Annotated in this window: 102 protein-coding genes and 2 pseudogenes (2 of these 104 running past the window's edge); 39 read left to right on the top strand and 65 right to left on the bottom strand. The window is 74.1% G+C overall.

The window, feature by feature from the left end; all coding sequences use genetic code 11:
- The 5 genes from BLU95_RS33880 to BLU95_RS33860 form a co-directional block, all read left to right on the top strand.
- Window positions 1–4895, top strand: partial view of a type I polyketide synthase gene (locus BLU95_RS33880; RefSeq protein WP_093863342.1) — the 3' portion only. 1285 nt of this gene lie to the left of the window's left edge; only the last 4895 of its 6180 coding nucleotides appear in the window; its start codon lies off the left edge, out of view; the stop codon is at window positions 4893–4895.
- Window positions 4892–6736 carry a non-ribosomal peptide synthetase gene (locus tag BLU95_RS33875; protein WP_093863341.1) on the top strand — a complete coding sequence of 615 codons (1845 nt, stop codon included), beginning with the start codon at window positions 4892–4894 and terminating at the stop codon, window positions 6734–6736. Before BLU95_RS33880 ends, BLU95_RS33875 begins: the two co-directional genes overlap by 4 nt.
- Before the next feature lie 98 nt (window positions 6737–6834).
- Window positions 6835–8619, top strand: coding sequence for a beta-ketoacyl synthase N-terminal-like domain-containing protein (locus tag BLU95_RS33870; protein ID WP_093863340.1), 1785 nt, complete (start codon window positions 6835–6837; stop codon window positions 8617–8619).
- 2 nt (window positions 8620–8621) lie between these two features.
- Window positions 8622–9884: a cytochrome P450 gene (locus BLU95_RS33865; RefSeq protein WP_093863339.1), complete on the top strand. Its 1263-nt coding sequence runs from the start codon at window positions 8622–8624 to the stop codon at window positions 9882–9884.
- Window positions 9885–9904: 20 nt separating this feature from the next.
- Window positions 9905–10624 carry a formyltransferase family protein gene (locus tag BLU95_RS33860; RefSeq protein WP_231978017.1) on the top strand — a complete coding sequence of 240 codons (720 nt, stop codon included), beginning with the start codon at window positions 9905–9907 and terminating at the stop codon, window positions 10622–10624.
- 132 nt (window positions 10625–10756) lie between these two features.
- Here BLU95_RS33860 and BLU95_RS33855 read toward each other — a convergent pair whose 3' ends face one another.
- From BLU95_RS33855 to BLU95_RS33815, 9 genes are all read right to left on the bottom strand, one after another.
- Window positions 10757–12658 carry a condensation domain-containing protein gene (locus BLU95_RS33855; protein ID WP_159425100.1) on the bottom strand — a complete coding sequence of 634 codons (1902 nt, stop codon included), beginning with the start codon at window positions 12656–12658 and terminating at the stop codon, window positions 10757–10759.
- A 55-nt stretch (window positions 12659–12713) separates the two neighbouring features.
- Window positions 12714–13739 carry an LLM class flavin-dependent oxidoreductase gene (locus BLU95_RS33850; RefSeq protein WP_093863336.1) on the bottom strand — a complete coding sequence of 342 codons (1026 nt, stop codon included), beginning with the start codon at window positions 13737–13739 and terminating at the stop codon, window positions 12714–12716.
- 12 nt (window positions 13740–13751) lie between these two features.
- Complete coding sequence (locus BLU95_RS33845) at window positions 13752–14498, bottom strand: O-methyltransferase (protein ID WP_093863335.1); 747 nt, start codon at window positions 14496–14498, stop codon at window positions 13752–13754.
- Between the two features lie 82 nt (window positions 14499–14580).
- The gene (locus BLU95_RS33840; RefSeq protein ID WP_093863334.1) at window positions 14581–15498 is read right to left on the bottom strand and encodes a 3-oxoacyl-[acyl-carrier-protein] synthase III C-terminal domain-containing protein; all 918 of its coding nucleotides are present in this window, start codon (window positions 15496–15498) and stop codon (window positions 14581–14583) included.
- Window positions 15499–15624: 126 nt separating this feature from the next.
- Window positions 15625–16878 (bottom strand): cytochrome P450, encoded by a 1254-nt coding sequence (locus tag BLU95_RS33835; RefSeq protein WP_093863333.1) that lies wholly within the window; start codon window positions 16876–16878, stop codon window positions 15625–15627.
- Window positions 16875–18179 (bottom strand): aminotransferase-like domain-containing protein, encoded by a 1305-nt coding sequence (locus BLU95_RS33830; protein WP_231978016.1) that lies wholly within the window; start codon window positions 18177–18179, stop codon window positions 16875–16877. The genes BLU95_RS33835 and BLU95_RS33830 overlap by 4 nt, the downstream gene beginning before the upstream one ends.
- Before the next feature lie 100 nt (window positions 18180–18279).
- The gene (gene dpgB, locus BLU95_RS33825; RefSeq protein WP_093865318.1) at window positions 18280–18996 is read right to left on the bottom strand and encodes an enoyl-CoA-hydratase DpgB; all 717 of its coding nucleotides are present in this window, start codon (window positions 18994–18996) and stop codon (window positions 18280–18282) included.
- Window positions 18997–19016: 20 nt separating this feature from the next.
- Window positions 19017–20156: a 3,5-dihydroxyphenylacetyl-CoA synthase DpgA gene (gene dpgA, locus BLU95_RS33820; RefSeq protein WP_093863332.1), complete on the bottom strand. Its 1140-nt coding sequence runs from the start codon at window positions 20154–20156 to the stop codon at window positions 19017–19019.
- A gap of 223 nt (window positions 20157–20379) precedes the next feature.
- Window positions 20380–21540 carry a glycine amidinotransferase gene (locus tag BLU95_RS33815; protein WP_093863331.1) on the bottom strand — a complete coding sequence of 387 codons (1161 nt, stop codon included), beginning with the start codon at window positions 21538–21540 and terminating at the stop codon, window positions 20380–20382.
- Window positions 21541–22085: 545 nt separating this feature from the next.
- Here BLU95_RS33815 and BLU95_RS33810 point away from each other — a divergent pair.
- The 6 genes from BLU95_RS33810 to BLU95_RS33785 all read left to right on the top strand — a co-directional run bounded on the left by BLU95_RS33810 (window position 22086) and on the right by BLU95_RS33785 (window position 31243).
- Complete coding sequence (locus tag BLU95_RS33810; protein WP_093865317.1) at window positions 22086–23129, top strand: methyltransferase; 1044 nt, start codon at window positions 22086–22088, stop codon at window positions 23127–23129.
- Window positions 23130–23137: 8 nt separating this feature from the next.
- A complete protein-coding gene (locus BLU95_RS33805; protein WP_093863330.1) occupies window positions 23138–24919 on the top strand; it encodes an ABC transporter ATP-binding protein in 1782 nt (593 codons plus the stop codon).
- The gene (locus BLU95_RS33800) at window positions 24916–26778 is read left to right on the top strand and encodes an ABC transporter ATP-binding protein (RefSeq protein WP_093863329.1); all 1863 of its coding nucleotides are present in this window, start codon (window positions 24916–24918) and stop codon (window positions 26776–26778) included. Before BLU95_RS33805 ends, BLU95_RS33800 begins: the two co-directional genes overlap by 4 nt.
- Before the next feature lie 191 nt (window positions 26779–26969).
- Complete coding sequence (locus BLU95_RS33795; RefSeq protein ID WP_093863328.1) at window positions 26970–29483, top strand: amino acid adenylation domain-containing protein; 2514 nt, start codon at window positions 26970–26972, stop codon at window positions 29481–29483.
- Entirely contained in the window at window positions 29477–30859 is a 1383-nt protein-coding gene (locus BLU95_RS33790; RefSeq protein ID WP_093863327.1) for a preATP grasp domain-containing protein, read from the top strand. The genes BLU95_RS33795 and BLU95_RS33790 overlap by 7 nt, the downstream gene beginning before the upstream one ends.
- Before the next feature lie 144 nt (window positions 30860–31003).
- A complete protein-coding gene (locus tag BLU95_RS33785) occupies window positions 31004–31243 on the top strand; it encodes an acyl carrier protein (RefSeq protein WP_159425099.1) in 240 nt (79 codons plus the stop codon).
- A 67-nt stretch (window positions 31244–31310) separates the two neighbouring features.
- Here BLU95_RS33785 and BLU95_RS33780 read toward each other — a convergent pair whose 3' ends face one another.
- Window positions 31311–32111 carry a class I SAM-dependent methyltransferase gene (locus BLU95_RS33780; RefSeq protein WP_093863325.1) on the bottom strand — a complete coding sequence of 267 codons (801 nt, stop codon included), beginning with the start codon at window positions 32109–32111 and terminating at the stop codon, window positions 31311–31313.
- A 348-nt stretch (window positions 32112–32459) separates the two neighbouring features.
- On the opposite strand from BLU95_RS33780, the gene BLU95_RS33775 reads away from it, so the two are divergent.
- Complete coding sequence (locus BLU95_RS33775; RefSeq protein ID WP_093863324.1) at window positions 32460–33266, top strand: glycerophosphodiester phosphodiesterase family protein; 807 nt, start codon at window positions 32460–32462, stop codon at window positions 33264–33266.
- Entirely contained in the window at window positions 33263–34666 is a 1404-nt protein-coding gene (locus BLU95_RS33770) for an MFS transporter (RefSeq protein ID WP_093863323.1), read from the top strand. The genes BLU95_RS33775 and BLU95_RS33770 overlap by 4 nt, the downstream gene beginning before the upstream one ends.
- Before the next feature lie 105 nt (window positions 34667–34771).
- On the opposite strand, the gene BLU95_RS33765 is transcribed toward BLU95_RS33770, so the two are convergent.
- The 5 genes from BLU95_RS33765 to BLU95_RS33745 all read right to left on the bottom strand — a co-directional run bounded on the left by BLU95_RS33765 (window position 34772) and on the right by BLU95_RS33745 (window position 40588).
- A complete protein-coding gene (locus BLU95_RS33765) occupies window positions 34772–35791 on the bottom strand; it encodes an LLM class flavin-dependent oxidoreductase (protein WP_093863322.1) in 1020 nt (339 codons plus the stop codon).
- Window positions 35792–35992: 201 nt separating this feature from the next.
- Window positions 35993–36991, bottom strand: coding sequence for a type I glyceraldehyde-3-phosphate dehydrogenase (gap, locus tag BLU95_RS33760; RefSeq protein WP_093863321.1), 999 nt, complete (start codon window positions 36989–36991; stop codon window positions 35993–35995).
- Window positions 36992–37220: 229 nt separating this feature from the next.
- A complete protein-coding gene (locus BLU95_RS33755; protein WP_093863320.1) occupies window positions 37221–38180 on the bottom strand; it encodes a GlxA family transcriptional regulator in 960 nt (319 codons plus the stop codon).
- A 228-nt stretch (window positions 38181–38408) separates the two neighbouring features.
- Window positions 38409–39119, bottom strand: a complete 711-nt coding sequence (locus BLU95_RS33750) for a hypothetical protein (protein ID WP_093863319.1) — start codon at window positions 39117–39119, stop codon at window positions 38409–38411.
- Window positions 39120–39268: 149 nt separating this feature from the next.
- Window positions 39269–40588 (bottom strand): type III PLP-dependent enzyme domain-containing protein, encoded by a 1320-nt coding sequence (locus tag BLU95_RS33745; RefSeq protein WP_093863318.1) that lies wholly within the window; start codon window positions 40586–40588, stop codon window positions 39269–39271.
- A 164-nt stretch (window positions 40589–40752) separates the two neighbouring features.
- Between BLU95_RS33745 and BLU95_RS33740 the strand changes: the two genes are divergently transcribed.
- Both BLU95_RS33740 and BLU95_RS33735 read left to right on the top strand, forming a co-directional pair.
- Window positions 40753–41484 (top strand): hypothetical protein, encoded by a 732-nt coding sequence (locus BLU95_RS33740; RefSeq protein WP_093863317.1) that lies wholly within the window; start codon window positions 40753–40755, stop codon window positions 41482–41484.
- Window positions 41485–41545: 61 nt separating this feature from the next.
- Entirely contained in the window at window positions 41546–42430 is an 885-nt protein-coding gene (locus BLU95_RS33735) for a DUF3592 domain-containing protein (protein WP_093863316.1), read from the top strand.
- 44 nt (window positions 42431–42474) lie between these two features.
- On the opposite strand, the gene BLU95_RS33730 is transcribed toward BLU95_RS33735, so the two are convergent.
- The 9 genes from BLU95_RS33730 to BLU95_RS33690 form a co-directional block, all read right to left on the bottom strand.
- Entirely contained in the window at window positions 42475–44067 is a 1593-nt protein-coding gene (locus BLU95_RS33730; protein ID WP_093863315.1) for an amylo-alpha-1,6-glucosidase, read from the bottom strand.
- Complete coding sequence (locus BLU95_RS33725) at window positions 44067–44909, bottom strand: carbohydrate ABC transporter permease (protein WP_093863314.1); 843 nt, start codon at window positions 44907–44909, stop codon at window positions 44067–44069. The genes BLU95_RS33730 and BLU95_RS33725 overlap by 1 nt, the downstream gene beginning before the upstream one ends.
- Before the next feature lie 9 nt (window positions 44910–44918).
- Entirely contained in the window at window positions 44919–45893 is a 975-nt protein-coding gene (locus tag BLU95_RS33720) for a carbohydrate ABC transporter permease (RefSeq protein WP_093863313.1), read from the bottom strand.
- Window positions 45890–47233, bottom strand: a complete 1344-nt coding sequence (locus tag BLU95_RS33715; RefSeq protein WP_093863312.1) for an ABC transporter substrate-binding protein — start codon at window positions 47231–47233, stop codon at window positions 45890–45892. Before BLU95_RS33715 ends, BLU95_RS33720 begins: the two co-directional genes overlap by 4 nt.
- 108 nt (window positions 47234–47341) lie before the next feature.
- A complete protein-coding gene (locus tag BLU95_RS33710; RefSeq protein WP_045940822.1) occupies window positions 47342–48091 on the bottom strand; it encodes an SDR family NAD(P)-dependent oxidoreductase in 750 nt (249 codons plus the stop codon).
- Window positions 48088–49191, bottom strand: a complete 1104-nt coding sequence (locus BLU95_RS33705) for an ATP-NAD kinase family protein (protein WP_093865316.1) — start codon at window positions 49189–49191, stop codon at window positions 48088–48090. The genes BLU95_RS33710 and BLU95_RS33705 overlap by 4 nt, the downstream gene beginning before the upstream one ends.
- Window positions 49188–50768, bottom strand: a complete 1581-nt coding sequence (gene gcvPB, locus BLU95_RS33700; protein ID WP_093863311.1) for an aminomethyl-transferring glycine dehydrogenase subunit GcvPB — start codon at window positions 50766–50768, stop codon at window positions 49188–49190. The genes BLU95_RS33705 and gcvPB overlap by 4 nt, the downstream gene beginning before the upstream one ends.
- Window positions 50765–52114, bottom strand: coding sequence for an aminomethyl-transferring glycine dehydrogenase subunit GcvPA (gene gcvPA / locus BLU95_RS33695; RefSeq protein ID WP_093863310.1), 1350 nt, complete (start codon window positions 52112–52114; stop codon window positions 50765–50767). The genes gcvPB and gcvPA overlap by 4 nt, the downstream gene beginning before the upstream one ends.
- Before the next feature lie 43 nt (window positions 52115–52157).
- The gene (locus tag BLU95_RS33690) at window positions 52158–54149 is read right to left on the bottom strand and encodes a beta-galactosidase (protein WP_093863309.1); all 1992 of its coding nucleotides are present in this window, start codon (window positions 54147–54149) and stop codon (window positions 52158–52160) included.
- Window positions 54150–54267: 118 nt separating this feature from the next.
- Between BLU95_RS33690 and BLU95_RS33685 the strand changes: the two genes are divergently transcribed.
- On the top strand, window positions 54268–54912 hold the full coding sequence (locus BLU95_RS33685; protein ID WP_093863308.1) for a GntR family transcriptional regulator: 645 nt from the start codon (window positions 54268–54270) through the stop codon (window positions 54910–54912).
- A gap of 506 nt (window positions 54913–55418) precedes the next feature.
- Complete coding sequence (locus tag BLU95_RS33680; RefSeq protein ID WP_093863307.1) at window positions 55419–56954, top strand: TolB family protein; 1536 nt, start codon at window positions 55419–55421, stop codon at window positions 56952–56954.
- Window positions 56955–57035: 81 nt separating this feature from the next.
- Here BLU95_RS33680 and BLU95_RS33675 read toward each other — a convergent pair whose 3' ends face one another.
- The 3 genes from BLU95_RS33675 to BLU95_RS33665 form a co-directional block, all read right to left on the bottom strand.
- A complete protein-coding gene (locus BLU95_RS33675; protein ID WP_093863306.1) occupies window positions 57036–57440 on the bottom strand; it encodes a hypothetical protein in 405 nt (134 codons plus the stop codon).
- 47 nt (window positions 57441–57487) lie between these two features.
- Window positions 57488–57766: a hypothetical protein gene (locus BLU95_RS33670; RefSeq protein ID WP_093863305.1), complete on the bottom strand. Its 279-nt coding sequence runs from the start codon at window positions 57764–57766 to the stop codon at window positions 57488–57490.
- 62 nt (window positions 57767–57828) lie between these two features.
- The gene (locus tag BLU95_RS33665; RefSeq protein WP_159425098.1) at window positions 57829–62058 is read right to left on the bottom strand and encodes a CHAT domain-containing protein; all 4230 of its coding nucleotides are present in this window, start codon (window positions 62056–62058) and stop codon (window positions 57829–57831) included.
- Window positions 62059–62146: 88 nt separating this feature from the next.
- Between BLU95_RS33665 and BLU95_RS33660 the strand changes: the two genes are divergently transcribed.
- The gene (locus tag BLU95_RS33660) at window positions 62147–62692 is read left to right on the top strand and encodes a hypothetical protein (protein ID WP_093865315.1); all 546 of its coding nucleotides are present in this window, start codon (window positions 62147–62149) and stop codon (window positions 62690–62692) included.
- Here the strand turns inward: BLU95_RS33660 and BLU95_RS42610 are convergent.
- From BLU95_RS42610 to BLU95_RS33625, 8 genes are all read right to left on the bottom strand, one after another.
- Window positions 62649–63113: a GNAT family N-acetyltransferase gene (locus BLU95_RS42610; protein ID WP_159425097.1), complete on the bottom strand. Its 465-nt coding sequence runs from the start codon at window positions 63111–63113 to the stop codon at window positions 62649–62651. The two genes, BLU95_RS33660 and BLU95_RS42610, sit on opposite strands and share 44 nt — an antisense overlap.
- Entirely contained in the window at window positions 63110–63952 is an 843-nt protein-coding gene (locus BLU95_RS42605; RefSeq protein WP_093863303.1) for a protein kinase domain-containing protein, read from the bottom strand. Before BLU95_RS42605 ends, BLU95_RS42610 begins: the two co-directional genes overlap by 4 nt.
- A 32-nt stretch (window positions 63953–63984) precedes the next feature.
- Window positions 63985–64635: a tetratricopeptide repeat protein gene (locus BLU95_RS42600; RefSeq protein ID WP_093863302.1), complete on the bottom strand. Its 651-nt coding sequence runs from the start codon at window positions 64633–64635 to the stop codon at window positions 63985–63987.
- An 89-nt stretch (window positions 64636–64724) separates the two neighbouring features.
- The gene (locus tag BLU95_RS33640; protein WP_173862185.1) at window positions 64725–65903 is read right to left on the bottom strand and encodes a methyltransferase domain-containing protein; all 1179 of its coding nucleotides are present in this window, start codon (window positions 65901–65903) and stop codon (window positions 64725–64727) included.
- Complete coding sequence (locus tag BLU95_RS42595; RefSeq protein ID WP_159425096.1) at window positions 65900–66088, bottom strand: hypothetical protein; 189 nt, start codon at window positions 66086–66088, stop codon at window positions 65900–65902. Before BLU95_RS42595 ends, BLU95_RS33640 begins: the two co-directional genes overlap by 4 nt.
- Before the next feature lie 99 nt (window positions 66089–66187).
- Entirely contained in the window at window positions 66188–67036 is an 849-nt protein-coding gene (locus BLU95_RS33635) for a helix-turn-helix domain-containing protein (protein WP_093863301.1), read from the bottom strand.
- Between the two features lie 20 nt (window positions 67037–67056).
- Window positions 67057–67587: a DUF6879 family protein gene (locus tag BLU95_RS33630; RefSeq protein ID WP_093863300.1), complete on the bottom strand. Its 531-nt coding sequence runs from the start codon at window positions 67585–67587 to the stop codon at window positions 67057–67059.
- Window positions 67559–67801 carry a hypothetical protein gene (locus tag BLU95_RS33625; protein WP_093863299.1) on the bottom strand — a complete coding sequence of 81 codons (243 nt, stop codon included), beginning with the start codon at window positions 67799–67801 and terminating at the stop codon, window positions 67559–67561. Before BLU95_RS33625 ends, BLU95_RS33630 begins: the two co-directional genes overlap by 29 nt.
- Before the next feature lie 267 nt (window positions 67802–68068).
- On the opposite strand from BLU95_RS33625, the gene BLU95_RS33620 reads away from it, so the two are divergent.
- The gene (locus tag BLU95_RS33620) at window positions 68069–69271 is read left to right on the top strand and encodes a serine hydrolase domain-containing protein (RefSeq protein ID WP_093863298.1); all 1203 of its coding nucleotides are present in this window, start codon (window positions 68069–68071) and stop codon (window positions 69269–69271) included.
- A 128-nt stretch (window positions 69272–69399) separates the two neighbouring features.
- On the top strand, window positions 69400–70344 hold the full coding sequence (locus BLU95_RS33615; protein ID WP_502689874.1) for an alpha/beta hydrolase fold domain-containing protein: 945 nt from the start codon (window positions 69400–69402) through the stop codon (window positions 70342–70344).
- Between the two features lie 12 nt (window positions 70345–70356).
- Here the strand turns inward: BLU95_RS33615 and BLU95_RS33610 are convergent, their stop codons facing one another.
- Window positions 70357–70797 carry a nuclear transport factor 2 family protein gene (locus BLU95_RS33610; protein WP_093863297.1) on the bottom strand — a complete coding sequence of 147 codons (441 nt, stop codon included), beginning with the start codon at window positions 70795–70797 and terminating at the stop codon, window positions 70357–70359.
- Window positions 70798–70942: 145 nt separating this feature from the next.
- Here BLU95_RS33610 and BLU95_RS33605 point away from each other — a divergent pair, with 145 nt between their 5' ends.
- Together BLU95_RS33605 and BLU95_RS33600 are read left to right on the top strand one after the other, a co-directional pair.
- Window positions 70943–71515, top strand: a complete 573-nt coding sequence (locus BLU95_RS33605; RefSeq protein WP_159425095.1) for a TetR/AcrR family transcriptional regulator — start codon at window positions 70943–70945, stop codon at window positions 71513–71515.
- Window positions 71516–71648: 133 nt separating this feature from the next.
- Window positions 71649–72188: a hypothetical protein gene (locus tag BLU95_RS33600; protein ID WP_159425094.1), complete on the top strand. Its 540-nt coding sequence runs from the start codon at window positions 71649–71651 to the stop codon at window positions 72186–72188.
- A gap of 96 nt (window positions 72189–72284) precedes the next feature.
- On the opposite strand, the gene BLU95_RS33595 is transcribed toward BLU95_RS33600, so the two are convergent.
- From BLU95_RS33595 to BLU95_RS33575, 5 genes are read right to left on the bottom strand one after another with little or no spacing between them, the layout of a single operon-like run.
- Entirely contained in the window at window positions 72285–75653 is a 3369-nt protein-coding gene (locus BLU95_RS33595; RefSeq protein WP_093863294.1) for a protein kinase domain-containing protein, read from the bottom strand.
- Window positions 75654–75682: 29 nt separating this feature from the next.
- On the bottom strand, window positions 75683–76333 hold the full coding sequence (locus tag BLU95_RS33590) for an FHA domain-containing protein (RefSeq protein WP_093863293.1): 651 nt from the start codon (window positions 76331–76333) through the stop codon (window positions 75683–75685).
- Window positions 76321–77076 carry a 4Fe-4S cluster-binding domain-containing protein gene (locus BLU95_RS33585; RefSeq protein WP_093863292.1) on the bottom strand — a complete coding sequence of 252 codons (756 nt, stop codon included), beginning with the start codon at window positions 77074–77076 and terminating at the stop codon, window positions 76321–76323. Before BLU95_RS33585 ends, BLU95_RS33590 begins: the two co-directional genes overlap by 13 nt.
- On the bottom strand, window positions 77073–79202 hold the full coding sequence (locus BLU95_RS33580) for an AAA family ATPase (protein ID WP_231978013.1): 2130 nt from the start codon (window positions 79200–79202) through the stop codon (window positions 77073–77075). The genes BLU95_RS33585 and BLU95_RS33580 overlap by 4 nt, the downstream gene beginning before the upstream one ends.
- A complete protein-coding gene (locus BLU95_RS33575; protein ID WP_159425093.1) occupies window positions 79192–80598 on the bottom strand; it encodes a coiled-coil domain-containing protein in 1407 nt (468 codons plus the stop codon). Before BLU95_RS33575 ends, BLU95_RS33580 begins: the two co-directional genes overlap by 11 nt.
- 296 nt (window positions 80599–80894) lie before the next feature.
- On the opposite strand from BLU95_RS33575, the gene BLU95_RS33570 reads away from it, so the two are divergent.
- From BLU95_RS33570 to BLU95_RS45290, 4 genes and pseudogenes are all read left to right on the top strand, one after another.
- A complete protein-coding gene (locus BLU95_RS33570) occupies window positions 80895–81599 on the top strand; it encodes a hypothetical protein (protein WP_093863290.1) in 705 nt (234 codons plus the stop codon).
- Window positions 81600–81603: 4 nt separating this feature from the next.
- Window positions 81604–82278 (top strand): RES family NAD+ phosphorylase, encoded by a 675-nt coding sequence (locus BLU95_RS33565; protein ID WP_093863289.1) that lies wholly within the window; start codon window positions 81604–81606, stop codon window positions 82276–82278.
- Window positions 82279–82401: 123 nt separating this feature from the next.
- A pseudogene (locus BLU95_RS45670) lies at window positions 82402–83148 on the top strand (alpha/beta hydrolase); the annotation flags it as partial.
- Window positions 83149–83231: 83 nt separating this feature from the next.
- Window positions 83232–83360 carry an alpha/beta fold hydrolase gene (locus BLU95_RS45290; protein WP_286158597.1) on the top strand — a complete coding sequence of 43 codons (129 nt, stop codon included), beginning with the start codon at window positions 83232–83234 and terminating at the stop codon, window positions 83358–83360.
- A 205-nt stretch (window positions 83361–83565) separates the two neighbouring features.
- Here the strand turns inward: BLU95_RS45290 and BLU95_RS33555 are convergent, their stop codons facing one another.
- Together BLU95_RS33555 and BLU95_RS33550 are read right to left on the bottom strand one after the other, a co-directional pair.
- Window positions 83566–84741: an outer membrane protein assembly factor BamB family protein gene (locus BLU95_RS33555; protein WP_159425092.1), complete on the bottom strand. Its 1176-nt coding sequence runs from the start codon at window positions 84739–84741 to the stop codon at window positions 83566–83568.
- A 154-nt stretch (window positions 84742–84895) separates the two neighbouring features.
- Window positions 84896–85696, bottom strand: coding sequence for a siderophore-interacting protein (locus BLU95_RS33550; protein WP_353653520.1), 801 nt, complete (start codon window positions 85694–85696; stop codon window positions 84896–84898).
- 424 nt (window positions 85697–86120) lie between these two features.
- On the opposite strand from BLU95_RS33550, the gene BLU95_RS33540 reads away from it, so the two are divergent.
- On the top strand, window positions 86121–86978 hold the full coding sequence (locus BLU95_RS33540) for a TioE family transcriptional regulator (protein WP_093863285.1): 858 nt from the start codon (window positions 86121–86123) through the stop codon (window positions 86976–86978).
- Here BLU95_RS33540 and BLU95_RS33535 read toward each other — a convergent pair.
- Window positions 86879–87619: a hypothetical protein gene (locus tag BLU95_RS33535; RefSeq protein ID WP_231978011.1), complete on the bottom strand. Its 741-nt coding sequence runs from the start codon at window positions 87617–87619 to the stop codon at window positions 86879–86881. The genes BLU95_RS33540 and BLU95_RS33535 overlap by 100 nt on opposite strands.
- 147 nt (window positions 87620–87766) lie before the next feature.
- Between BLU95_RS33535 and BLU95_RS33530 the strand changes: the two genes are divergently transcribed.
- On the top strand, window positions 87767–88552 hold the full coding sequence (locus BLU95_RS33530) for an ATP-grasp domain-containing protein (protein WP_502689757.1): 786 nt from the start codon (window positions 87767–87769) through the stop codon (window positions 88550–88552).
- 28 nt (window positions 88553–88580) lie between these two features.
- Here the strand turns inward: BLU95_RS33530 and BLU95_RS33525 are convergent, their stop codons facing one another.
- On the bottom strand, window positions 88581–89123 hold the full coding sequence (locus BLU95_RS33525; RefSeq protein ID WP_093863283.1) for an MOSC domain-containing protein: 543 nt from the start codon (window positions 89121–89123) through the stop codon (window positions 88581–88583).
- Window positions 89124–89203: 80 nt separating this feature from the next.
- On the opposite strand from BLU95_RS33525, the gene BLU95_RS33520 reads away from it, so the two are divergent.
- From BLU95_RS33520 to BLU95_RS33510, 3 genes are all read left to right on the top strand, one after another.
- A complete protein-coding gene (locus tag BLU95_RS33520) occupies window positions 89204–89842 on the top strand; it encodes a hypothetical protein (RefSeq protein ID WP_093863282.1) in 639 nt (212 codons plus the stop codon).
- 48 nt (window positions 89843–89890) lie between these two features.
- Entirely contained in the window at window positions 89891–90262 is a 372-nt protein-coding gene (locus BLU95_RS33515; protein WP_093863281.1) for a hypothetical protein, read from the top strand.
- A 136-nt stretch (window positions 90263–90398) separates the two neighbouring features.
- Window positions 90399–91082 (top strand): hypothetical protein, encoded by a 684-nt coding sequence (locus BLU95_RS33510; protein ID WP_159425091.1) that lies wholly within the window; start codon window positions 90399–90401, stop codon window positions 91080–91082.
- 179 nt (window positions 91083–91261) lie between these two features.
- Here the strand turns inward: BLU95_RS33510 and BLU95_RS33505 are convergent, their stop codons facing one another.
- Window positions 91262–91795 carry a MarR family winged helix-turn-helix transcriptional regulator gene (locus BLU95_RS33505; RefSeq protein ID WP_093863279.1) on the bottom strand — a complete coding sequence of 178 codons (534 nt, stop codon included), beginning with the start codon at window positions 91793–91795 and terminating at the stop codon, window positions 91262–91264.
- A gap of 107 nt (window positions 91796–91902) precedes the next feature.
- Between BLU95_RS33505 and BLU95_RS33500 the strand changes: the two genes are divergently transcribed.
- Window positions 91903–92781 (top strand): NAD-dependent epimerase/dehydratase family protein, encoded by an 879-nt coding sequence (locus BLU95_RS33500; protein WP_093863278.1) that lies wholly within the window; start codon window positions 91903–91905, stop codon window positions 92779–92781.
- Between the two features lie 126 nt (window positions 92782–92907).
- Here the strand turns inward: BLU95_RS33500 and BLU95_RS33495 are convergent, their stop codons facing one another.
- The 6 genes from BLU95_RS33495 to BLU95_RS33470 all read right to left on the bottom strand — a co-directional run bounded on the left by BLU95_RS33495 (window position 92908) and on the right by BLU95_RS33470 (window position 97823).
- The gene (locus BLU95_RS33495) at window positions 92908–93447 is read right to left on the bottom strand and encodes a GNAT family N-acetyltransferase (protein ID WP_093863277.1); all 540 of its coding nucleotides are present in this window, start codon (window positions 93445–93447) and stop codon (window positions 92908–92910) included.
- 65 nt (window positions 93448–93512) lie between these two features.
- Window positions 93513–94085 (bottom strand): hypothetical protein, encoded by a 573-nt coding sequence (locus tag BLU95_RS33490; RefSeq protein ID WP_093863276.1) that lies wholly within the window; start codon window positions 94083–94085, stop codon window positions 93513–93515.
- Between the two features lie 114 nt (window positions 94086–94199).
- A complete protein-coding gene (locus BLU95_RS33485) occupies window positions 94200–95609 on the bottom strand; it encodes a hypothetical protein (RefSeq protein WP_231978010.1) in 1410 nt (469 codons plus the stop codon).
- Window positions 95606–96415 (bottom strand): ATP-binding cassette domain-containing protein, encoded by an 810-nt coding sequence (locus BLU95_RS33480; protein WP_093863275.1) that lies wholly within the window; start codon window positions 96413–96415, stop codon window positions 95606–95608. Before BLU95_RS33480 ends, BLU95_RS33485 begins: the two co-directional genes overlap by 4 nt.
- 56 nt (window positions 96416–96471) lie before the next feature.
- Window positions 96472–97293 (bottom strand): zf-HC2 domain-containing protein, encoded by an 822-nt coding sequence (locus BLU95_RS33475; RefSeq protein WP_093863274.1) that lies wholly within the window; start codon window positions 97291–97293, stop codon window positions 96472–96474.
- Entirely contained in the window at window positions 97290–97823 is a 534-nt protein-coding gene (locus BLU95_RS33470; protein ID WP_197698831.1) for an RNA polymerase sigma factor, read from the bottom strand. The genes BLU95_RS33475 and BLU95_RS33470 overlap by 4 nt, the downstream gene beginning before the upstream one ends.
- A 360-nt stretch (window positions 97824–98183) precedes the next feature.
- Between BLU95_RS33470 and BLU95_RS33465 the strand changes: the two genes are divergently transcribed.
- The gene (locus BLU95_RS33465; protein WP_093863273.1) at window positions 98184–98453 is read left to right on the top strand and encodes a hypothetical protein; all 270 of its coding nucleotides are present in this window, start codon (window positions 98184–98186) and stop codon (window positions 98451–98453) included.
- A 149-nt stretch (window positions 98454–98602) separates the two neighbouring features.
- On the opposite strand, the gene BLU95_RS33460 is transcribed toward BLU95_RS33465, so the two are convergent.
- Together BLU95_RS33460 and BLU95_RS33455 are read right to left on the bottom strand one after the other, a co-directional pair.
- A complete protein-coding gene (locus tag BLU95_RS33460) occupies window positions 98603–99217 on the bottom strand; it encodes a YdeI/OmpD-associated family protein (RefSeq protein WP_197698651.1) in 615 nt (204 codons plus the stop codon).
- Between the two features lie 339 nt (window positions 99218–99556).
- On the bottom strand, window positions 99557–100378 hold the full coding sequence (locus BLU95_RS33455) for an isocitrate lyase/PEP mutase family protein (RefSeq protein WP_093865308.1): 822 nt from the start codon (window positions 100376–100378) through the stop codon (window positions 99557–99559).
- Between the two features lie 140 nt (window positions 100379–100518).
- On the opposite strand from BLU95_RS33455, the gene BLU95_RS33450 reads away from it, so the two are divergent.
- Together BLU95_RS33450 and BLU95_RS33445 are read left to right on the top strand one after the other, a co-directional pair.
- Entirely contained in the window at window positions 100519–101505 is a 987-nt protein-coding gene (locus BLU95_RS33450; RefSeq protein WP_162497198.1) for a LysR family transcriptional regulator, read from the top strand.
- A gap of 276 nt (window positions 101506–101781) precedes the next feature.
- Window positions 101782–102315, top strand: a pseudogene (locus BLU95_RS33445) (DUF6985 domain-containing protein).
- 669 nt (window positions 102316–102984) lie between these two features.
- On the opposite strand, the gene BLU95_RS33435 reads toward BLU95_RS33445, so the two are convergent.
- From BLU95_RS33435 to BLU95_RS33425, 3 genes are read right to left on the bottom strand one after another with little or no spacing between them, the layout of a single operon-like run.
- Complete coding sequence (locus BLU95_RS33435; RefSeq protein WP_093863271.1) at window positions 102985–103425, bottom strand: NUDIX domain-containing protein; 441 nt, start codon at window positions 103423–103425, stop codon at window positions 102985–102987.
- 18 nt (window positions 103426–103443) lie between these two features.
- Window positions 103444–103653 carry a hypothetical protein gene (locus BLU95_RS33430; RefSeq protein ID WP_093863270.1) on the bottom strand — a complete coding sequence of 70 codons (210 nt, stop codon included), beginning with the start codon at window positions 103651–103653 and terminating at the stop codon, window positions 103444–103446.
- Window positions 103650–103886 carry a hypothetical protein gene (locus tag BLU95_RS33425; RefSeq protein WP_093863269.1) on the bottom strand — a complete coding sequence of 79 codons (237 nt, stop codon included), beginning with the start codon at window positions 103884–103886 and terminating at the stop codon, window positions 103650–103652. The genes BLU95_RS33430 and BLU95_RS33425 overlap by 4 nt, the downstream gene beginning before the upstream one ends.
- Before the next feature lie 106 nt (window positions 103887–103992).
- On the opposite strand from BLU95_RS33425, the gene BLU95_RS33420 reads away from it, so the two are divergent.
- From BLU95_RS33420 to BLU95_RS33405, 4 genes are all read left to right on the top strand, one after another.
- Window positions 103993–104835: a helix-turn-helix domain-containing protein gene (locus BLU95_RS33420; RefSeq protein ID WP_159425090.1), complete on the top strand. Its 843-nt coding sequence runs from the start codon at window positions 103993–103995 to the stop codon at window positions 104833–104835.
- Between the two features lie 10 nt (window positions 104836–104845).
- Window positions 104846–105058 (top strand): DUF397 domain-containing protein, encoded by a 213-nt coding sequence (locus BLU95_RS33415; RefSeq protein ID WP_093863267.1) that lies wholly within the window; start codon window positions 104846–104848, stop codon window positions 105056–105058.
- Window positions 105059–105311: 253 nt separating this feature from the next.
- Window positions 105312–105518 carry a DUF397 domain-containing protein gene (locus BLU95_RS33410; protein WP_093865306.1) on the top strand — a complete coding sequence of 69 codons (207 nt, stop codon included), beginning with the start codon at window positions 105312–105314 and terminating at the stop codon, window positions 105516–105518.
- Window positions 105519–105596: 78 nt separating this feature from the next.
- The gene (locus BLU95_RS33405; protein WP_093865305.1) at window positions 105597–105791 is read left to right on the top strand and encodes a DUF397 domain-containing protein; all 195 of its coding nucleotides are present in this window, start codon (window positions 105597–105599) and stop codon (window positions 105789–105791) included.
- A 53-nt stretch (window positions 105792–105844) separates the two neighbouring features.
- On the opposite strand, the gene BLU95_RS33400 is transcribed toward BLU95_RS33405, so the two are convergent.
- The 8 genes from BLU95_RS33400 to BLU95_RS33365 form a co-directional block, all read right to left on the bottom strand.
- Window positions 105845–106726 carry a metallophosphoesterase family protein gene (locus BLU95_RS33400; RefSeq protein ID WP_093863266.1) on the bottom strand — a complete coding sequence of 294 codons (882 nt, stop codon included), beginning with the start codon at window positions 106724–106726 and terminating at the stop codon, window positions 105845–105847.
- Window positions 106723–108534 carry a dipeptide ABC transporter ATP-binding protein gene (locus tag BLU95_RS33395; protein ID WP_093863265.1) on the bottom strand — a complete coding sequence of 604 codons (1812 nt, stop codon included), beginning with the start codon at window positions 108532–108534 and terminating at the stop codon, window positions 106723–106725. The genes BLU95_RS33400 and BLU95_RS33395 overlap by 4 nt, the downstream gene beginning before the upstream one ends.
- Window positions 108531–109424: an ABC transporter permease gene (locus tag BLU95_RS33390; protein ID WP_093863264.1), complete on the bottom strand. Its 894-nt coding sequence runs from the start codon at window positions 109422–109424 to the stop codon at window positions 108531–108533. Before BLU95_RS33390 ends, BLU95_RS33395 begins: the two co-directional genes overlap by 4 nt.
- A gap of 6 nt (window positions 109425–109430) precedes the next feature.
- Window positions 109431–110426 (bottom strand): ABC transporter permease, encoded by a 996-nt coding sequence (locus BLU95_RS33385; protein ID WP_231978008.1) that lies wholly within the window; start codon window positions 110424–110426, stop codon window positions 109431–109433.
- Window positions 110423–112099: an ABC transporter substrate-binding protein gene (locus tag BLU95_RS33380; RefSeq protein WP_093863263.1), complete on the bottom strand. Its 1677-nt coding sequence runs from the start codon at window positions 112097–112099 to the stop codon at window positions 110423–110425. Before BLU95_RS33380 ends, BLU95_RS33385 begins: the two co-directional genes overlap by 4 nt.
- 242 nt (window positions 112100–112341) lie before the next feature.
- The gene (locus BLU95_RS33375; RefSeq protein WP_093863262.1) at window positions 112342–112752 is read right to left on the bottom strand and encodes a nuclear transport factor 2 family protein; all 411 of its coding nucleotides are present in this window, start codon (window positions 112750–112752) and stop codon (window positions 112342–112344) included.
- 99 nt (window positions 112753–112851) lie between these two features.
- Complete coding sequence (locus BLU95_RS33370) at window positions 112852–113271, bottom strand: ester cyclase (RefSeq protein WP_030398551.1); 420 nt, start codon at window positions 113269–113271, stop codon at window positions 112852–112854.
- 81 nt (window positions 113272–113352) lie between these two features.
- Window positions 113353–113710: the 3' end of an SDR family NAD(P)-dependent oxidoreductase gene (locus BLU95_RS33365; protein WP_093863261.1), read on the bottom strand. Its footprint extends 413 nt past the window's final position; the window shows 358 of its 771 coding nt (coding positions 414–771); the start codon falls outside the window, past its right edge — the gene reads right to left on this strand; it ends in the stop codon at window positions 113353–113355.

Here is a 113710-nt window from a genome sequence, read left to right as displayed (position 1 = left end):
GGCTCGGCTCGGTGAAGTCCAACGTCGGGCACCTGGAGGCGGCGGCCGGCATCGTCGGCCTGGTCAAGCTGGCGATGTCGATGCGCAACGGGGTGCTGCCCCCGAGCCTGCACTACAGCGCGCCGAACCCGCAGATCCTGTTCGACGAGTACAACCTCACCGTCCAGGACCGGCTGACGCCCTGGCCGCGGTACTCCGACGCCCGCCGGGGCGGTGTCAGCTCGTTCGGTTTCGGTGGCGCGATCTGCCACGTCGCGGTCGAGGAACTGCCGCGCCCCGAAGCCTCGTTGCTGCTGCTGGCCGCGGATTCCCGGGAGGAGCTGGCCGAGCGGGCGCACGCCCTGCGGGACGGGACCGACCTGCGCGAGCTCTGCCGCCGCGCCCCGGGCGAGGGCCCGTTCCGGCTCGCGGCGGCCGCCCGCGACATGTCCGAACTCCGCTCCCAGCTGGACGCCTTCGCGAACGACGCGCCCGCCGCCGGGCTGAGTGCCGGGGAAGCGGCCGGGCGGCGGCCGCGGGTGGCGTTCCTGTTCTCCGGGAACGGCTCGCAGTGGGTCGGCATGGGCCGCCAACTCCTGGCCGGAATGCCGGTGTTCCGGCGGTCGATGATGCGCTCCGACCGCCGGATGCGGGAGCTGGTCGGCCTCTCCCCGGTCGAGCACCTGCTCTCCGCCGACGGCCGGCTGGACGACATGGACGTCTTCCAGCCGCTGCTGTTCTCGCTCCAGGTCGCACTGGCCGAGACCTGGCGCTCGCTGGGCGTGGAGCCGGACGTCGTGCTCGGCCAGAGCGTCGGCGAGTTCGCCGCCTCGTACGTCGCCGGCGCCCTGGACTACGACGACGCCTCCCTGCTGGCCGCCCACCACGGGCGGCTGCTCCAGCAGCTGGCGGTGGGCCGGGGCGAGGGCATCGTGGTGATGGCGCCGGCCGACGAGGTGCGGCCGTACCTGACCGGGGGACTCACCCTCTCCGGGCAGAACGGCCTCAACTCCACCCTGGTGACCGGCACTCCGCAGGAGATCGACGAACTCGTCCGGCGGCTCACCGAGGCCGACGTCACCAACCACCGGGTGCGGATGGGGCACGCCCCGCACTCGCCGCTGGTCGACCACGTCCTGGACCCGCTGAAGGCGGAACTCGCCGGCATCCGGCCCCGCACCGCCCGGATCCCGATGATCTCGACGGTCACCGGCGAGCACGTCGACGGGGCGGAGCTCGGACCGGACTACTGGGCGGCCAACCTCCGCCAGGAGATCCTGGTGGTGGACGCGCTGCTGGAGCTGCGCGAGCACCGGGTCGACGCGGTGGTCGAACTCGGCCCGCACCCCCTGCTGCTGAAGTCGGCGTCCGAGATCCTGCCCGCGACCACGCTGCCCTCGATGCGCCGGGGTACCGACGAGGCCGCCACCCTGCTCGGCTCGCTCGGCGCCCTGTTCACCGCCGGACTCCCGGTCGCGGCCCACCCGTTCCTCGCCGGTGACCGCGGGCGGCACGTCGCGCCCGGCCGGGGCGGGGCCGGGTCCACCGGCACGGCCCCGGCGGACGGCGACCCGTACCTCGTCACCGTCTCCGCCAGGACGGCCGGCGCGCTGACCGACACCTGCCGCGAACTCTCCAGCCACGTCGAGCGGAACACCGCCCTGCGGGTCTCCGACCTCGCCTACACCCTGGCCGCCCGGCGCAGCCACCACAACCACCGGATCGCGCTGCTCGCCCGCTCCCGCCAGGACGTCCTGGACGGACTCGCCCGGGTCGCCGCCGGACAGCCGCACCCCGGGCTCGTCACCGGCACCGTGTCCGGCGGCGCCGACCGCCGGGTGGCGCTGGTGTTCTCCGGCGGGGGCACCCAGTGGGTCGGCATGGGCCGCGAACTGCTGCGCTCCCACGCCGGGTTCCGCACCTGGATGCGGGCCTGCGACGACGCCGTGCGCGCGGCCGGCGGCGCCTCGGTGCTCGACCTGCTGGCCGCCCCGGCCGAGTCGGCCAGGTACGAGGAGATGGACTTCCAGCAGCCGGTGCTGTTCGCCCTCCAGGTCTCACTGGCGCAGGTCTGGCTCGGGCTCGGCATCCGGCCGGCGGCCGTGGTCGGGCACAGCCTGGGCGAGGTCGCCGCCGCCTGCGTCTCCGGCGCGCTGTCGCTGGAGGACGCCGCCCGGGTGGTGGTCGCCCGCTCCCACCTGCTGGAGCGCGAGGCCGCCGCCGGAGCGATGATCTCGGTCGACCTGCCGGAGGCGGAACTGCTGCCCCGGCTCGCCCCGTACGCCGCGCACGCGGCGATCGCCGTGGTCAACAGCCCCACCAGCGCGGCGGTCTCCGGCTCGCCAGGGGCCGTGGACGCGCTGGAGGCGGAGCTGAAGCGGGACTGCGTCTCGGTGCGCCGGATCCGGGTCGAACGGCCGGTGCACAGCCCCGGCATGGATCCGCTGATCGCGCCGCTGCGGGCCCGCATCGACGGCATCACCCCGCTGACCCCCGGACTCGACTTCCACTCGACGGCCCTGGCGGGCGCGGTGAACCCGGTCGCCGACGTCGACTACTGGGTCCACAACCTGCGCAACCAGGTCCGGTTCGCCGAGACGATCGGCGCTCTGGTCGACCGGGGGATCGGCACCTTCGTCGAGATCGGACCGCACGAGACGCTGCGCGGCGCGGTCGAGGAGATCGCGCTGACCCGGGGCGCCCGGGTGCACGCGGTCAACTCCCTGCGGCGCGAGGAGAGCGACCTCCGCTGCCTGCTGGACGCCGTCGCCTCACTGTACGTCCGGGGTGTCCCGCTGACCTTCGACCCGCTGTTCGCCGACGACGTCGAGGTGGTGGAGACGCCGCTCGTCCAGTGGCAGAAGGACCGGTACTGGATCGACACCGAGGCCCACCTCGCGCCCGCGTCGCTCCCGGGCGTCGGCCCGTCCTCGACGGTGGGCGCGAGCACGAGCACGAACGCCGCGCTGAACGCCGCCCCGAACGCCGTTCCGAACGCCGCCCGGAGCGCGGCGGAGGCCGGGACGGCGGCACCGGCCGCGGCGGCGGCACCCGCGGCCCGGGCGGTGGACGAACTCGTGCTGGCCGAGCTGGCCGACGCGCTGGGCGTGCCGGTGAGCCGGTTCGACGCGGACGCCGGACTGCGGGACTTCGGCCTCGACTCGATGCTGGCGATCCGCCTGGTCAACCGGATGCAATCGCTGTTCGGGCACCGGGTGTCGCCGGTGGTCTTCCTGGACGGACGCTCGATCGCCGAGGTGGTCGCCCACTTCGTCGGGATCGTCGGCGGCACGCCCGCACCCGTACCGGCGTCGGCGTCGGCGTCGGCGGTCGCCCCCGCACCGGCCGCCGCCGCACCCGCCGCGGTGCCCGTACCCGGGGCCGAGCCCGCGCCCGTACCCGCGCCCGCGGCCGCCGCGGCACCGGCCCCCGAGCCGTCCTTCCTCGACAGCCTGTCCGAACTCGACGCCGAGGAGCTGGTGGAGGAACTCGACGCCCGCGGCCTGCTGGAGGCCACCGACGCGCCGGCCCTGGAGCAGCTGCGCGCCGACGGCCTCGGCCTCACCCTCGCACCGGCCTCGCACGGCCAGGCCTCGCTGTGGTTCATGCAGATGGTCGCGCCGGACGCCGTGCCCTACAACTTCATGGTGACCGCCCGGATCCGCACCGCGGTCGACGAAGCGGTGCTGGAGCGCGCGGTCCGGGCCGTCCTGGACCGCCACCCCGCCCTGCGCACCCTGTTCGTGGAAGCGGGCGGCAGCCCGTACCAGGTCGTCCTGGACGAGCCGGTGTACGAGTTCGTGGTGGCGGACACCTCCGGACTGGACGACGAGCAGGCCCGCGAGGAGCTGGCCCGGCACGGGCACCGGCCGCTGGACCTGGACTACGGGCCGCTGGTGCGGGTCGTCCTGCTGCGGCGCGGCCCGGCGGACCACTACCTGCTGGTGCTGGTCCACCACATCGCCTCGGACGCGGCCTCGGCGGACGTCATGATCCGCGAGATCCAGGAGTTCTACCAGGGCGCCGACCCGGCCGGCCGGGCCCCCGCAGCCCCGTACACGGAGTTCGTCGCCCGGGAGCGGCAGTGGCTGGCCGGTCCGGCCGCGGACGCCGCCCTCGACTGGTGGTCGGCGAAGCTGGCCGACCCGCCGGCCCGGCTGGACTTCTCCGACAAGGAGCGCCCGCCGGGCGTCACCTACGAGGGCCGCGACCTCGCCTTCCGCTGGAGTGCCGAAGAGACCCGACGGCTGCGGGAGTTCGCGCTGCGCGAGGGCGTGTCGGTCAGCACGGTCGTGCTGGCCGGGTTCTTCGCCACCCTCAACCGGGCGACCGGGACGGAGGACTCGGTGCTGGCCACGGCGATCGCCCAACGCTCCGAGCCCGGTTGGGAGTCCGCGGTCGGCTACTACCTCAACACGGTACTGGTCCGGGCGAACCCCTCCGCCGGTCGCAGCTTCCGCGAACTCCTCCGCGAGGTGCACGCGTTCTCGCTCGGCCTGCTGGAGCACATGAACTACCCCCTGGACCTGCTGGCGGCCCAGCTCAAGCCGCCGCGCCTGGAGGGCCGCTCCCCGTGGTTCGACGTGGTGGTCAACTGGCTCTCCTCGGACGCGTTCCCGCGCTCGGTGAAGCTCTTCCACGGCGTCGGCGACACGCTCGCCCCGGACAGCGCGCTCCCGCTCGAACCGCTCCAGGTGCGCAGGCACCTCGCCAAGTTCGACCTGGAGATCTCGATGGCCGACATCGACGGCGAGGTGGCCGGCCACGTCCAGTTCAAACCGAGCTACCTGGAAAGGCGGACCGTGACGGACCTGCTCGCGCTGTACCGCACTGTGCTCTTCGACTCGATCGATCGACCCGACCTGGCGCTCGGCGACCTCGCGCCGGGCGGCCTCCCGGAGGAGACGGACCGGTGACCGAAACCCTGCACTCCGAGTTTGTCGCGCAAGCGGCCAAGAACCCCGACGCGATCGCCGTCCACTCCGATGCCGGAGCGCTGACCTACCGGGAACTCGACCGGCGTTCCCAGGCGCTGGCCGAGCGCCTGGTGGCCGACGGCGCCGGTCCCGGCGTCCCGGTCGGCATCTGCGTCGAGCGCACCCCCGACCTGCTGGTGGCGATCCTGGCGGTCCTGCGGTCCGGGTCCTGCTACCTGCCGCTGGACCCGAACTACCCGGCCGAGCGGCTGGCGTTCATGGTCCGGGACAGCGGCACCCGGCTGCTGCTGACCACCCCCGCCTCCCGGGCCGGCTGCCCGGCCGGGCCGACCGTGGTGGTGCTCGGCGAGAGCGTCACCACCGAGCCCGGTGAGGCGCCCACGGCCGTCGTGCCCGGGGACACCGCGTACATCATCTACACCTCCGGCTCCACCGGCACCCCCAAGGGCGTGGCCGTCCGGCACGCGGGCTGCGTGGCGATGCTCGCCGAGATGGACCGGATCCTGGAGGGCTGCGACCTCAGCGGTGTCGCGGCGGCCAGTTCGGTCTGCTTCGACATGTCGGTGATGGAGATCTTCAACGCGCTCTGCCGGGGCGGCTCCCTCGTCCTGGTCGAGAGCGCCGTGCACCTGGCGGAGAGCCGGCACGCCGACCGGATCACCCATCTGAACATGGTCCCGTCGGTCATGAACGGGCTGCTCGACGCGGGGGCGCTGCCGCCGAACGTGCGCTCGGTCGTGTTCGGCGGCGAGGCGCTGCGGCGCAAGCTGGTGGACCGGACGTACCGGGAGACCGGCGTCGAGCGGGTGTTCAACGCCTACGGCCCCACCGAGGGGACGGTGTTCTGCTCGTTCGGGCCGGTGCCCGCCGGGGGGACGGACGAGCCGACCATCGGCCCGCCGACGACCACGGCCCGGGTGTACGTGCTGGACGAGGAGCTGCGGCGGGTCCCGGCCGGGGAGGCCGGCGAGCTGTTCCTCGGCGGCGTCGGCCTCGCGCACGGCTACGTCAACCGGCCGCGCACGACGGCCGAGCGCTTCCTGCCGGACCCGTTCCTGGACGGCGAACGGATCTACCGCACCGGGGACCTGGTCAGGTTCACCGAGGACGGCGAGCTGCGCTTCCTCGGCCGGACCGACCACCAGGTCAAGCTGCGCGGCTACCGGATCGAGCTGGAGGAGGTCGAGGCCCGGCTGACCGGCTGCCCCGAGGTCCGCGAGGCCGCCGTCGTCGTCCGGGGCAACCGGCTGGTCGGCTACGTCGTGCCCGCCGGGGACGTCGCGGAGGCGGACGCGGCCGCCCCGGCCGGTCCCCGGCTGGACGCCGCGCTCCAGAGCGCCGTCACCGCCCGTCTCGCCGCCGGCCTCCCCGACTACATGGTGCCCGCCGCGGTCGTGGTCCTGCCCGCCCTGCCGCTGGGTCCCGGCGGGAAGCTCGACCGCGGCGCGCTCCCCGAGCCGCCCGCGCCGGCCACCGGCGCCGACGGCCCGCGGACGGCGCCGAGCACGCCGACCGAGACCGCCCTCGCGGAGATCTGGGGCGAGCTGCTCGACCTCGACCCGGCGGGCATCGACGTGCAGGCCGCCTTCTACGACCTGGGCGGGGACTCGCTGCTGCTGGTCCGGCTGGCCCGGCTGATGACCCGGCGGTTCGACCGCCGGGTGCGGGTGCCCGACCTGTTCAGCTTCCGCGACATCGCCTCCCTCGGGCGCTGGCTCGACGACGACAGCGGTGCCACCCCCGAGGTGGTCCAGTCGGCCCGGCAGCGTGCCGACGCCCGCCGGGCCGCGCTGCGCGGCCGGGGCAGCACCGGCCGCTGAACGAGTACTTCGACCGGACCGGCACCGCACCCGCCACCGCACCGTCCACCGCACCGCCCGCCGAGTCACCACCCTCGACCGAAGCAGGAGCGTTCCCCATGACCGACAGCCCGGAGCAGGACTACGACCCGGGCGACGTGGCCATCATCGGCATGTCGCTGCGGGCCCCCGGCGCCCGTACCAAGGAGGAGTTCTGGGACAACCTCGTCCACGGCCGGGAGTCCGTCTCCTTCCTGGCCAAGGACGACATCCACGTCGACGAGACCCTGATCCACAGCCCGTTCTACGTCCGGGCCTGCGGCGTGCTCGACACCTACGACCAGTTCGACCCGTCGGTGTTCGGCATCAGCGACCGGATGGCCGCCGCGATGACCCCGGAGAACCGCCTGTACCTGGAGAGCGCCTGGGAGGCGCTGGAGGACGGCGGCTACGACCCGGACCGGCTCACCGCCGAGATCGGCATGTACGGCGCCAACAACCCGCAGACCGCCGCGCTCTACAGCTCCCCGCCGGACCGGGTCTCGGTCGGCCCGGAGGCGATCGAGGCCAGCCTGGCCTGGTCGCCGGACACCATGACCTCCAACGCGCTGTACTACATGGGGCTCACCGGCGAGGCCGTCACGGTCGCCGCGGTCTGCGCCGGCTTCCACTACGCGGTGCACCTGGCCTGCCAGTCGCTGCTGCTCGGCCAGACGGACATGGCCATCGCCGGCGGCTCGATGGTCCGGCTGCCGCACCCCCGCGGCCACCTGTGGGAGGAGAACCGGGTCCTGTCCAGGGACGGCCACTGCCGCCCCTTCGACGCCAACGGCACCGGCACCGCGCTGTCCAGCGGTGTCGTCACTCTCCTGCTGAAGCCGCTGGGCCGGGCCGTCGCCGACCGCGACCACGTGTACGCGGTGGTCAAGGGCTCGGCGGTCAACAACAACGGGGTCAGCGCGATGGCGTACGGCCTGGCCCAGCCCGAGCGGCTGAGCGCCTGCATCGCCAACGCGATGCAGGTCGGCGGCGTCGACCCGGAGACGGTGTCGATGTACGAGGCCAACGGCCTGGGCCTGCCGATGACCGACGAGCTGGAGGTGCACGCGGCGGGCATGGCCTTCGGCAAGCAGACCGGGACCACCTCGATCGGCGGCGTCAAGGGCAACGTCGGCCACGGCGGCGTGGTGTCGGGCGGCTTCGGCGCGATGAAGGCCGCACTGGCGCTGTACCACCGGACGCTCCCCGCCACCATCAACCTGACCGAGGTCAACCCGGACCTCGACTTCCCCAGCACCCCGTTCGTGCCGCAGCTGGAGACGGCCGCCTGGGACCCGGAGGCCGGCATCCGCCGCGCCGGCATCACCTCGATCGGCGGTGGCGGCTACAACGCCCACCTGCTGCTGGAGGAGGCCCCCGACGCCGCCCCGCGCGAGCCCGAACCGGCCGGCCGGCCCCGGCTGGCCACCCTCTCCGCCCTGGACGACGAAGCGCTCGCCCGGCAGCGCGAACGGCTGCTGGCCCGCCTGGAGGCCGACCCGGAACTCCGGCTGGACGACGTCTGCTTCAGCCTCAACCTCGGCCGCAAGGTGATGGCCCGCCGCTGGGCCGCCGTGGTGCGCAGCCGCGAGGAACTGATCGCGGCACTGTCCGGGGAGGCCGCCGGGACGACGGTCACCTCGACGGCCGCCGCCCCGCCGTCCGACCCGGGCGCGTTCGGCCGCACCGACCACGGCCTGGTGCCGGCCGGCGGCGACGCGCAGGCGCTGGCCGCGCTGGCCGACGCCTGGGTGGGAGGCAGCCAGGTGGACTTCGACGCCCTGCACCGGGGGCAGTCCGGGCGCCGGGTGCCGCTGCCCACCTACCCGTTCCGGCCCCGCCGGTTCTGGCGCACGGACTGGTGAGCATGAGTGCCTCCCCCACCGTCCCGGCCGCGGACGCCCCGGCCGCCCTGGACCTCGGCGACCCGGCGACCTTCGCCGACCGCCGCGCCGACCTCGACGGGTACTGGCGCGGACTGCGCGACCACGCGCCGCTGCACTGGAACCCGCCGGCCGACGGCCGCCGCGGGTTCTGGGTGCTGTCCCGCCACGAGGACATCATCGCCACCTACCGCGACAACGTGAACTTCACCTCGGAGCGCGGCAATGTGCTCGTCACCTTGCTGGAGGGCGGCGACGCGGCGGCCGGCCGGATGCTGGCCGTCACCGACGGGCACCGGCACCACGAGCTGCGCAAGATCCTGCAACGGGTGCTCTCGCCGCGGGTGCTCGACGAGGTCGCGCGGACGGTCCGGACCAACACCCGGGTGTGGATCCGGGAGGCGGTCGAGGCCGGCGGCTGCGAGTTCGCCGAGGAGATCGCGAGCCGGATCCCGATGACCACCATCTCCAGCCTGCTCGGGGTGCCCGAGGAGGACCGGGACTACCTGCTGAGCCTGACGAAGGCGGCGCTCTCCGCGGAAGGCGAGGACGTCGACGAGGTCGACTCCGAGATGGCCCGCAACGAGATCCTGATGTACTTCATGGACGTCGTCGAGGAGCGTCGTGAGTCGCCCGGCGAGGACGTGATCAGCATGCTGGTCGCGAGCTCGATCGACGGGGTGCCACTGTCCGACGAGGACGTGGTGCTCAACTGCTACAGCCTGATCATCGGGGGCGACGAGACCAGCCGGCTGACGATGATCGACTGCCTCCACACCCTCGCCGCCCGGCCCGACGAGTGGCGGCGGTTCAAGGACGGCGAGGTCGCGGTCGGGACGGCGGTGGACGAGGTGCTGCGCTGGGCCTCGCCCACCATGCACTTCGGGCGCAGCGTGGTGCGGGAGACCGAGGTGCACGGCGTCCGGCTGCGGCCGGGCGAGATCGTCACCCTCTGGCACGCCTCCGGCAACCGGGACGAGCGGGTCTTCGACCGGCCCGGGGTGTTCGACCTCGGCCGCGCGCCGAACCGGCACATGGCCTTCGGCTACGGTCCGCACTTCTGTGTCGGCTCGTACCTGGCCAAGGTGGAGATCGCCGAACTGCTCAATGCCCTGAGGGACTTCAGCACCGGCTTCGAGCAGACCGAGGAGGCGCGGCGGATCCGGTCGAACTTCCTGACCGGGTTCTCCACGATGCCGGTGCGGTTCACCCCCGACCCCTCCGGACTGAAGGCCGCCGAGGGCTGAGGCCGGCCACCATCCGATCAGTGAGCGCAGGAGTGCGGATGAACATCTACATGTCAGGACAGGGGGCGTTCGCGGTCCAGGTCGCGGAGGCCCTGAGGGACGAGGGACACAAGATCGTCGGCGCGGCCGCGCCCCGGCTCCGCAAGGGGAAGTCCGACGAGGGCGACGCGATGTCCTGGGACCGGCTGCGCTCCTGGGCGTACCACCGGGACGTCCCGTGGACGGATTCGGCGGAACTGCGGGCGATGCACGTCCCGGACGGGGTGGACATCATCCTCGCCGCGCACTCGCACGCCTTCCTCGGCCGGCGGACCAGGGCCAGGGCGGCGGTCGCGACCATCGGCTACCACCCGAGCCTGCTGCCGCTGCACCGGGGCCGGGACGCGATCCGGTGGACGGTCCGGGACGGCGACAAGGTGACCGGGGGCAGCGTGTACCACCTCACCGAGCGCACCGACGGCGGGCCGCTCGCCGCCCAGGAACACCTGCTGGTGCCGCCGGGTTCGACCCCGCAGTCCCTGTGGCGGGACCATCTGGCGCCGCTCGGGGTGCGGCTGCTGCTGAAGGTGGTCGCCGACCTCGCCGCGAACCGGCGGATCGAGGTGCCCCAGGACGAGAGGCTGGCGACCTGGGAGCCCGCGATGGACGCGCCGCCGCTGTTCAAGCCCGAACTCATCGCCCTGCCGGGCACCGACACGGTCCGGGTCGAGAGCGGCCGGTGGGCCCTGCACGACCGCTGAGGCGGCGGCACGGCCGGGCGGCGGCCCCGCGCACAGCCGGTGCGCGGGGCCGCCGGGCCAGGGCCGGGACCGGGGCCGGGGCCGGGACCGGGGCTGGCGGCGGGCCCTGTGACCGAGACCTCCCGGATCCGGTCAGGGCGCGTGGCCGGGCGTCCGCCGGACCAGCGCCCCGGCGACGGCCCGCAGGGTGTGCGCGGTGGCGAAGTGCGGGAGTCGCAGGCCCTCGAGACCACGGCGGCGCAGGGTCTCGACCACGGCGGGGGCGAGGATCGCGCGGCCGCCGGCCTCCGCGTAGGTGAGGGCCAGGTTGACCGCCCCGAAGCCGTGGGTCTCCTGGAGGGCCGCGACGAGTTCGCGCTCGGGCTCGGTGGCCGGACCGAGCACCGGGGTGCCGTCGCCCGGCCGCCACTCCGCGCCGGCCGCCAGGTCGGGCAGGCCGGGGCCGGTGGCCCGGCTCGCGCTGCCCCCGGCGAGGCGGTACCGGTGGGGCGCGATCAGGTCGCCCTCCAGGTGGAGCCGGGAGAGCACGTACTCGTGCACGTCGAACAGGCAGGACGACCCGTCGAGCGACACCCGGGCCACGATGTCCCCGTCCTCCTCGGCCGCCTCGGCGGCGAGCACCCCGGGGCAGCCGGCGATCACCCCGGCGACGGTGTCGAGGTGGACCCACGTCCCCCGCACCAGCCGCGCCTCGGTGTCCCGGGCGAAGTCCGGCGGGAGCAGCGTGCGGGCGGCGGACAGCGGGGCGTCCGGCCGCTCGGCGACCAGCCGGACGAACGCGGGCAGCAGTTCGGCCATGCGGTGGACGACGCCGGCCGGGAGCATCACCGCGTCGACGTCGAAGTCGACGGAGACCGTGGTGCCGTCGACGTAGATCCAGGTGGCGTAGCTCCAGGGCTCCTCGCCGGAGCGCCACTCGTCGGTGCGGGAGACTCCGGTCTCCGGGACGGAGGGGCTCCCGGCCGGCTCCGGGGTGTCCGGCTCGGACGGGCCCTGGTAGTTGAAGTAGAGGCCCCGGACGGAGCCGATGCCGCGCTCCTTCTCCAGCCGCAGGCGGGCGTCCTGGTCCCGGAGGCCCAGCCGCAGTTCCTCGGTGTACGCGCGGAGGAACCCGGCCGCGACGGCGGTCAGGGACTCCGCCAGCGTCCGGTCCTCGTCGAGGTCCACCATGACCTCCATCGCCTTGGCGACCAGGTCGACGCTGTCGTCGCTGGGCAGCCGCAGGCCGATCGCGTTGACGACCATGATCCGGGGGATGCCCGAGTAGCGGGAGATCAGCCAGCCGACGGCGTGCATCAGGACCATGGCCCGGGACACCCGGTGGGTCCGGCAGACCCGGTCCAGCAGCGGCAGGAACCCCTCGTAGCGCACCGCGGACATCAGGAACCGCGGCTCCGGGGTCTCCTCCTTCACGGTGGCCGGCACCAGCAGCCTGGGCGCCAGCTCCCTGGGGTCCCGGCTGCGCGCCGGCCGGCCCTCCGGGGTCCGCGGGGTCCGGCGCTCCCCGGCCGCCCGGTCGAGCGGGTGGGTGATCCGCAGGGCTCCGCCGGGCCCCTCGCCGCAGAGGGCCAGGAACTGTTCCCGGAGGTTCCGCACCCCGGATCCGTCGAGCAGGATGTGCTCGAACACCAGGCTGAGCACCCGCACCTCGTCGTCCTCGACGAACAGCCGCACCGACCACGGCGGCCGGGTGTACATCGAGCCGCCGACGAGCGGGTGGATCCCGCCCTCGTCGGTGTACTCCGCCAGGGTGTCCAGCCCGGCGACGGTCAGCGGCAGACGGAACCCCTCGGCGGCGAAGACCAGTTGGTACGGCAGGTGGTCCGGTCCGAGCCCGAACCCGGTCCTGAGCACCTCGTGCCGCTCGACCAGTGCCGTCAGCGCCGCCGTCGCCGCCGCGACGGACACCCCCGCCGGGAGGTCCCAGCGCTTGGACCAGGCGTTGTCGATGTCCCCCTTCTCCCGCCAGTAGAGCCGCAGCCACCAGCGTTCCTGCTGTTCGGTGAGCGGACCGCTCCGTACGACAAGACTCAACTTCTCCACCCCTCCGTGCATCGACAGTCGGACACGGCCGGTCGGCCGTCGAGCTCTAGGGCGTGTGCCGAGCCGCGAGGAGTGCCCGGTTGATGTCCTCGTGGTCGTCCTCGTAGCTGCCGTTGAGCAGAACGTGCCCGACCCCCGCGCGCAGGTACTCCGCGAGCCGGGAGCCGACGTCGTCGTGGCTGCCGACCAGGAACGGCGCGCTGGCGTGGCCGCTGCGGAAGGCTCCCAGCCAGTACGTGTCCGGCGCCGCGTCGGCGGCCGCGGCGGCCTCGGCCACGGCGTCGACGGCCAGCTGACGCGACCAGGAGTTCTGCGAGACGGTCTTGAGCAGCGTCTCCTGCCGCCCCCGCCAGGTCTCGGGGAACCGTTCCCGGGCCGTCGCCCAGGCGTCCTCCCGGTCCGGCCCGGCGACGATGCCGATCCGGATCCCGAGCTCGCCGGTGTAGCCGCCGGCCAGCAGCGGCTTCAGGAAGGTCTCCTCCCACTCCGGGTAGCGGGCGGGGTGGGTGACCACCACGTCGGCGACGTCCCTGGCCACTCCGATGCTGGCCGGGGAGGAGCCGGCGACGAACAGCTTGCACTGCGAGAGGACTTCGGGCCGGGGCTCCAGCCGGAACCCGCGGTAGGTGTAGAAGCGGCCCTCGGTGTCGACCTCCTCGCCGCGCAGCAGTGCGCGCAGCACCGTCCCGTACTCGCGCATCCGCTCGTACCGCTCGTCGTGGCCGAGTCGGTCGCCGGTGCGGCGCAGTTCGTCGTCCCGGGCGCCGGCGACCAGGTTGAAGTGCAGCGGGCGCCCGTACAGGGTCGCGTACGCCGCGGCCATCGCGGCGGCGGTGTGGGGCGGCACCGAGGAGGGCTGGACGGCGACGAGCGGGACGAGGGTGTCGGTCGCGGCGCCGAGCTGGCCGGCGATCAGCCAGGGGTCGACCTCGTGGAGGTTGTGCGGGACGAGGATGCCCGACCAGCCCGCGCGCTCGCAGGACGCTCCGGCCTCCCGCAGCCGGGAGAGGTAGTCCTGCTCGAACTCACGCTGCTGGCTTGCCGATTCCGGGGTCACGGAGTAGACGTGCACGGTGGTCCTCCGTCAGTCGATGGCGAGTACGCCGGTCGGGTCGTTGCTGTTCCCCTGCGGGCGCAGGTCCTCCGGGTCCACGTAGTCGCGGATCCGGCGGATCAGCGTGGTGCTGTTCTGGCCGAACCGGTGCGGCTCGCGGAGGTTGGTGATCTCCAGCCGGCCGCCGTCCCGGCCCCTGAGGGATTCGAGGTAGCGCAGCACCGCCCGCCCCTGCGGGTAGGTCATCAGGTAGTGCGCGGCGAACACGCCGCCGGCCGGGTTGACCAGTTCCCAGTACTCGCGGACGAAGGCGAGGGTGTCCCAGGTGTCGATCCAGGCGAAGTCGATCAGACCGAAGGCGTCCCTGACCTTGTCGGCCGAACCCCGCAGGTCGCCCTCGACGACCTCGCAGACGCCGGTGAGGTCCAGTCGGTCCAGGACGTCGAGGGCCCTGGGGGCGGAGGACGAGGTGTCGGTCATCCGGTCGATGCAGATCAGCCTGGGCTCGTACGGCTCGTCGTAGTACGGGGCGTGGGCGAGCGGCTGGAGCTCGGCGGACCCGGGGGTGCCGAGCAGGGCGCGTTCGGCCTCGAAGGCCTCCTTGTTGTCCTTGAGCGCCCTGGCCAGGTAGGGGGTGGTGTACCCCATGCCGACCTCCAGGACGTGCTGCGGCCGCAGCGTGCGGATGAGCCAGTAGAGCAGCGGGGCGGTGGAGTCGGTCCCCATCTCGGGGACCTCCAGGGACTTCACCGTCGAGACGAACGCGTCGTCGATCATGAGACACCTGCCGGGTGCGGCCCCGGGGCGGGGCACGTGGTGGATGGGCCTTCGGACTTCGGTGCGGCCGGCCGCGCCCGCGTCATCGACACGGGGCCGGGCCGTCGTCGTGCGTGTACTCGACCGCCAGGGCCGACCAGGAGTACGGTCCGCCGGTCGCGAGCAGGAGGCGGTCCCCGGGATCGAGCGCGCCCGCGGCGGCCAGCCGGTGCAGGGTGATCAGGAGGTCCGCCGAGAAGCAGTGCCCGAGTTCGGTGACGGGCCCGAGCAGGAGCCTGTCGGGGGGCATCCGCATGGCCGCGAGCAGGAACTTCTGGGCGGCCGGGCGGTAGTTGGGCAGGATCGCGTACCGGAACGGGGCGCCGGTCCGCCCGAGGCCGGCGAGCAGGGCGGTGACGGTCTCGGAGGCCAGCCGGACGGTCGAGAGCAGCCCCTGTCCGGCGGGGTCCGCGTCGGCCGGACGGACGGCGGTGCGGCTGCCGGCGGCCTCCACCCGGAGCCGGGGGCCGGCCGGCTCCGGTCCGCGGGAGAGCAGGCACGCGGCGGCCCCGTCGCTGAACACGGACAGGCCGCTCGCCATGATCCGGTCCCGGCCCTCCGCCCGGTCGGCGAGCAGCAGCAGGACGCGCTCGGCCCGGCCGGAGGCCAGGGCGTCGGATGCCACCCGGACGGCGGGGACCAGGTTGCCGCAGTCCTGCCCGGACAGGGCGAGGTGCTCGACGTCGTTGAGGCCGAGCCGGTCCAGGATCCGGGCCAGCGAGCCGGTGGTGTCCGGGTCGTTCTCGCTGACGTAGAGCACGAGGTCGGGCCGGGCTGCGGTGGCGAGGGTCCGCTCGGCGGCGCCGGCCGCGAGGTCCCAGATCTCGCGGCGGCTCTCCCGGAAGTGGACGATCTCGGTGACCAGCGGGGAGATGTCCGCGGTCGTGGTCCCGGCCAGGTCGGAGACCGGGCGGATGTCGCCGCACTCGTATCCGATGGCCGAGATGGTGGTGCCGTGCATGGTTCCCTCTCACTCGTCGTGGGCCGGGGCGGTCGGGTCGGCGCGGGGCTGGGTCGGTGCGGGGCGGGCCCGGGGGCGGGGGCGGGACCTGCGGCGGGCGCGGGCGTCGGGCGTGGGGCATCGGGCTCACCAGGTGACCGGGAGCCGGTGCACCCCGTAGAAGCCCATGTCGGTGGCGAGCGGGACCTCCTCCGGCGGCACCGCCAGGGCCAGGCCGGGGAAGCGTCGGAAGAGGGCGGGGAAGGCGACCCGCATCTCGGTCCGCGCCAGGTTCCGGCCCAGGCACTGGTGGATCCCGTGGCCGAAGGCCAGATGGCCCGTGGTCCGCCGGGAGAGGTCCAGCCGGTCGGGGTCGGCGAACCGCGCCGGGTCCCGGTTGGCCGCCGACAGCGACACCGTCACCGACTCCCCCGCCCTGAGCAGCCGTCCCCCGAGCTCGAGGTCCTCCAGCGGAGTGCGCGGGACCCCGAAGTGGAAGATCGTCAGATAGCGCAGCAGTTCCTCCACCGCGTTGTCGGCGAGCGCCGGATCGCTCTTCAGCGCGGCCAGTTGCCCGGGGTGCGACAGCAGGGCGAAGGTCCCGAGGGCGAGCGAGCTCGCGGTCGTCCCGTGTCCGGCGGTGAGCAGCAGGACACCGGCGCCGGCGATCTCCTCGGTGCTCAGGGTGCCGTCCCGGACGAGCATGCTCAGCACGTCGTCGCCGGGCCGGGCCCGCCTGCTCCGGGTGAGTTCCCGCAGGAACCCGTCCAGGCGCTCCATCGCCAGGGCGGCTTCCCCGGCGGAGGCGTCCAGGCTGAACAGCAGGGCGCTGTCGTGCTGGAAGGCGGCCCGCTCCCGGTAGGGCACACCGAGGAGTTCGCAGATCGCCAGCGAGGTCACCGGCAGCGCGAACCGCTCGACCAGGTCCGCCGGTGGCGCCGCGTCGGCCGTCGCGGTGAGGTGTTCGTCGACGAGCTGTTCGATCCGCGGCCGCAGGGCCTTCATCCGGTGGGCGGTGAAGGTGGCGGCCAGCGGCCGGCGGACCCGGGTGTGGGCGGGTGGGTCCATGTCGACCATCCAGCCGGGCAGTGCCGGGGCGCCGAAGAAGGGCTCGGCGCCGGGTCGGGCCACGGGAGCCCGTTTGAGTTCGGAGCCGGCACTGAACCTCGGGTCCGCCAGCACGCTCCGCGCCAGGGCGTGGCCGGTCACCAGCCAGCCGGTGTGGCCGTCCGGGTAGGCGAGCGGGCGGATCGGCTCCCCGCCGCGGTGGTCGGCCAGTCCGGTCGGCGGGTCGAAGGGGTTGGGCCGTTCCGTGGGCAGCGGGGCCGGGAGCGGGGCCGGCCGGGCGGGGCGCGGGGACGACCGGACCGGGAGCGCGGACGGCTCGGGCGGGTGCGTCATCGGACCTCCTTCCGCAGGAACCCGGCGAGCCGCGCGACCCCGGTCTCGATCTGCCCGGGGTCGAGGTAGCTGCAGGAGAGCCGCAGCCGGTGGTCGCCCCCGGAGCCGAGGTGGAACGGCGCCATCGGCGTCCACAGCACGCCGTACTCGGCCGCCGACCGCTCCAGCAGGGCGGTGTCGGCGGGCACCGGCAGCGTCATCCGGACGAAGAACCCGCCCTCGGGCCGGTTCCAGCTGATCCCGTCGGGCAGGCCGTCGGCCGCGTGGCGGTCCAGCTCCTCGGCGAGGTGGCCGAGGTTCCGCCGGTAGAGCTCCGACTTGCGCCGGCTGAGCGCCATCAGCGAGCCGCCGTGCTCCAGCAGCATGCCGCCGATCACGGCCTGACAGACCGGGGAGGTGTTGACGGTCACCATGCTCTTGGCGGCCGCGAGTTCGTCGGCCAGCAGGGTCGCGGGTCCGCCCGGGCGGACGACCTCCTGGTCCGCGACCACGTAGCCGACCCGGGCGCCGGGGAAGCAGACCTTGGCGAAGGTCCCCAGGTGCACCACCCGCCGGTTCCGGTCCAGGGCCTTGAGCAACGGCAGCTCCGCCCCGGGCGCCGCGGTGAAGCCGTAGGCGTTGTCCTCCAGCACCAGGAAGTCCTCGAGCTCGGCGAGTTCGAGCAGGCGGTGGCGGACCTCCAGCGGCATCCGGCCGCCGCCCGGGTTGGCGAAGTCGGGCGCGACGTAGCACGCGCGGACCCGCCGGCCGGTGCCGCGGGCGGTCCGGCAGCGCGCCGCCAGGGCGTCGAGGTCGAGCCCGAGCGGGGTCTCCTCGACCCCGACCAGGTCGATGTCGAGCAGCCGGGCGGCCCCCCTGATGCCGACGAAGCAGGGGTCGGCGACGGCGAGCACGTCCCCACGGGAGCCGAACAGGGTGCGCAGCGTCAGGAACATGGCCTCCTGGGCGCCGACGGTCACCACCACCGCCGCCTCCGGCACGTCGACGGCGTGGTCCCGGCGCAGCGCCCCGGCGACGAGGTCCCCGATCAGCCCGCGGCTCGGCCCGTACTCCAGCAGCAGCCGGCGCGCCCGGTCCGGGGTGTGGCCCCGGTCCCGGACGAGGTGGTCGAGGAAGCGGTCGAGGTAGCGCCCGGGTTCGAGGTCGGGCAGCAGGTCCGGGTGGGGGGCGCCCGGTGCGAAGGAGACGGCGTCCGGATAGCGGGCCATGATCTCGTTGAGGAAGCCGATCGAGCCGAGTACGGGTTCCGCCAGCGAGGCGTGCAGCGAGGTGGCGTCCAGGCGGACCGGGCGGGGGTTCACCGGCGGGCCGAGGAGCGCTGCTGCCGGGCCGGGGTGCGCTGCCGACGGACCCCGGCCGGGAGGTGCCGGCCGCGGTCCCGGGCCGCCAGGGCCGGAGCCGTCACCGGGGGCTCCCCGGTGTCCCCGGGGCCGCGGCGGCCAGCCGGCGCAGCTCGCGGTCGCAGGCGGCCAGGTGGGCGCCCAGGGCTCCGTCGTAGTCGGCCGAGCCGGCCTCCAGCAGGAGCTGGCGGCGGACGGCCAGTTCCCGGTCCGAGATCCGCCCCATCAGCACGGTCGCGGTGTGCACCGCCTCCGCGACGTCCTCGCTGAGCTGGTCGATCAGGCCGAGTTCCAGCGCCCGGTCGACCGAGATGTCGTTGCCCCACATGACGATCTGCCGGGCCCTGGCGACCCCGAGGTGCTGGACCAGCCGGTAGAGCGACATGCCGGGCCAGAAGTGGCCGTCGTTGACGGGCACCATCAGCAGCAGGTCCGGTGCGCCGATCCGGAAGTCCGCGGCCAGCAGGAGGTCCAGGGCGGGGCCGCCGCAGGCGCCGTGCGCGGCGGCGATGGTCATCGCGGCCAGGCGCTCGAACCGGCGCACGGCCCGTTCCCAGCGGTTGACCTGCCGGACGTCGACGGCGCCGGGCCAGGCCCTGGAGCCGGCCGGGGTGACGTCGAGCCGCAGCACCACGACGGACCGCTCGGGCCGGTTCTCCACCTCGTCGCAGACGGCGTTCACCGCCGCGGTCAGGTCGGCCAGCGGCCGGGATCCGTCGATCCTCACCTCGGGGCCGAGTCCGTCGGGCAGCGGGGTCGGGTCGAGGTTCGCGTGCATCGTGACCGCCATTCCTTCCGTCACCAGCCCACCAGGGCCAGTTCGATGGTTGATCCGGGACCCATGGTCATCAGGACGCCGAAGTCGCCGGGTTCGGCGCAGGCCTCGGCGGCGAGCCGCCGGTAGGAGAACAGAAAGGATCCGCTCGAGAGATTGCCGTGGTCGCGCAGGACCCCGGTGGTGTGCCGGACGTCCCTGCGGGTGAGGCCGAGATTCACCCGGACCGAATCCACGACCTTCTTCCCGCCGGAATGGATCACCCAGTGGGAGATGTCGGAGCGGTTCAGTCCCGTTCCTTCGAGGAGGCGGTCGAGCGAGGGTTCCGCGTGCGCCCCCACCACGTAGGGGATGTCCGGGTCCAGGTAGAAGCTGAACTTCCCCTGTTCGTCGTCCCAGTCGTAGCGCATCGCGCCGGAGGCCTCGGGGACGATGCAGCTGGAGAAGCGCAGCAGCGCCGGGCCGGCGGGCGTGCCGGCGGGGCCGGTGGCGGTGGCGGTGGCGGTGGGCGGTGCGACCACGGCGGCCGCGGCCGAGCCGTCCCCGAAGAGGCTGTTGACCACCGCCGAGCGCATGGTGCCGTCCATCACGTACGCCGCCGAGCACGCCTCGATGCAGACCAGCAGGGCCAGCTCGCCGGGGTGGGCGGCGGCCCAGGAGGCCACCGAGGTCAGGCCGTTGAGGCCCGCGTTGCAGCCCATGCCCACCACGTCCAGCCGGGCGCAGTGCCGGTCGATGCCGAGTTCCTTGATCAGCAGCGCGGAGAAGCCCGGGGTGAGGAGACCGGTCGAGGTGACGCAGCACAGGTAGCGCACGTCGGCGAGGGTCGCGCCGGCCGCGCGGAGACAGTCCTCGACCGCCCGCCGGCCCAGGGCCACGCCGCTCGTGACGTGCTTCGCCAGCAGCTGGCCCTGGGTCTCGACGGGCATCGAGCCGTCCGGCAGCGGCGGCGGGAGGGTGAGCGCGCGGCGCTCGATGGCGCTGTTCAGGAAGATCGACCGCACCCGCGGGTCGGTGATGCCGAAGAGGTCGAGCAGTTCTCGCTGCGAGTAGGAGGTGGCGGGCACCGAGGTGCCGACCCCCACGATCGCGGGCGATGTCGCCCGGGATTCCGCGGACAAGGATCCCGGGCGGTTCCGGACACTCCGGTCGGCCACTTTCATCGTCGTCTCCTCCGGACTCTTCCTCGGTCGTTTCTTCGGTGTCGCCCGGGCCGGATCCGGCCGGGCCGGAGGAGTGCTCGGGGACGTTCGGGAACGGGAACACGGCGGACGGCGGGAACACCCGGAGCCCACGGGCCCGGGAGCCCACGGCCGGGAGGACCCGCGACCGGTCCCCCGCCGCGGCCCGGTCCACCGCCCCGACCGGTCCGCCGCCCCGACCGCGTCAGTCGAGGTAGTCCTCCGGCCCGCCCTCGCGGACCGTGTCCAGCGTGAAGCAGTGGAAGCCGCCGCCGAAGAGCCGCCGGTGGCGGTGGCGCACCGGCACCACGGTGAAGCCGTGCCGTTCGAGGGTGCGCCCGAGCTCCGGGCAGGCCTCGTTGACCAGGACGGTGTCCGGGGCGACGGAGAGCACGTTCAGGTCGATGAACGGGCTGGTCAGGATCAGGTCGTCGTCGTCGTACTGCGGGAAGTTGTTGCCCTCGGCCGGCGGCGGGACGATCAGGTCCCACTTCCGGAGCGCCTCGGGCAGCTTCTCGGCCACCTGCTCGGACCGGACCAGCAGGGTTCCGGGCCGCAACGCCAGCACCATGCTGTCGATGTGACTGTCGCTCAGCCGGTGCACCCGGTGGATCCGGAACCGGCCCTCCAGGTGGCGCTCCAGCCAGTCGCAGGCCATCGCGTGGTTGGCGGTGGAGATGTTGACGACGAGGTCGCGGCCGAGCCGCAGGCACTGCGCGCCGTCGAACATCATCTCGAAGCCGACGTCGTACGGGGAGGGTTGCGGCTCCGCGATCGGCTCGGTGGGTCCGCCGACCGTACTGGTGCGCGCGTAGTCGAGGTCGAAGGAGGCGTCCGTCATCAGCGGGCGGGGCATGACGGTCCAGCGGGCGCCCCGCCGGAAGTAGTCGTTGAAGATCCCGGTGAGGAACTGGGTCTCGAAGTACCGGGACCGGATCATCGGCGGTGTCTCGATGATCTCGTCGCCCAGGATCAGGGTGTTGTCGCGGACGTTGAGGGGCGGCACCACCGAGGCCGTCCAGGCCGGCGTCTCGACCCTGGCCGTCGCGGCGTCGACGCTCATCGGCCGGTGGACCGTCACGGAGAGCGATTCGAGCGCCTCGACGATGCCGTGCAGGTCCTCGTTCAGCTCGTCCACATAACGCTGCTTGATCGATTTCCGGCCGGATCCGGCACCCGGCCCGCCGTCGGCGGCGGCCGTCAGCCGGGGGTAGTACCACTCCGAGCGCGAGGAGTTGTCCTTGGCGATGTTGTCGTGGAAGAACAGGTCGAAGGACAGCTCGCGTTCGTGCGAGGTGTAGTTCTCCGCCGAACCGACGATCACCTCCTTGAGCGGTGACCATTCGTCGAAGCTGTTCAGCTGCATCGCGGGCTCCTCCAGTGGTGGTTCCGTCGGCACGTGAACGGTCCGGGAACCAGGGTGATCACGGGGTGCGGCAGGCCGTTCGTCGCTCACGGCCAGGGGGGGCGGAATCGCGCCGGAACCGGGACGCCCGGACCTCCCGGACCGATGTCCGGTGGCCTGAGGGATCGTCACATGCGCTTCGGGGGGCGCTGCGTCGCACACCATCACTTCATCCCGCCCGACCGCGCGTCAAGACCCCGACACCGAAAGGGGCTTCGTGACCTGCGGGATGATTCACCCATAAGCCCACACAGTCGTCCGCGCCGAGCTTCTTGATCCCGAGGGCTCGCCCAGCGGTGCAATGTGACGTACCATCTGCTGGGCACCGGGATGTCCACCGGGCCGGTCCGGGCCGTGGATCCCCTGACCGGCGGCCCCGCGAGGATCGTTCCGCTCGGGCCGCCCGCATTCCCCCGGGCGTTCCCGGGTTCTCCGCCTTTTGCGTTCCGAGTTGTCGCGCTTCGGGAAGTCCTCCACCGACGGTCCAGAAGGGAATGCTCGTCCAGATGAGCAACGTGCACGAAGGTGATCCGGTCTACGAGCGCTTCCGGTTCCTGGTGAACGCGCCCGCGCTCTTCAACGCCGTGACGACAGCCGTCGAACTCGGCGTCTTCCGCTACCTCGGGGAACACGACCGGGCCTCGTTCGAACAGCTCCACGCCGTCACCGGCGTCCCCGCCCACCAGCTCCGGGTACTCCTCCAGGGCGTCTGCTCGACCGGCCTCCTGACCAGGACCGACGGCCTGTACGCCAACTCCGCGGTGGCCGGTGACCTGCTGGCGACGGACGCGCCGGACAGTTGGTCCCACATCCTGGTGGGCTGGAAGGAGGTCTACTACCCGGCCTTCTCGCACCTGACCCGGGCGCTGCGCGCCGGCACCAACACGGCGCTCGCCGACCACCCCGGCGACGAACCCACGCTCTACCAGCGCCTGTCCCGCAACCCCGGACTGGAGGCGGTGTTCCACCGGGCGATGAGCGCCTTCACCCTGCGCAGCCTCGACGCCCTGGTCGAACGCGACGAGTTCGCCGCGGTGAAGCACCTGCTCGACATCGGCGGCGGCGACGGCACCACCTCCGCCGAGTTCGCCCGGCGCCGCCCCGGACTGCGGGCCACCGTCTTCGACATGCCCAGCGTGTCGCGGCTCGCCGGCGACGGCGCGGCCGCCGAACTCGCCGACCGGGTGGAGCTGCACCCCGGCGACATCTTCGAGGACGCGTTCCCGTCCGGTGCCGACGCCGTGCTCTTCAGCCACGTCCTGGAGATCTTCGCCGAGGAGCAGATCCTCGCCCTGCTGACCAAGGCGTACGACGCCCTGCCCGCCGGCGGCCAGGTCTTCGTCTACGGCTTCAACGTGTCCGACGACGAGACCGAGGGCATCTTCTCCGCCCGGCTGGGCCTCTACTTCAACGTGCTCGCCAGCGGCCGCGGCATGGCCTACCCGGCCAAGGACTACGAGGAGTGGCTGCGCCGGGTGGGCTTCACCGAGGTGCGCACCGTCACCGGACTCCCCTACGAGCACGGCCTCACCCTCGGCACGAAGGCTTAGACACCCCCATGCACCGTTTCCCCGAACCCGACCCCGGCGAGCCCGCCCTCGGCTCCCCCGGCCGCTACCTGCTGTGGCTCGCGTCCGCCCACCGCGCCTCCGCGGTCCTCGCCGTCGGCTACGGCGTGCTCTGCACCCTGGCCCAGGCCTTCGTGCCCGCCGCGATCGGCCGCGGGGTCGACCGGGGGCTCATCGCCGGGGACCGGGGTGCGCTGGTCACCTGGTGCGCCGTGGTCCTCGGGCTCGGCGTCACCCAGGCCGTGGCCGGCACCCTGCGCGACCGCTGCTCGGTGACCAACCGGTTCGGGGCCGCCTACCGCACCATGCAGCTCGTCACCCGCAAGGCGGCCCGGCTGGGCGCGGAACTGCCCCACCGGGTCTCCGCCGGGACGGTGGTGAGCGTCGGTGCCACCGACATCACCCGGATCGGCGCCGCCCTGGAGAGCACCGCCCGCGGCGGCGGCGCCGTGGTGTCCATCGCGGTCGTCGCCGGCGTCATGCTGACCGTCTCCTGGCAGCTCGGCCTGGTCGCCCTGGTGGGCGTACCGCTGTCGGCGGCGGCGATCGCCGCGCTGATGCGGCTGCTGCACACCAGGCAGCACGGCCTGCGGAAGGAACAGGGCGCGCTGGCGGACCTCGCCGTGGACATCGTCGACGGCCTCCGGGTCCTGCGCGGCATCGGCGGCGAGCGGGTCTTCGCCGACCGGTACCGCGAGCGCTCGCAGCGGGTGCGCCACGAGGGGGTCCGGGTCGCGGGGGTGGAGTCGAGCGTGGCCGCCGGACGGCTGCTGCTGCCCGGGCTCCTCGTCACGGTGATCGTCTGGCTCGGGGCCCACTTCGTCGGCACCGGCCGGATGAGCCCGGGCGCGCTGGTCGCCTTCTACGGGTACGCCGTCTTCCTCGCCGAGCAGCTGCGCCGCGCGACCTCCATGGTCGACCAGCTGACCAGGGCGTTCGTCGCGGCCCGGATGGTGACCGACCTCCTCGCGATGGAACCCGGGCTCGACCCGGGCGGGCGGGAGCCCGGTACCGAGGATGCGCGGGGGCCGCTGCGGGACCCCGGATCGGGCCTGGAGATCCCGCCGGACCGGTTCGTCGCCGTCGCCTGCGCCCGGCCGGACGACATGCGGCTGCTGGCCGACCGGCTCGGCCGGTACGTGGACTCCCCGGCCACCCTCGGCGGCATCCCGCTGGCCGCGTTCCCGCTCGCCGAGGTGCGCCGCCGGATCCTGGTGGTGGACCACGACGCCCGGCTGTTCTCCGGCACCCTCGCCACCCAGCTCGATCCGCACGGCCCGGCGGACGGCGACACGGACGGCAGCCCGGACGGCAGCCCGGACGGCGGCAGCACGGCGGGCGACGGCGCCGGCGCGGACGGCGGCACGGACCGGCTGCGGAGGGCGCTCGACACCGCCTCGGCCCACGACGTCGTCGCGGCGCTGCCCGAGGGCCTCAACCAGGAGATCACCGGCGGCCGGGAGTTCTCCGGCGGCCAGCGGCAACGGCTCAACCTGGTCCGGGCCCTGCTCGCGGACCCGGACACGCTGGTCCTGGTCGAACCGACCAGCGCGCTCGACGCCCACACCGAGGCCCGCGTCGCCGAACGGCTGGGCGCCCACCGGCGCGGCCGCTCGACCGTGGTGTTCACCACCAGCCCGATCCTGCTGGACCGCGCCGACCACGTCGTGCTCGTCGAGGGAGGGACCGTCGTGGCCGAGGGCCGGCACGGCGAACTGCTTGCCGACGCCCGCTACCGGACCGTCGTCACCAGGGAGGTGACGGTCGCATGAGCGCCCTTCCCGTCGCAACGCCCCGCGAGGTGCGCGGCTACGCCAGGCGGCTCGCCCTCCGGTACCCGGGACAGCTCTCGGTGTCCCTGCTGCTGCACGCCCTCGCCACCGCGGCGGGGCTGGTCGCGCCGAAACTGCTCGGCGGGCTGGTCGAGGACGCGGGCCGGGGCGGCGGCATCGACGGCGCCACCGGGACCGCGCTGACGATCGGTGCCGCCGTCGTGGCCCAGGCCGTCCTCACCCGCTTCGCGCTGCTCGCCTCGCTGCGGCTCAGCGAGAAGGTCCTCGCCCGGTTGCGCGAGGAGTTCGTCGACCGGGTGCTCGCCCTGCCGCTGGCCACGGTGGAACGGGCCGGCCCGGGCGAGCTGATCACCCGGACCACCCGGGACGTCGACGTGCTGGCCGGCACCGTGCAACTCGCCGTCCCCGACACCCTGGTGGCACTCGCCACGGTCGCCCTGACGCTGGGCGCGGTGGCCCTCACCGCACCCGTGCTGGTCCTGCCGTGCCTGGTCGCCGTGCCCGTCCTGTGGCTGTCCACCGCCTGGTACCTGCGCCGCGCCCGGGCCGGCTACCTGCGGGCGAACGCCTCGTACGCCCGGCTCACCGGCGGCCTCGGCGAGACCGTCGACGGGGCGCGCACGGTGGACGCGCTGCGACTGGCCGACCACCGCTTCGCACGGGTCAACGAGGACATCGCCGAGTCCTACGCCGCCGAGCGCCGCACGCTGTACCTGCGCAGCGTCTACCTGCCGATCGCCGACACCGGCTATGTGCTGCCGGTGGTCGCCACCCTGCTGATCGGCGGCCTGCTGTACCTCGACGGCCGTGTCTCGCTGGCGGCCGTCACGGCGGCCACCCTGTACGTGCAGCAGATCATCGGCCCGGTGGACCGGCTGCTGTACTGGATGGACGAACTGCAGGTCGGCGGGGCCTCGCTGGCCCGGATCCTCGGGGTGCACGGGCCCGCGTCCGAGGCGGGCAGCACGGCCGGGACGGAAACGGGCGGTGCGACCGGGACGGGGACCGGCAGGCCGACCGGGACGGGCACGGACGGTACGACCGCGGCCGACCCGGGCGGTAGGGGCGGTACGGGCGGTACCGGCGCCGGGAAGGACATCGTCCTGAAGGGCGTGTCGCACGCCTACCGGGAGGGCCAGGACGTCCTGCACTCCGTCGATCTGACGATCCGGGCCGGCGAGCGGATCGCGGTCGTCGGCCCGTCGGGCGCCGGGAAGAGCACGCTCGCCGGACTGCTGGCCGGGCTGCACAGCCCCACCGCCGGCTCCATCACCATCGGCGGCACCGCGATGTCGGCCGTCCCGGTGGCCGAACTCCGCCGCCGGATCGCGCTGGTGACCCAGGAGCACCACGTCTTCCGCGGCACCCTGCGGGACAACCTGCTGATCGCCCGGCCGGACGCCGCGGAGCACGAACTCGAACACGCGCTGAAGGCGGTCGACGCCTGGGACTGGGCCTGCGAACTCGGCCCGGACACCGAGGTCGGCTCGGGCGCCGCGCCGCTCTCGCCGATCCAGGCGCAGCAGCTGGCCCTCGCCCGGCTGGTGCTGAGCGATCCGATCGCCGTGGTCCTGGACGAGGCCACCTCGCTCCTGGACCCGCGCGCCGCACGGCAGCTGGAACGGGCCCTGGCCGCCGTCCTGGCGGGGCGCTCGGTCGTCGCCGTCGCCCACCGGCTGCACACCGCGCACGACGCCGACCGTGTCGTGGTGATGGAGGACGGCCGGATCACCGAGACCGGCAGCCACGAGCAGTTGGTGCGGCAGGGCGGTCCGTACGCCCGGCTGTGGCGCTCCTGGCACGGCGACCGGGCCGAGTCGGCCGACCGGCCGGACTGACCGGGCTCCCGGACTCACCGGGCAGACCGGGCAGACCGGGCAGACCGGGCGGACCGGGCTCCCGGCGCGACAGCAGAGACAGCGGCGACAACAGGGACAGCAGGGACAGCGGGACGACGGCACGGCCCGTCGCGCCTCCGGCCCCGCATGCCCTCGCACCAACCGGACACCGAAGCACGAAGGGGGACCACATGACGGACACCGCGTCGATCCGGTCCGGGGCCCGGCACGGGCACCTCGACGGGGCGACGGAGATCGACCTGGCCACCGACCGGCCCCGGGCCACCGCCGGACCGTACCGGCCCGGGACCGAGCGCCTGCCGCTTCCCGCCGCCACGGCGGCCCTCCTGGACGAGGTGAGCGGCTCGGCGGGAGTTCCCCCGTCGATCACGGTGCTCACCGCCTGGGCCGCCGTGCTGCACCGGCACACCGGGCAGTCGGACCTGCTGCTGGGCCTGGCCACCGGCCCGGGGACCGGTCCCGGGGTCCGGCCGCTGCTCCTGCGGCTGCGGCCGGCGGCCCCGTTCGCCGAGGAGCTCCTCCGCGTCCACGCCGCCGCCGACGCCACCGCTGCCACCACCACCGACGCCGGCGCCGCCGCCCCGCACCGCGCTCCGCCGGAGCTGCGCGCCCTCGCCGGCCACCCCGGCGATCGCGAGCTGCGCGAAGCGGCGCCGGACCTCGCCCTGTCGCTGGAGCGCGAGGACGGGGCCGCCGGCCTCTGCCTGCGCTACAACACCGGCCTGCTCGCCCGCTCGACCGCCCTCTGGGTGCTCGGCCACTGCCTGACCCTGCTCGGGGAGGCCCTGGCCGACCCCGGACGGCCGGTCCGGGAGCTGCGGGTGCAGGACGAGCCGCCCGCCGCCCCCTGGTCGCTGCCGGTCCCGGCCGGCTTCACCGCCCCCGCACCGCCCGGGCCGGGCGAAACCCTGGTCGACCGGTTCCTGCGGACCGCGGCCGAGCACGCCGGCCGCACCGCCGTGACCGGCCCCTCCGGCACGCTCGACTACGCCGGGCTGGAGCGCGTCACCGCCGCGACGGCCCGGCGGCTGCGCCGCTTCGGCGGCCCCGGCAGGCGCGTCGCACTGCTCTGCGCCCACGACATCGGCGCCGTGGTCGGCGCCTGGTCGGTACTCAGGACCGGCGCGGCGTACGTCCCGCTGGACCCCCGCCAGCCGGACGGCCGGCTGACCAGGCTGCTGCTCGACGTCGACGCCGCCGCGGTCGTCTGCGACCCCGAACTCGCCGAGCGCGCCGCGCTCCTGGCCCGCGGCCGGCAGATCGTCCCGCTGGACCCGACCGATCCGGGCGCCGACCCGGGCCCGGTCCCCGGCGCCGAGCCGCGGCCCGGCGCCGGGGAGCCTCCCGCCGCCGGTGCCGACGCGCTCGCCTACCTCCTGCACACCTCGGGCTCCACCGGAAGGCCGAAGGCGGTGATGCAGACCCGGGGCAACGTCCTCGCGCACGCGCTCACCTACGCGGACCGGATCCGTCTCGGCCCGGGCGACCAGGTGCCGCTGCTGGCCCGCCACACCTTCGACGCGGCCGTGATGGACCTCTACGGCGCGCTGCTGACCGGAGCCACCCTCCACGTGCTGGACCCGCTGCTGCCGGCGCCCCGGCTGCGCGAGCGGCTGGGCGCCGCCGGGGCCACCGTGCTGCACTGCACCCCGACCGTCTTCCGACACCTGACCGGCGACCTCGCCGAGGACGCGGCAGGCCACGAGGCCGCGCTCGGGACCGTCCGGGTCGTGGTGCTCGGCGGCGAGGAGGCCGGCCGGCACGACCTCCGTCGCTTCCTCAGGGCCTTCCCCGACGGCAGCGCCCTGGTCAACGGTCTCGGCCCGACCGAGTGCACCCTGGTCACCCAGCACCTCGCCGGCCGGGCCGACCTCGGCGGCGGTGCCCTCCCGGTGGGCGGACCGGTCGACGGGGTACGGATCCGCCTCCTCGACACGGACGGGCACCCCACCGAGCTCCGCGGCGAGCTGGAGGTCCGCGGCGACCGGGTGGCCACCGGCTACTGGAACCAGCCCGAGGTCACCGCCGGGGCGTTCGGCACCGCACCGGACGGCACCCGGTACTACCGCACCGGCGACCTGGTGCGGCGCCGCGCCGACGGGGCGCTGGTGTTCCTGGGCCGCGGGGACCGGCAGATCAAGATCCGCGGCCACCGGATCGAGCCCGGGGAGATCGAGGCGGTGCTCCGCGGCCACCCCACGGTCGCGGAGGCCGTACTGACCGTCGACACCCGGCGGCCGACGGCCCGGCTGGTCGCGTACGTGACCCCGGCGACGGCCTTCCCGCCGGACGCCGAGGAGTTGGGGCGCTACCTGGCCCGCACCCTGCCCGAGCACGCCGTGCCCTGGCGGGTGGTCGCCCTGGAGCGGCTGCCGCTCGGCCCGACCGGCAAGCTCGACCGCGCCGCGCTGCCCGCGCCGGAGGAGGCCCCGGCCGGCATCGGCGACGCCCCGGACACCCCGACCGAGCGGGCGGTCGCCGACGTGTGGTGCCGGGTCCTCGGCGTCCCGTCGGCGCGGCTGCACAGCAACTTCGTCGCCAGCGGCGGGGATTCGGTCCAGCTGCTGACCCTGCTCACCGAACTCCGGGCCGAACTCGGGGTCGAGCTGGACCTCCTGGAGGTCCTCGCCGCCCCCACCGTCGCCACCATGGCCCACCTGATCGAACGGGAGAACCGATGCTGATCATGCCCGGCGCGCGGACCGCGCGGACGGCCGCCCGGAACGCGCACGCCATCCGCGTCCTCATCGGCAACGACTTCAGCGAGGACGTGCGCACCGACCGCGGCTGGACCGGCTGGTGGGTGCAGCGGATCGCCTGGTTCGCCGAGGACGGCGACGTCCTCGTCCTGCCGGTGCGCCCCGAGGAGGACTTCCTGGAGTACGTGACCTCGTCGACCGGCGTGCGGCGGGAGAGCCTCACCGTCGTCGTCCCGCCGGCCCACGCCGGCAGCGAGGGCACCCTCTCCCCCGCCCGGCTGGCCGACCCGGAGTTCGTCGAGGCGCTCGAACTGGCCGTCGGCGAGCGGGAGGTGACCCATCTGTCGGCCCTGTGGCCGGACGCCGCGGTGGCCCGGCTCGCCACCGTCCTCGGGGTGCGGGACGCGATGCCGGGCCACGGCTTCGTGGACCAGGCGGGCGGGGTGATGGTCAACAGCAAGTCGGCGTTCCGGACCGTCGCCGGCGGTGTGGGAGTGCCGATGCCGGAGGGCGCCGTGCTCGTCAGCCCCCAGGTCGCCGAGGAGGCGATCCTGGACCTGCTCGGCGGCGGCCCGGTGATGGTCAAGCACGACTTCCTCTCCGGCGGGCGCGGCAACGAGGTCCTGACGACGGGCGAGAGCTTCCGCCCGATCGGCGCCCGCCGGGTGATCACCGTCGCCGGCCGCGAGGACGTGCGGGCCTACCTGCGGGAGCGGTGGGAGTGGCTGACCGCCGGCGGCCGGGGGCGGCCGGTCGCGGAGCGCTACGTCCGCGACAGCTCCGCGTTCTTCTCGGAGTTCCTCCTCACCGACGAGGGCGTGGAGCTGACCGGTGACGGCGAACTGCTCTCCGCCCCCTACGCGGTCGGGCAGATCATGCCCTCCCAGGGCCTGGAACCGGAGGTGCTCGAACGGATCCTCGACGGCGGCCGCCGGCTGGCCGAGGCGCTGCACGCGATCGGCTACCGGGGCGTCCTCGGCCCGGACGCGATCGTGACCCCGGACCGCGAGGTGCTCTTCACCGAGTACAACGGCCGGGTCACCGGCTCCACCCACATCTACGGCCGGATCGGCGGGATCGTGGTGGGCGAGGGCTTCGGCAAGGACCGGATCGTCCTCGAACGGGTGTGGCCGGAGGGCTGGGCGACCACCTCGTTCTCGGCCGCCCTCGCCGCCGTGGAGGGCGCCGGCCTGCGCTACGACCCGGCCACCCGGACCGGGGTCGTGCTGACCAACGCCTTCGACGGCAACAACGGGGTCATGTACTGCATCGTGGCCGAGGACCTGGCCGCCGCCTGGGCCTGCGACCGGGCGCTGAAGCCGGTGTTCGCGGTTCCCGGGCCGGGCGGTTCCGGGGCCTGAGTCCCCGCGCTCGCCCGGCGCGTTCGTTCCTCCCCGCGCCTCCCCGGCGCGTTCGTTCCTCCCGGTGTTCCCCCTCGAGTGTCCCGCCACCTCCGGCGGGGCTTCTCCCCGGTATGCCTACCGGCAAGTCAGGAGACGTGTGACGTGGCAGATGTGAACAGCCGCCTGGCGGCACTGTGGACCGAGCTCCTCGGGTGCGAGGACGTCACCGAGGACTCGGACTTCTTCGAGTCCGGCGGCACCTCGGTGGTGGCCGTGTACCTCGCGGCCGAGATCCAGGACCGGCTGCGGATCGAGATCGACGCGATCGAGATCGTCACCCACCGGACGTTCGGCGAACTCGCGGCGCTGGTCGGCGGGCGGGTTCCCGGGGAAGTGGTCTGAGGACCCGGAGTCCGACGCGCTCCGGCCGCCCGGGTGGACCGACCCCGGCGGCCGGAGCGCTCCCCGGTCAGGCCGGGCGGGCGGCGGGCCGGTGCCCCCAGACGGTGAGCAGGCCGGCCGCCAGGGCGGCGCAGTCCTCGGAGTCCAGGTAGCGGACCGCCTCGTCCACCCCCGCGTCGTCGACCAGGCCGGTGGCGAGCATCGCGGCCCGGCTCCGCTCGAAGGTGTCCGCCCAGAACCGGCTGATCGGACTGCCCGGCAGCAGCGGCGGCACCCGTACCTCGGCGCCGACCCGTTCGAGCCCCGCCCCGCGCAGCAGGCGCGGGTAGGAGGGCACCCAGGAGACGTCGGTGCCGATGGTCTCCCGCAGCCCCCGCCACATCGCCCGCATCGCCCGGTCGTACGGGGTGGCCGGGTCCCGGTCGGCGGCCGGTTCGACCGCGTCGCCGAGCACCAGCACCCCGCCCGGCTCGACGAGTTCGGCCAGCCGCCGGACCAGCCGCTCGTGGTCGGGCAGGTGCATCAGCACGAAGCGCGCGTGCACCAGCCGGAACCGGCCGGGGGCGAAGTCGGGGGCGGTGACGTCGGCCTCCCGCACCTCCATCCCGGGCACGGCCCGCTCGGCGAGGAAGCGCACATCGCGGTCCACGGCCAGGACTTCCGCCACCCCGGCCTCCTCCAGCAGCCGGCGGGAGACCGTGCCGGTGCCGGCCCCGATGTCGAGGCAGCGCCAGCCGGGGCCGACCCCGAGGGCGTGCAGCCGGGCCATCGTGACCCGGTCGTAGGCGAGGGCGCCGAAGTCGATCCGCTCGCCCTCGCCCGCCTGCTCCGGCCGGAACACCGCCTCGCCGTAGCGGCCGCCGGTCACCGGGCGGCCCTCCGTGCCCCGGGGGAACCGGCGGCGGGGGTACCGGGGGCAGCAGCGGGGGAACCGGGGGCGCGGGTACCGGGGGCAGCGCGCCCTCCGGGGCGACACGGCGGCGGGTCGTCGAGGAGTTCCATGGCCGGGCCTTTCGCGGACGCGGGATCGGCGGTGCGGCGCCGGCGCGGCCGCCGCTCCTCGATCGTCCCTCTCCCCCGCGCCTGCCGCCCGCCGCGCCCCGCGCCGACCGCTCCGCACCCCTGCCCGTTACATCTTGACAATGAGTGTCACAATGTAACGCGCGTGGGGCCGGCAGGCCCGGCGGCGACCGATTCCAGCAGCTCGGAGCACGTCATGCACCCCTTCCTCGACCATCCGGGGCCGCTCGCCTTCGCGCACCGGGGCGGTGACCTCGGGCGGCCGGAGAACTCGTCGGCCGCGTTCGAGGCCGCCGTCGCCCTCGGGTACCGGTACCTGGAGACGGACGTCCACGCCACGGCCGACGGCGTGCTGGTGGCGTTCCACGACAGCCGGCTCGACCGGGTCACCGACCGCACCGGGGCACTGTCCGAGCTGCCGTGGCGCACCGTGCGGCAGGCCCGGATCGGCGGCACCGAGCCGGTGCCGCTGCTGGAGGACCTGCTCGGCGCGTTCCCCGAGGCCCGCTTCAACATCGACGTCAAGGCGGCGCCCGCCGTCGGCCCGCTGGTCGAGGCGGTGCGCCGGACCGGGGCCTGGGACCGGGTCTGCGTCGGCGGCTTCTCCGACGCCCGGCTCGCCGCCGTACGGGCCGCCGCCGGGCCCCGGCTGGCCACCTCGCTCGGCCCGCGCGAGGTCGCGCGGCTGCGGCTGCGCTCGCTGGCCGGGCCGCTCGGGCGCGGCGGCGGGGCGCCGTGGGCCGGGATCTGCGCCCAGGTGCCCGAGCGGCACAAGGGCGTCCGGGTGGTCGACCGGGCCTTCGTCCGGACCGCGCACCGCCTGGGCCTGCAGGTTCACGTCTGGACTGTGGACGACGCCACACGGATCCGGGCTCTCCTCGACCTGGGTGTGGATGGCATCATGGCCGATCGCATCGACGTCCTGCGCGATGTCCTCCGCGAGCGCGGATGCTGGCCCCACGACGGCAACGGCTCCAGCACGGTGATAGGAACCGCCCCATGAGCACAGCGACCGACCTGCCGGAGCATCCGGCCACCGCCACCGCCGCCGACGACGGGCGCGCGCTGCGCCGCATGCAGTTCGGCTGGTACATCAACGACTGGGCCAACGCGGCCTTCTCCGCCACCGTCCTCACGGTCTTCCTCGGTCCGTACCTGACCTCCGTCGCCAAGGAGGCGGCCGACGCCCGGGGCAATGTGCACCCGCTCGGCCTGTCGATCCGGGCGGGCTCGTTCTTCCCGTACACGGTGTCGTTCTCGGTGCTGCTGTCGGTCGGCGCGATGCTGCTGCTGGGGACGGTCGCGGACCGCACCGGGCGGCACAAGGAGCTGATGTGCGGGGCCGCCTACGTCGGCTCGGCCGCGACGATGGGCATGTTCTTCCTCGGCGGCGACCGCTACCTGCTCGGCGGCGGCCTGCTGGTGGTCGCGAACATCGCGTACGCGGTGTCGGTCGCGCTCTCCTACGCCTACCTCCCCGGCCTGGCCTCGCCCGACGAGCGGGACAAGGTGTCCTCCAAGGGCTGGGCCTACGGCTACGCGGGCGGCGGCCTGCTGCTGATCGCCAACCTGGCGCTGTTCCAGGGCCACGACGCGTTCGGACTGGACTCCGGCACCGCCGTGCGGATCTGCCTGGCCTCGGCCGGGCTGTGGTGGGCGGTCTTCACCCTGGTGCCGCTGCTGCGGCTGCCCTCGCGGGCCGGTGTGCTCCCGGGGCAGCCGCCCGGGACGGCGCAGGGCCCCCGGGACGCCCGACCGGCCGCCGGGAGCCTGCGCGAACTCGGCCGCACCCTGCGCGGCATGCGCCGCTACCCGCTGACGCTGCTCTACCTGGGCGCCTTCCTCTGCTACAACGACGGCATCCAGACCGTCGTCTCGCAGGCCTCGCTCTACGGCAGCGAGGAACTGGGCATGGACCAGACCTCGCTGGTCGTCGCCGTGCTGCTGGTGCAGATCGTGGCGATCGGCGGCGCACTGCTGCTCGGCCGGATCGCGCACCGCTTCGGCGCCAAGAGCACCGTGCTCGGCTCGCTGGTCGGCTGGGTGGTCACCCTCGCGCTCGGCTACTTCATGCCGGCCCACCAGCCCGCCTGGTTCTACGCCCTGGCCTGCATGATCGGCCTGGTGCTCGGCGGCAGCCAGGCGCTCTCGCGCTCGCTGTTCTCGCACATGATCCCGGCCGGGCGGGAGGCCGAGTACTTCAGCGTCTACAAGGTCAGCGACCGCGGCACCAGCTGGATGGGCCCGCTGGTCTTCGGCCTGGCCTACCAGATCACGGGCAGCTACCGCTCGGCGATCATCTCGCTGCTGGTGTTCTTCGTGATCGGCTTCGCCGTGCTGCTGAAGGTCCCCGTCCGGCGCGCGATCGAGGCGGTCGGCAACCCGGTGCCCGAGCGGCTCTGACCGCGCCGGGAGCGCACGGAACGGAACCGCACGGAACGGGGCGGGGGCTGTGACGGCCCCCGCCCCGTTCCGTCGTTCGCGGGGCCGCTGCCGGCCGGCGGCCGGTCAGACGCCCGGCTTCCAGCCGAGGGCCGGGGCCAGGTGGGCGGCGATGTCGGTGAGGATCTGGACGTAGTCCTCGTGGCCGAAGGTGAACGGGAGCGCGAAGACCACCTCGTCCACCTCGCGGAAGCCCGCGTGGGCGGACAACTGCTCCGCGATCGCGGCGGACGGCCCGACCAGGTCCCGGGCGAACATCGTGCGGGCCGGGCCCTGCGGGGTCGAGGTCCGCGGCGTCCGGGCCCGGACGTACTCCTCGTAGCGCGCCCGCTGCTCCGGGGTGGCGCTGTCGGTGGGGATCACCACCAGCCCCTGGGAGACCCGGGCCGCGGCCCCCAGCGGGTGGTGCGCGCGGAAGGCCGCGATCTGCGAGCGCTGGATCTCGGCGAAGTCCTCCGACTCCTCGGCCCGCACCACGTTGCTGGTGAGCAGCGAGAGCCCCTGCTCCCCGGCCCAGCGGGCGGAACGCAGGCTCCCCCCGCCGTACCAGAGCCGGTCGGCCAGGCCCGGCGAGACCGGCTGGACCCGGTCCGAGTACACCTCGATGCCCTCGACGCCGCTGAAGTCGGTGGCCCGCTCGCCGCGCAGGAAGCCGAGCAGTCGGCGGACCCGCTCGTAGCCGAAGTCCTCGGCCTCGGCGGTGTCCGGGTACAGCGCGCCGGACACCCGGTCCCAGTGGCCGGGACGGCCGACGCTGACGCCCGGGTTGAGCCGGCCGCCGGACAGCAGGTCGGTGGTGGCGAGGTCCTCGGCCAGACGCAGCGGGTTCTCCCAGCCGACCGGGACGACGGCCGTGCCCAGCTCGATCCGGCGGGTGCGCTGGGTGGCGGCCGCGAGCACCGCGACCGGCGAGGAGATGCCGTACTGGAGGTGGCGGTGGCGCACCCAGGCGCTGTCGAAGCCCAGCTGCTCGCCGAGTTCGATCAGCCGCAGGGTCTGCTCGTGCCCCTGCGCCGGGTCGGCGGGGTCGAAGAGTCCGATGGTCAGGAATCCCAGCCTGCGCAGGGGCCTCGCGTGCGACGGCACCGGTGTCCTCTTTCCTCGGCATCCCCGGCGCGGACGGTGACCGGCCGGGCGGCGTGCCGTCCACCGTCACACAGGGGCCGGGGACGCTCAAGGGCCGCCCCGGATTCGTCATCGGGCGCAACATCGCTGTCACGCCGCCGAATCCGAACCCGGGGCGGCCCCTCGGCGTGGCGGCCCCCCGACCCCCGAGCCTGGCGGCCGTCAGCCGCGGGCGAGCAGCTCCAGGGTGTCGATGACCCGGTTGGAGAAGCCCCACTCGTTGTCGTACCAGGCCACCACCTTGACGTGCTTGCCGTCGACCCGGGTGAGCGCGGCGTCGAAGATCGAGGAGGCGGCCTCGCCGGTGATGTCGCCGGAGACCAGCGGCTCGTCCGCGTAGTCGAGGATGCCCTTGAGCGGGCCGTCGGCGGCGGCGCGGTAGGCGGCGAGCACCTCGTCGAGGGTGACCTCGCGCTCGACGGTGGTGTTCAGCTCGACGATCGAGCCGACCGGGACCGGCACCCGGATCGAGTCGCCGGACAGCTTGCCGTCGAGCTGCGGCAGCACGAGGCCGATCGCCTTGGCGGCTCCGGTGGTGGTCGGCACGATGTTGACGCCGGCGGCGCGGGCCCGGCGCAGGTCGCGGTGCGGCCCGTCCTGGAGGTTCTGCTCCTGGGTGTAGGCGTGCACCGTGGTCATGAAGCCGTGCTCGATGCCGGCCAGCTCGTCCAGCACCGAGGCCAGCGGGGCCAGCGCGTTGGTGGTGCAGGAGGCGTTGGAGACGATCGTGTGCGCGGCCGGGTCGTAGTCGGCGGTGTTCACGCCGTAGGCCAGGGTGACGTCCGCACCGTCGGACGGGGCGCTCACCAGGACCCGGGCGGCGCCGGCCTTCAGGTGGGCGCGGGCGGCGTCCGCGGAGGTGAACCGGCCGGTGGCCTCGAGGACGAGGTCGACACCGAGCTCGGCCCACGGCAGGGCCTCGGGGTCGCGCTCGGCGAGCACCTTGATCCGGTTGCCGGCGACGACCAGCTCGTCCCCCTCGACGGCGACCGGGTGGCGGAAGCGGCCGAGCGCGCTGTCGAAGCGGAGCAGGTGGGCGAGCGAGTCGATGGGGGCGAGGTCGTTGACCGCGACCACCTCCAGCTCGCTGCCGCGCTCCACCAGGGCGCGCAGGCTGTTGCGGCCGATGCGGCCGAACCCGTTGATGGCGATGCGGGTCATGGAGGGCTCCCTCTGCGGTTCCGGGGCGTTCCGACGCGTCCCGTCGTGCGGTCCCGTCGTGTGGTGACGCGTCCATCCTCGGAGTTCCGGGGCGCCCCGGACAGGGGCTGGATCGACACGGTGCGCAAGGATCTCGCCGGCCTTCGTGCCAGCGGCCGCAAGGATCCCGCCAGCAGGATCCCGCCACCACCGGTGCCACGGGTCCCCCCGCCGTTCCCCGGCCGTGTCCTCAGCCCTCGGCGCGCGCCGCGAAGGTGTGCCGGTACTCGGTGGGCGAGGTGCCGAGAACGCGGTGGAAGTGCAGCCGCAGGTTCGCCCCGGTGCCGAGCCCGACCCGGTCGGCGATCTGCTCCACGCCCAGGTCCGTGCGCTCCAGCAGCTCCCGTGCGAGGTCGACCCGGGCCCGCAGCACCCACTGCATCGGCGTGTAGCCGGTGTCCTCGACGAACCGCCGCGAGAAGGTCCGGGCCGAGACCCGCGCGTGCCGGGCCAGCCCCTCCAGCGTGAGCGGCTCGGCCAGGTGCGCCAGCGCCCACTCCCGGGTGCCGGCGAACAGGTCGCCCAGCGGTTCGGGCACGCTGCGCGGCACGTACTGGGCCTGACCGCCGCTGCGGTAGGGCGCGGCCACCAGCCGCCGCGCGACGTGGTTCGACAGCCCCACCCCGTGGTCGCGCCGGACCAGGTGCAGGCACAGGTCGATGCCGGACGCGGCGCCGGCCGAGGTGAGCACCGCGCCCTCGTCGACGAACAGCACGTTCTCGTCGACCCGGATCCGCGGATGGCGCTCCGCCAGGACCTTGGCGTAGTGCCAGTGGGTGGTCGCCCGCTTCCCGTCGAGCAGTCCGGTCGCGGCCAGCGCGAACGCCCCGGTCGAGATGGCCGCCAGCCGGGCGCCCCGGGTGTGGGCGGCGACCAGCGCCTCGACCACGGCGGCCGGCGGCGCGGTGGTCGCCGGATCGCGGTAGCCGGGGACGAACACGGTGTCCGAGTGCTCCAGCGCCTCCAGGCCCTCGGCCACGTGGTAGGACAGGCCGTCGCCGCCGGCCACCAGGCCCGGGGCCGGACCGCAGACCCGGACCGTGTACGGCATGCTCGGCCGGCTGGAGAACACCTGCGCGGGGATGCCCACGTCCAGCGGCTTCGCCCCCTCCAGTACCAGCACGGCGACCCGGTGCTTGCCTCGGCCCATCGGGCCGCCTCCACTCCCCGCGGACGACCCGGGCACCGCGGCGCGCCCCGGCCGGCACCGCACCGACCGCAAGCATCCTGCCATCAGCCCGGGTCTGCCGGGCCGGTCAGGGCCCGGCTTGCCGGTCAGGACACACCGGTCGGGGCGCGCCGGTCAGGACACACCGGTCGGGGCGGGCCGGGCAGGACACACCGGTCGGGGCGGGCCGGTCGGGGCGCGCCGCTCCGGTCAGGGTGTGGCGGCGGCCGGACGGGCGGTGCGCGGCAGCAGGGTCGGGACGGCCTCGCTCTTCACCAGCCAGGCAACGCCGAAGGCGAACACCGACACCGCCTCACCGAGGTAGGGCAGGGTGAGCGGCCAGTCCCGCGCCAGGTGCAGCACCCCGGCGACGGCGACCGTGAGCACTCCGGCCACGATCACCCAGCCGCAGACCAGGTACACCCAGTCTCGCGCCGGGCGGCGGTGCCCGGCCGCCGGGGAGTCCGCGAACAACCGCAGGCAGAAGTACCCGAGGACCCCGAACAGGCCCGCCGCGAAGACCAGATGGAGCATCCCGACGGTGGTCTGGACACCGCTGGGGTGCGGCACCAGCGCGGACGGCGGCTCGGTGGGGAACAGGGCCACCGCGATCGCCAGCACCCCGGCGACCGAGCTCAGCCGGTCCTCCCGGCGGTCGTGGCGGTAGCAGATGAGGAAGACGCCGACGGCGCACAGTCCGCCGACGAAGACGTTGCGCATATGGGTGTAGTAGGACGCGCTCATCGAGTCGAGCAGCGCGATCCGGGCGGAGGTGAGGCTGTTGCCGAGCGGAAGGGCGATCGGCAGCAGGAACCCGAGGACACCGACGCCGAGGCGCAGGCGCCGCACGGTACGGACGTCCTGGGCCCGGGGGTCGGGATCCACGGGGTTCCGGGCTTCGGCAGGGGGGTGGGCGGACATGGCGAGGCCTCCTTCGACACGCTGAGGCTGTCTGCACCGCGGCCGGGACGGCGGCCGCGGCAGGGTGATACCCGCCCGCCACCGTCCGGGAACCCCCTTCCGGCCTGCTGTTCTGACCCTCCGTCACGACTGTCGCGGCGGCGGTCCCGTCAGACCGGTCGGAGCAACTCCTCGACGGGCTGCGCCCGGCGCAGCGGCACGAACCGCACCGCGCCCGCCGCGTCCACCGTGAAGCCGTGCACCGCCGGCTCGGGCAGGCTGTTGTACTGGAAGTGGGTGGTCGCGTAGTAGGCGCCGGTGTCCAGCAGGGCGACCAGGTCGCCGGGCTCCAGCAGCGGCAACGGGCGGCCCGTCGCGACCAGGTCCCCGGCGAAGCAGCACGGTCCGGCGACGTCCTGCGGCACCGGCGCGCCGTCCTTCGCCGCGCCGGAGGGGTGGTGCGCGGTGATCCGCAGCGGCCAGGTGTCCGGCATGAACACCGTGCGGGTCGCGACCTGGGCCCCGGCATGGGTGACGGCGATCCGCCGGCCGCCGGAGGTCTTGGTGTACTCGACGTACGCGGCGGTGAAGCCGTTCTTCGCCAGCAGCGAGCGGCCGAACTCGGTCGCCAGCCGGTGGCCGCCGTCGAACAGCTCCGGCACCCGGGCCCGCAGCAGCCCGGCGTACTCGGCGAAGGTGGGCGCGGTGGTGTCGTCGGCGAAGTTGACGGGCAGTCCACCGCCGAGGTCGACGCCGACCACCTGGCGCCGCCCCAGCTCCTCGTTCACCCGCGCGGCGAACGCCACCGCCCGGGCGACCCCCTCGGCCATGAGGTCGAGCGGGCAGCCCTGGGAGCCGACGTGCACATGGACCCAGGTCAGCCAGGGGCGTTCGCGGAACGCCTCGACCAGCCGCTTCCCGTTCCCCTCGTCGGCCAGCCCGATGCCGAACTTGGAGGTCGCGGTGGCGGTGCTCATCGCCCCGATGCTGCCGCCGCCGACCTGCGGATTGAGCCGGACCCCGATCCGGGACCCGGGCGTCCCGGACCCCACCAGGGCGTCGACGCGTTCCAGTTCCTGCCAGTTGTCGACGTTGACGGCGACACCCAGCTCCAGTGCGGCGGCCAGCTCCCGCCGGGTCTTGGCGGGCGAGTCGAGGACGATCCGGTCCGGCCGGAAGCCCGCCGCCAGCGCCTGGGCCAACTCGCCGGGGCTGGCCACCTCGCAGCCCAGGCCCAGTTCACGCAGCCGGGCCAGCAGCGGGACCAGGCAGTTCGCCTTCGCGGCGAAGGTGTGCAGCACGTCGGGCCCGGCCGGGAAGGCCGCCCGCAGGCCGGCGACGCTCGCCGCCACCCCGTCGAGGTCCACGAAGGCGGCGAGCAGCGCGTCCTCGGGGTCGAGCAGCCGGTGCCGCACGGCCTCCCGCAGCACACGCTCACGACGGGCGGCGGCGTGCTCGGCCGGGTCGGCGGCAGGCTGAGGAATCGTCATGGTCCGGCACTCCCGTGGCTCGTCGGGCGGTCGGAGGCCCAGTCTGCCGCAGCCGTTGCAGTCCGGTGACACGGAAGGCCCGATTCCGTCGACTGTTCGCACTACGTTCGATCGTGCACGCCGTCGCACGACGACCACCCGGCACCCCGCTCAGGAGAACCTCCATGTCCCGCAAGGCGACCCGCCGTCCGACCACCGTCCGCGCGCTGGCGGGAGCGATCCTGACGGTCGCCCTGATCGCGCCCGCGGTGACGGCCTGCGGCCCCGACTCCGACGCGTCCGCCACCGCGTCCGTCACCACGACGGCCGCCACCGTGCCCACCGCCACCGGTACCGCGCCGACAACACCGACCGCCGCCGCACCGAGCACACCGAGCGCCACGGCCAGGCCCACCACCGCGGCACCGACGGCCACCACCGCGGCACCGACGGCCGCGTCCACGGCGACCAGCACCGGCACAGCCGGCGCCAAGCCGAAGTCCCCCGGCAAGAGCTTCCCCCTGGCCGACGGCATCAGCACGGCCGAGGTCCAGCCCACCGGGAACCAGAACTACACCGCCAGGATCGTCGCCCGCGGCTCCGTCCTGGCCACCCTGGAGACCAAGGACGCCGACGCCGGTCTCGACGCCAACGACATGTTCGTGGTGCTCTCCGTCGACGGCACGGTCCACTCCTGGACGGGCGGCGCCCACCAGGGCCCGGGCACCTTCAAGCTCGCGGGCGGCTGGACGGCCAAGCTCACCAAGGTCGGCGAACTCCACTACCGGGCGCAGATCCTCGGCCTCGACAACACCGTGATGGACACCCTGGACGCCGACCAGCACGACACCGGGGCCGTCGCCAACGGCGTGTCCATCGTGCTCACCGCGGGCGGGCGGATCAGCGCCCACCTGTGAGGTGAGCACCGGCGTCGAGCGGAGCCCGGCCGCCCACCGATGATCCACTAGGCTCCCCGCCATGACTGACATCCGGCCGGCCGTGGTGCTGCACGGGACCCGGTACACCGCCCGGCTGGACGGCGACGCGCTCGTGCTGCAGCGGCGCCGCACGACCCACCGGATACCCGTGACGGCGATCGACCGGATCGACGTCCGCCCGGGCCGGGTGGACGTGGTGCTGCTCACGGCAGGAGCGGAGGCCCGGGTGTATCCGGTCGCGCACCACAACGGCGCGGCCGCGAAGGCCTTCGCCCGGACGGCGGCCACCGCACTGCCCGAGCGGGCGGCGGCGGACCGGTCCGTGGACGGCGCCGCGCTGGTCACGACCACCGTCGAACCGCGTGGACGTACTCCGCTGCTCAAGCCGTTCGACTCGTGGCGGAAGCTGCTGCTCTGGTTCTACCTGGCGGGGCTGGTCGCGCCGTTCCTCGCGCGGGCGCTGGCGTCGAACCCCCGGATCGCGTCCAAGCCCGCGCTGGCGTGGCTGCTCACCCTGCCGTTCACCGTCCTCGCGGTGCTCGGCCTCTACGCCGTCGTCTCCTCGCTCCGGACCGACTGGCTGCTCTACCGCCGCGGCGTCACGGTGACCGCCCGGGTCACCGGCCACGACGACGACGGCGACACGGAGAGCCCCAGCCACTTCGCCCGGTACGCCTTCACCGACGCCGAGGGCATCGCCCGGGAACACACCGCCAAGGACCAGCCGGGCCTCGTCCGCACTGACACCGTGGACATCTGCTACGACCCGGCCGACCCCGGCGTGGTCCGCCGCCGGGCGGGCCTCGGCCGGGGCCTCGCCCGGGGCACCTTCCTCGGCCTGCCCCTGACGGTGGCCGCCGCCGTGCTGTTCGTGGGACTGGCCGGCTACATCCTCGCCTGGCCGTACCTGGGCGGGCCGGAGTAGCGCGCCCGGAACCGCGGGCCCGGGGGCGCCCCGCCCCGGCCCGCCTACCCCTCCGCCGCCAGGTCGACGAAGAGCGCCGCGGACCAGCCGAAACCGGAGGTCGCCGTCCGGGCCCGGGTACCGGTGAGGGGGTTCCAGTACTCGTAGAGGCCCCCGGCGTCGCGGACCATGGCGAGGGTGCGCGCACGCAGTTCGGCGGCGGTGCCGGCGAAGCCGGAGCGCCGCAGTCCTTCGATCAGCAGGTAGTTGATGTTGAGCCAGACCGGACCGCGCCACATCGCCTCCGGGTCGAAGGCCGGATCGTCGAAGGCGACGGTGGGGACCGGCCGTTCGCCCCAGAAGGCGGGTGAGCGCAGGATGCGGTCCAGCGCTGCGGCGATGTCGGCGGGCAGCCGGCCGGTGAACAGGGGCATCAGGTCGAGCGCGGTGCGGACGGGCACGGGGGCGCCGGCCGCCAGGGTGGTGAAGCGGGTGCCGTCCCAGCGGCGGGCGACCAGGAGGTCGGTGTGGGCGGCGGCGCGCGAGCGCCAGTCGGCGGCCTCGTCCGGCCGTCCGAGGGCGTCGGCGATGTCGGCCAGCCGGTCGGCCTCCAGGACCAGGTAGGAGTTGAGGTCGGGCGGTTCGGCGCGGGGGCCGTGGTCCCAGACCGGGCTGTCGTCCAGGCCGGAGGAGTAGGGGTGCAGGTACTCGGGCAGGCCGTCGCCGTCCGGGTCGGAGGCGGCGAACCACCACCGGTGGGCGCGGACCAGCCGGGGGTAGGCGGCGGCGAGGAAGGGCAGGTCGGGGGCGGTCTCGTGGACCTTCCACACGGCCCAGGCGGCGAGCGGCGGTTTGGTCACCGGCACCGGCCCGGGGGTGGGCCGGGCGCCGTTGGCGGTGCCGACGTGCTCGGCGAGCCGGGCGTGGTCGCTGCGGGGAAGGTCGGTGGTGTCGGAGAGCACACCGTGCTCGTGCACCACGTCGGGGAGCCGGCCGTCGGGCAGTTGGTGGTCGAGGAAGAGCAGGATCTGGTCCCGGGCGAGCGCCGGATCGGCGTGCCGGAGGGCGACGGCGTGGAACAGCGCGTCCCAGTTCCACACGCCCACGTAGCCGTACTTGGACGGGACGAGGCCCTCGCGGCCGGCGATCGGCAGCAGGTTGACGGCCAGGGTCCACCAGGCGGTGGCGGCGGCCACGGCGAGGTCGGGGCGGACGGCCGGCATCCGGGCGAACCAGGCCGCCCAGCGGGCCTCGGCGGCGGCGCGCACGGCGGCGGCCGACCACTCCCCCGGCGGTCCGAGCAGGACGTGGCAGCCGTCGAGCGAGAGCTTCCGCGCGGTGCCGTCGGGCAGCCGCCAGGAGGCGTGGACGTCCTGCCCGGTGAGCACCAGGGTGACCGGGTCGGCGAACAACAGCGCGGCCCCGCCCGCGAATTCGACCGCCGTGGGGGTGGCGGCGCGGACCGGCAGCGGGTGGCCGTCCGCGTCGCGCAGCACCAGCCCGCTGAGTTCGAGGGTGTCGGCGAGCCGGGTCTCGTACTCGGCCCGGGCCACCCGCAGCCCGTCCGGGCCCGCGGTGACCAGCAGCCAGGAGCCGCGTTCGGTGAACGGCCTCTCGTCGAGGTCGAGTTCGACAGCGCCGTGGGGATCGGGGGACATCAGCGGCCTCCCAGGCCCGAGGAGGCCATGCTGTTGAGGATCTTGCGCTGCCCGACCAGGAAGGCGATCAGCATCGGCACCACGGTCATCGCGGAGAGCGCCGCGGTGAGCCCGTAGTCGATGCCGCCGCGCTGGGAGTTGAAGGAGTCGAGCAGCAGCGGGACGGTGAACAGCTCCGAGGTGTTGAGGAACACCAGCGGGAAGAAGTAGCTGTTCCAGCTGGCCAGGAAGACGATGATGCCGAGGGTCCAGAGGCCGGGCCGGATGTTGGGCAGCACGATCCGCCAGAAGATGGTCCAGCGGCCGGCGCCGTCGATCCTGGCCGCCTCCTCCAGTTCGACCGGCACGGCCCGGATGAACTGCCGGAGCAGGAAGACGGCGAACGGGTTGGCGATCGCCGGCAGGATCAGCGCCAGGTGCGAGTCGATCAGCTGGAGCTTCGCCAGCATGATGTACAGCGGCACGATCGTCACCTGGGCGGGCACCATCTGGGTGGCCAGGAACAGGCCGAACAGCGGGCCGGAGCCGCGGAACGGGATCCGGGCGAAGGCGTAGGCGGCCATCGCGCCGGTGAACAGGGTGGCGGCGACGGTGATCGCCGCGATGTACATGCTGTTCCAGTACGCGCGCCCGATCGGCACCTCGTTCAGCACGTCGGGGTAGTTCTGCGCGCGCCAGGGGGTGGGCAGCCAGGACAGCGGCTCGTTGATCATCTGGCTGACGCCCTTGAAGGAGGTCAGGACCATCCAGACGAACGGGAACAGCATCAGCAGGCCGCCGAGGACGAGCCCGGTGTGCAGCAGGAGCTGCCGGGGGGTGGTGGAGTGGCGGACGGTGGTCATGGCGGCGCCTCAGGACTCGTAGTGGACGAAGCGCTTCTGCGCCTGGAACTGGATCGCCGTGACGATCAGGGTCAGCAGCAGCAGGAGCAGGGCGGCGGCGCTCGACAGTCCGAAGTGGAACTCCCGGAAGCCCTGTTGGTAGACCTTGTAGACGATGGTCTGGGCGCCCTCGTTGTGGTCCGGGTTGACCAGCACGTAGACGAGGTCGAAGGCCTGGAACGAGCTGATCACCGACACCACCACGGTGAAGAAGACGGTGGGCGACAGCAGCGGCAGGGTGACCGAGCGCAGCGTCTGCCAGGGCCCGGCGCCGTCGATCCGGGCCGCCTCCAGCAGATTGGCCGGCACGGTGGCCAGACCGGCCAGGAAGATCACCACGTTGAGGCCGAGCGAGGACCAGACGGTCACCACCGAGACCGCGACCACCACCCAGTCGGGGTCGGCCAGCCAGTCGGGCAGGGTGATCCCGAGGATGTCGTGCACGGTCCCGTTGAGGATGCCGTCCGCGCCGCCGCCGAGGATCATCTGCCAGATCACCGACACCGCGACCGAGCTGGTCACCACCGGGAGGAAGTAGACGACCCGGTAGGCCGTCCGCCCGCGCACCCCGTGCAGGGCGAGGGCGATCAGCAGCGCCAGGGCGAGGCCGCCGGGCACGGTGATCAGCCCGATCTTGACGGTGTTCCACACCGCCCGGCCGAACTCCGGATCGGTCAGCTGGGTGCGGAAGTTGTCCAGACCGACCCAGGTGGCGTCGCCCAGGCCGTCCCAGCGCATGAAGGAGAGCACCACGGCGAAGCCGAGCGGTCCGACCAGGAAGACCAGCAGGCCCAGCAGTTGAGGGCCGAGGAAGACCAGGGCCCACCGCCGGTCGCGGCGGCGCCAGAGCGGCTCGCGGCCGCCGCGCGCGGTGGGGGCGCCGCCCGCCGGGCCGGCGGCGGGACGCTCCCGCCGCCGGGCCGTGGCCTGGGTGAGGGCACTCATCCCTGCTTGCCCTTCATACCGTCGACCAGGGTCTGGAGCTGGGTCATGCCCTCGTCGAAGCCGGTCTTGCCCTCCCAGATCTTCATCAGCTGGTCGTTGATCGCCTTGGTCAGACCGGGGACGGCCACCTCGTCGGGGTAGTTGGCGAAGCCCCGGTCGCGGACGTCCAGGAAGGTCCTGGCGTGCGGCGGGTAGTTGCCCTCGGTGACCAGGCTCTCGGCGCCCCGGACGGAGGGGACGGCGCTGCCGCCCTTGAGCCGCAGCTGCTGGCCCTCCTTGCTGACGAACTCGGTCAGGAAGGCGAAGGCCTCCTTCGGGTGCTTGCTGTCCTTGTTGATCGTCAGGTAGGAGGCGGCGACGGCGCCGGGTATCGGCTGCCCGCTCTCGGACGGGAACGGCACGATGTCGTAGCTCGCGCGGTCGCCGCCCTTGTCGATGCCCTCGATGACCCAGCGGCCTCCCGCGTAGAAGCCGGCCTTGTGCTTGATGAACTGGGTGGCCGCGCCGTTGCCCTCGGGCAGCAGGTCGGCGGAGGCGAAGGTCTTGTCCTTGTAGCCGTCGGCGAGGGTCTTCAGCGCCTGGCGGGTCTTCGGGTCGGTGGTGGCGACGAACTTCCCGCCGTCCCAGACCTTGCCGCCGAAGCCGTTGACGACGCTGTAGTTGGCGCCGTACCAGTTCCAGAAGATGGTGCCGGTCCGGTCCGCCGCCTTGAGCTTGGCGTTCATCTCCAGGAACTTCGCCGTGGTCCACTGCCCGGCCTCGTTCAGCGCGGCCGGGTCCTCGGTGATGCCGGCCGCGGCGAGGGCCTTCTTGTCGAACCAGAGCACCTCGGGGTTGGTGTCGTTGGGGACGCCGTAGGTGACGCCGTCCTTCTTGGCGCCGCCGTAGATGCCCTCGAAGAAGTCGGCCGGCCTGCTGCGGCTGTCCGGTCCGGCGAGCTGCTGGTCGAGCGGGGAGAGGACGCCGTCGGCGACCAGCTTGCCGATGTAGTCGTCACCGACGTAGAAGACGTCCGGCGCGGTCTTCGAGGTGAGCTGGGTGAGCAGCTTGGGGTGGTAGTCCTCGTAGGAGGCGACCTGCTCCAGCTTGAGGGTGATGTTCGGGTGGGTCTTGGCGAACTCGTCGGTGAAGGTCTTGAAGACCGCCATGTCCTCGGCCGAGCCCCAGGTCGACCAGCGGAGGGTGACCTTGCCGCCGTCGGCCTCGGCGTCGCCGGAGCCGCCCGCGCCGCCGGAGCCGCTGCACGCGGTGGCGGTGACGGCCAGGGCCGCGGCGGCGGCGACCAGGGCTGTTCTTCTGGTGAGACGTGCGGGACTCGTGACACTCGTGAAAGCGGACATCGGATGCCTCCTGGGCTTTCGTGAGGGTGGGGGGAGGGGGCGTTCGGGTGGTGCGGAAGAGGGGCGTTCGGGTGCTGCGAAGCGGGGTCGTGCGGGTGGTGCACGGGGTCAGGCGAGCCCGCCGCCGTCGACGACCAGGGCGGATCCGGTCATGTAGCTGCTGGCGTCGCCCGCCAGGAAGAGCACCGCGGCGGCGATCTCCTGCGGCGTGCCGGCCCTGCCCATCGGCCGGTCGGCGGCGTCCTTCTCGAACACCGCCCACTCCTCCTGGAGCTGGCGCGCCTCGTCGCGGAGCATCGGCGTCATGGTGTCGCCCGGGTTGACGGAGTTGACCCGGATGCCGGCGGCCGCGTGGTCGATCGCCAGCGCGCGGGTCATGTTGACGACCGCCGCCTTGGAGGCGCAGTAGGACAGCGCGTTGCCGCCGCCCTTCAGCCCCCACCCGGAGCCGGTGTTGACGATCGACCCGCCCTCGGTCATGGCCGGCACGGCGAAGCGGCACATCAGGTAGACGGACCGCACGTTGACGGCCATCACCCGGTCCCAGTCGTCGGCGGATATCTCCAGCGCGGTCTGGCGCCGGATGATGCCGGCGTTGTTGAACAGGACGTGCAGCCCGCCGAAGGTCTGCACGGCGATGGTCACGATCCGCTCGCAGTCGGTCTCGGAGGAGACGTCGGCGCGCACCGCGACGGCCCGGCCGCCGGCCGCCTCGATCCCCCGCACGACCTCGCTCGCGTCCGCGAGGTCGGCGACGACCACGGCCGCGCCCTCGGCGGCGAACAGTTCGGCGGTGGCCCGGCCGATGCCGGAGGCGCCGCCGGTGACGATGGCGACCTTGTTGCGCAGGGTGTTCATGAGAGCTCCTCACTTGCCGAACTGATCCGGTACAGCACTGATTCACGGTGTCCGGTGACCACCCGGACGTGGCCGTCGAACGCCGCGTCGGCCCGGGGATCGCCGCTGTCGACCAACAGCGGCCGCCCGCTGAGCGCGGCGAGCTTCTGCTGGGTGGCGAGCACGACGACCCCGGCGAGCGCGGCCAGGACCCGGGGGCTGAACTGCTGGTTCCCGCGTCCGATCACGAAACCCTGCCCACCGATGACCGATAGCACACCATGCGTGACCTGTGACATGGCAATGGCATGCAGCCGCTGCTCGGTCACATCACGGGCGAGCAGGGCGCCGTCCCGCACCACGTCCACGCCGAGCGGTGTCAGCGCCAGCCCGAGCGCCCGCCCCACGGCCAGCGTGGTGGCGCCGGGTCCGAGCGCGTAGGCGGTGCCCGGGAGCATGCCCGCCACCACCGCGCGGGCGATGGAGTCGGCCGAGCCGGGCGGCGCCGCCGAGGAGCCGGTCTTGCGTCCGCTCAGCCGGTCCCGGGCCGCCGGCACCCGCAGCGTGCCGTACAGCCGGGCGCCGACCAGGCCCGCGCGGTGGCCCTCCTCGTCCAGGTCGACCACCTCCGCGTCGACCGTGCGGCCGTCGAACCCGGCGGCGGTCGCGCCCGCCGCGGCCGGGCTGAGGGCGAAGCAGCCGGAGTAGACCTTCACCCCGGCCGGGACACCGAGCACCGGTGGGCGCGGCCCCGCGTCCAGAACGTCGCGCGCCGTCCCGTCACCGCCCGCGAACAGCAGCAGGTCCACCCCGCCGAGCGCCGCGACCGCCGCGCGGGTGTCGGCGGCGCCGGTCGACCCCGCCGCCGGCCGGTGCTCCAGCCGGTACGGAACGCCGGCCGCCCGGGCGCTGTCCTCCCCCATCGGGCCGGCCACGGTGCGCACCAGGACGTCCGGCCGCCGGGCCCGCAGGGCGCGCAGCGCGGCGGCCGCGCGCTCGGCCGCCCGGGGGACGGCGCCCAGCGCGAGCGCCCTGGCCTGGACGTCCGGCCCGTCGCTGCCCTTGAGGGCCACGGCGCCGCCCAGGCCGGCGACGGGGTTCACGATCAGACCGACGATCATGCGCGGGGCTGCCCGCCGTGCTTGCGGAGGTAGGCGCGCCAGCTCGGCGACCACTGGGCCGGGTCGTCCAGCGGGGTCGGGTCGGTCCGGTGCACCGTCTGGCGGTAGGGCGCGTTGCGGACGAACTCCGGGTCCTTGCGGGCCTCGTCGGCGACATGGGCGAGGATCGCGGCGTACTCGTCGAGGTCCTCCCTGGAGTAGGACTCGGTGGGCTCCAGGGTGAACGGCTCGGGCACCACGTACGGGTGGTGGCTGGTCCAGTAGTGCACGCCGAAGTCCGCCGCGCGGATGCCGATCTCCTCGGAGTGGACGCCGGTCTCCTCGGTCAGCTGCTGCCAGGAGTAGCGGACCTGCTCGACCCGGCGGCGGTCGGCCCACGGCACGGACGCGCCGGGGATCCGGGCCACCTTGGCCAGCAGGTAGTTGTTGTTGAGCACGGCCGTCTCGGCGACCTCGCGCAGGCCCTCGGCGCCGAGCGCCATCACCCAGGCGTAGGCGCGCACCACGTTGGGGGTGACGCCGAGGAAGGGGCGGATCTTGCCGACCGAGCGCTCGGGGACGGCCAGGGTGAAGACCTCCCCCTTCTCGCCGGGGGCGCGGTCGACCACCGGCCCGGGCAGGAAGGGCACCAGCGCCGCCGAGACGCCGCAGGCGCCGGCCGCCGGACCGCCGCAGGCGTGCGGGGTGGAGAAGGTCTTGTGCAGGTTGAAGTGGCACAGGTCGAAGCCCGCGTCCCGGGCCCGGGTGATGCCGAGGATGCCGTTGGCGTTGGCCTGGTCGTAGCAGGCCAGGCCGCCCGCCTCGTGGACCAGGTCGACGAACTCCTTGATCCGCGGGTTGAAGATCCCGGTGTCCTCCGGGTTGGTGATCATCAGTGCGGCGGTGCGCGGCCCGACCGCCGCCCGCAGTGCCTCGATGTCCGGGTTGCCGTCGGCGTCCGGCATCAGGGTGATCACCTCGTAGCCGGCGACCTTGGCGCAGGCCGCGTTCGAGGGGTGCGAGAACATCGTGGTGATCACCTGGTCCCGCTGCCCGCCCTCGCCCCGCGAGGCGTGGTAGGCGCGGATCATGGCGATGTTGGCGTAGATCGCCGCGGAGCCCGCCCCCGGCTGGAGGGACACCCGGGCCATGCCGGAGATCTCCTTGAGGATCTGCTCCAGCCGCCAGTAGATCTCCAGCACGCCCTGCACGGTGGACTCGGGCTGCAGCGGGTGCAGCGCGGCCACCCTCGGGTCCCGGACGAAGGAGTCGTTGACCTTGGGGCTGTACTTCATGGTGCAGGTGCCCTGGCCGACGTCGATGTTGAAGTCGGCGCCGAGGGTCTCCTGGGAGAGCCGCAGGTAGTGCCGGACCACCTGGTTCTGGGACAGCTCGGGCAGCGCGGGCGGGGTGCGGCGGGCGATCGACTCCGGGAGTTCGACCACGGGCGCGTCGGGCGCGGGGACACCCACGCCGCGACGGCCGGGCCGGGACAGCTCGAAGACGATCTCCTCGTCCCAGCGGGCCTGGTGGAAGCGGCGCAGGCCCGGCTTGGGGGTGACCGGCAGGCTGGCGAAGGGTTCGGTGTGCGAGCTCATTCGGCGCCTCCCAGGGCGGAGAGGGCGTCCTTGACGGCCGCCGCGAGGGTGTCGATGTCGGCTATCGAGTGCCGTTCGGTGACGCAGACCAGGACCTCGCGGTCCCCGAGCCGCACACCGCCGAGGATGCCCCGGCCGTGCAGGTCGGCGAGCAGCGCGTCGGCGTCCGGCACCTCCACGGCGAACTCGCGGAAGTGCACGGCCTCCTGGTGGCGGACCACGGCGCCGGCCGCGGCCAGCGCGCGCATGGCGTAGCGGGTGCGGGCGAGCACGGTCTCGCCGATCTCCCGCATCCCCTGCGGGCCCATCAGTGCGAGGTAGACGCCGGCGGTGATGCCCCACAGGGCGGCCGCGGTGCCGACCCACTCCTTGCCCTCCTCGCGGAGCGCGAACGAGGTCCGGTCGTAGAAGACGTCGCCGAAGCCGTACTCGCCGGGCACCGCCGTCGGGGCGATGCCGAACAGCCGGGACGGGAACTCGGCGACCAGCCGCTCGTCGTCGTGGCTCGCGATGAACCCGGCCTGGCCGCCGCCGTACTGCGGGTGCATGCCGAGCGACTGGATGTCCCCGCAGACCAGGTCCGCGCCGTAGGAGGCGGGCGGGGCGAGCACGCCGAGCGAGATCGGGTCGGTGCCGACGACCAGCAGCGCGCCGGCGCCGTGCGCCAGTTCGGCCAGCTCCCGGCCGCGGGTCTCGACCACGCCGTGCACAGTGGGCGTCTCCAGGTAGAGCGCGGCGAAGGTGTCGTCGAGCCGGACCTCGCCCATCTCCCCGGAGTCGGCCACCGCGGCGAGGTGCACCTCGACGTCGGGGGTGAGGTAGTCGCGGATCTTGGCCAGCTTGTCGGCCGCGATCGCCCCGCTCACCAGCACCTTGGAGCGTCCGGTGCGGCGCGCGGCCATCCGCAGGGCCGTGCCGGTCGCCTGGTAGCCGTCGTACACGGGGACGTTGACGACGTCCATCTCCAACAGCTCGGCCATCATCGAGACGTACTCGAAGAGGGCCTGGAAGCGGCCGTGGTCCTCGTAGGGCTCGCCCGCGTAGGCGGTGAGGAACTCGCCCCGGCCGTTGACCTCGTCGCACACCGCCGGGACGTGGTGGTGGTAGCAGCCGTGGCCGAGGAAGCTCAGCAGTGCGGACGGGTGGGTGTTGCGCGCCAGCAGGCCGTGCAGGTGCCGGACCAGGCCGGGTTCGTCGGCGAACGGCGCGGGCAGGTCGAGCGGGCGGTCGAGCCGCAGGTCGGCGGGGATGTCGCGGTAGAACTCGGCGACGTCGGGGGCGCCGATCTCGGCGAGCATCGCCGCCCTGGTCTCGGGCCCCGCGTTGGGGATGTAGGGATGGGCCACTGGCACTCCTCGGGTCAGGGCTTCGGGCTGCTTCAGGACTGCTTCAGGACTGCTTCAGGACGACGGCGTCGCCGGGCGCGAGCGACAGGGGGCCGTTCGGCAGCGGACGGCCGGTCAACAGGTCGGCGCAGGTAGTGGTCGGGTCCGGCAGCGGGACGGTGGCCGTCCGGGTGCCGTGGTTGAGCAGGAAGAGGTAGGGGCCGCGGCGGCAGGCCTCGACGCCCTCGGGGAGGTCGGGCCCGGCGACGCCGGTGACCCCGGCGGCGGTCAGCACCTCGTCCAGCAGCGGGGCCGGGTCCTCGGGCAGGCAGCTCAGATAGGTGGCGCTCCCGGTACCGGCAACCCGCCGGGTGACGGCCGGGCGGCCGTCCAGCGGGCCGCCCCGGTAGCGCGCCACCACCTCGGCGCCGTCCGCCTCCACCCACTCGGTCCAGGTGCGGGCGGACAGCCGGGTGCCGTCCGCCGTCTCCACCTCCTGGCCGACGCCGTCCGGCAGCGGCCGCCACTCCTCGACCCGCACCCCGAGCAGTTCGCGCAGCGGACCGGGCGCCCCGCCGTCGTGGACCCGGTCGGCGGTGTCGACCACCCCGCTGAACGGTCCGACCACCAGGTGGCCGGGGAACTCGGTGAGCGCGGCGGCCTGCTCGGCGGTGCAGAGGTAGAGGTTGGGGGCGATCACCAGCCGGTAGCCGGAGAGGTCGCGCCCGGGCGGGGCCAGGTCGACCGCGATGCCCCGGGCGTGCAGCGGCGCGTACCAGGAGAGCAGCAGCTCGTGCAGCCGGAGCCGGTCGGAGGGCATCGACTCGGGCGCTTCCAGCCCCCACCAGCTGTCCCAGTCCAGCAGCAGCGCGACCTCGGCCCGGGTGGTGCTGCCGGCGACCTCGGCGAGCCGGCGGACGTCCGCGCCGAGGGCGAGCGTCTCGCGCCACTGCCGGGTCGCGGTGCCGCCGTGCGGCAGCAGCGCCGAGTGGAACTTCTCCGGTCCGTAGCGGGCCTGCCGCCACTGGAAGAACATCACGCCGTCGGAGCCGTGGGCGAGCGCCTGGAGGCTGTGCAGCCGCATCACCCCGGGGTCCTTGGGGACGTTGACCGCCCGCCAGCTGACCGCGCTCGGCGCGGACTCCAGCAGCAGCCAGGGCTGCCGCTTCAGCGAGCGCATCAGGTCGTAGCTGAGCGCGGCCTTCACCGCGGCCCGGGGGTCGGCCGGGTCCGGGTAGGCGTCGTCGGTGACGACGTCCTCGGCGGCGGCCCACTTCCAGTAGTCGAGGTCGCGCAGCACGCTCATGAAGTTGGTGGTCACCGGCACGTCCGGGGTGACCTCCTTCAGCACCGCGCGCTCGGCCTCGAAGCAGGCGAGCAGCGCGTCGCTGGAGAAGCGGCGCCAGTCCAGCAGCTGGGCCGGGTTGACCGGTCCGGGCGCCTTGCGGGGCGGCTCGATCTGCGTCCAGTCGGTGTAGTGCTGGCCCCAGCAGGACGTGCCCCAGGCCGCGTTGAGGCCGTCCAGGGAGCGGTGGCGCTCCTCGAGCCAGCGGCGGAAGTCGCGGGCCGACTCCGGGCAGAAGCACTCGGCGGTGTGGTCGGCGTACTCGTTGCTCACGTGCCACATGGCGAGGGCGGGGTGGTCGCGGTAGCGCTCGGCCACGGCCCGGGCGAGCCGGACGGTGGCGGCGCGGAACACCGGCGAGGAGGGGCAGTAGCCCTGCCGGGAGCCGAACTCCAGCCTGGTCCCGGCAGCGTCGACCGGCATCACCTCCGGGTGGTCGCGGACCAGCCAGGGCGGCGGGGTCGCGGTCGCGGTGGCGAGGTCGACGGCGATGCCGTGCTCGTGGAGCAGGTCGAGGACGCGGTCCAGCCAGCCGAAGTCGTGGACGCCGGGGGCGGGTTCCAGTCGGGACCAGGAGAAGACGCCGACGGTGACGAGGTTGACGCCCGCCTCCGCCATCAGCCGGACGTCCTCCTGCCAGACGTCCTCGGGCCACTGCTCGGGGTTGTAGTCGCCCCCGAACAGCAGTCCCGGCACCCGGGTCAGGCCCATGCTCCGCCTCCTCGAGGGGTCGAGGACCCCGTTCAGAATTTTGTATTCAAAATACATAGTGCAGTACACTGAATGCGGTCAAGGGCTATGCTGCGAATCCGGAAAAAGGGGGACCCCGATGGCGATCGAGCGCCGCCCACTGCGCGAACAGATCCGCGACGAGCTGATGGACCGCCTCACCCGCGGCGAGTTCGCGGCCGGCACGGACGTGAACGAGGCGGTCCTGGCGGCCGAACTCGGGGTCAGCCGCACCCCGTTGCGGGAGGCCCTGATCGCCCTGGCGGGCGAGGGCGTACTGGAGAGCAACCAGGGCCGGGGCTTCCGCTTCGCACCGGTCAGCCGCACCGAGTTCCGCGAGCTGGTCGCGATCGTCGCGGCCCTCGAGTCACTGGCGCTGGAGTCCTCCGACCCGGCGCACCTGCGCACCATCGCCCCGCGCCTGCTGGACCTCGCCCAGGGCTTCCCCGACCAGGTCGCCGCCCACGCGACCGTCGACCGGCGCGACGACGAGTGGCACGGTCTGCTGCTCAGCGGCTGCTCCAACGAGCGCCTGATCGACCTCCTCACCCGGGTCAAGGCCGGGATGCGGCGCTACGAGAACCTGGTCGTGGCGGAGGACGAGCCGGTGGCGCGCGAGTCGGAGGAACACTGCGAGATCGCCCGCCGGCTGCTGGACGACGACCTGCCCGGCGCCATCACCGCGCTGCGGGCCAACTGGATCGGCGGCATGGAGCGGATGCTCGCGCACATCCCGGCGGAGTGAGGCACGACTGCCCCTTGGGGCAACGCCCGACGCTCCGACGGGGGCCGTGCGGGCGGTCCGCGTTGACACCCCGTCCGAGCTGGGACACCGTAGTCGCAGAGCCGGACCGCGACCCCTCGTCGGTCCGGCGAACGCGCCTGTCAGCGGCGCGCTCCCAGCACGTCCCGGGCCCGCATCCCCCGTCGGGCCCGGGACGGCGGTGACCCTTCCCGCCCGCACCCCGGCCGGCAGCTGCCGTCCGACCCTTTCCCCGCCCGTTGCTCGACGGCGTCGGTTCCCGGCTGCCGTCCGATCGCCTTTCTTCACCAACTCCCTTGCGCTCAGGGCATGTTGCGCGCGCGATGGTGATGATGGCGGGATGTCGCCGAAGGCCCGCCGCAAGCCGTTGACGGCGTCCCGCCCGAACCGCTTGGCTCGACCCCGAGCCGACCGCCCGGGGGGCGGGCCGCGCGCCGACGGCGGAGTGCCGCGTGCGTGGGCGAGGGCGCGATCCAGGGAGAGTCCCGATGAGCAGCACCACCGCAGCAGCACGAACTTCCGCTACCAGAACCGTCGTTGCCCGGACCACCGGCACGCGGCCCGGCCGTCGGCGCCTCGCCGCCACCGCGGCCCTGCTGGCGGCCGGCCTCCTCGCCGGCACCGCCACCGCCGCGACCGCCGCACCGGCACCGTCCTGGGCCGGCGGCACGGCACGGGTCTCCGTCGGCCTCGGCGGCGCCCAGCCCGACGACTCGGCCTGGGCCGAGAACCTGAGCGCCGACGGCCGGTACGCCGTCCTCGGCGCCGACGCCACCAACCTGGTGCCCGGCGACACCAACGGCGTGACGGACGTGTTCGTCCGCGACCTCCTCACCCGCCGGACCGAGCGGGTCAGCCTCACCTCCTCCGGCGGCCAGTCCGACGGCCGCTCCTACGACGGCGTGATCAGCGGCAACGGCCGTTACGTCGCCTTCACCTCCACCGCCGCGCTCGTGCCCGGCGACACCAACGGCGCCGAGGACATCTACCTCCGCGACCGCTGGACCGGCCGCACCGAGCGGCTGACCGCCGGCGACCCGCAGCGCGAGGTCCCCGGCCTCAACTCCTTCCTGGCGTCGATCAGCTGGGACGGCCGCTACGTCGCCTTCGCCTCCAGCCGGACCGACCTGGTGCCGGACGCGGTCGACCCGCGCGCCAACATCTACCTCCTCGACCGGTGGAGCGGCACCACCCGGCTGATCAGCCGGGCCCCCGACGGCACGCCCGCGAACCGCGCATCCACCGCGCCGGTGATCAGCGGCGACGGCAGCAGGGTGGGCTTCACCTCCCAGGCCACCAACCTGCTCCCGCCCGGGGAGGGCGGCGGCGATGCCGCCCGCACGGCCGACGCCTCCGACGCCGTCCCGGCCTCCGCCGACGAGCACGTGCCCGGCCGCCCCGCCCGTACCGGGGCCTCCCCCGCCGCGGGCGCCGCCGGCGCCCGCGCGGAGCTCACCAGGCCCCGCTACTACCCGTTCTACGTTCACGACGTCGCCACCGGGCAGCTCAAGGGCGGCAGCGTCGACGAGACCGGCCAGCTGCTCGGCTCCTCCGTCGGCAGCCTCAGCCCCGACGGCCGCTACGCGCTCTTCGCGGTCCCCGTGCCCAACTCGCCCGCCGATCCCAGCGGGCCGCGCCACTTCGAGATCGTCGTCCGCGACCTGCGGCAGGGCACGATCCGCCGCCTCCCGCCCGCCCTGCCCGGCACCGTGACCACCGGTTCCTCCTACAACGCCGTCATGCCCGCCGGGAACCGCTGGGTCTACTTCCTCTCCGAGGCCGAGAACCTAGTCCCCGGTGACACCAACCTGGTCGACGACATCTTCCGGCACGACCTGTGGACCGGCCGCACCGAGCGCCTCAGCGTCTCCACCGACGGCGTCCAGAACACCGGTTACTCCTACAACCCCCTGGTCGACGCCCTCGGTACCACCGTGCTCTTCACCTCCGAGGACGGCACCCTCGTCCCCGGCGACACCAACACCACCGCCGACGCCTTCACCCGCCGCCTGCCGCTGTTCTGACCCCGCTTCCGGCCGCGTGCCGGTGCCCGCCCCGCCGCGTTCGCGGGGCGGGCACCGGCACGTCTCCCCTCTCCCCCCGGGTCAGTGCCCCTGGGGCCCCGGGGGCGCATCGGTGGGGTAGACGTGGAACGGGGCCGCGTAGGGATAGGGAGCCTGGAGCGCGGCGGGCGCGGCGGGAGCACCAAGGGCCCCGGCCAGGATCAGGACGAAACCGGCCAGGTGGAACAGGGTCGCGATCCCCGAGACGACGGTCAGCGCCACCAGCGGATCCGCACCGGCGAACACGGTGTCGAGGCCGAAGCCCGTCCCCAGAACGAGGACGACCGGCCCCGGGGCCGTCACCAGACAGCCGATCATCGCCAGCCGGGCGTTGCGCCCCCGGCGGCGGAGGAACGTACCCGCCACCACGGCGCCGGCCAACGGGACGAGGACCGAGAGGGCCGCGATGAACAGATGGACGAGGCCGACGGTCCGGTAGTCGGTCATGGGACTCCAAGCGTGTGCGGGGACGGGAAGTACCGGGACACCCCCGATCACGCACGGACCCCGACCGGCGGTTCCGCACGGGAGCGGCGAGGCTTCGGAGCCGCGACCGGGCCGCCGCGCTCCACCGGGAGCTCGGCGACGTGCGGGGCGAGGGCGAGGCGCCGCTCCGGACCGGTCTGTTCCACCAGGTGCTCCGGGGCGACGCGGCCGCCGTCGTCCTCACCGAGGCCGCCGTCCGCCGCCGTCCTCGCCGAGGCCGCCGAACCGGCCGGGGCCGCCGAGGCGCACGGGGCCGCCGAGGCGCACGGCGTGCCGAACCGGATCACCGAGGCCCGCGAGGAACTCGCGCTCCCGCAGGGCGGGTTCGGCCCGGTCCGCCCCGATCCGTTCAGTAGCCCTGGTAGGAGAAGGCCGCCCACACCTCCAGGGCGTCCGGGGCGCGGCCGGCCAGCGAGTGGAGTTCGGGCGGGGCCTGCGGGGGCAGGCGGCGGTCGGGGTCGAGGGCCCACAGCTGGGCGCGGCGCAGGGCCTCGGCGGGCGGGTCCCCGGCGGCGAGGCGGCCGTGCAGGACGTACATCAGCACGCAGACCATCTCGTCGGAAACCTCCCAGCGCGAGCCGATCGCGCCCGTCGCCCCGGCGGCGAGGAAGGCGCTGGAGAGGGTCAGCGCCTCGTCGAGGTCCTCGCCGGTGTGGTCGCTGACGCAGGCGTCCAGCACGACCAGTCCGCCCGGGGAGCCGGGCGGGCGGCCCAGCGCCTGGCGCAGGATGTCGCCGACCGGCAGTCGGCCGTGCCGGTCCCCGGCGCCCGGGTCGGGGGCGAGGGCGAGGCAGGCATCGAGCGGCGAGCGCCCGGACGGCAGCGCGTGGCAGGCCAGATGGAGCACGGACGCCCCGGCCCGTCCGGGCGCCGGAAGCGCGGCCAGCACCTCGGCCGGGGTGCCCGCCCCCTCGGCGTCCTCGACGTAACCGAGCAGGGTGCCGTGCGGGTAGTGGTCGGCGTGCAGGTACTCGGCCTCGACCTCGGCGAACATCAGGTCCCGGGTGGGGTCGCCGACGACCACCGGCCGTTCGGCGAGCGGCAGCCGGGGCCGCCGGACCACCTCGCAGAACTGCCGGGCGGAGGCGGCGTAGGAGACCACCGCCCGTTCCACGACCCGCACCGGCCGGCCGCCGTCGCGCAGCCCGCTGCTGAGCAGCCCCGCGTGCCAGGGCACGCCGCCCAGGGCGCCGTACGGCACCAGCACCAGCCGGGGCGGCGCACCGGGCGCGCGCCGGGCGGCGGCCGACCGCAGGGCCGGGTGGCGCAGCAGCGGGCGCATCACGGCGGTGCCGGCCCAGTCGCAGAGTTCGCGGAGGGTGCCCTGCCAGCGCCGCCGGGCGGCGATCCGCTCCGGGTGACGGGACGGCAGGGCGTCCAGGGTGGCCTGGCGTTCGCGGTGCGCCCGCCGGTAGGCGTGCAGCAGGTCGAGCGCGGCGGTGCTGACCAGGGTGAGCGGCAGCCGGTCGACGGCGCCGCCCTCCTCGCCTGCGGTGACCAGCAGGGCCTGGCCGCTGCGTCCGTCGGCGGGCGGCAGCAGGTAGACCAGGGCGTCCGCGTCGGCCGCGCGCAGGCTGCGGGCGATCTCCTCGACCGGGGGCACGGACACCAGCGCCGGGCCGGCCGGGGCGGCGGCGAGGGCGGTGAGCGCGCGGCGGCGCAGGTCGTCGGGCATCGGGATGTCGGCGCCGCCGGGGAGGTTCGCGAGCAGGGTGCCGGGCAGGTCGAGCAGCGCGTCGAAGGCGTAGGGGTCCTCCGCGCCGTTCGCTGTACCGCCCGCTGTACCGCCCGCTGCGCCGTCCTCCGCGCCCGTGCCCGGGCCGGGGCCCAGCCAGGCGTCGGCGAGGTCGTGGTGCCCGGCGGTCCGCAGCAGGTCGGGGACGTCGGTGGTGGCGGTGGAGGCTTGCAGCACCAGGCCGCGGCCGAGCTCCAGCACTTCGACGGCGGTCCGCAGGAAGGGCTCGTCACCGGGGACGGACGCACCGGCGGCGGCCTGCCCCGCCTCCTGCTCCAGGTCCTCGACGCACCACCCGGCGACGGTCAGCGCCTCGAAGGCGGCGGCCCGGGCCAGCACCAGGGCCGGTTCGGCCGACGCCTGGATCAGGGTGGCGGCGGCGAGCTCGCGCAGCCCGGCCAGCCCGAGCTCGCGGCCGAGCCGGCGGTCCTCCGCCCCGAGCCGGGCCCGGTGGACGGCCGCGACGATCCCGCTCACCTTGGCCAGCAGCAGGGTCGGCGTCCCGAGCCGCATCCGCTCGCGCACGGCCCCGGCGGCGGCCAGCGCCCCGGCCGCGTCGGCGGGCCGGCGCGCGTGGCGGTAGCGCTCCAGCAGCAGGACCGCCCGCAGCAGCAGGGCCCGGGAGCCCTCCAGCCCGGTCGGGTCGGTCTCGGCGAGGAAGGCGTCGAGAAGGCGGAGCGCGGCCTCGGCCCGGTGCTCGTTGAACGGCCGCTGCACGGCGATCATGACGAGCGCTCCGGCGGCCCGCATCGTCAGCACGGCCTTGTACAGGTGCCCGGGCGGCGTCCCGTTCGCCGCCTCCGCCATCAGTCCGAGCGCTTCCGGCAGCCGGTCCGACCCCGTGTGCACCGCGTGCATGAACATCACCGCGCCGAGGTCGCCGCGGGCCAGCAGCCGGAGCGGGTCGTCCTCCGGAACCGCCGCGACCAGCGGTTCCAGCGCGGCCACCACCCGCCCCATCGCCTCGACGTCCCGGACCAGCAGGGCGGCCTGGAACTCCAGCATCAGCCGGGTCCGTTCGAGCATCGGACGCTGTGCGCCGAGCAGCCGCCCGACGCCCGGGTGGTCGCTGCCGGCGAGGAAGGCCACCACTTCGTCGGTGTAGCGGCGGGAGGCCTCGAGGTCCTGGTGGTCGCCGCCGAGGAGGTAGCGCCGGTAGAGGCTGACGGAGAGGTTCTCGAGGTGGACGACGCGGTTGACGTCGTCCGGCGCGGCCCGGCGGAACGCGGCCCGTTCGTGCCGGATCGCCGCGTCCAGGTCGGCGGCGGCGTTGGTGAACGCGAACCGTTTGCTCATCACGGCCGCCAGCGAGCCGTCCAGGTGCTGCTCCGACCACAGGGTGCCGGAGGGCCGGGCCCGGGCGTCGTCGAGCAGGCCGATCACCCGGTCCAGCGCGGCCCGGTCGGTGGAGAACTCGTCCCGGGCGATGGAGGCGTGGGCGAGCTGCTGGAGGACGTCGCTGCGGCGGACGCCGTGGTCCTCCTCCGCCATGGTGCGGACGGCGCGTTCGAGGTGGTGCAGCGCCTCCTCCAGGTGGTAGGACTCCGGTTCCTGCTCGCACAGCGCGTTGACCATGGTGCCGAGCACCGCGTGCGAGGCGGGCCGCACCGGGTCGTCCCCGGCCATCCCGTCGAGGCCCTCGCGCAGCACCTCGACCGCCTCCCGGGCCTCGGCGGTCAGCAGGTAGCGGTCGAGCCGGGCGAGGCCGCCGAGCGTGCTGCCGAGCACCCAGCGCACGGTGCCGCCGTCCGGGTGCCCCGGCGGGAGCAGCCGGCGCAGGTCGCGCAGCCGGGCGAGGCGGTGGGCGGCGTCCTCGGGGCGGGCGGTGCCGCCGCCGCGGGCGACGTACTGGTCCACCAGGACCAGGCCGGCCCACAGCCGGGCGGGCGCGTCGGGCGCGGTGGTGGCGGCGATCGTCTCCAGCTGGGCGAGGGCGCGGTCGACCGTCCCGAGGTCCCCGCCGCCGTCCTCCTCCGGGCCGAGCAGCAGCCGGACGAGGCGTTCGCGGGCGAGCAGTTCGACCTGTTCGGCGAGTTCGGCCGGTCCCGGATCGGCCTCCGGGTGGGGGCGCGGCGGGGCGGTGCCCGGTTCGTGCCACGGCTGCGGGCGGAGCCGGTCCAGCAGGCCGGTCAGGACGGCGTCGGCCGCGGCGCGGTCGGCGGGGGCGCCGTCGCGGTCGTGGCGGTCGGCGAGGGCGCAGCCGAGCGCCAGCAGGAGGCCGGGGTCCTGCTCGTCGTACGGGTCCGGCGCGTCGAACGGGTGCGGCGCGTCGAACGGGTCCGGCGCGTCGAACGGGTGCGGCGCGTCCCGCAGGTGCTCCGGTCCGACGGGGCCGAGCAGTCGCCAGGGTCCGAGCGGCACCGGTACGGGGCAGGCGAGGCGCAGCGACTCCACCGCCCGGTCGAGGTCCTCCGGGCGGGCCCGCTCGTCCTCCTCGCCGTCCCCGGAGCGCGCGTACAGCAGCAGCCCGAGCTTCCCCGCGGCCACCGCCCGCTCCGGCGCGGCCGGGTCGAAGACGGCCAGGGCGAGCGTCAACAGCCCTGCGGCGTCGGCACGTTCCGCCCACACGGCGGCGCGGACGTCCTCGTCCTCGGCGAACTCCGGCCGCTCGACACCGTTCCAGTAGCGGACGGCGAGCGTCAGCCCGAGCAGGCACCGCACCTCCGCGAGCGCCCCGCCCGGCGCGGCCGGCCCCGCGTCCTCCAGCAGCGTGCGCGCCGCCGTGAACGCCGTCAGCGCGCCGGACAGCGCCATCGCGGCCCGGCGCGGATCGGCCGCGGCGTCGTGCTCGTCCAGCAGCCGCCGCCCGCGGCCGACCAGCCCCTCGACCTCGTCCCCCACCACCCGGTCCTCCCCACGAATCCAGATGCCCCGCACGCAGCCCACACGCTACGGTGCGGGGACCGTCCCCGGAGGTGAACCGGTGCAACCCCTGCTCCTGCTCGACGTCGACGGCCCGCTCAACCCGTACGCGGCGAAGCCGTCCCGGCGCCCCGCGGGCTACGGGACCCACCGCCTCCTGACCCCTCGTTGGCACACCGCCGAACGCGCCCGCCTGCGCGCGTACGGCCTGCCCGACAAGCCGGTGAAACCGCTGCGGGTCTGGCTCCGACCGGACCACGGCCCGGCCCTCGCCGCGCTGCCCTTCGACCTCGTCTGGGCGACCACGTGGGAAGCGGAGGCCAACGATTTCGTCGCCCCGCTGCTCGGCCTGCCCGAACTCCCCGTCATCACCTGGCCCGACCCCCGGCCGCAGCCGGACGGCGGGGTGTTCTGGAAGACCCCCACCGTCGTGGCCTGGACCGGCGGCCGCCCGTTCGCCTGGGTGGACGACGAGATCACGGACGCCGACCGCACCTGGGTCGCCGCCCACCACCCCGGCCCGGCCCTGCTGCTCCGCATCGACCCCAAGGTGGGCCTGACCGCCGACGACTTCACCACCCTCGCGGACTGGGCGGCCGCATCGCGTAACCGATGAGCCCGCCGTGCTCGCCGGTGGGCGTGAATCCGGCCTTGACGAGCACGCGGCCGGAGGCGGGATTGTCCGGGTGGTGCCTGGCCCCGACCTCCGGCAGCCCGAGGTGGCCGAAGGCGAGCGCCAGCAGCCGCCGGACCCCCTCCGTTGCATACCCACACCCCCAGGCATCCGGCCGCAGGACGTAGCTGACGGCGGCGACCGGCCGGTCGAGGTCGAGCTTGACGACCCCGAGGAGGTCGTCGGCCGCGACCAGCCCGAGGGTGTACAGCGTGCGCGGGCCGGCCACCGCGGAGGTACGGGCGCAGAACCGGGCTTCGGCGGCGTCCATCGGGGCTCTGCCCAAGTACTTCGTCGCCTCCACGGTGTAGATGCGCAGCAGGGCGTCGGCGTCGCCGGGGACCAGCTCCCGCAGCTCGATCACGCGTCCGCCGCCCGTACGAGTTCCGTCAGCTCGGCGGCGGTCGGCCGGTCGTCGGGGTCGGCCAGCAGGACGTACCGCAGGCGGGCCTGGAGCGACGGCCAGGGCAGCGCGGTCGTCAGCGGGACGGCGCGGCGGGCGATGGCCCTGCGCTTCTCCTCCACCGGGCCGTCGCCGACGAGCCCGGCGGCCTCGTAGTCCAGCGGCCAGCGGCCGGTGACGCAGGTCCACAGGGTCCCGGCGAGGGCGTGGACATCGGCGGTCTGCGTGGTCCCGACGGGCTGGGGACCGTCGACGATCCGGGCGGCCAGTTCGGGTGCGGTGAGGTGGATCATCGTGCCGTCGAACGTCCGCCACGGGGTGCTGCCGAGCTGCCGGGACCAGGCGAAGTCCAGGAGCCGGACGCCGTCGTCGGTGTGGATGCCGTGCTGGGGCTGGAGGTCCCCGTGCACCCACCCGTCGGCGTGCAGCTCGGCCACCGCACGGCACAGGGCGACCGCGGCGGCGAGGGCGTCGTCCCTCCGGCCCTCCCCCTTCCGCACCGGCCGGAAGACGTCCCACGTGGACGGCCCGGCCAGCCAAGGGGTGACGAACCAGACCCCGCCGTCGAAGCGGCCGACCGTGACGGTGTACCCGGGGAGCCGGTCCAGCACGGAGGCTTCGCGGGCGGTGACCTCGGCGGCCTCGCCGGTACCGAGCTTGATGCCCACCACCCCGCGCGGGCCACTGGCCCTCCACACCGCCGACCCCCGGCGGTCGCTGATCTCCTCCAGTTCGACCGGCCCGCAGGCGGCCTCCGCAGCCGTCAGTGCCGCTGCGGCATCGGGAGGGAACTCGCCCATTCTCGTACTGCCTTCCATTCGCAAGGGATGCTTCACCGACCGCCGCCGGGGCCGGGGATCGAGGGTCGACACGGGGCGCCCGGCTCAGCCGGGCGCCCCGGCGGGAAAGGGTCCGGTGAGAGGCTGGTGACCGTGTGCGCGGCCCGGTCGAGCAACAGCTCGACCCGGTCGAGTGCCTCCTGGGTGGACCCGACCAGTTCGGTGTCCCCCTTGGCGATCCGCAGCCGCAGGGCCTCCTGCAGATGGGTCCGGGCGGCGGCGAGGTCGCCGCGTTCCATGAGGTGCTTGCCGGTGTGCTGGAGGGCGAAGTCGACGAGTCCCGGGCACTGGCTCCGCGCAGTGCCCAGGGCGGTGCGGTAGAGGGCGTCCGCTCCATGCACGTCACCGGCGTAGCGGTGTGCGTCCGCCAGGTTGAGCCCGGTGGCGACGACGGCCTGAGTGTTGCCGAGGGTTGCCGCCAGGTCCAGCGCCTGCTGGAGGAAGGTGCGGGCCTCGCCGTGGTGCCCCAGGCACATCCGGCCGATGCCGATCCATCTGGCCAGGAGGCGCCTGCGGCCGGGGTTCGCTCCGTCGGGCAGGCTCCGAAGTTCTTCGTGGAGTCGAACGACCGCGGCGGTCAACTCCGGATGATCGGTGGGGACCATTCTCAGGTCGTCGTCGTGTGTGATGAGGTGCCCGAGCATGTGACCCTCCGTCGTCCGGTTCTGCTCGGCATGGCATGACAACTCGTCGGTCCGGTCACGCAACCCGGTGTGCTCGCCGGTCGGGTGCCTCAGCGCCGAAGGGGCACCGGGTTGCCCGGGGAGTCCAGCCAGGCGGTGTGGCCCTCCGGGGTGACGGTGAGGCCGAACCGCTCGTGGCCCGGGTGGCCCTGCGAGGACCACCACCGGTACACAGCCGTCACCTCCTCCCAGAGGTTGCGGGGGCCGGACTGGACCACCTCGTACTCGCTGCGGTCGGGCTCGTGGTCCGCAGTGGCCCACGAAAGGGTGTCCCTGCTGTACAGCCACAGCGTGTACGAGCCGTCGTCGTAACGTTCGGCCCGCCAGAACGTGCCGGGCACGCCCAGCCCGATGACGAACTGGTCCAGCCATCCGCCCGTGTCCCTCGGCGACAGTGTCGTGGTGCTCTTCTCGCCGTCGGCCGGCCAGGGCTTCCCGTGGAGGTAGGCCTCGACCAGAGGGCGGTCGGTGCGCTGCTGCCGCAGCCTCATGAACGCCGAGCTTCGGGTGAACCGCCCGCTCGCACTCGTGCCGCCGTCGTCGACGGTCAGGCGGACGATGTGCTCGCCGCCGTACTCGGTGCCGAACGGGGCGACGATCAGCCCGCCCGGAGCCGTCTGCTCCAGCCAGGCCGGAGGGATCTCCAGCACGGAGCAGGTGGCAATGATCCGGTCGTACGGAGCGCCCGGCCCGAAGCCCGCCCGGCCGTCCCCCTCGACCGTGATCGGATCCAGCCCGGCCCGGCCCAGGTTGTCCCGCGCCCCGCGCGCCACCTCCGGGTCGTACTCGACGCTCACCACGTTGGTGCCGCCGAGCCGGTGGGCCAGCAGGCCCGCGTTCCACCCGGTTCCGGACCCGATTTCGAGCACCCTGTCCCCAGGACGGACCGCCAGGTCCTGGAGCATCGAGAACACCATGGCGGGCAACGAGTTCGACGAACTCGGGGTGGTACCGAGACCGTCGCCCTCGTGCTCTCCGTCGTCCCACTGGGTCGTCAGCGGGATGTCCGAGTAGACCGCCGCGCGCCACGCCCCGGGGTCCTGCGACCGGTCCACGACGGGGCTCTGCCGGGTGCCGTCCGCGATGCCGGGCCAGATGCGGTCCGGGACGAACAGCTCGCGGGGCACGGCCCTGAACGAGGGCAGCCAGTCCGGGGTGAGCGCACCGCCGGCCACCAGCGCGGAGGCGAGCCCCTGGGGGCCCGCCTCCTGGCGCGTCCCGCCGGTCACTTGCCGCCCGCCGGGCCCGAGCCGTCGGAGGTGTTGCCGCCCTCGTCCGATCCGCCACCGCCGTGGCCGGAGCCCTTGTTGCTGTCGTCCTGCTGCTTGCCGCCGTCACCGGGACCGGTGCCACCGCCGTGCTTGCCGCCGAACATCGCCTTGCCCACTGTGCCTCCGTCATGTTGTCCCGCCACCGGTCTGCCCTCCTTCGCCGTAGCGTTGGGGGGGTTCGTGATAGACGGTAGGGAAACGACTACAGACGGTGCCAGTAAGTTTCACTCGGTTGCACGGGTTCACCCGAGAGCGCTGCGGGCCTTGGCGATCCGGCTCCGGGCCTCGGCCCCGTGAACGGCGATCCTGGCCAGTTCGGCGAAGGCGCGGAGGTAGGTACCGATCTCGCCGGGAGCCGTGATGTTGATCTCCGCCGTCAGTGTCTCGACTGCCACGAGGCTCTCGTCGAATACGTAGAACGCTTCGAGCGGCCAGACGGTCCGGCGAGCCCGGCACGGGATGACCCCGACGGAGACGTTCGACAGGGAGGAGATCCCGAGCAGATGGTCGAGTTGACCAGCGAGTGCTCCGTCGCCGCAGACGCCGTAGTAGAGCACGGCCTCCTCCAGGATCAAGGCGAACTGGCGACCGGCGTCGTGCAGTACACGGGATCGCGCCAGCCGGGCCTCGACGGCGTCCTCCACGTCGTCCGGAGTCCCCTGGAAGGACGTGATCGAGCGGAGAAGCCCGGAGGCGTACGGGGCGGTCTGCGTCATCCCCGGCATGACGTTGGAGGCGTACACCTTGAACTTCCGTGTCCGCTGATAGAGCGGAAGCGTCTTCTGATGCACCCGCCTCATGCCGTCACGGTGGATGTCCCGCCACTGCGTGTACATCGACTCGGCGGTGCGTGACGCCGCGATCAGATCCGCTGCCTTCTCCGAAGCACCGCAGGCCGTGCACCAGGCACGGATGTCACTGTCGGAAGGGACTGTCAGACCGCGGGCGATGCGGGACGACTTGGACTTGTGCCAGCCACACCGCACGGCCAGTTCAAGCCCTGAAAGCCCGGCGTCCCGCCGGATCCGGTCGAGCTGATCGGCGAGCGCCTTCCGTGCCGCCTGGGCACTGGAGAGAGGAGAGAAGGACATGAACCGGTCGGCCGCCGCGACTACTCGGCGAAGCTGAAAGCCTCGTGAGGGACAGCCCGCTCCCACACGGCATCGAAAGCCGCGGCACAGCTCCGGGCCAGCGCGGGATCGTCGCTCTGATCCGTGTGCACCCATCGGCCGTCACCGTCGAAGATGTTGAACTGGACGACGCTGCCGTCGAACAGCCAGTAGTCATTGACGGGGAGCAGAAGATCGGAGGCCGCGCGACGGGGAAGCCACCTCACCTCTTCGCCGCCGGCCACATTGGTGAACGTGAACGAGTGCTCGTAACGGATGTACTCGCTGGCTGGCTCCGAGACGATCCTGGCTCTCTTCACACGGACACCATTGGCAGTCACCTCCTGGACGAGGTCGAGCCACGGCCGCCACCACGACACGCGGTCAGCCGGGTCGAGTCGGAGACCGGACCTCCATGCCCGGAAGCCTTCGTCCTCGTTGTCGATCGCGTAGACATCGCGCAGTTCGAGGTGAACTGCCGACTTCCGCGCCGATCTCAACAGGTCAGCGAAGCTGTTCAAGCTCTGCGACATCCAACGCCTCCCTGAGTGCCATGGCCATGCGAGCAGGGAGGCGGACCACGGTCTCATGGTCCGGGATCGGGCCGTCGGCCAAGCAATCCGCCGTCGTTGCCTCGTCGATCTTCCAACCCTGGATGACGAAGTCCCTGGTCTCCGGGTCGACCCACACAGTGGGAGAGCCGTGATCCCCCGATTTCTCGTCCTTCGCAACGAACCGTAGTGCCATCCGAACCTCCTGTGCCGACCCGGGTACGTTCAGCTTCAGACGATCTGACGCCCAGTATTCCGCCCTTGGGGCTCCCCTCGGCAGAGCTTTCCACTTTTGACGAACAATCGGGCACTGCGACCGGTGGACCTTCCAGGGCGCCGTTCTCCGCCGTTCGAGTGGATCGGCAGCATTTTCGGTGGTTCGCACAGGTGAACGGGGTAGTTGGCCGGGGTTCGTCGCCGTGGTCGGTGGCGGAGTCCCCCAGCCGAAGAGAGGCCCCTGATCATGAGAAGACGTTCGCCGGTCCGTACGCTCCTCGTCGCCGCGCTCGCCGTAACCGGGCTGCTGCCGCTGACGGCGGCCGGGGCGCCCACGCTCGCGGCCGCCGCCGTGCCCGCCGTGTTCGGCGGTGCGGAGGACGAGGAGGCGCGGGAGCTGAGTCCGGAGCTGCGGGCCCGGCTGGACGAGGCCGTGCAGCGGGTGATGCGGGAGGCGGGCATTCCCGGGGTGCAGGTCGGGCTGTGGCTGCCGGGGCGGGGGCGCTACGTGCGCGCCTTCGGGGTGGCCGACAAGGTGACCGGCGAGCCGATGACGGACCGGCTGAACCAGCGGATCGGCAGCGAGACCAAGACCTTCACCGCCACCGCCGTGCTGCAGTTGGTGGACGAGGGGCTGGTCGGCCTGGACGAGCCGATCTCCGCCTATCTGGACGGCGTGCCGTGCGGGGAGATCATCACCGTGCGCGAGCTGCTGGAGATGCGCAGCGGGCTGTTCCCGTACAGCGCGGACCAGGACTTCGCGAACGACTTCCTGGGCGACCCGCAGCGCGTCTTCACTCCGCAGGAACTGCTCGCGTACGGGTACAAGCACGACAACATGTTCCCGCCGGGCACCCAGTACCAGTACTCCAACAGCAACTACGTCCTGCTCGGCCTGCTGGTGGAGAAGCTGAGCGGGCGGAGCATCGAGCAGTTCGTCAGGGAGCGGATCACCGGGCCGAGCGGTCTGGATCACACCCTTTACCCGGAGGGCACCGCGCTGCCGTCGCCGTACGCGCACGGCTACACCGACCAGACGCTGTCCGGGGAGGTCGCCGACTCCACCCACTGGAACCCGTCCTGGGCCTGGTCGGCGGGCGCGATGGTGTCCGACCTGCGCGATCTGAAGCACTGGGCCAAGGACGCCGCCACCGGCACCCTGCTCTCCCCCGCCACCCAGGCGGAGCGGCTGAAGATGCTGCCGACCGGGATCCCCGGCGCCGACTACGGGCTCGGGATCTTCAACATCGGCGGCTGGATCGGCCACAACGGCTCGCTGCCCGGCTACGAGAGCCTGACGATCTACCTGCCGGAGGAGTGCGCGACCCTGGTGCTGATGCTGAACACCGACATCACCGCGCAGAACTCGGAGCCCAGCACGCTGGTCGGCAAGGCGGTCACCAGCATCGTGACGCCCGATCACGTCTACGACATCCCGCCCGGCAAGTAGCCTCGGAGAGGTGCCGTGAGGTGACGTGAGGTGACGTGGGGTGGGTGGCCGGCCGGTCGCCCACCCCGGTCGGACGGGGGTGGGTCGTGAGCGGTGACGGCGACGACGGGCGGGCGGTCCCGCCGGCGGTGGACGCGGAGGTGCGGGCCGCCGGGGTGCGGCCCGGGGAGCCGCTGACGCCGGGGAACCTCGCCGCCCGGCAGGCCCGGGACGCGGCGGTGCGCCCGAGGCCCGGGCTGGCGGAGCTGCGGGACGGCGGCCGTTTCGAGGTGGCCGAGCTGACGGCGGAAGGGCCCGGCGACGGACCGGAGGTGCGGTTGGTGAGCGCCCGGCCCGCCGGGGCGGTCGGACCGCTGCCGCTCCTCTACTACCTGCACGGCGGGGGCATGGTGATGGGGAACGCCCGGTCGGTGCTGCCGCGGCTGCTGCGCGAGGTGGCGGAGCCGCTGGGGCTGGTCGTGGTCTCGGCGGAGTACCGGCTGGCTCCTGCGGCGCCGTACCCGGCGGCGCTGGAGGACTGCTACGCCGGGCTGCTCGCGGTGGCCGGACGCGCGGCGGAGCTGGGCGCGGACCCCGGGCGGATCGTGCTCGGCGGCAAGAGCGCGGGCGGCGGTCTGGCGGCGGCGCTCGCCCTGCTGGTCCGGGACCGGGGCGGTCCGGTCCCGGCCGGCCAGCTGTTGCTGAGCCCGATGCTGGACGACCGGGACCGCACCTTCTCCACCCGTCAGCTGGCCGGCCACGACACCTGGGACCGGACCTCCAACGCGACCGCCTGGCGGGCCGTGCTGGGTGAGCGTTACGGCGCCGCCGACCTGCCGCCCTACGCGGCGCCCGCGCGGGCCACGGACCTGGCGGGGCTGCCGCCGGCCTATGTCGAGGTCGGCTCGGCCGAGACCTTCCGGGACGAGGCGGTGGCGTACGCGGACGGGATCTGGCGGGCCGGCGGCGACGCCGAGCTGCATGTCTGGCCGGGCGCGTGCCACGGTTTCGACACCTACGCCCCGCGGGCCGCGGTCAGCCGCGACGCCCTGGACGCACGGCTGCGCTGGCTGCGCCGGGTGCTCCGGGACTGACCGCAGGGGCGACTACTCCGCTTCCAGTGCCTCGACCAGCTGTGGCAGGGTGCCGGTGAGCACGGCGAGCGCCAGGTGGTCGTGGAAGTCGCGGCTGTGCACGATGAGTCCGTCCCGCACCCGCAGCACCTGGATGTTGGCGGCGGTGCGGCTCCGCCCGGTGGTGCGGTGGCGCACCAGGTAGTCCCATTCCGCGACGATCACCTCGGGGTCGTCGGTCTCGCGGACCACCACGTTGTGGTGGCTCAGTTCCAGCGGGGAGTGCCCCCCGACCTGGGCGAACCGCTCGGCGAGCACCTTCCGCCCCTCGAACCGGCCCGGTCCGCCGGGCTCGAAGACCGTCTCGACCACGGTGTCCTCGGCGTACAGTGCGCCGAGCTCGGTGAAGCGTCCGGCCGTGATGCCGTCGAGCAGTGCGTGGAAGGTCTCGCGCGGTGACCGCGTTTCGGACATGATCAACCCCCGGAGCGACAAGGACGTGAATGCGGCCGCCAGAACCGGACCAGCGACTCCGGTAAGACGATACGGACTGTGCAGTCCGGTTGTCCAGGGTCGGCCGTCCGGCGTTCCCGCCTTCGGACGAAAGGGAGTTGAGAGGATGAGCGGCACACAGGAGCGCCCGCTCCGGGCGGACGCGGCGCGCAACCGGGCCAAGTTGCTGGACGCCGCCACCGAGGTGTTCACCACCCGTGGCGTCGGTGTGCCGACGGAGGAGATCGCCCGCGCCGCCGGGGTCGGCGTCGGCACGCTCTTCCGGCACTTCCCCACCAAGGAGGCCCTGCTGGAGGCGGTGATGGTGCGCCGGCTGGAGACGATCGCGGAAGGGACCGCCGAACTCGCCGCCGGGGCCGAACCCGCCGAAGCCTTCTTCGGCTGCTTCCGGCTGATCGTCGAACAGACCGCCGGGAAGAACGAGTTCGCCCAGGCCCTCGCCGCGGCCGGCATCGACGTGCACTCCTCGCTGCGCGCGTCGTCCGCCGTCGTCCGCGCCCGGCTGGCCGAACTGCTGGACCGCGCCCAGCGGGCCGGGGCCGTGCGCGCGGACCTGACCCTGCCCGAACTGGTCGCCCTGCTCGTCGGTACCGGGGCCACCCTGGAGCAGCTCGGCCCCGACCCGGCCGCGCACGGGCGTGTCCTCGACGTGGTGTTCACCGGGCTGCGTCCGCACTGAGCCCCGGCCCGGGACCCGCCCGACCCCCCGTGTCGCCCGGATTCGACGGACGTCGAAGGGCTTTGCCCGGGCGCGGCGGGCACGGTGACACTGACCGCACCCAGGCAGATACGACTTCGGGAGTGTGTCCGTCATGAGAATCACAAGATCCCTCGTCCCCCGCGCCGGTGTCGCGGCCGGTGCCCTGCTGATGGCCGCCGGCCTGCTGGGCGGGACCGCCCAGGCCGCCGGTGGCGCCCCTGCCGCGGGCGGCCCCGCCGCCACCGCCGTCTCCGCAGCCGCCGCGTCGAGCGCCGACCAGACCGTCATCCTGGCCACCGCCGGCCTGAGCCGGGGCCAGAGCTGGTCCTCACCGGACGGCAGCACCGTGCTGTACCAGCAGTACGACGGCCATGTGGTGCTGTACAAGAACGGTGTCGCCATCTGGACGGCCGTCGGCACCTACGGCGTAGGCTCCTACTTCTACGTCCAGAACGACGGCAACCTCACCGCCTACGACGCCGCCTGGCGTCCGCTGTGGGAGAGCCGCACGGGCAACCACCCCGGCGCCTACCTCGCCATCCAGAACGGCGGCAACCTGGTCGTGTACTCGGGCAGCAGGCCCCTGTGGTGGTCCAACTACCCGCCGCTCAACCCCGAGCCCGAGTGCCGCCCCGGCCGTCTCTGCCCGTAGCCCGGTACGGCCGCGTGCCGGTGCCCCGCCCGGGACCCATGGCCCGGGCGGGGCACCGGCACAGGGCCGGCGCGGGAAGTCGGACCGGCCGACTTCCTAATCGCCGATCCGGCGGGAGGTCCAGACGGCCAGGTAGCACGCGAGCGGGAGCATCACCAGGACCGCCGCCCAGAAGGACGCGTGGCCCCAGACCTCGGCGAGCGAGCGGAACCACGGACCCAGGACGGGGATGCGCAGCGCCTCCAACGGGCCGAGCGGCGGGGGCCAGGCGCCGAGGACGGCCGTGCCGACCGCCGAGACCGCCAGCAGGCGGCGGGCCGCGCCCGGGACGACCGCCGAGGCGACGAGGGCGAGGAAGGCCAGCAGGAGGAGGTAGTCGGCCTGGTAGGCCGCGCCGACCTGGCCGGTTCCCCAGGACTCCGGGCTCGGGTGGTGGTCACGGTGGACCACCGCCAGCCGGACCTCGACCGCCGCCCAGAGCACCAGGGTGAGCACCAGCGTCCCGCCGAGCCAGAACAGGAGCCGGTCCCGGTGGCCGTCCCGGCCGGGCCGCCAGCTCCGGCCCGCCGCGGTGCCGTTGCCCCGGGCGCGGCGGCGGGCGGTGAGGTTGCGGCGGTCTCCGGCCGCCCGTCCCGCGGCCTCGTGCGCCGGGGTGAGCAGCCAGCGCACCGAGCGGCCGTTGACGAACAGCACCAGCACGGGCGTCACCGTCGCGGCCACACCGGCCCAGCTCGCCGTGCCGCCCTCGAACACGACCACCCGGTCGATCACCGCTTGCGGCGGCCGCAGCACGGTCATCGGGGGCCCGAGGTGCAGATAGCCGATGGCGAAGGAGGCGACGGCGGCGAGGAAGAGGATCCGGCGCCCGATCCTGGCCGGGAACGCGGCCACCGCGACGGCGGCGACCAGGGCGGCGCCGAGCTGACCGGCCGTCGCGCGCGCGGCGGCCTCCCCCGCCGTCCGCAGCGGGCCGCCGAACGCGCCGCCGGGGGCCACGGCCCCGCCCACCCCGGCGTCGACGGACATCCGCCAGACCGCGCCCGCCCAGAGGGTGAGGGCGAGGCAGAGGAACAGCAGCACGCCGGCGACCGCGCGCCGGGGCAGCGCGCCCTGGGCGCCGCTCCACCAGGCGCGCAGGTCCGCCTTCCACGCCCCCCGGTTCCGGCCCCGGCGCGCGCCGCCGGAACGGACGCTCCGCACCTGGAGCACGGCCGCCGCCGCGAGCACGCCCCGGCCGTCGGCCGTCGCCGGGTCGGCGGTGAGCGCCCGGCGGCGCAGCTCCGCCCAGTTGCGGCGGAACCGCTCCCGGCCGCCGCCGCGCACCCGTGCCGCCACCGCGCCCGCCCCGTCGGCGACCGCGGTCACGGTCGAGTGGACCGGCGCAGGCAGGGCGCCCAGCGGGCCGGGCAGGGCGGAGAGACGGCGGACCAGGGCGCGCCGCTGCCCGTCCGGTTGCAGGGTGAGCAGCAGGATCCAGCGGCGGGCGGCCTTGCGTTCGGCGGCGGTGAGGCGGCCGTCGCCGTCGGAAGTGCCGTGGGGGTTGCCGTTGCGGCCGCCGAGGGTGCGGGCCTCGCGTTCGACCCGGTTCAGCACGGCGGCCGCCTCGGTGAGCCCGAGCAGCCGGGCGCACGCCCGCTCCGGGCAGGCCTGGTGGCCGCAGTGGAAGCGCGCGGCGAGCCCGAGCAGCCCGGCCGCGACCAGCTCGTCGACCACGGTCAACGCGTCCGGCCGCTCGGCCAGTTCCACCAGCCCGACCGCGTCCACCCGGCGGTCCCGCGCGTACGGGACCGCCTCGGGGGTGAACGCGGCACCGAGGGCCAGCACGGCCCGGGACGCCGCCGCCGACTTCCCGGTGGAGGTGCCGCGTTCGACGTCCTCGAGGTAGTGCAGATCGAGGACGGTGTCCTTGACCTCGTCCCGGAGCCAGTCGCGCAGCCGCCGCGCGCCACCGCTCACCAGCCAGGCCGCCGCGTCCGCCGAGCGCTTGAGCAACGCCTCGGCGAGCGCCGCCGGTTCGCGGAAGTCCTCGCCCCGGAAGGCGATCGGACGGTGCTTGGGCCCGGCCGGCGGGGTCGGTCCGGGCGGCGGCTGGACGACCCGGCTGCGGACCACCTCCGGGCTCTCCCCCTTCAGCCAGGCCCGGACCTGCGGCGCCGTCCACCGGTCGGCCGGGTCCTTGGTGAACAGGCCCTGGAGCAACAGCCGGTGGCGCTCCCCGGGAACGGCGGTGAGGTCCACCTCGTCGTCCATCACCAGCCGGAACTGCAGGGCCTCGTCGCTGACCAGGCCGCCGTCCGCGCGCCGGTAGCGGCTCGCGCCCGTGAACACCTCGTAGAGGATGGTGCCGAGCGCCCACCACGGCCCGGCCGGGTCGTTGCTCCCCGCCAGTTGTTCCGGTGCCATGTAGGCGACGGTGACCTGCATGTCGGTGGAGAAGCGACGGCTCGCGGTGAGCTTGGCGACGCCGCCGAAGTCGGCCACCACGAACTCGTCGGCGGAGCCGCCGTTCCGGCCGCCCCGGCGGACCAGGATGTTGGCGGGCTTGAAGTCGACCGGGTTGCGCTTGATCGTCACCTGCCAGAACTCCAGCAGGTCGACGAGTTCGCGGACGATCCGCTCGGTCTCGCCGCGACGGCCGAGACGGCCCTGCGAGCGCAGCGCGGCCACGTGGTCGGCGAGGGTGAGGGGGAGGTACTCCATCGCCAGCCAGTCGCAGAGCGCGCCCGCGTGCTCGACCTGGCCGTGGCCGAGGATCTCGGGGACGTGGCGGCGGAACAGCGGGTCGCCGGCGAGGTGGGCGAGGAGTTCGGTGTCCGCCCGCACACCCGGGTTGCCGACCTTCACGGCCGCGTCGGCGCCGGTCGCCCCGCTGCTGGCGCCGGTCCCGCGGCTCTTCCTGTCGGCGCCGCTGCCGCGTCCTCCGCCGCCGCCACGGGCGTCGGCGCGGCGGGCGTGCCAGACGGTGCCCTCGCTGCCGGAGCCGACCCGGCCGACGGGGTGGTAGCGGTCGGTGAGGGCGGCGGGGAAGTCGCCGGGACCGGCGGGCGGGACGGTGGACGGCGGGGTGGCGGTGGGCGGAGTAACGGCGGGCGACGGTTCGGCCGGGGTGCTGGGCGGGACCGGGCCGCCCGGGCGCTGGACGCGGGTGCGCGCGCCGGGAACGGTGCCCGACGCGGCGGGACCGCCGGGGTCGGTCCTCGGACGCTGCACCCGGGTGCGCGGACTCTCGGCGGCACCGGGCTCGGCCTTCGGACGCTGCACCCGGGTGCGCGGACTCTCGGCGGCACCGGGCTCGGCCTTCGGACGCTGCACCCGCGTGCGCGGACTCTCCGTGGCGGCGCCACCGGTCCCGTCCGACGGCGGTTCCTGCCCCTGCGCCTGGCTCTGCGCCTGCCCCTGCCCCTTGGCCCGGCCGGGCCGCTGGACGCGGGTGGGCGGGCCGGGCTCCGGCGGTGTCTCGGCCATCGCGCCGTTCTCCTCCTCACGGCCCCGGCTCACCGGGGCGCGCCGAACTCGTCGATCTCGACCACCTGGACGTCCAGGTCCAGCGCGAACCTCAACCGGTGCCCCGGTCCGATCCGGGTCGGTCCCTCGATCCGGCGGCCGTCGACGAAGGTGCCGTTGGTCGACCGCAGGTCCTCCACGTACAGCGCGCCGTCGATCCAGCGCAGCCGGGCGTGGTGCCGGGAGAGCTGGTCGAGGCCGGCCAGGCCGGGGATCGCCGCGCAGTCGGGCTCGTCGCGGCCGATCGCCAGTCCGCCGCCGCCGCGCCGGTGTTCGGCGGCGACCGGCAGCAGCACCCCGGCGACGACCAGGGCCAGCCGGACCACCGGCGGCCGGGCGGGGCGCGGCTGCCGCCCCTGCTGCTGCCCCTGGTGCGGTCGCGGGCCGGGAGCACGCCGCGGCTCGGCCGGGCGCGCCGGCCGGGTCACCGCCTCCGGATCGGTGCCCGGCCCGGGGCCGGGACGAGCCGGAGCCCCGGCCGGCGGAGCATCGGTCGGCGGGGCGTCGACCGGCGGGGCGTCCTCCACCGGTTCGTAGCGCTCCAGTTGCTGGAACATGTGCACCTGGCAGTACCCCCGGTTGGCGGAGGGCGGGCACTCCCCCGGGGCTCCCACCGGGCAGCGGTAGATCACGGTCGCCACGAGGTCTCCCGGAGGGTCACGCCGCGTCGGACCAGGTCCCGTTCGATCCGGCCCAGGTCACCGGGGCGCGGCACCCCGATCACCCGGACCTCGCCCTCGCTCACCCGCACCTGGAGCTCGGGCCGTTCCGGCCGGTGGTCCAGGTAGGGCGCGTACCGCTCCCGCCCGAGCGGCGTGCGGGTGGTCAGCCGCTGGTTGGCCGAGCCGCGCCAGGCCAGCCGGGTGGGCAGGCCCGCCCGGTAGCGGCCGGTGATCACCGCGTCCGCGCCCTCCAGCGCGGCGGCGGTGGCCGGGTCGGCGGCCAGTTCCTCCGGTTCCCAGCCCGTGTACACCAGCAGGTCGGCCGGGCGTCCGGCGCGGCGGCGCCCGGCGTCGGCGGCGGCGAGCAGCGCGGCGAGGGCGGCCGGCTGCTCCAGCGGTTCACCGCCGCTGACGGTGAGACCGTCGAGGCCGTCGTCGAGCGCCGACCGCCACAGGGCGGCGAACCGCTCGACGGTCAACTCCCGTCCGCCGGCGGCCGTCCAGGTGTGCCGGGACATGCATCCGGCGCAGGCCAGCGTGCAGCCCTGGAACCAGACGCCGAGCCGTCGGCCGGGCCCGAGCGAGGTCACCGGCCGGTAGACCTGTGCGACGAGGGCCGCGACGCCGCCGGCGGTCGTGACGTCGGCGGCGGTCGGGACGCCGGCAACGACTGCGGCGCCGCCGGCGGCCGGGACACCACCGGCCGGGCTCGGCCCTGTCACCGCTCTACCTCCAGCCGGTAGCCCTCGCCGTCCCCGTCGCCCTCGATCGCGACCACCCGGAGCCGCTCGCCCCGCCGGGGCGGGGTCCGGAAGACCTCTCCGGCGAGCGGGTTGACCAGCGCCGACTCGACGGCGGTCAGCACCCCCCGGCCACCGTGGTCCAGCCGCCTGTTCGCCTCGACCCGCAGCACCTCCCACGCGTCGTCGGCGAGCATCAGCTCGGCGCCGTGGGCCTCCAGGACGCGGCCCGCGACGGAGGCGATGGCCTTGTCGAGGATCTGCGGCACCCACTTCTCCTGCATGAAGTCCATCGGGATGAAGTTGTCACCGAAGCGGTTGCGCAGTTCGGGCCGCTTGATGGTGTCGTTGAAGAAGATGTCGAAGGCTTCCCGCAGGCTCCGGCGGACGATCGTCGGATCGTCGTGGCGGCTCAGTCGGCGCCGGCCGGTTCGGGGAGCGGTCCCGGTGGCGCCGCTGCTCCCGGCACCGTCGGCGACGGCACCCGCGGCGCCGTCCGTCGTACCCGCGGCGCCGTCCGCCTCGCCGGCGCCCGCACCGCCCTTCGGCAACTCGTCCTCCACGGAGGCCGCGACGCCGAGGTTCGAGGTGAAGATCAGCACGCACTCGGTGAAGTACACGGTGGCGCCCCGGCCGTCGGTGAGCCGGCCGTCCTCCAGGATCTGGAGGAAGAGGTCGAACAGCCGGGGGTTCGCCTTGTCGATCTCGTCGAAGAGCAGCACGCTCATCGGGTTCGCCCGGACGGCGTTGGTGAGTTCACCGCCGGCGTCGTGACCGACGAAGCCGGGCGGGGCGCCGATCAGCCGGTCCCGGGCGTGCTCCTCGGCGAACTCGCTCATGTCGAAACGGATCGGCCGGGCGTCCTTGCCGAGGATCATCTCGGCCACGCCCTTGGCGAGTTCGGTCTTTCCGACACCGGTCGGACCGGAGAGGAACAGGGTGCCGCGCGGCCGGCTCGGCGAGCTGGACGCCTGGGCGCCGTTCAGCCCGGCCGCCGAGCGCATGAAGATCTCCAGGGTGCGGCGCACCGCGTACGGCTGGCCGATCACCTTGCCGTTGAGGAACTCCTCGCCCGCGGCGATGCGTTCACGCAGTTCGGCGGTGGCCCACGGATTGTCGAGCACGCCGATCCGGTAGAGGCGGGCGGCCTCGTCCAGCCGCTGCACCGGCAGGTTCCGGTCCAGGGCCATCCGGCCGATCGCCATCACCTCCGAACTGCCCATGCCGTGCGAGGAGTCGGCGAGCGCCTTGGCGGCCGCCGCGGTCTCGGCCCCGGTGAGGGCCGGTCCGCCGGTCGCCGCCTGGTAGCGGGACAGCCCGCCGACCACGTGCCGGGCGACGGCGAGCCGCTGGTCGTGCGGCGGCTGCGGGACGCTGATCACCCGCAGCGCCCGGCTGCCGACCGCGAACTCCCGGGGCAGCTCCTCCTGCCGTTCCACCACCCAGAACACCGTGTTGTACGGGGTGACGGCGCTCGCGCCCTGCACCGGCCGGGCGGTGTGGCCCAGTTCCTCGGCGGCCGCGAACAGCCGGGCGGCCTCCCCGACGACGGGTGCCTGCGGCGAACCGAGCCGGCCGGAGTAGGGCACGACCAGGCCGATCGGCGGGCCGGGGTGGTGCACGACACCCACCATGGCGTCGCGCAGCCGGTCCAGCATCTCCGGCTCGTCCTCGTCGTCGCCGCCGTCCGCGCCCCGACCGTCCCGGCCGCGCCGCCACTTCTCGTCCTGTTCGGCGAACTCCCGCAGCACCGCCGGCATCTGGTCGACGGTCGCGCTCAGCCGCAGCAGCGTGATCCGCTCGTGCACCTGGTCGAGGAAGGCGAGCGCGCCGTAACCCCGGGCGGCGCAGAGCGACTCGATCACCCCGCCGAGGCTGTACGGCGCGAGGGTGGCACTGCTGCCGGCCGCGTGGTCGTCTGGCAGCAGGTACTGGTCCCGGACGTTCCCGGTCAGCAGCACCTGCGGGTGGACGGTGAGCGCCATGTCCAGCTCGCGGATCCAACTCGGTGTCACGGGGCCGGGGTCGGCCTCGGTGGCACCGGAGCCGGGCGGCGGCGCGTCCTTGCGCAGGCCGTCCGGCCCGTTCCCCTGCTGCTCAGCGCTCACGGCCACGCTCCTGCGGCTTGCGGACGGCGGCGGCCGCGCCGGTCCCGGCGCGCTTGCCGCGGCGGCGGCGCGGGGTCGCGGCGGACGGCGGCCACGACCCGCCGGGGACGAGGCCCGCGGCCATCGCACCCGGCGCCATCGCGGACGTCCGCTCCAGCCGCACGCCCTGGAGCCGGACGCCCTCCTCGATCGCGGACAACTGCTCCTCGCAGAACCACTGCTGGACGCTCTCGTCCTGCTCCTCGTCCTGCCAGGCGTCACCGGTCCCGGCGTCCTCCCGGCGGACCACCGCCGTGGACAGGGTCGCCCGGTCCGGGGCCAGCACCAGGCGCAGCCCGTACCCGGCGGCCGGCGGCTCGCCGCCGTCCTCGGCCCGGCCGTCACCGGACTGTCCGGTCCGCTCCGGGTCCGGGTCGCCGAACGGCACCACCACCTCGCCCTCGGCGGCGAGCAGGTCCTCGAAGTCCTCGCCGACCAGGTAGTCCCGCTCGCGCAGCACCTCGGCGAGCGCCGCCGCCACCGGCACCCGGTTGCGGCGGGCGTCGGCCCGCGCGACGGCCTTCTCGACGGCGGGCCGCAGGAAGGCCGGGTCCTCGGCGGCGGCGAGGTCGGCGAGCAGCCGGTCCCGCTCGGACGGATCCGCCTCCCGCGCCAACTCGGAGAGCGCGGAACGCAGTTCGGCCCGCTCCTCGTCCCGGGCACGGCGCGCCACCGAATGCTGGACCAGCGCGGCCAGGTCGGTGAGCGTGGCCCGGACATCGGGGACGGCGGCGGCGGCCCCGAGGGCGCGGACCAGGCCCGCCACCCGTTCCAGGTCGGCCGGGTCGCAGCGGGGCACGTCGCGGTCCAGGACCGCCTGGGCCTCGGCCAGCGCACCGGCCCGGACCCGCTCGACGCGCTCGGCCTGCTCGGCCCGGGCCCGCTCGGCGGCCTCGGCCCCGGCCTCGGCGTCCGCCTTCGCTTCCGCGGCACCGCGGCGCTTCTCGGCGCGGGTCGGCCGCGCACGCTCCGGTTCGGCCACCGCCTCCGGCAGCACCGCCGACCACACGTCCCGCACCGCCTCGGCCAGTTCCACGGCGGCCCGCGCGTTCGCCGCCCGCGCCCGCTCGACCGCCCGCGTCAGCTCGGCCTCGTCCGCCCCGACCCCGACGGTCACCGTCTCCACCGTGACCCGGGCCGTGCGGTACGCGCGCCGCAACTGCCCGGCCTCCCCGCGCAGCCCCTGGGCCTGCTCGTTCAGCTCGCCCAGCCGGGCCCGCAGCTCGGCCCGCCGCGCCTCGGCCCGGCGCAGGTTCTCGGCCCGCTGCGCCTCGGCGGCCAGGCGGGCGCGCAACTGCCGCCGGCGCTCGGCCTCCTGGTCGACATAGGACCACCCGTATCCCGCGGAACTGCTCACCGGCCGCCCTCCGAGCGCGATTCGTGTACCTGCGGGGCGCACCGACCGGGCGCCGGCACCGGTCCGGTTCTCACCCCCCGCGCGCACCGGGGCCGGTACGGGTCGTGTACGGGACATCTCGACCGCGCGCGAACCGGCACCACCCCCGACGTGCTGCTGAGGGCCCATCATGCCGCAGATCGGCGAGAGGCGTTCCGCCTTTGCGAATCCGGGATCACCGCCCGCGAGCGGCGCCGGCACGCTACATTGGCGCACGGCCGACGGACACGGGACACCGGAGTGGAGGGCGAGGGGCGATGGCGCTGACCGACGTCCTCGACGTCCTGCGCGAGCACTGGGACGAGGTCCAGGAGTATCTCGACGAGTCCGCCAGGGCCACCGTCGTGGCGCTGCTGGACGCGCCGTCCGCCGATCCGGAGCGGACCGCCCGGAGGATCGTGCGGCTGGTGCTGGCGGCCCTCCCGGACGGGCACCCGGTGCGTGCCGCGCTCGACGACTCGGTGCGCTACTCACGGGCCGTCCGGGTCGAATCGGCGAACCGTGACGCCGTCCTCCAGGTGCTCGGCCTGGTTCGCGGGCGGGCGGACGGCGGGCGGCAGGCGGACGCCGGGCGGCCCGGGATGCCCGCCGAGCCCGAGGCCGATGCCCTGCCCGCCCCGCCCGACGACGCCGACGACTGGCTGCTCGCCGCGGACTCCGTCAGCGCCGCCGACTACCGGTCCGGCGGGCACGACCCCGCCGATCCCGACCTGATCCGGCTGACCGACCGCCAGGGCACCGTCCGCCTGCCGTCGTTCCAGTTCGACGGCGCCTCCGGCCGTCCGCTGCCCGTCGTGGTCGCCGTCAACCGCCTGCTCGACGCCGACGACGACCCGTGGGGGGTGGCCGACTGGTGGCTCGGCGCCAACGCCTGGCTGGACGCCGTCCCCGCCCGACTGCTGGGCACGCCGGGCGAGCACGGTCTGCTCGCCGCCGCCCGCGCCGAGATCGCGGAGTGGTGACCGCATGCCCGACGTGAAGGTCCCCGGCCCGGCCGCGCGCGCCACCCCGCACCTCGAGGTGCTGCCCGCCGGCACCGTGCTGCACCGGGTGCACCCGGCCGCCTACCCGGCCACCTCGTTCAACCCGCACCCCTCCGACAGCCACTACGAGGGCGGCCGGTTCTGCTCCTACCAGGGCGACGGCAGCCATCTGCCGTACCTGTACGCGGGGTTCTCGCAGCGCACGGCCGTGATGGAGACGCTGGTCCGGAGCATCCCCTTCGACGAGAGCGGCTGGCGCCGGATCAGGCGCGCCTCGGTCCGGGGCCGGGTGCTCTCGCGGATCGAGACCACCTGCGACATCACACTGGTCGGCCTGATGACGCTGGACCAGCTCGCGGCCGTCCACCAGGACGAGTGGCTGATCCACTCCACCCCGGACGAGTACCCGCGCACCCGCCGCTGGGCCGCCTGGATCCGCGGCCGGGCACCGGAGGCGCTCGGCCTGCACTGGCCGTCCAAGCGGGACCTGGGCGGCAGTTCCTGCATCCTCTACGAACACGAGGACGCCGCCGCCCTGGTGAAGCCGGCCGACGTCGCCCCCGTCCCGCTGGACACCGCCGAGGGCGCCGCGCTGCTCAACCAGTTGCTCGCCCCCGCCCGCACCCGCGTCGAACCGCCGCGACGGCAGGGCTCGTAGCCGATCCGCCGGACGGCCGTTCCTCGTTCGACGAGCGCGTTCACGCGCTCCGAACAGGCTCTTCCCACCACTCGGAACGGCGTTCCCCGCTCCCCGGCGGCCGCGTACTGTGCACGGATCCACGTGATCGTTCCACCAGGGGGAGACAGAACGGCCACGCATGTCACCACAGCGGGCACCACCACGGCCTCGGTGCGTTCCGCCGACGGCACCACCATCGGCTACCGCACCACCGGCTCCGGTCCCGGGCTCCTGCTGGTGCCCGGGGCGTTCGCGCTCGCGGCCGACTTCGACGGTCTGGCGGCGGAGTTGGCGGACCGCTTCACGGTGCACACCGTCGAGCGGCGGGGGCGGGGGACGAGCGGCCCCCAGAGTGACGCCTACAGCGCGGCCGCCGAGTGCGCGGACATCGAGGCCGTCCGCGCGGCCACCGGGGCGCGGTTCGTGTTCGGCCACAGCTTCGGCGGCTTCCTCACCCTGGAGGCCGCGTCGGCCGGCTCCGCCTTCGAGCGGATCGCCGTCTACGAGCCCGGTGTGTCGGTCGACGGCTCCATCCCCTTCGACTGGGCCGGGCGCTGCCGCCGCGAACTCGACGCCGGGAAGCCGGCCGAGGCGTTCCTGACCTTCGTCCGTGGCGTCAACCCCGGGACCAGCGGCAAGGCACCGCGCTGGCTGCTGCGGCTGATCCTCCCGCTCGCCCTCAAGAAGCCCGAGCGGCTGCAGAAGCACGCGCTGCTGCCCGCCGCGATCCGCGAGCACGCCGAGATCGCCGCCCGGGACAGCACCTTCCGGGAGTACGGACGGCTCGACCGGCCCGTGCTGCTGATGGCGGGCAAGACCGCGCGACATCCTCGGCGGCCACAGCGCCGCCTTGAGCCGCCGGCGTCCGGAGTGGCGGTCCACGGCCTGCGCGGAAGGCCCGCAGCACCGGGGCGGGCCGGGCGGCGGCGGCCGTGCACGAGGTGCTGCCCGGCTCCCGGCTGCTGCTGCTCCCCCGGCTGGACCACTTCGGGCCCGAGACGGATCCCGCGGCCGTCGCCCCGGCGTTGGCGGACTTCTTCCTGGGGTCCTCCGCCGGGTAGCGGTCGGGCCGGGCGGCGGTCGGGCCGCACAGCGGTCGCCGGCCGGGCAGGGTCGGGCCGCACAGCGGTCGCCGGCCGAGGACCGCTGCCGGGCGACCTCACCACCGCACAAGTGGGTCGACCGCATGCGTGCGCTCGACCCCGGGCGGGCGGTGGCCTGCCCCGTGCACGCGCGGGGCAGACCAAGTGCGGGCGGGTCGCGCCGTCAGGCGGCCGGGAGGGTGCCGAGGGCCTGGATGCCGGTGCGGCCGGCCCGGAAGACGGCGGGGCCGACGGCGGCCAGGGCGATCCGGGTGTACTCGGTGTCGGCGGCGAGGCGGTCCGGTTCGTCGCGCCAGTGGAGCCGGCCGGTGGCGAGGTCGTGGGCGAAGACGCGGTAGTCGTTCGTCCCGATGTAGACCACGCCGCCCGCCGCTGCCGCCGTGCTCATGCCCCGGCCCAGGCCCCTGGGGACGGTGGCGGTCCAACGGGTGTCGCCCGTGGCCGCGTCCAGGGCGGTCAGATCGCTGCCGCTCAACAGGCACACCGTCCCGTCGGCCACCGCGAGTTCGCCCAGGGCGCGGCGCTGCGCGCGCCGCCACAGCGGCCGGCCCGAGGCCGCGTCCAGGGCGTGCACGGTCGACCCTCCCGTCGCGGGGTCGTTGCTCACCGTGTGGAGGACGCCCCGGTGCGCGGTCGGCGCGAAGTCGACCGGGCCGACCGCGTCCTGCGCCCAGCGCTGCGCACCGCTCTGCGTGTCGAAGGCGAACAGTCCGCCCGTCCGGCCGGGGACGTACACGGTGTCGCCGGCCACGAGCGGCAGCGGCGAGACGTTCGCCGGAGTGCTCCAGCGGACCTCGCCGGTGGCCAGGTCGTGACAGCGGAGGGCGTTCCCGTACCCCGTCAGGACGCGGTCGCCGACGACCACGACGCCCTGTTCCGCCGGAAGGTCCGGCCAGTCCGGGACCGGGACCTCCCAACGCACCTGCCCCGACGCCGCGTCGAGGGCCCGGACGCCGGTCGCGGAGTTCACGCAGACCGTGCCGTTCCCGGCGGCGAGCGGCCAGCCGCCCGGGGAGTCGGCGGCGTCGGCGGTGGTCACCGCCCGGCTCCAGCGGACGGTGCCGGTGTGCGGGTCGTGGGCCCGGACGGCGCCGTCGTACCCCGACACGTAGAGGCTCTCGCGCGGCCCCGAGGGGAGGACCATCCGCCCACCGGTGGCGGCCGTGCTCCAGATCCGGGGGCCGCGCACGGGCACGCGGTCCGCCCACCACCGGACGCCGGCCGGGACGGCGAGGGCACCGAGGCCGCCGACGGTGCTGAGCAGCAGTCGGCGGCGGTGGATCGCGGGCCGGGCGCCGACGGGGGTCGCGGGCTCGGCGGGGTGCGGGTCAGGGGTCACGTCGGAGGTCACCTCCGGTAGGACTTCGTGCACCGACCGGACGGTTCCGGTCCGTGCGGAGGTCGGCCCTTTCGGGCAGAGCGCCCGGGGGCCGGGCCCCCGGGCGCGCGGTGCCGGGCACCGGGCACCCGATGCCGGACACCGGGTGCCGGGGTCAGTCGGCGTCCGACTCCGCCGGTTCGTCGGCACGCTGGTCCTCGGTGGTGCCGAGGCGCCAGTACCCCATGAAGCAGACGGCGCGCCGGTCGTAGCCGCGCTCGCCGACCAGGTGGCGGCGGAGTTCGCGGACGGCCGCCGCCTCCCCGGCGATCCACGCGTACGGCGTGCCGGAGGGCAGTTCGGCGGCGCGGACGGCGGCGGGCAGGGCGGGGGTGCCCGGCGTGCCCCGGTGCAGCCAGGTGATCGAGGTGCCGGGCCGGTCGGCGGGGAGGTAGTCGTGCTCCGACGGCCCCTCGACCTCGGCGAACACCCGGACCGGCAGGCCGGCGGGCAGTTCGTCGAGGATCGCGGCCACGGCGGGCAGGGTGGACTCGTCCCCCGCCAGCAGCACCCAGTCCGCCCCTTCGGGCAGTCGGAACTCGACGCCGCCGGCCTCCTCGACCGCCGGCCCGCAGACGACCACCCGGTCACCGGGCGCCGCCGTCTCCGCCCAGCGGGAGCCGGGGCCGTGGTCGCCGTTGACGGCGATGTCGATGTCGACCTCGTCGGGGTCGTGGCGCTGCGCGCGGACGGTGTAGGTGCGCAGCACCGGGCGGACGGCCGGGTCCATCGTGCGCCAGTGCTGGTACCAGGCGAAGTCGTCCTCGCCCTCGGGCATCAGGGGTTCGCTCTGTCCGGGGAGCGGCAGCAGGAGCTTCACCCGCTGGTCGAGCCCGCCGTTGACGAACCCGGCGAGGCTGGGGCCGCCCAGGGTGATGCGGGCCATGTGCCGGGTGATCCTGGCGGTCCGGACCACCTCGAGCGGGAAGAGCAGGAATCGCGCGGGGGCGGTGGTGCTGGTCAGGGCCGTCTCCTCTCACCTGAATTTAGGTAAGGCTAACCTACCTGAGAGGCCGTTCGCCCCCGTCCGTCCGCGCGGATTCGGTGGAATGATGCGGCGCCGACGAGGAGTGCGGAGGCACCGGCGGCGTACAGGAGCGCGCCGCCGGCGCGGCGGGACGGCCGCGCCCCCCGGCGACGAGGAGGTAGTCCTCGCCGCCGACCAGCGCGGCCACGATGCGGTCGGCGCCGTTCCAGCTCATGTCCACCACTCCCCCTCACCGCTGCACTGCCCTGCCCCGCGCTCACCACCTCAAGCGTATCTTTGATGTGCCCGTTGAAACTTTGCTGCTCTCGACCCGAGGAATCGGCTGTAAAGTTTCAAAGTGCCATCAGAACCGATGAAGAGACTGCGCCCGGTCGACCTGGGACGCGAGCACGGCCTCTCCGCGCAGGCCGTCCGCAACTACGAGCAGGACGGCTTCCTTCCGGCCGCCGAACGGACACCCACCGGGTACCGGATCTACACCGGGCTGCACGCGGCGGCGCTGCGCACCTTCCTCGCCCTCGTCCGCGCCTACGGGCACGCGACCGCCGGCGCGGTCATGAACGCCGTCCACGCGGGCCGCACCGACGACGCCCTGACCGCACTCGACCACGGCCATGCCCAACTGCTCCGCGACCGGGAGACGCTCGCCTCGGTCCGCGGGGCGGTCGAGCACCTGGCGGAGGCCGACGGCCCCGCGCCCGGGGACGACGCCGGCGGGACCGGGACCGGGAGCGGGACCGGGACCGGGACCGGGAACAGGAGTGGGACCGCGAGCGGCACCGGCCCGTTCCCGCTCAGCATCGGCGAAGTGGCGCACCGCCTCCGGCTCACCCCGGCCACCCTGCGCACCTGGGAGGCGGCCGGCATCCTGCTCCCCGCCCGCGACCGCGCGACCGGCCACCGCCTCTTCCACCCGGTCGACGTCCGCGACGCACAACTCGCCCACCTGCTGCGGCGCGGCGGCTACCGACTGCCGCACATCGCGGCCGTCGTCGGCCAGATCCGCACCGCGGGCGGCACCGGCGCACTCTCCGCCGCACTGGCCGACTGGCAGGAACGGCTCACCGTCAGGGGCCTGGCCATGCTGAGCGCGGCCGCCCACCTGGACACCTATCTGACGGCGGCCGCCGACCCCGACGGCCGCGCCGGCCCCGGCCGGGCCGACCCCGGCCACGCCTGTCCCGGCGGGCAGTCCGGCCCCGGCAGGTAGGGGGCGAACTGCTCGCCCACCAGCGCCGCCACCGCCGACGCGTCCCGGGTGCCGTCGACCTCGACGACCGGGATCCCCAGGCGGCGGGCGGCGCGGACGGCGTCCTCCGCCACCAGGCGGTCACGGGCGACCCGGTTGGCCTGGGCCCGCGCCGGGTCGCCGACCGCGACACCGAGCGCTCCCGCCCTCGGCAGGCACCGGATCTGGTGCTGCCGGAACTCCTCGGTGGGGACGAGCACGACCATCCGCCGGGGCGAGTCCAGCAGCGGCGCGACCGCCTCCGGGCGCAGACCCCAGCCCTCGGCGATCGCGGGCCGGGCGGTGAACAGCGCGCGCAGGTCGTCCAGCACCCAGGCGAACCGGGCCGGGAATCCCGCCAGGGTCTCGGCCGCCATCTCCTCCGGCGTCCGCTCCACCCACCGCCGGTCGGCGGTCGGCTCCACCACCGGAGCCCCCTCGGCCACCCGTTCCGCGATCCACCGGTCCCGGTGGCCCCGGGCATCGTGGAAGTCGTAGTGGTAGACGGTCAACCCGTGCTCCACCGCCAGGAGTTCGGCAATCGTGCTCTTGCCCGCCCACTGGCCGCCGCCGATCCACAGCATCCGGCGCAGACTGCCGTGCGGGTCCTGGTCGTCCCCCATGGGAACCCTCCCCTCCCGGGCCGGCGCCGACCGCCGCCCAGGCTTCGATTGTCCTGGCGCGGAGCGAAGAATCGCAGGACCGCCCCGGGCGACCGGGCGCGGCCGGGCGGGAAAACCGCTGGCCGGAGCCGCCGCCGGTGGGCCACGATGCGTGCCATGACCCCGCTCCTGCTGCTCGCACCCCGGATCAACGAGACCGGTCTGCACCTGCTCACCCACGCCCGTCGGCGCGGGCTGCGGGCGCACACCGCCGTCCGCTGGGAGGTCCCGGCGGAGCTCGCCGGGCTGCGCCCCGCGCACCTGTACGGCGGGCCGCTGTTCGCCGACGTGGCGGCGGGAGCGCTGGATGTCGCGCCGCTGGAGCCGCCGGCGGACTGGCTCGCCGGGCTTCCGCATGAGCTGACGGCCCGTCAGGTGACCTGCGTCGCGCTGGCCGAGGCCCGCCGGCTGCGTCGGCCCGCCTTCCTCAAGCCGCCCACCGACAAGCTGTTCGCCGCCCGGGTGTACCCCGACGGCAGCGGACTGCCCGGCCCGGACGCCCTGGACGACGACACCCCGGTGCTGGTCAGCGACATCGTCGCGTTCGCGGTCGAGTACCGCCTGTTCGTCCTGGACGGCGCGGTGCGGGCGGCGAGCCGGTACGCCGCGGACGGCGGGCTCGCGGTGTCGCCGGAGGTTCCGCCGGACGCGCTCGCGTTCGCGGCGGACGTGCTGGCGGCGGGCGGTCTGCCGAGCGCCGTCGTGGTCGACGTCGGCCGCCTCGCCGACGGCACCTGGGCGGTCGTGGAGGCCAACCCGGCCTGGGCCAGCGGTGGTTACGCCTGCGACCCGGAGGCGGTGCTGGACGTGGTGCTGCGCGCCGCCGGTCCGGCGGACGCACTGGCGCCCGGCGACGCCGCGTTCGCCCGGGCGGCGCCGGAGGTCGTCCGCTGAGCAGTGCTCCTCGGCCGTCCGGGGAGCCTCAGACGCGGTCGAGCGGGCGGTGCGGCGGGGGCGGCAGTTCGGCCTCGACCGTGTCACCGGGGTGGATCGTGCCGCCCGCGCGGACCACGCCCATGATCCCGGCCCTGCGGACGATGTTGCCCTCCTCGTCGCGGCCCACGACCTGCTTCAGCAGGCCGTCCCGGAACGCGTCGATCTGCAGGCACGGGTTGCGCAGCCCGGTGACCTCGACCACCGCATCGGCGCCGATCCGCAGCAGGGCGCCGACCGGCAGGCCGAGCAGGTCGATCCCGCACGTGGTGACGTTCTCGCCCAGCTCGCCGGGCGCCACCGCGAACCCCTGCTCGGCCACCTCGGCGAACAACTCCTCGTGGATGAGGTGGACTTGCCGAAGATTCGGCTGCGTAGGGTCCTGCGCGACGCGGGAGCGGTGCTTGACGGTCACCCCCGCGTGCACGTCGCCCGCCACGCCGTGCCCGGCGACCAGGGTGATGCTCGCCCGGTTCGGCTTGGTGAAGGTGTACTCGCCGCTGCTGCTGACCGCCGTGACCGTTCCGCTCATCCGTGCGCATCCTCCTGTGCGGGACCAAGATCCCCACCTACCCTAGACCTGCCCGTCGACAGTCCGGAGGTGCGGGGTTGATGGCCGGTTCCACCGAGAGGCCGCAGGACGGCGCCGCGCGTTCGGTCGAGGCGCGGCTGCGGGCCGCGCTCGACAGCGGCGACCACGACGAGCTGCGCGCCCTGTACGAGCGGTTGGGACGCCCCCGGGTGGAGGTTCCCGGGCTGGCTGAGGAAGTCCGGACGGCCGTCGTGCACGCCTACGCACCGGTCTGCGGCCCGTACACCGACCCGCGCTGGCGGGCGGAGGCGCTGTGCACCGAGCCGCCCGCCCCCGTCGACTCCGCCGAACGGCTCGGCCGGGCCCGGGCGGCGCTCGCCGCCCTCGGGGTGAACCCGTGGGAACCGATGCCCTGCGGGCTCTACTACGACAACGGCTACGGCAACTTCGACGTGATCCTCCACGACAACGAGCTCGACGACCCCGACCACCCGGGCGAGCTGTTCGTCTCGCAGCTCGGACTGTTCGTGAACGGCGACGAGTGGGACGACCGCTACCGGACGGCCCTCACCGAGGCCGGATTCCACTGGGTGGACGAACGGGCCGGCGGGGTGCAGGTCACCGGTCTGCAGGTCCGCTACTTCGGCGCGTGGCAGGAACTCTGCGTCGACCACCTGCTGTTCCAGTGGCAGGGCCGGTCCCGTCCGGTCCTGTCCTGAGTACCCGTACTCAGGACAGGACCGGAGATCCGCGCACACGATGGTCGGATGCAGAAGCCGGTCGTCGACCTTCTCACAGCCCTTCCCGTGGCCGCACTCGAGGCGGGACTGATCCTTCTCGCGTGTCTGCTGCCCGCGCTCGAGCGGTGGGGAGCGCGGGAACCACGGAAGCCCTGGCCGAACAGGGCTTTCACCAGTGGGCTGGTGGGTGCCGCGCTCCTTCCCGACGTGGGTGCCTACGCATCCTTCCGCGCGCATCTCCCGATCACCACGGTGACCCAGTGCCTGACGGCCCTACTGCCGAACCTCGTCCTCGCCGTCGGCATCGTGATGAGCCTCAAGGACAGGATTCTGCGCATTCGCCGCGATCGCCGGGACGGCTCCCGGAAAGCGATGCGCAAGTCGATGTCCGGTTCGTAACCGGGTTGCGTGAGGTTGGCGGGCCGGGCGTCCACGCAAGGGGCAGGGGCCGGTGGGCGGCGGTGACGGCTGCCGGTTCGGTCCGCTCGTGTCGGAGGCCTTGTCGGCCGAACCGCCGAGGGGCACGCTGTGTGCCATGGGGGGTACGTGGGGGCGCCGGGCTCGTCCCGCTCTGCAGGCCCTGGGGCGGTTCGTGATCGCGGCCGTGGCTCCGGTCGCCGCTGTGGTGGCCGGCTCGTGGGTGACGGCCGCGGTCTTCCGGTACACCGCCGACGAACTGTTCTATCTGGCCATGACGGTCATCGGAGTGGCCGCCCTGGTGGTCCACGGCGCAGTCCTCTCCTACTGCTCCGATCGAGAGTCCGTCCCACGGGGCGTCATGGCGGCCGCCGGGACCTCTGTGCTGCTGGGAGCGTCCGTCTACGGCGTGGTCACCCCCGGCTGGACCGACGTGCAGGTGAGGCACGAGCGCGGGGTGGCGGTCACCGGCGTCGTGGAGCGGCGGTGGAGCAAGGGCGACGACAGCGGTGGTCCCCTGCCCGGCCGCAGCTACTACCTCACCGCCCGCGCACCCGACGGGACCCGCTGGACCCTGGAGACCGACCCCCGCGACAAACGCCTCGAGGTCGGCCGCCCGGTGCTCTTCACCTACGACCCCCGCCACGAGGTCCGCCCCGCCTTCGGCCCCGTCCCCGACGCACCGCCCTGGACCGTACGAACGGCCGCCCTCTACCTGCTCTGCGCCGGATCCCTCACCGCCGCGACCGCCTGCGCACTCCCCGCGTCCCGCAGCCCGAAGCAACAGCCCCGGAGCACCTGACCGCCGGTCGAACCCAGCTGCCGATCGGCCGCTGGCGTCGTAGTGCCGGAGCGCGGTCACCGAGAGGCCACCGGCCTGCGAGAACTGCCCGATCGGCAGCAGGTTTCTCCTGTCCACGGCCCCGACTGTGCCGTCTCGTGCCACCCGAGAGTCAAGGCTCCCCGGGGCCGTCCCCGCGTTCAGTGCGGATCGTCGGCGTGGTCGCCGAGGGTGAGGAGGACACGGCGGAGCAGGTCGGTGAGCTGCTCGCGTTCGGCGGTGGTGAGGCCGGCGAGCTGGCGCTCCTCGCCGGCGAGGTGGTGCTCGACGAGGCGGTCGGTGAGGTCGCGGCCGGTGTCGGTGAGGGAGATCAGGACCCGGCGGCGGTGGGCGGGGTCGACGGCCCGGTCCACCAGGCCCTTCTCGACGAGGTGGTCGATGCGGTTGGTGAGCGCGGCGGAGCTGACCATCGCGGCGGCGCTGAGTTCGCCGGCGGTGAGGACGTTCGGCGGGCCGGAGCGGAGCAGGGTGGCCAGGACGTCGAACTCCCAGGACTCCACGCCGTGGGCGGCGAGGTTCTCCTTGATGCCGCGTTCCAGCAGCCGGGAGGCGCGGGAGAGGCGGCCGATCACGGCCATCGGCGAGGTGTCGAGGTCGGGGCGGACCGCGTGCCACTGGGCGGTGATGCGGTCGACGCCGTCGTACTGCGGCTGCTGTTCCGTCGCGTCCGTCATGCGTCGGAGTCTAACATTTCGACATGGAAGTGTTTGACATCGCGGATCAAGGCTCCCTATAGTTTCGACATCGAAATGTTCGACATCTTCGACACAGGGGGATTGTCATGAAGGTCCTGCTCACGGGTGCCACGGGCTACATCGGCTCCGCCCTCACCGAGCACCTCACCACCGCCGGCCACCAGGTCGTCGCGCTCACCCGCGGCGCCGAGCCGCAGCCCGGCCGCGGCTGGCACGCCCAGCTGGTCGGCGACACCGCCGACCCGGCCTCGCTCGCCGGGGCGGTGACCCCCGACATCGAGGCCGTGATCCACCTCGCCCCGCCGAGCGGCGACGCCGAGGTCGACACCGCCGTCGTCGAGGCGCTCGCCGCCCCGCTGCGCGGCACCGGCCGCCCGTTCGTCTACACCAGCGGCGTCTGGGTGCTCGGCGCCACCGGGCAGGCCCAGGAGGTCGGCGAGGAGGCCCCGGTCGACCCGATCGACATCGTCGGCCACCGCCCCCGGATCGAGCGGCGGGTGCTCGACGAGGCCGCCGAGGGCGTGCGCGCGGTCGTCGTCCGGCCCGGCATCGTGTACGGGCGCGGCGGCGGCATCCCCGCGATCCTGGTCGACCGGGCCCGCACCCAGGGGACGCCCGAGTACTACGGCGAGGAGGGCGTGCGCTGGCCGACCGTGCACGTCGACGACCTGGCCGAGCTGTTCCTCGCGGCGGTCGAGCGGGCCGGGGCCGGGACCGTCTGGCACGGCGTGGGCGAGTCGGCCGTCCCGGTGCGGGAGATCGCCCGGGCCGCCGGCCGGGCGGCCGGTGCGGCCGGCGACCCGAAGGCCGTGCCGGTCGCGCAGGCCGCCGAGGTGTTCGGCCCGCTGTTCGCGGACGCGCTCGCCCTCGACCAGAGCGTCAGCGGCGCCGCCGCCCGCACCGCGCTCGGCTGGAAGCCGGACCGGCCGGGCGTGGTGGCCGAGCTGGAGTCGGGCTCGTACTGACGGTTCGAACGGACGGTTCATACGGACGGTTCAGACGGACGACTCCTCCTGACGGCGCCGCGGGGACGCGCCGTCACGGCCCGCCGGTCACCCGACCGGCGGGCCGGTCAGGCTGCGGCAGGCGGGTCAGGACGTGACCGGCCGGGCCAGCCGGAAGAGGACATTGGGGCGCAGCGGCCCCTCGGGCGCGTCGAGGTCGTCGAAGTCACACGCCGGGTCGCGGGTCATGCCGAGCCGGGTCATCACCGCCTGGGAGCGGAGGTTGGTCGCGGTGGTGACGGCGAGGATCTCCGGGAGCTCCAGGGTGTCGAAGCCGAAGGCGAGGACGGCACGGGCGGCCTCGGTGGCGTAGCCGTGGCCCCAGGCGGAACGGGCGAGCCGCCAGCCGATCTCCACACCGGTGAACGGCGCCTCGTAGTCGACGTCGTCCAGTCCGGCGAATCCGACGAACTCGTCGGTCTCCCGGACCTCGACCGCCCACCAGCCGTAACCGCGCCGGTCGATGGCGGCCTCGAAGCGCGCCACGGACTCGTCGCTGCGCGCCCGGCTGAGCGGCTCGCCCAGGTGCTGCCGGACCTCGGGGTCGGCGTTCATCGCCGCCCAGGGTTCGAGATCGGACTCCCGCCAGCGGCGGATCAGGAGACGGTCGGTGTGCAGATCGGTCATGACGCCCACCCAATGTGATCCTCGGCCGGACGGCAAGCACGTTTCGGCCCGCCGTCGACACCGGATCAGCGCCTCGGCCCGCCGAGGGCGTACACGGCGGTGCCGACGGCGGCCGCCACCAGCGCGGCCCAGGTGGCGACGGGCGTGCCGGGCGGCAGCAGCGGCCAGGTCAGCACCTGGGCGAGGGTCCCCGGCCCGGGCGGGAGGACGAAGGCGAGCGCGAGCCACGCGAACGGCGGCAGCCACGCGCAGGAGCGGCCGCACCAGGCCGCGCCGAGCGCGGCCAGCCCGGTCAGCCCGGCGCTGTCCCGGGCCACGAGGGCGAGGTCGGTCGACAGGCCGGTGCCCGCCCGCGTCGCCAGCAGCACCACCGCCGCGAGCACCGCGCCGCCGAGCAGGTGCGCGGCCCGGCGGGGCGGCCAGCGGACCGCGGCCGTGCGGTCCAGCCCGAGGTCCGGCCCGGCGAGGCCGACGGCCAACGCCGTCGCCCCGGCCACGAGGACCACTACGGACAGCCGCGGGTCGTCCGCCCCGCCGACGGCCCGGGCCAGGGCGGACACCGCCAGGGCCCCGGCCAGCAGGGCGGCGAGCGCGGCCGGCACCTGCCGCGAGCGCGCGTACAGCGTCAGCCACCTCATCGGATCAACCACCTCATCGCGTCAACCACCTCATCGCGTCAACCACCCCATCGGATAAGCCACTTCATCGGATCAGCCGCTTCATCGCTTCGGCACCGCATCGGGTCGGCCACCTCATCGGGTCGGCACCCCCGTCAGGGCGGCGAGCGGGTCGCCCGTGCAGCCGACCGCGGCCTCGTGCAGGGCGAGGATCCGGCGCCGCTGCTCCGCCTCCGGCAGGGCACGGAAGCGCTCCCAGACGGGGGCGGCCAGCTCCAGTTGGTCGCCGGGCCGGTGCATGGTGCCGTCGAGCGGACGGAGGTCCCCGAACACCCAGGCCGCGGCGACACTCTGGGCGGCGGCGTCGTCCACGGTGCCGCTCTCGACGGCGCTGCGCGGCCGGCAGACCGGCGCGATGCCCTGCGCGACCAGGGCCCTGGTCAGCTGCCCGTCGACGGCGTCGCCGATCACCGGATCGTCGAAGTCCAGCAGCACCGAGTCCGCCATGCGCTCCGGCGGGTCGCCGAGGCCGCGCGGCTCCCTGGCCTCGGCGATCGTGGTGGGAGCACGGTCGCCGAGCGCGTCCCGCAGCAGCCGCAGGGCCTCCCGGCCGGTACCGGCCAGCTCGTCGAGCCGCGACTGCCGCAACGCCGTCACGCACACCGGCCCGTCGCACACCAGGTCGGCCGCGGCCCGGTCGACCACGTAGGTGTCCCGGGGAGCGGCCGGGAGCACGGCCAGGGCCAGCGCACAGCCCGCCAGCAGCGGGGCGAGGGCGAGCAGCCGGGCGCGGCGGGTGGCGGCGGCGAGCAGCGCCAGGCCGGTCACCGCCATGCCGAGCAGCCACAGGGCCTGCCCGAGATGGACGGGGGCGGCGACGGTGAGCAGCGTGTCGCGGACGGGCGCCGTGACCGGGGAGAGCAGCGAGAGCCGGTTGGGCACGGCGGAGGTCGGGATCGCCGCGTCCGTGGTCGGCCGGAGCACGCTGGTGAGCAGGAACCCGCCGACGGCCAGCACCGGCGGGGTGAGCACGGAGGGCAGGGCCCGGGCGACGCCCATGCCCAGCACCGACCCGGCGGCGAGCGCGAGCGCCCCGACCAGCGAGATCGGCAGCCAGCCCGCCGAGCTGAACCGGGTGTCGCCGGTGAGCACCCGTACCCCGCCCACGAGCAGCAGCAGCCCGTACCCGGTCACGAGCGCGAGGACGATCGGGCCGGCCTGGGCGAGCGCCCGTTGCCGGGCCGGCCTCGGGGTTCCGGCCAGCAGTTCGGCGGTCCGCGAGCGGTGGTCGCGCAGCCCCTGGAGCGCGCCGAGCCCCAGGGCCAGCGGCCACAGGAACACCAGCAGGTGACGGGTCCACAGCGCCATCGAGGTCCACTGCGCCGTCCACCGGGTGGTGCCCGAGGCCCACGGCCCGGGGACGAGGGAGAGGAACGCGAGCGCGGCCGTCAGGACCGCCGCACCGGCCCAGGGGGCGACGGAGCGGCGCAGTTCGGTGCGCAGGAGTCGGCGGGCCGACCGGGCGGGGAGGTTCACCGGGCTCACCAGGCACCTCGCGTCCGTCGCGCCGGATCGACCAGCAGGGCCGAGTAGCCGCGTTCCAGTGGACTGTCCCCCTCGTGCTCGGGCCCGCCCGCCGCGGCCAGCGCGTCCGGGGTGCCGTGGAAGACCAGCCGACCCTCGGCGAGCAGCAGCACGTCGGTGCACGCGGCCGCGACGTCCTCCACCAGGTGGGTGGAGACCACCACGCAGGCCTCCGTGCCCAGTTCCTGGAGCAGTTCGCGCAACCGCAGCAGCTGCGCCGGGTCCAGGCCGACGGTCGGTTCGTCCAGCAGCAGGACCGCCGGGTCGTTGACGATCGCCTGGGCGATGCCCGCCCGCCGCACCATGCCGCCGGACAGGGCCTTCATCCGGTCGTCGGCGCGGTCGGCGAGGCCAACCCGCTCCACGGCGCGCTGGGTGGCGGCCGGGATCTCCGCCGCCGGAACCTCCTTCAGCCAGGCCATGTACTCGACGAACTCGCGCACGGTGAACCGCTTGTAGTAGCCGAACTCCTGCGGCAGGTAGCCGATCCGGCGGCGCAGCGCGCGGTACTCGCCCGGCCCGCGGACGGTCTCGCCGAGCAGTTCCAGCTCGCCGCCGGCGGGGCGCAGCACGGTGGCCAGGGCCCGGACGAGGGTGGTCTTGCCCGCCCCGTTGGGGCCGAGCAGACCGTGCACACCGGTGCCGAGGGACAGGTCGAGCCCGTCGACGGCGAGGCGTCTGCGGCCGGCCCGGACCCGGAGTCCGGTCGCCCGGATCTCGTGGGCGTAGGTGGTGGGGGCCAGTTCGGCCCTGGTGACGGCACGCATGGTGCGCGTCCTCCTGTCTGTACGAGGCGGTGGGGTGGGGGGTGACGTGGGACGGGTCAGCCGTGCTCGCCCGGCGCGGTCCAGGCGCCGCGCCGGGCGGCCAGCACCGCCACGCCGAGTGCGAGCACCGGGCCCCAGACCGGCAGGCCGTCCGCCCCCAGCACGGCGGCGGTCCGGCCGGCGGCCAGGGTCGGCGCCACCACCACCGCGAGCCAGCCGACGGCCACCACGAGGGCGGCCCGGGTCACCCCGACCAGGGCGCCGAGCGCCAGCGTCGTCGAGGTGAACGCCAGGCAGGGCAGCAGCCACTGCGCCGCCGTCACGCCCGTCGCCCAGCCGCCCAGCAGCAGCGCGGGCAGCACCACGGCGAGCACGGCGGCGGTGCGCCGCAGCAGCAGCGGCAGTCCGGCGCGCGGGGTGGCGGCGGTCAGCTCGTACGCCGGGTCGAGGCCGCGCGACCAGGCGGCCGCGACCCCGCCGACCGGCAGCACGGGGGCCAGTACCAGCAGCAGGGAGACCCGGTCCGGCCCCGGCTCCGGGTTCACCCGGTCCAGCAGCAGCGCGAGCGCGGTGACGACCAGCACCATGGCCAGCCACGGCGCCATGGCGGGCGTCGTCCAGGTGGCCAGCCGGGCCGCGAGGCGGCGCGGGGGTGCGGGGGCGGCCACGGCCAGCTGCGGTTCCAGCTCCGACCAGACGGCGGCGGTGAGCGCCGCAACGGCGGGCGCCTCGGTGCCGACGGCGGCCGACAGCCGGTCCCGGCAGGCCGGGCAGGTCTCGAGATGGGCTTCGACGGCCCACAGCTCGTCGGCGGCGAGGGGGGCGCCGTCGTCCACGTAGCCGGCGAGCAGCCGGTCCGAGGGGTGTTCGACGGTCATGCCAGTGCCTCCCGCATCGCGGTCCGGGCCCGGCGGGCACGGGTCTTGACCGTGCCCTCGGGCAGTCCGAGGACGACGGCCGTCTCCCGGACGGACAGTCCGTCGAGCACCATGGCCCGCAGCACGTCCCTGAGTTCGGGCGCGAGGCGGCCCAGCGCGTCCCCGACGTCGCCGCCGACGGTGGCGAGCAGCGCCTCGTCCTCGGCGGCGGGCGCCACCGGGTGCGGGGCGGCGGCCAAGGGCGGCTCGGCGTGGTGGGCCCGGCGCCGGAACGCGTCGACCAGGCGGCGGGCCGCGATCGTCCACAGCCAGCCCACGGCCGAGCCGCCGACGCCGCTGCCGACGGTCCCGCTGCCGACAGCCCCGCTGCCGGTGAAGGAGCCCGCCGCCCGCCATACCGCGAGATAGGTCTCCTGCATCACCTCGGCGACCATCTGCTCGTCGGCGCAGCGCCGCCGCAGCCGCACCGCCAGCCACGGCGACGTGCGCCGGTACAGCTCCTCGAAGGCGACCCGGTCCCCCCGGGCCACCCGTCGGAGCAGCTGCTCCTCGTCCAGTTCCTGCGGCGGTGCTGCCGCTCTTGCGCGTCTCACACCTGGTAGACGGGCGGCCGGGCCTGCGGGTTTTCCTTTCGGAGTGATACCGGTCACACGGGGGGAGTGGGAAGTCGGCGACACCGACTTCCCACTCCCCGGACCCCGACCGGCCTGCGGGCCGAGGTGGGTGGCGCCGGTCCCGGCCGGGAAGGCACAAGGCCTGCCGAGGAGGAGAGGCGTTCGCCCGGGACCGTAACCCCCCGCCTGGCCTCCCGGCCGCCCAGCTCACGGACGCGCAGACCGTCGATCCGGGGTGGACGAAACCCTGTTGACCCGGTGGCCGGAATGCCTGCCATGGGGACAGACATCACCGGCTACCTCGAATACCGGGCGCCGCAGGACGATCAGGAGCCCGTCCGGCACGCCTCGCACGACCTCCACTCCCTCGGCGTGGGTCGCGACTACGACGCGTTCGGCTGCCTCTTCGGGGTCCGCAACTACGCGAACTTCCGCCCCTTGGCGGCGGGCCGGGGCCTGCCCGCCGACGCTTCGGCCGGGGTGAGCGCACGGTTCGCGCAACTGACCGAGTGGTACGGCGACGGAACTCGCCGCACGGTACGGTGACGACAACGTGCGGCTCGTCGTGTGGTTCGACGACTGAGCAGGCTGCCGCGGTGGTGCCACGACGCGACGACGACGGTGGCACGTAGGCGGTGACGGCCTTCTCGCACCGCGCGGCCGGACCGACCCGCAGCGGACGCACCGTCGCCCGGTCACGCCGTCGGGGAGCCCTCCGGCCTGGCCCGCTGCGGGTGGAACGTCTCGTGCCGGGCCAGCATCGCCACGCACTCGGCGATCTTCCGGGTGCGTGTCCCGGCCTGCTTGACGGCGTTGACCCGGTTGATGAGGGCGAACCGGTTGGTCCTGGTGAGCACCTCGAACATCGCCTGCGCCGCCGGGTCGGCGGCGATCGCGGCCAGCAGGTCGGCCGGCACCTCCGCCTCCGACGACGGCGCGTAGGCGGCCGCCCACCTCCCGTCGGCCTTCGCGGCGTCCACCGCGGCGCGGCCGGCAGGCAGCATCAGACCGGCCGCCTCCAACCGGGCCACGTTGGCGACGTTGCGCCGGGACCAGACGCTGCGGGCCCGGCGCGGGGTGAAGCGCCTCCAGGAACTCTCCTCGTCGCGCTTGCGGGCCTGCCCGTCGATCCAGCCGAAGCACAGTGCCTCGTCGACCGCCTGCTGCCAGGTCAGCGCGGTGACGCGGCCGCCCTTCCTGGTCAGAGCGAGCCAGACGCCGGGAGAGGCCGTGTGGTTGTCCAGCAGCCACGCGCGCAGCGCAGCGCCGTCAGCAACGATCAATTCATCCAGCTCGGTTCCGGTCACCACCGCAGGTTAGTGCCGCGACCCGGCCGCTGCGGCCTGTCAGGGCGACGCGTCGAGGCCGGACGGCTGTTCCTCCGTGCCGCCACAGCCCGGCCACGGCTGCGGCAGTGCCGGAGTGGGAAGTCGCCGACACCGACTTCCCACTCCACTCCACTCCCCTGCCCTGTCCTGTCCTGTCCTGCGGATCATGCGACTGCTGCGTGACCGCCGGCGGGCCGACCACCGGTGGCGAGGCAGCGGTGGAGGGCCGACCCACGGGCTTCGGCACGCAGACCTACGGGCGCCGCACCGAGGTCGGGCCTACGGCCGACCGCCCCCCGTGGCTGCGCTCTTGACCGCGTCTCAGTCCGAGGTCCCGGCCAGGAGCAGCCCGTTGAGGGTGGCGTAGTCGAATCCTCCCTCCAGCGTGCTCGTCGTACCCGTCTCCAGAAGTTCGCGAGCCGCCCGGCGGACCAGGCCGTACGCCGCCTCGGCGATGAAGGACCCCGCGCTGACCCGGGCGGCTCCCGCCTTCGCGAGTTCGGACACCGGGAGCGTGCCGGGGCCGGCCAGAACGTTCACCGGGAGGGGCTGGGAGCTCACGAGCGTCCTGACCGTCGCGGCGTCCGGTGCGCCGAGGACGAAGATGCCGTCCGCGCCGGCCGTCGCATAGGCACGGGCGCGGGTCAGGGTTTCGTCCAGCCAGGCCGTGCGGTCACCGGGCGGCAGACGGTGCGTGTCGATGCGGGCGTTGATGAACAGCGGGACGCCGGTCTCGTCCGCGGCGCGGCGGGCGGCCGAGATGCGTTCGACCTGCTCGGCGACCGGGCGCAGGGTGTCTTCCAGGTTGATGCCCACGGCTCCGGCGGCGAGCACGCCCCGGACGGTCTCGGCCACGCCGGGCGCATCGGTCGCGTAGCCGCGTTCGATGTCGGCCGTGACCGGAACGTCGACGACGGCTGTGATCCGCGCGATCGCGCCGAGCGCCTGGTCGCGGGTCATGTGCCCGCCGTCGCCGCACCCGAGCGACCAGGCGACCCCGGCACTCGTGGTCGCGATCGCAGCGGCACCCGCGGCCGCGACTGTCCGGGCGGAAGCACCGTCCCACGCGTTGGGCAGGACCAACGGCACACCTGGTACGTGCAGGGAACGGAACCTCTGTGCCACATCGAGAAGTGTTGCCATGAGCGACATTGCACCACGAAGGGTCGGACGGCCGACCGGAACCGCGGGGCCTTCCGCACCAGCGCCCGTCCCGCCGCCACCGCCTACGACATCGGGCCGACCGAGTCAAGTGCATGTTTCTCACTCGTATAGTGACCGGCATGCAACTGGACCTGAACCTGCTCACGGCCCTGGACGCGCTGCTGGAGGAGGGCAGCGTGGCCGGAGCCGCGGACCGGCTCCACGTCACGGCGCCGGCGATGAGCCGCTCGCTGGGGCGGATCCGCAAAGCCACCGGTGACCAGATCCTGGTGCGCACGGGACGCCACATGACGCCCACCCCCCGTGCACTGGCCATGCGCACGGAGGTCCATGTCCTGGTCCAGCAGGCCCACCAGTTGCTGTCCGCCCGTACGGACCTCGACCTGGCGGGGCTGGAGCGGGTGTTCACCGTCCGCTTGCACGACGCCCTGACCACCGCCTGCGGGAGCGCCCTCGTCGCCGCGGTGCACCGCCAGGCGCCGAAGGTGCGAATACGCCTCACGGTCGAGCCGGGCCACGACAGTCCCGAGCTGCGTCGCGGCGAGGTCGATGTGGCCTCCAGTGCGGGACCACCGCCCCAGCCCGACATCCGGCACCGCCTCATCGGCCAGGACAGGATCATCCTCGCCCTCCGGGCGGGGCATCCGCTCACCGAAGGGCCGGTGACCGTCGAGAGGTACGCGGCCGCCGATCACGTGACCGTCTCCCGGCGCGGAGAGCTGCGCGACCGGGTCGACGATGTCGTCGCCGCCCTCGGCCACGAGCGCCGTGTCGTCGTCGCCGCCCCCGCGACGGACACCGCGCTGCAACTCGCCCGCGACACCGACGTCGTGGTCACCGTCCCCGAAGCGGTCACCCGCTCGGCCCGCGAGCAACTGAGCCTCACCGTGCTGCCGTTGCCGTTCGAGCTGCCTCCCGTACAGCTCTATCTGCTCTGGCACCAGCGCTACGACGACGACCCCGCCCACACCTGGCTGCTCAACCTGGCGACCCAGACCCTCCAGGACCTGTTCGCCGCTCCCGATGCTTTTGAGCAGAGGCGTTCCGTCAGGGCTTCGGCACCGGTCGCCACGAACGGGACGGCGGCGATGACTGGGGGACTGTAGAGGAAACGCACGGCCAGGGCGGACAGCCCGGGCCCGACAGAGTCAGGCCCACCACATAGGCCGCAACGCCGGAGTGGGAAGTCGACGGAACCGACTTCCCACTCCGGGTCACGGACCTCCGGTCCGACCTCGTTGTGGCGGGCCACCGGGTGGCCCGCCACAACGAAGCAGACAGAGGTGGCGGCGCTCTCGCAGGATTGACCGCCCACCAGCCCCGCAGAACTGCTCCCGGGGTAGTAAGTTCAGGGCTCTCGTTGCCAGCCGTAGGGTGCACACATGGAGATCCCCGGCCTCGGCCCCGTAACCCTCGATGCGGACTTCGGCGACTACGTGAGTACGCCGCTTCCCGTCCCCGTCTTCGGGGACGCCCAGTGCCGGTTCGTGGTCTCCGGCTATGACGACGACGACGCGAAGGTCGACTTCGAGTCGGCCATCAGCGCGTTTCTGGGGCTGGACGAGTCGGCTCTGAGGTCCGCATCAGAGCCGGTCTTCCAGTACTACTTGGACGTGAAGGCCGAGGTGGGCGGCGATGAGGACTTCGTGGCCATCGCCGGCCCGGACGACGTCTGGTCGCATGTCAGGCTCGGAGGTGGTGAGGTGTCGGTCCAGCGGGAGGACGCCCACGGCGACCGGCAGGTATATGTCTCCGTGGAGTGAGAGTGTGCTTGGGAGCCCGAGCACGGCCTCCAGATCGTCTTCCGCCGGGGTGCCTCGGTGTCGAAGGTGGGCCCGTTCGACAGTCACCTCACCAACCCCTCCACATTCGACCGTGCGGATCTCGCTGATGTCGTCTACTACCGGTTCGCCTGATGTCTCCTGACGATGCTCGGCCGCACCGGTTCTCCTTCGCCGGGAGCTCGCGTCGTCGGCGGGTCCGGTAGGGGCGGCCCGCCTCGTTGCGAGGGCAAGTGGTCGGGATCGAATCCTCCAGCCTCTTCACCTGCGGAGAATGTGCGGTGCGGATCCGCATCGTGGTGCCCCCGGACTTTCGGTCGGACACCTGCCGCTGCGGCAGGGACCCCGGATTCTCCTCGTGGGACCAGTTCTGGTCCCGAGCCTGCTCGGCGAGCTCCTCCCCGCGACGGCCGACAGGCCGAACGGCTTCTGAGGTGCCCGGGAGGCCGGTGATCGCAGGCCAGTGATCGCAGGCCAGTTGGGTTGGCGATCACCGAGTGGGAAGTCGATGCCGTCGACTTCCCACTCCCCCGTGCTCGCACCGACCTGCGAGGTCGAACCCGTCCAGCGCACCTCGAACGGGGCGCCGCGATACGGGCGCCGAGAGCCCACCGGCTCTTTCGCCTGCCCACGCCCCAACGGTGGTCCGTCGTAGGCATGCGGGTGGGAGGGTTCGGCGTCGGTTCCCGACCGGCTTCCCGGTCGGGAACCGACGTATTGGGCCCAGTTCCACGGAGCTGGGCTCGGAGTGGGAAGTCGGCCGCACCGACTTCCCACTCCCCGCAGCACGCACCGGCGCCCGGGCTATTCGGCGGGGGTGCCGCGGAGGAGGAGGGGGAGGTGGGTGCCTCGGGTGAGGGCGTCGAGGGCGTGGGCGGTGCGGCGGTGGTGGTCGGGGTGCATGGCGTCGGCGAGGCGGGTGTGGTGGACCCAGTGGACGCCGGTGACGGTGTGCGGGGGTCGGTGGCGGGCGGTGGTGGATTCCTGGGCGGGATTGAGGCGGCCGCCCCAGTGGACGAGGTGGAGGGCCTGGGGGTGGGTGTCGGTGTGGTCGGTGGCGAGGATGCGCAGGAGGGGGAGGACGAGGCCGGTCTGGGTCTCGGTGTGGCGGCGGGCGGCGTGGTGGGGGAGTTCGTCGGTCTCGGCGGGTCCGCCGGGGAGGGTGAGGCCCGGGGTGCGGGTGGTGGCGATCAGGAGGACGGCGCCGTCGCGGTTGAGGACGAGGGCGTGGTGGTGGTGCGGCACGGTGGGGCTCCTGGGGGGTCAGTGCTGGTCGGGGTCCCGCTCGGGGGTGAGCCAGTGGAGGCAGGCGGGGAGTCCGGCGCTGATGCCGGTGGCGAGGATCAGGCCGAAGATGAGGAGTCGGGGTGCGAGGGGTCCGTGGCGGATGGGCCAGCAGACGAGGGTGGCGGCCAGGGCGCTGAGGGCGGGGACGCCGAGGGCGGCGAGGACGAGCTTGGCGGAGCGGTTCACGCCGGGTCGGCGGTGCGGGGCCGGCTGGGGTGCTGGACGGTGAGGAAGCGGGGGCTGGGGAGGGCCTGGATGCGGTTGGGCTTGGTGGTCCACTCGCAGCCGCCGGTGGTGGGGCGGAGGTAGACGAGCCCGGCGAGGGTGTCCATGTACACGGCCTCGAGGGGCTTGCCGGAGGTGTCCCGGTGCGCGAGGTCACGGACGACCTCGCCGACGGCAGGGGTGTAGACGGGCATGGGGGCTCCATTGGTTGCGGTGTGCAGCGGGATCACTACGACCCGTATCCATGGTGGAGTCCGAGGATCTACGATCGGAAGGGTTCGCACTGGACACTTCGGCCATGTGGGACTCAGTCGCGAGAGGCGATCGAACATGCGGCGAACAAAACTTGACCCGACGTCATCGCCAGCGGCAGCCTTCGGCGTGCAACTCCGCAGGTCACGCGAGGCGAAGAAGCTGACCCAGGTGAGACTGGGAGCGATCATCGGCTACAGCGACACCCTCGTGTCCTCCATCGAAAGAGGTACGCGCAATCCCACTCAGCCCTTCGCCATCAAGGCCGATGACGCACTTGATACGGGCGGGACCTTGGAGCTGATGTTCTGGAACATCGGCAACACCTCATTGCTGGAGGGGTTCTCCGAATATGCAGCTCAGGAGGCCAAGGCCGCCGAGATCCGACACTTCGAACTCGGCGTCGTCCCTGGGCTCCTGCAATCGCCGGAGTACGCCCAAGCATTCGCATCCGCCGCTGTACGACGGGGAAAGATCACCCAGGAGCAGGCGGACGAGCGGCTCAGCTTCCTACTGACTCGCCAGAAGCTACTGACCCGCAAGTCCGCCCCCTGGCTCCACTTCGTCCTGGACGAGGGATGTCTCCACCGGCGAGTGGGAGGACCCGAGGTGATGCGACGCCAGTTCCGCCGCTTGGAGGAGCTCGCGACCCGGCCCAACATCACCATCCAGATCGCGCCTTACAGTCTGGCGGAGGAACTGCCCTTCACGATGATGGTCACGCTACTGACCATGACGGACCGCTCGTTGCTCGCCTACTCGGAATGCCAGATGCGAGGGTTCCTCGCTCGGCAGAGCGAAACCTCCCGACCCTTGGAAAGGGACTACCATCAGCTGACAGTGGAAGCGCTGCCGAAAGTCGCCTCTCTGGAGATGATCCGTCAGGCGTGAAAGGAACGTCATGAACGGCCCCGTAGACCTGTCCAACGCCGCCTGGTTCAAGTCCTCCCACAGCAACAACGGGGGCTCGTGTGTCGAGATCGCACCTGACTTCCCCGGCCTCGTCCCCGTCCGTGACTCCAAGGACCCCCAGGGTCCGACCCTCGTCTTCCCGGCCGACACCTGGAGCGCATTCGTCGCCGGCGTGCAGGCAGGCGAGTTCGGCACCGTCTGACCCAACGCACTGTGTGCCCCCGACCGCACGCCGGTCGGGGGCACACATGTTGAGCCAGACATGAGAACGGCTGTCCCTGGAGTCCGGAGTGGGAAGTCGGCAGAACCGACTTCCCACTCCCCCCGGATCCTGAGCCGACCTCCTGGTTGCCGGTAGACCTCCGTCACGGGTCGGGCAAGAAAGTACGATCGACCTCAGGTGGACACACTTCCCCGGGCCGGACTGCCTGCGACACGGAAGGAACATGAACGCCATGCACATTGATCCGTCAGGCGCCAGGTGGCGCAGGAGTTCGCACAGCGACAACGGAGGCACATGTGTCGAGGTGACAGCGGACTTTCCCGGCCTCGTCCCTGTCCGCGACTCCAAGGACCCCGCTGGCCCGGTACTCGTCTTCCCGGCCGACACCTGGAGCGCATTCATCGCCGGTGTGCAGGCAGGCGAGTTCGGCACGGTCTGACCTGAAGCCAATCCTCTGCCCCGACCAGATTTCCGGTCGGGGCAGAGGTGTTGAGATGGTCGCGCTACCGTGGGCGGCATGACCCCTGTGAGCTGGCGCAAGAGTACCTACAGCGGAAACGGCGGCAACTGTGTCGAGGTGACAGCAGACTTTCCTGGACTCGTACCTGTCCGCGACTCCAAGGACCCCGTCGGCCCGGCCCTCGTCTTCCCCTCCGACGCCTGGCGATCCTTCGTCGCCGCTGTGCAGGCTGGCGAGTTCGGTACCGTCTGATCCGAACGCACAGTGGGCTCCCGACCGAAATCACGGTCGGGAGCCCACTGTTGTCAGAGCCGCACGGCGGGGCCGACCAACGGGCGTTCAGCACGAACAGGAGCCGGAGCGGGGAGAATGCGGCGCAGCGGCGTCGGCACGCCGCCCCGGCGGGACCACTCGTGCGGGTAACCGAGCGACACCTCGTGGAACGGGACGCCGTCCGCCCTGACGGTGCGCGGGATGTGCAGATGCCCGTACACCACCGCTGCCGCGTTGAACCGGCGGTGCCAGTCGGCGGTCTGCTCGGTGCCGCACCACAGCGCGAACTCCGGGTGGCGCAACAAATACGTCTCCTCCCGCCGGAGCGGGAAGTGGTTGACCAGCACCGTGGGCAGCGCCGGATCGAGCGCGGCCAGGCGGCGTTCGGTGACCGCCACCCTGGCCTGGCACCAGCTCTCCCGGTCCGGGAACGGGTCGGCGTGGAGGAAGAGTTCGTCGGTGCAGACCACCCCGGCGGCATGTGCTGCTGCGAGCGCGGCATCCTTCGTCGTGGTGCCGCGCGGCCGGAAGGTGTAGTCGTACAGCAGGAACAGCGGGGCGACCGCGACCGGGCCGTCCGGTCCCGGCCACAGCGCGTACGGGTCCTCCGGGGTCAACACGCCGATCCCCCGGCAGAGTTCGACCAGCGCCCGATAGCGGGCGTCGCCGCGCAGCCGGACCGGGTCGTCCGGGAGGGTCCAGAGTTCGTGGTTGCCCGGCGCCCAGATCACCCGGGCGAAGCGGGCGGCGAGGAGTTCGAGGGCGGCGCCGATCTCGTCGAAGCGCTCGGCGACGTCGCCCGCCACGATCAGCCAGTCCTCGTCGGTGGCCGGGCGGAGGGCGTCGAGCACGGCACGGTTCCCGGCGTGGCTCACGTGCAGGTCGGCGACGGCGAGCAGGTTCGGCCCGTTCACCGGCCGGCCCCTACCGGCGCGGTGGCGGCCAGCAGCCGGCGGGTGTAAGGGTCTTCGGGCTCGGCGAAGAGCCGGTCGACGGTGGCGGTCTCGACGAGGCGGCCGTCCTTCATCACCGCGACCCGGTCGGCGAGGTGCTGGACCACGCCGAGGTCGTGCGAGATGAACAGCAGGGCGAGGCCCAGCTCGCGACGCAGGTCGGCGAGCAGGTCGAGGATCTGCGCCTGCACCGAGAGGTCGAGCGCGGACACCGGTTCGTCGCAGACCAGCAGGGCCGGTGCCGGGGCCAGCGCCCGGGCGATGGCGACGCGTTGGCGCTGGCCGCCGGAGAGTTCGGTCGGACGGCGGGCCAGCAGGGTGGCGGGCAGGCCGACCTGGTCGAGCAGTTCGGTGACGCGCTTCAGCCGTTCCTGACCGCGCGGGACGCCGGTGCGGGCGACCGCCTCGGCGACCAGGCGTTCGACGGTGAAGCGCGGGTCGAAGGAGCCGAGCGGGTCCTGCTGGACCGCCTGGATCCGCAGCCGGTCCGGCCGCCGCTGCCGTTCGGTGCGCGCGCTCCAGGGTCGGCCGTCGAGGAGGACGCTGCCGGTGTCGGGGCGCTCCAGGCCGAGCACGATCCGGGCCGTGGTGGTCTTGCCGGAGCCCGACTCGCCGACCAGGCCGAGCGTTTCGCCCGCGTGGAGCCGGAAGGAGACGTCGCGGACGACGGGGCGGCCGGCGAAGGAGCGGCAGATCCGGTCGACATCGAGGAGGGGGGCGCGGTCGGGGCCGTCGACAGCGGTCGGGGCCGGGTCGGGCTCGCGGACGGAGAGCACCGAGGCACCGGCCGTGGTCGGGTGCCAGCACCGCGAGCCGAGCGCGTCGACCGGCGGCAGGGTGCTGCGGCAGGTGTCGTCGGCCGCGGCGCAGCGGGCCGCGTAGGGGCAGCCGCCGGGGGCGGGAGCGGGCCGCCCGGCCGGTTCCGGGGCGAGCCGGGTGCCCCGGGTGCGGGCGCCGGGGACGGCGGCGAGCAGGGCGCGGGTGTAGGGGTGGCGCGGTTCGGCGAGCAGGCGTTCGGCGGGGCCGGTCTCGACGATCCGGCCGCCGAACATCACCGCCACCCGGTCGGCGAGGCGGCCGACCACCGACAGGTCGTGGCTGATCAGCAGCAGGGCGGTGCCCCGGCCGCGGAGTTCGTCGAGCAGGTCGAGAACCTGGGCCTGGACGGTGACGTCCAGGGCCGTGGTCGGCTCGTCGGCGATCAGCAGGTCCGGTTCGGCGGCGAGCGCGGAGGCGATCAGCGCGCGCTGGCGCAGGCCGCCGGAGAGCTGGTGGGCGTACTGGGCGGCGCGGCGGTCCGGTTCGGGGACGCCGGTGCGTTCGAGCAGGGAGCGCACGCGGGCGGGGAGTTCGGCGCGGGGCGCGAGGCCGTGGACGCGCAGCGGTTCGGCGATCTCGGCGCCGACGGTGCGCAGCGGGTCGAGCGAGACCAGGGCGTCCTGGAGGACCAGGCCGATCCGCCGCCCGCGCACCTCCCGCCACCGGGCCTCGGTCAGGGTGGTGAGGTCGAGGCCGTCGAAGGCCAGGCGACGGGCGGAGACGGTGGCGGGGACGCGGCCGCCGGCGCCGGTGAGGCCGACCAGGGTGCGGGCGGTGACGCTCTTGCCGGAGCCGGACTCGCCGACGACGGCCAGGCACTCGCCCCGGTCGAGGGCGAAGGAGACGTCCTGGACGGCGTGCACGGGGCCGAAGCGCACGTCCAGGCCCTCGACGCTGAGCAGCGGCGGGGAGGACTCCGGGGTGCCGGGGTCGGCGTCGGGGTGCGTCATGCGTCGGTCCTCCGGGTGAAGCGGGCCTGGGCGCGGCGGCCGAGGACGTTGACGACCAGGGCCGTCGCGGTGATCGCGGCGCCCGGGAAGACGCCGACCCACCAGGCGGTGGCGAGGAAGCGCCGCCCCTGGGAGAGCATCGCGCCCCACTCGGGGCTGGGCGGCTGCGGGCCGAGGCCGAGGAAGCTGAGCCCGGCGGCGGCGATCAGCGCGGTGCCGAAGCCGACGGTGGCGAGCACCAGCATCGGTCCGACGGCGTTCGGCAGCACGTGCCGGACGATCAGCAGCGGGCGCGGCAGACCGAGTCCGACCGCCGCTTCCACGTATCCGGAGCGGCGGACGACCAGGGTCTCGGCGCGCACGATCCGGGCGTAGCCGGGGACGAAGGCGATCGCGATGGCGAGCATCACGTTGAGCGAGCCGGTGCCGAGCACGGTCACGGCGAGCAGGGCGAGCAGGATCGGCGGCAGCGAGAGCAGCACGTCGGCGAGGCGCATCAGGACCTGGTCCGCCCAGCGGCCGCCGAGCGCGGCGGCGAGGCCGAGCAGGGTGCCGCCGGTGATGGCGAAGGCGGTGGCGCCGAGGCCGAGCAGCAGGGACGGCCGGGCGCCGTGCAGGACGCGGGCGAACAGGTCGCGGCCCAGCTGGTCGGTGCCGAACCAGTGTTCGGCACTGGGCGGGGTGAGCGCCGCGACCGGATGGGTCTCGATGGGCGAGGCTGAGCTGAGCAGGCCGGGGGCGAGCGCGGCGAGCAGCAGCAGGGCGAGTGCGGCCAGGGCGAGGAGGAGGGCGAGCGGGGGCCGTCGACGGGCGGGCGCGGCCGGGGCCTGCGGCGCCTTGAGCAGCACGGCGTCGGCGCCGGGGGCCGGTTCAACAGTGGTGTGGGCCATGGCGGTTCAGTCGGTCCTCAGCCGTGGGTCGATGACGAGGTAGAGCAGGTCGACGAGGGCGGAGATCACCACGAAGACCAGCGCGGAGAGCAGCACCAGCCCGATCACCAGCGGCAGGTCCTTGTTGGTGGTCGCCTGGAGGGTCAGCGCGCCGATGCCGGGCCGGCCGAACACCGACTCGACCAGCACCGCCCCGCCGAGCAGCGATCCGGTGAGCCAGCCGGTGAGGGTGACCACCGGCACCGCCGCGTGCCGAAGCCCGTGCCGCAGCACGACGGCGGCCGAACCCACGCCCCGGGAACGGGCGGTGAGCACGAACGGCTTGCCGAGCGCCGTCTCGAGTCCCTCCCGCAGCACCTGTGCGAGCATCCCGGCGACGGGCAGGGCCAGCGTCACGGCGGGCAGGACCAGCGCGGCGAAGCCGTCGTCCCCGGCGACCGGGAAGACCCGCAGCTGGAAGGAGAACGCGGTGAGCAGCAGGATCCCGATCCAGTAGGACGGGCTGGAGACGGCGAGCAGTTCGGCGAGCGAGCTGAGCGCGCGCAGGGCGGGCCGCCGTCCGGCCGTGCCGACCGCCGCGAGCAGGGCCAGCAGGACGGCCAGGCCGAGCGCGGCCGCCCCGAGCTGGACGGTCGGGCCGAGCTGCTCGCCGATCAGGCCGGCGACCGGGCGCTGCAGCTGGTAGGACTCGCCGAGGTCGCCGGTGAGCAGGTGACCGAGGTAGGTGAGGTACTGCACGGGCACCGGCCGGTCCAGGCCGTACTGCTCCTGGATCGCGGCCTTGACCTCGGGGGTGGCGGCGGTGCCGGGGCCGAGCATCACGGTGACCGGGTCCCCGGGGACCAGTTGGAGCGCGGCGAAGGCGACGGTGGCGGCGCCGAGCAGGACGGCGGCCGCGCCGAGAAGCCGCCGCGCGGCGGCCCGCAGCAGGCGCGGGGCGCCGCCGCGGGCCGGTGCCGGCGTGACCGCCGGCTCCGCGAACCCGGTGGTTCCGGTGCTCACTTGGCGATCCAGGCACCGTGGAAGGCGAGCCAGGTGTTGGGGTCGGCGGTGAGCCCGCGGACCTTGGCGGCGGTGCCGACGACGGCGGTGCGCACGTACAGCGGGACGATCAGGCCGAGCTCGATCGCGCGCTGCTGGGTCTTGGTGTAGACGTCCTGGCGGACGGCCTTGTCGAAGGTGCCCTTGCCGGTGGTGGTCCACTGGTCGAGCTGGGCGTCCTCGTAGAAGGTGGCGTTCTGGCCGCCGGTGGAGGGCTTGCTGGCGCTGTTGAAGTAGAGCCGCAGCACGTCCGGGTCGAAGCGGGCCCAGCTGTAGTCGGCGATGTGCTCCTTACCGCCGTAGACGTTGGCGATGTAGGTGCCGATGTCGAGGCGGGGGCGGGTGATCTCGACGCCGATCTTCTTCAGGTCGGCCTGGATCGCCTGGCCGAGGGTCTCGCGCTGCTCGCGCACGTACTCGGCGGGCGGCAGCGGCCACTCCAGGGAGAGCCGCTTGCCGTCCTTGGTGCGGTAACCCTCGCCGTCACGGGCCGTCCAGCCGGCCTCGTCGAGCGCCTTCTCGGCGGCCGCCCTGTCGTAGGGCCAGGACTTCTCGAGCGACTTGTCGTAGTACGGGGTGCTGGGCGCGATCGGGCTCCAGGCCCGCTTGTAGACGCCGAAGTAGACGGACTGGATGTCGGTGTCGAGGTCGATGCCGCGCTGCACGGCCTTGCGGACCTTCGGGTCGTCCAGCGGCGCCTTGGTGGTGTTGAGCACCAGCGCGTAGTTGGCGCCGGGCGCGTCGGTGGCGATGGTGCGCAGCTTCGGGTCGCCCTGGACGGTGCGCACGTCGGCCGGCGGGATCGGCTCGGCGACCTGGACCTGTCCGCTGCTGAGCGCGCCGACCCGGACCGAGTCCTCGGTGAGGAAGCGGATGGTGAGCTTCTCCAGGTAGGCCGGGCCCTGGTGGTTGGCGCTCGGCGGCGCCCAGTTGTAGTCCGGGTTGCGGGTGAAGACGGCGCTCTGGCCCTTGGTGTAGCCGGTGAACACGAACGGGCCGGTGCCGACGTCGGCCGGGCCGCCGGCGCCGAGCTTGGCGCCGTTCTCCTTGATGGCCTTGGGCGAGTAGAAGCCGAGGTAGGCGGTGCTGGCGGCCTGGAGGAAGGGCGCGAACGGCTCGCTGAACGACACCTTGACCGTGTGCGGGTCGACCACCTCGGTGCCGGTGTAGGGGCCGAGCAGGCTGGCCGCGTACTGGGACTTGGTCTCCTTGGCGACGATCCGGTCGAAGTTGGCCTTGACCGCCTCGGCGTCGAACACCGTGCCGTCGGTGAACTTGACGTCCTCGCGCAGGTGGAAGGTGTAGCTCTTGAGGTCCGGCGCGATCTCCCAGGACTTGGCCAGCCAGGGCTGGAACTCGCCCTTGTCGTCCTGGTGGACGAGCGAGTCGAAGACGTTGCGCTGGATGGCGCCGGTGATGTCCTGCTGGCTGACGTGGATGTCGAAGGAGATCGGCTCGACGTCGGTGGCGTAGGTCAGGGCGCCGCCCTGGACCGGCTTCTCGTCGATTCCGGCACCCGCGCCGGCCGTCGCGGCCGCACCTGAGCCGGTGCCGGAGCTGCAGCCCGTCAGGAGCAGGGCCCCGGCAGTGAGGGCGGCGAGCAGCGGAAGGGGCCGGGGCCCGGTGATGGCCATGCTGGCGACTCCGTCGGGTACGAGGGGTGGCTGGGAGGAATACCGCGAAGCTATCGGCGGGCCGGGGGCGGCGAACCCCTACCGGACCCCTAGCGCACCCTTAGGACGTGGCCACCGGTGAGGCTCGGCGGACACGGACCGGCGGACACAGACCGGCGGACACAGACCGGTGGACACGGACCGGCGGGTGCGCCCGGACCGTCGTCCGGGCGCACCCGCCGGGTGGTGGTGGTACCGGGGGATCAGTCGCGGTGGTGGCGCTGGCGCGGGTAGCGGGGCACGGAGCGGCGGTGGGCGATCCGCCAGCCGTCCGGGGTGCGGGTGTAGACGTCGAAGTAGTCGCCGTTGTGGACGCTGCCGTCCGGCAGGATCGCCAGGTAGCGGCTGCGGCCGCGGACGGTGCCGTCCTCGTCGACGGTGAACACCGAGTCCAGGGTCTGGTGGTCCGGGTGGTCCGGGCCGAGGTCGCGGGCGAACACCCGGATCTTCTCCAGGCCGGTGAACACCGCGCCGGTACGGGTGAGTTCGATCACCCCGTCCTCGGCGAACACCCCGGCCAGCGCCGGTGCGTCGGCGTTGTCGAAGGCGTGCGAGAAACGGGCGAGCAGCTGGCGCAGCTCCTCGGCGTCGGCCGGGGTCGGGCCGGTCGTCATGGGCGGTCTCCTGAGGGTGGTGGTGGCCGGGTGGAACGGGCGGCGGGCCCGGCCGCGGGGAAGCGGAAACGGCCGGGCCCGCCCGGGGAGGTGGCCGGGTCAGACGATGGCCGGGGCCAGCTGCTGGACAATGCCCAGGCGGTCCGGGAGCACGTTGTAACGGACGACCTTGTTGTCCCGCACCGTCAGCCAGCTGATGCTGTGGCCCACGAAGGACCGGCCGGTGGCCGGCACGCCGAAGATCGGCCCGACGTGGGTGCCCTCGATCCGCCAGAACGCGATCACCCGGTCGCCCTCGGCCACCAGGTCCTCCACGGTGGCCTTCACGTCGCGGACGTTCTGCCACAGCCAGCGCAGGTGCTCCTCGAAGTCCGCCCGGGTGCCGCTGCCGCCCGGGCCGACCCGGGTCTCGTCGGCGGCGTCCTCGGCGACCAGCTCCTCCAGCAGCTCGACCCGCTGCCCGGTGACCAGCTCGTGGTAGTACCGCTCGACCAGGGCCTTGTTCGCCTCGATGCTCATGGCTTCTCGCTCTCTTCGGTGGACGGAAAAACGGGACAGAACGGAAAATCGGTGGTGGTGGGGCGCGCGGGTCGGCGCGGTTCAGCGGGGCGGCGCCGCCGGCGGCGGGAGCAGGATGCCGCCGTTGGCGCTCAGCCCGCCGTCGACGGGGACGGTGACCCCGGTGACGTACGAGGCCGCCGGGGAGGCCAGGAACCAGACCACCTCGGCCTGTTCGCGTGCCTCCGCCCAGCGCTGGGCCGGGATCCGGCGGGTGATGAAGGCCGAGAACTCCGGGTCGGCGACCTGTCCTGCGGTCAGACCGGTTTTCGTGCCGCCGGGCGCGATCGCGTTGATCCGGATGTTCTGGGCCGCGTAGTCGATGGCGGTGGCGCGGACCAGGTTGATCACCGCGGCCTTGGTCGCGTTGTACGCCCAGGTTCCCGGGTCGCCGCGCAGG

Source organism: Streptomyces sp. TLI_053, from assembly GCF_900105395.1.
Classification (GTDB): Bacteria; Actinomycetota; Actinomycetes; order Streptomycetales; family Streptomycetaceae; genus Kitasatospora.
The sequence above is the reverse complement of the archived record's forward strand: the minus strand, read 5'-3'. Positions and strand labels throughout refer to the sequence as shown.

Coding starts and splice junctions, on each gene's coding strand:
- BLU95_RS33750 (WP_093863319.1), bottom strand. CDS start 39,119: ATGTCCGCCCACCCCCCTGCCGAAGCCCGGAACCCCGTGGATCCCGAC.
- BLU95_RS33595 (WP_093863294.1), bottom strand. CDS start 75,653: ATGGCCGAGACACCGCCGGAGCCCGGCCCGCCCACCCGCGTCCAGCGG.
- BLU95_RS33630 (WP_093863300.1), bottom strand. CDS start 67,587: ATGTCGCAGAGCTTGAACAGCTTCGCTGACCTGTTGAGATCGGCGCGG.
- BLU95_RS33730 (WP_093863315.1), bottom strand. CDS start 44,067: ATGTCCCCCGATCCCCACGGCGCTGTCGAACTCGACCTCGACGAGAGG.
- dpgA (WP_093863332.1), bottom strand. CDS start 20,156: ATGAAAGTGGCCGACCGGAGTGTCCGGAACCGCCCGGGATCCTTGTCC.
- BLU95_RS33720 (WP_093863313.1), bottom strand. CDS start 45,893: ATGAGTGCCCTCACCCAGGCCACGGCCCGGCGGCGGGAGCGTCCCGCC.
- BLU95_RS33775 (WP_093863324.1), top strand. CDS start 32,460: ATGCACCCCTTCCTCGACCATCCGGGGCCGCTCGCCTTCGCGCACCGG.
- BLU95_RS33800 (WP_093863329.1), top strand. CDS start 24,916: ATGAGCGCCCTTCCCGTCGCAACGCCCCGCGAGGTGCGCGGCTACGCC.
- BLU95_RS33740 (WP_093863317.1), top strand. CDS start 40,753: ATGTCCCGCAAGGCGACCCGCCGTCCGACCACCGTCCGCGCGCTGGCG.
- BLU95_RS33530 (WP_502689757.1), top strand. CDS start 87,767: ATGCGTGCCATGACCCCGCTCCTGCTGCTCGCACCCCGGATCAACGAG.
- BLU95_RS33570 (WP_093863290.1), top strand. CDS start 80,895: ATGGCGCTGACCGACGTCCTCGACGTCCTGCGCGAGCACTGGGACGAG.
- BLU95_RS33605 (WP_159425095.1), top strand. CDS start 70,943: ATGAGCGGCACACAGGAGCGCCCGCTCCGGGCGGACGCGGCGCGCAAC.
- BLU95_RS33635 (WP_093863301.1), bottom strand. CDS start 67,036: ATGTCCTTCTCTCCTCTCTCCAGTGCCCAGGCGGCACGGAAGGCGCTC.
- BLU95_RS33370 (WP_030398551.1), bottom strand. CDS start 113,271: ATGAGCATCGAGGCGAACAAGGCCCTGGTCGAGCGGTACTACCACGAG.
- BLU95_RS33395 (WP_093863265.1), bottom strand. CDS start 108,534: ATGACGCACCCCGACGCCGACCCCGGCACCCCGGAGTCCTCCCCGCCG.
- BLU95_RS33450 (WP_162497198.1), top strand. CDS start 100,519: ATGCAACTGGACCTGAACCTGCTCACGGCCCTGGACGCGCTGCTGGAG.
- BLU95_RS33490 (WP_093863276.1), bottom strand. CDS start 94,085: ATGAGGTGGCTGACGCTGTACGCGCGCTCGCGGCAGGTGCCGGCCGCG.
- BLU95_RS33690 (WP_093863309.1), bottom strand. CDS start 54,149: ATGGGCCTGACCCGGGTGCCGGGACTGCTGTTCGGGGGCGACTACAAC.
- BLU95_RS42600 (WP_093863302.1), bottom strand. CDS start 64,635: ATGCTCGGGCACCTCATCACACACGACGACGACCTGAGAATGGTCCCC.
- BLU95_RS33815 (WP_093863331.1), bottom strand. CDS start 21,540: ATGCAGCTGAACAGCTTCGACGAATGGTCACCGCTCAAGGAGGTGATC.
- BLU95_RS33520 (WP_093863282.1), top strand. CDS start 89,204: ATGGCCGGTTCCACCGAGAGGCCGCAGGACGGCGCCGCGCGTTCGGTC.
- gcvPB (WP_093863311.1), bottom strand. CDS start 50,768: ATGAGCTCGCACACCGAACCCTTCGCCAGCCTGCCGGTCACCCCCAAG.
- BLU95_RS33475 (WP_093863274.1), bottom strand. CDS start 97,293: ATGACCGTCGAACACCCCTCGGACCGGCTGCTCGCCGGCTACGTGGAC.
- BLU95_RS33515 (WP_093863281.1), top strand. CDS start 89,891: ATGCAGAAGCCGGTCGTCGACCTTCTCACAGCCCTTCCCGTGGCCGCA.
- BLU95_RS33620 (WP_093863298.1), top strand. CDS start 68,069: ATGAGAAGACGTTCGCCGGTCCGTACGCTCCTCGTCGCCGCGCTCGCC.
- BLU95_RS33510 (WP_159425091.1), top strand. CDS start 90,399: ATGGGGGGTACGTGGGGGCGCCGGGCTCGTCCCGCTCTGCAGGCCCTG.
- BLU95_RS33380 (WP_093863263.1), bottom strand. CDS start 112,099: ATGGCCATCACCGGGCCCCGGCCCCTTCCGCTGCTCGCCGCCCTCACT.
- gap (WP_093863321.1), bottom strand. CDS start 36,991: ATGACCCGCATCGCCATCAACGGGTTCGGCCGCATCGGCCGCAACAGC.
- BLU95_RS33465 (WP_093863273.1), top strand. CDS start 98,184: ATGGGGACAGACATCACCGGCTACCTCGAATACCGGGCGCCGCAGGAC.
- BLU95_RS33685 (WP_093863308.1), top strand. CDS start 54,268: ATGGCGATCGAGCGCCGCCCACTGCGCGAACAGATCCGCGACGAGCTG.
- BLU95_RS33755 (WP_093863320.1), bottom strand. CDS start 38,180: ATGGGCCGAGGCAAGCACCGGGTCGCCGTGCTGGTACTGGAGGGGGCG.
- BLU95_RS33845 (WP_093863335.1), bottom strand. CDS start 14,498: ATGATCGACGACGCGTTCGTCTCGACGGTGAAGTCCCTGGAGGTCCCC.
- BLU95_RS33810 (WP_093865317.1), top strand. CDS start 22,086: ATGAGCAACGTGCACGAAGGTGATCCGGTCTACGAGCGCTTCCGGTTC.
- BLU95_RS42605 (WP_093863303.1), bottom strand. CDS start 63,952: ATGGGCGAGTTCCCTCCCGATGCCGCAGCGGCACTGACGGCTGCGGAG.
- BLU95_RS33870 (WP_093863340.1), top strand. CDS start 6,835: ATGACCGACAGCCCGGAGCAGGACTACGACCCGGGCGACGTGGCCATC.
- BLU95_RS33710 (WP_045940822.1), bottom strand. CDS start 48,091: ATGAACACCCTGCGCAACAAGGTCGCCATCGTCACCGGCGGCGCCTCC.
- dpgB (WP_093865318.1), bottom strand. CDS start 18,996: ATGCACGCGAACCTCGACCCGACCCCGCTGCCCGACGGACTCGGCCCC.
- BLU95_RS33495 (WP_093863277.1), bottom strand. CDS start 93,447: ATGACCGATCTGCACACCGACCGTCTCCTGATCCGCCGCTGGCGGGAG.
- BLU95_RS33835 (WP_093863333.1), bottom strand. CDS start 16,878: ATGACGCACCCGCCCGAGCCGTCCGCGCTCCCGGTCCGGTCGTCCCCG.
- BLU95_RS33410 (WP_093865306.1), top strand. CDS start 105,312: ATGCACATTGATCCGTCAGGCGCCAGGTGGCGCAGGAGTTCGCACAGC.
- BLU95_RS33610 (WP_093863297.1), bottom strand. CDS start 70,797: ATGTCCGAAACGCGGTCACCGCGCGAGACCTTCCACGCACTGCTCGAC.
- BLU95_RS33705 (WP_093865316.1), bottom strand. CDS start 49,191: ATGATCGTCGGTCTGATCGTGAACCCCGTCGCCGGCCTGGGCGGCGCC.
- BLU95_RS33525 (WP_093863283.1), bottom strand. CDS start 89,123: ATGAGCGGAACGGTCACGGCGGTCAGCAGCAGCGGCGAGTACACCTTC.
- BLU95_RS33415 (WP_093863267.1), top strand. CDS start 104,846: ATGAACGGCCCCGTAGACCTGTCCAACGCCGCCTGGTTCAAGTCCTCC.
- BLU95_RS33745 (WP_093863318.1), bottom strand. CDS start 40,588: ATGACGATTCCTCAGCCTGCCGCCGACCCGGCCGAGCACGCCGCCGCC.
- BLU95_RS33455 (WP_093865308.1), bottom strand. CDS start 100,378: ATGGCAACACTTCTCGATGTGGCACAGAGGTTCCGTTCCCTGCACGTA.
- BLU95_RS33425 (WP_093863269.1), bottom strand. CDS start 103,886: ATGCCCGTCTACACCCCTGCCGTCGGCGAGGTCGTCCGTGACCTCGCG.
- BLU95_RS33675 (WP_093863306.1), bottom strand. CDS start 57,440: ATGACCGACTACCGGACCGTCGGCCTCGTCCATCTGTTCATCGCGGCC.
- BLU95_RS33795 (WP_093863328.1), top strand. CDS start 26,970: ATGACGGACACCGCGTCGATCCGGTCCGGGGCCCGGCACGGGCACCTC.
- BLU95_RS33565 (WP_093863289.1), top strand. CDS start 81,604: ATGCCCGACGTGAAGGTCCCCGGCCCGGCCGCGCGCGCCACCCCGCAC.
- BLU95_RS33540 (WP_093863285.1), top strand. CDS start 86,121: ATGAAGAGACTGCGCCCGGTCGACCTGGGACGCGAGCACGGCCTCTCC.
- BLU95_RS33735 (WP_093863316.1), top strand. CDS start 41,546: ATGACTGACATCCGGCCGGCCGTGGTGCTGCACGGGACCCGGTACACC.
- BLU95_RS33600 (WP_159425094.1), top strand. CDS start 71,649: ATGAGAATCACAAGATCCCTCGTCCCCCGCGCCGGTGTCGCGGCCGGT.
- BLU95_RS33390 (WP_093863264.1), bottom strand. CDS start 109,424: ATGGCCCACACCACTGTTGAACCGGCCCCCGGCGCCGACGCCGTGCTG.
- BLU95_RS33680 (WP_093863307.1), top strand. CDS start 55,419: ATGAGCAGCACCACCGCAGCAGCACGAACTTCCGCTACCAGAACCGTC.
- BLU95_RS33805 (WP_093863330.1), top strand. CDS start 23,138: ATGCACCGTTTCCCCGAACCCGACCCCGGCGAGCCCGCCCTCGGCTCC.
- BLU95_RS33790 (WP_093863327.1), top strand. CDS start 29,477: ATGCTGATCATGCCCGGCGCGCGGACCGCGCGGACGGCCGCCCGGAAC.
- BLU95_RS33405 (WP_093865305.1), top strand. CDS start 105,597: ATGACCCCTGTGAGCTGGCGCAAGAGTACCTACAGCGGAAACGGCGGC.
- BLU95_RS33865 (WP_093863339.1), top strand. CDS start 8,622: ATGAGTGCCTCCCCCACCGTCCCGGCCGCGGACGCCCCGGCCGCCCTG.
- BLU95_RS33715 (WP_093863312.1), bottom strand. CDS start 47,233: ATGTCCGCTTTCACGAGTGTCACGAGTCCCGCACGTCTCACCAGAAGA.
- BLU95_RS33625 (WP_093863299.1), bottom strand. CDS start 67,801: ATGGCACTACGGTTCGTTGCGAAGGACGAGAAATCGGGGGATCACGGC.
- BLU95_RS33480 (WP_093863275.1), bottom strand. CDS start 96,415: ATGCGTGCCGTCACCAGGGCCGAACTGGCCCCCACCACCTACGCCCAC.
- BLU95_RS33535 (WP_231978011.1), bottom strand. CDS start 87,619: ATGGGGGACGACCAGGACCCGCACGGCAGTCTGCGCCGGATGCTGTGG.
- BLU95_RS33770 (WP_093863323.1), top strand. CDS start 33,263: ATGAGCACAGCGACCGACCTGCCGGAGCATCCGGCCACCGCCACCGCC.
- BLU95_RS33505 (WP_093863279.1), bottom strand. CDS start 91,795: ATGACGGACGCGACGGAACAGCAGCCGCAGTACGACGGCGTCGACCGC.
- BLU95_RS33725 (WP_093863314.1), bottom strand. CDS start 44,909: ATGACCACCGTCCGCCACTCCACCACCCCCCGGCAGCTCCTGCTGCAC.
- BLU95_RS33375 (WP_093863262.1), bottom strand. CDS start 112,752: ATGACGACCGGCCCGACCCCGGCCGACGCCGAGGAGCTGCGCCAGCTG.
- BLU95_RS33840 (WP_093863334.1), bottom strand. CDS start 15,498: ATGCACGGCACCACCATCTCGGCCATCGGATACGAGTGCGGCGACATC.
- BLU95_RS33500 (WP_093863278.1), top strand. CDS start 91,903: ATGAAGGTCCTGCTCACGGGTGCCACGGGCTACATCGGCTCCGCCCTC.